Raw genomic sequence first — 115343 nt, 5'->3', positions numbered from 1 at the left:
ATAATCTTTCTTGTCCGCAATCAGCACCAGGTTATTCACTTTGATGTTCTTAGCATGGCGCACATACAAACCCCATGCAGGCAGCTCTCCGAACATGGAGAATTCCGGATAGCCCGTAATTTTCTCCGGCACTTTATTCAGCTCATCCAATCCAACTTTTGCAAACAACGGATTGCCGCCACCCGGATATTTAATGGTGATATTGCTGAGTGTGATATTGCTGATCATGGCATCGGGTAATCCCACAATGCCCGCCGGTGAAATATTCCGCGGCATATCCTCATAAGGTCCCTCATACTCGTAACCCGCATCTGGCTTGGTTTGTGGCACTTCGCAATACAGATTGCTGATGGTAATGTTTTCCATCCTCCCTTTTCTGTTGTTGATCCGCTCTCCGATGCGCAGGAATATTGCATTGCCTGTTGTGGTGGCATATAAACTATCCACAACGACATGCTCTACATACCCACCATCCACCGACGCCAGTGTTATTGCAGAACGATAAGTGTCGAACACCCGGTTATTGATGATGCGGATATTGCTGAATCCTCCCTGCGTTGCCGTTCCGAACTTGATGCCATTGGCCGATGAACGGATGGTATTGTTCCTGATCTCGATATCCCTGTTTGCTTTGCCGGGTGTATGCGATTTGATGCATATGCCGTCGTCGTCGGAATCTACATAACAGTTGGTGATGCGCACTTTTTCGCAATCCACTATATCGATGCCGTCGTTGTTCCAATAGGCTTTACTGTCTACATGAATGCTGTCGAGTGTGAGGTTGCTGCATTGCTCATACACCTGCACCCAGCTGGCCGAATTGCGGAGGGTTACGCGGCGCATCGTTACATTTTCGCAGTTGCTGAAGTTGAGTATCACGGCTCTTGCATCCGCTTCGGGTCTGTCGTACCGGAAAGGATCTTTCAACAATCCTTTTTGTATGATGTCAACAACATTGAAGGCGAGTTGGCGGCCTTGTCCATCTATCACGCCCAAACCTGTGATGCCGATATTTTGTACATCACGCGCAAAGATGAGGGCCGTCCAGCCATTCTTATCATAATCGAATGGGTTGAGAGAACCAACAAGTGTGGCGCCTTCGTTGAGATGAATAGTTACATCCGATCGCATATGAATGGAGCCGGTAAGATAACGGCCCACATAGAATACAAGCCGCCCTCCGCCTTGCTTGCTGATATAATCGATGGCATACTGAATGCTCCGTGTATTCAGCGTTACGCCGTCTGAGCGAATGCCGAAGAGCGAAGCAGGGTAGTCTTTCGCTGTTGCCGTGAACATCGTCACCAGCAGTATCAGCAGTACCGGAATGCGTTGTATGTTCATATGCAGCAAGGTTGAATGTTATTGGATGATGGTTTACGATCCATAACAGGTAACCGGACCAATCAGTCCCATCGATTGTATCGGCTGATTCTTCTTCGGCGAATTGGTCCAGTACTGCGCAACAGGGTTATCGGTGAGTGTTTTCATGTAATTGCCCATGGTAGTTACTACGGCTACTTCAATGGTGTTGCTGCCTTGCACAAGGTATGCACTGAGATCGTAGATCCTTCTTCCATACCATTTTGTTCCGGCATCTTTTCCGTTTACGGTAACTGTTGAGACGCCCTGCACTTTGCCGAGATTGAGCCACTGCGCTTTCGATTTGTCCGTTACATCAATGGTTGTTCTGTACGTTACCGTTCCTGAAAAATTCACCCAGTCTGCAAGCTCTTTGAGGTCTTTCAATTGAGGCAGTGTTACCGTTTTTTCTGTTCCGTCGATATGTTTGAAGGTGGCCTGCCATGCAGCAGGGATATCGGTGGCAGCAGTTCCGCTGAGCACCGGCGCTTTGTATGGCTTACCTTTTTTCTCCTTGTCGAATACCAGCAGTCTTGCTTCAGCCGGACCCAAATTCAGATCGAACTGACCGCTGATCTCCATCCTGTATCGTGCGCCGGTATCTGCATCCCATACCCATGCCTGCTTTTTATGAAGCAGCTCCGGTGTTATAGTTACGGGCATGGCAAAGCTCTCGTTCATGTTGGAGTTGATGAAAAGCAGCATCTCTTTGTCGCCACCCTGATAACGCACCTGCGTTACATACTGTGTGGGTTGATCCACTTTCACATAAGGCGTGATATTGTATTGCTGCTGTATTTGCTTGTACCAGGCTGTGAAATCTTTTTCCGGTTTTCTGATGAATACAAACCGATCGGGGTAATTCTTCAACTGAGCAATATGCGACTGCACTTCGCGTTCGCGCGCTTCCCAGTTGTTCAAGCCAAGTGATTTGTACGGAATGGTTTCAATGCAGAAGATCTTTCCGCCTGCCTGTACAAATTGCAGCAGCTTTGCAGTGGTCTCCGGGTCTATTCTTTCTACCTGAATCAATACGAGTGTATGCCAGGAGCGTGGCCCATACACCAGTTGGCCGTTTTTGATCTGCGCATCGCGGATCACTTTATCGCTCACATAATCGCAGCCATTGCCGCAGCGATGCATCGCTTCCCATACATTCACCAGATAATCCGGATGTGTGATGGTAGGGAATGGTTCGTTCTGTGCTGAATAGATATTCCACATATCGTTCACAGGAGGAAGCACTGCGATGTCTGCAAACATATCTGCATGCTGAAACAATGCAGAGAACCTTGCCTTGTAATCGGTGAATTTTCTGAAATGCGGCCACCAGGTGTTGTGCTCGCTGAAGTATGCGCCATATCTGATCCATCCGGGAAATGGTGCATCGGGCGGAGAATAATTGAATCCGTGAAAGACAGCGTGCGTAACACCTGAGATGGTGCTCTGATCTCCGGCAACTTTCTGTATCTCCAGTGTGTCGTTGAACACCATATCGGTATTGGTGAGCTCTTCGCAACTGATCAGTCGTTTGCCTTTGAGGTGTGCTGCAGACGACACCCATTTGTTGATCATGGTATTTGCACGGCCGATCCGGTAATTGGTTTCGTGCACCGGTCCGCCGATGCCATTCTTGATCCATGTTTCGCATTCCGGTATGTCTATGTCGAAGCTTCCTTCGAGCAGAAAGTAGCCACGGCCGTATGCCTGCGCGCGCGAGCGTACTTTATTCTCACGGCACCATTCAACAAATGTTTTTATGAATCGTTCTTCGAGCAATTCAGATTTGGTGAGATCGAAATCGTAACGAACGCGTTGTAAAACATCAATAAAGTCAGGCGTAAATGATGAAGCGTAATCGTAGTCTACAGCATTACCCATGCTCCCTATTTTGAACATCATAAAAGGGAAGTAGGGCATGAGATCGTAGCCGCGTCGTTTCTGAAATTCTGCCGCCATATCGGCCGTCCAGTTGGCGCCTTCCTGCTCCATGCTGTCGGCAAAGAAGGAGCGGATGTAAGGCGATAATGGACCCATTCTGTTCTGAATGGAATCCGTCATATGATTGAGGTACTTCTTCACTGCTTTTTCATCGTAGTGATTCAACACCGGACCTTCAGCGCCGGGCGCGCCATTGATCACTTCCATAAAACCAGTGATCTTCACCTGCGCATAAAGCACCCATTTGCCTTTGGGAATATCGATCTTGTAAGTGCGTTTTCCGATAAGATGAGACAGGTCGCGCACTTCGGTTAGACTGCTCATTTTTGCGGGAGCCAGTTTGAGGCTCACCATATCGAGCGTTCTTCCGCCGAAGGGGGATTGCAGGGTAGGGTCTGCTTCTTTCAACATTTCGAATTCCGACACTTCATATTCGAGCGGGCCTTCCAGTTTTTTTGCACCAATTACCATCAATTGACAACGTTCTTCTCCTTCGAGGTATTCAGCTCCGAATGGCCATCCGGAGCCAACGATGAGGTCGCTGGTGAGGCCTATCTGCTTCGCTTCTTTCAGGGTGGCTTCGAGGGCATCTGTCCATTCAGGACTCAGCCAGCGAAGTGTAGGTTTGCCCAGATCGTTTGCGAGGGCAGGGAATTTGATGGGATTGATTTCTATACCGCCGATGCCCGCTTCTTTCATCACATGCAGTTCGCGGATCAGTTCTGCTTTTTCCACTTTATCGCCATTCCACCACCAGCGCACGAACGGGCGATAGATGGCGGGAGGATTTCTGAATAATTCATAGAGCTCATCCTTCCCGGCTTTGCCGGCTGGTAATAAAGTGGATGCCCACGATGGGGAAGCGCTGAGCAGTGCATATCCCGTAGAAAGAAGTCCGCCTTGCAATAAAAATGTTCTGCGTTTCATCTGTCTGATTGGGGGTTTATGGGCTGGCTTTTCCAAATATAACAACCATGTTCTTATCAAGGTCATTATTTTCAAAATAGAGGATCAATAATCATTTTGTGTCCAGGTAGGGTTCTGCTGCATCTCACGGGCTGGAATGGGATAAATGTATTTCTTTTCCGTTACGTTGTAAGCATCAGCAGAAAGATAGCCGTAGAGCGATTTCATTTCGAGACCATGCGCCGTCATCACCTGTGCGGCTTTACCGGTTCTCACCAGATCGGGCCAGCGATAGTTCTCGAATGCGAGTTCGAGACGCTGCTCTTTGGCTATGATGTCACGCAGCTGCGCCTGATCGGTATTGGAGATGGGCGTAAGTAATCCGGCACGTTGCCTCACCCGGTTCAGCGGCGCGAGCGCTTCGCTGCTCTGGTTGTTTTCGTTCAAAGCTTCTGCCAGCAACAGCAACACGCCGCCGAGACGGAATACCGGCCAGTTCTGATCTGTATTGTACGCTGGTATCTTGTAGGGGTAGAAATAGTACTTCTTGATAAACACCCTCGATGTTTTTCCCGGAGGTGTTACGTAGGTTCTGGCATCTTCCGTTACCAGTTTCTCTACTTTGAATACGCCGTTGCTGCCCACATATCCTTCGAAGAATCCGATGCTGGCATTCATGCGTTTGTCGTCGGCTTCGTACTGTCTCATCAGGTCGGCGGTAGGGGTGTTCCATCCTCCGTTCTGATTGTTGAACTCTATATCCAGCATGGCTTTGCTGCTATCCGTTACAGGCATAAAACGATAAGGATAGATGCTCTGTTGTCCGTCGGTGCCCGATTTATACTGCACTTCGAAGATGGCTTCTTTATTGGTGCCTTTCTTTGCAGGATCGAAGTTGTCGCGATAGTTCGGCAACAGATCGTATTTCATGCCGGTTACACTTTGCAACAGCGGCACTGCTTTATCCCATTGCTTACGCGTGATGTACACCAGGCCGAGTTCGCATGCTACCACGGCTTTGTTCATTCTGCCTGAAGACGGAACTTCAGGTGCTTCGAGCAAGCTCAGTGCATCTGTGAAATCTGCAACAATCTGATTGTACACGGAGTCTACACTGGTACGTGGCAGAAACACCTGTTTGGGATCGGTCGAAAGCAGTTCGTGCAACGGCAGCGGCACTTTTCCGAAATGACGAACCAGATCGAAATAGTAATGTGCGCGCAATGCTTTTGCTTCGCCAGTGATTTGCTTTTTATCTTTTTCGTCCATGGAAAATTTGATCTTTTCCAGTCTGTCGAGAATGGTGTTGCAGCGATGTATGCCACTATACGCATGGTTGTACCGGGCGCCCGTAACGCCGTTTTGTGCATTGTCTGTAAAATCGCCCAATTGTTCAAAGCCAGCGCCACCGCGGTCTTTGGCGTTGAATTCGTAATGCGTGTTGTCTGCGCGCATTTCGTCCATGTAGTAGGCCTGATCTGCAATGTTACGGAGTGGCACATAAGCGCCCACTACAGCCATTTGGAAATCGCCGGTGTTGCGGAAGAAATTGCCTGATGCGATATTGCCTTCAGGATACAGATCCAGCAGTCCTTTTTTGCATCCTGTTCCGAGTGATACGCCTGCAATCAGAATGGCGATATATTGTAGTTTCATTCGAATAGTGATTTGTTGTGGCAGAATAAGTTTAGAATTGCACGTTTACACCAATGAGGAATGTTCTGGGTATTGGATAGCTTCCGTTGTCTGTTCCAATCTGGGTGGAGCTTTCACGGTAATCGTTCACTTCCGGGTTTTGCCCTTTGTAACCAGTGAATACGAATGCCTGATTAACGGCTCCATACAATCTTGCAGATTTGAAATAACGGAAATGCGTATTGGTGAATGTATAACCGAGCGTGATATTTCTGATAGTGAGATAATCTCCTCTGGACACCCAGGTGGAATTGGCTACGCGGAAAAGCTCGGTGGAGTTCGACTTCGATGTGCGGGGCACATCGCCACTGCCGGGATGCTCCGGTGAGCGCCAGAAATTGGCCAGTCTCTTTTCTACATTGAACACACCATCGATATTTTGCGTGTTCTGCTTATTGTTATTCATGATGGAATTGCCTGCCTGACCGGATGCTACGATCGTAAGATCCCAGTTCCTGTAACGGAAATCGTTGGTAAGGCCGAAGATCACTCTGGCATTGGGGTTGCCAAGGAAGGTGCGGTCGTTTCCATCGATGAAACCACTGCCATCCACATCCTTCATCTTAGCAGTTCCTACAGCTGATTCGTTTTTTACTTTGGCTACTTTGGGGTTATTGATCTCTTCCTGCGTGTACACTCCTTCAAACACATATCCGTACAATTCACCGATGCGTCTGCCGACTTCTGTTCTGTTGTAATCGCCATGACGATTGGTACCTCCGAGTGGAACTTTATTATAAAGATCGAGTACCTTATTGTCTACGAGCGTGAGGTTGAAACCGGTGTTCCAGCTGAGTGGTCCGGTTAGGTTGCGGCTGGTGAGACCGAACTCATGTCCCCAGATCTTGAACTTGCCTACATTGATGGTTACGCTTGTGTATCCTGTATAGAAGGGCAATGCAATATTGTAGAGCATGCCATCCGTGAATTTGAGGAAGTAGTCGTATGAGAAAGTGAGTCGATTGTTGAGGAGGTTTGCATCTACACCGATATCGAGCTGTCTGGTTCCTTCCCAGCTGAGATCCTGATTGCCGAGCTGCGTGAGCGCCACGCCGTATGAAACTTTGTTGCCGTCGAATGTGTAAGGCACAACGGAGGCAGTGGAAAGATAAGGATAGTCGTTGCTGGTGCCGTTAGCACCCTGTTCGCCATAACTCGCGCGGAGTTTGAGAAAATTCACTGCCTTGTTCTTCGGGAAGAAGTTTTCGTCGCTGATCACCCAACCTGCCGACAAAGAAGGGAAGAGTCCCCATCTTTTTTCCTTCGAGAGGCGCGATGACCCGTCTCTGCGGATATTGAATCCCACAAAATATTTTCCGTCGAACTCATAATTTACTCTTCCGAGCCAGGAAATGAGCGCCCACTCCGTTCTGTTATCACCTCCGGAAATGATGGAGCCCGGTACATTGGCGAGTTTGATGAGATCGGTAGGCAGACTGGACGCACTAAGGCTTCTGTAAGATTTTTTGTAGTACTGATAAGAATATCCACCCATCACATCGAACGAATGTTTCCTCAGTTTGAAGTTGTAAGAGAGCTGCTGCTCGCTTAGCCACGAAATATAGTTCTGCGAAAAGTTGGCGTAGCTGATATTGTTGTTGGGCGGCGTCGATCCAAAAGCAGCCCAGGTAGAAGGCCTGAAAACAGTGGTCTCCTGATTGCCTATATCTGCACTGAGAGTGGTTCTTGCACGAAGGCCGTCGATCACTTCGAGATCTGCATATGCATTGCCGAGCGTGCGGAATGTACGCTGATTGATATCCATCTCCATCAGTTGCTGCACGGGGTTGGGCATGGCCAGCATGCCACCTGTACTGGCTTTGACATTGTAGTTGCCATTAACATCACGTACAGGCACAAGCGGAGATGCCATGGAAGCCAAACTGATTATCTGCCTGTTGCCATCCGTAGTGCCATCGGTTATGTTGTGGTTGCGTTGATAGGTTGGTGCAATATTCAATCCGAACTTCAACCGGTCTAATGGACGGAACTCCGTATTGGCGCGGAAGGAGAAGCGCTCCATGCCGGTGTTCAGCATAACGCCATCCTGTTTGAAATAAGTGGCGGTGATATTGGCCGAAGATTTTTCTGCGCCTGAGCTTACGTTGAGCGAAAGGTTTTGCATGGGAGCGGTGCGCAGTACCTCATCATACCAGTCGGTACCTTTTCCGTATTCTTCGGGGTTGATGTATTCGGGGAATACACTGGGTGGTTTTTTGGTGAGATCGTAATCTTTGTATTTCAGTTTGTCTTCGATCATAGCCTTCATGAAAGTGGCGAACTCGCGGGCATTCATCATGTCGGGTCTGCCGCGTTGCGGCACTTTCTGCCATCCCTGGTAAGCAGAGAAACCAACAGTAGTTCTTCCTGCATTGGCAGTTTTGGTAGTAACAATAATTACACCGTTGGATGCTCTCGATCCGTAGAGTGCTGTGGCCGCGGCATCTTTCAGTACGGTGAAACTTTCGATCTCATCAGGATTGATGAGATTGATATCTCCAACCGGCTGACCATCCACCACAAAGAGGGGAGCGTTGGATCCTGAAAGAGAAGCGGCGCCGCGGAGGCGAAAAGTGATGCCCTGTCCCGGACGACCGGACACCTGATTGAGTTGCAGGCCGGTTGCTTTTCCGTAGAGTTTCTGTCCGATTTCAGCAGCGGGGATATCCTGCAATTCAGCAGCATTCACTTTGGAGATAGCCCCTGTAATGCTTCGCTGTCGTTGCTTGCCATAGCCAACTACCACAACCTGTTCAAGACTGTTATCCGATGGTTCGAGTGTAACATTCACCACCTTTTGTTTATACAGTTTTACTTCGAGGCTTTTGTAACCAACATGGCTGAAAACAAGAATGGCATTGGGAGAAACAGCCATTCTAAAAGATCCTGCACTGTCTGTAATTACGAAGGTATTGGCGCCTTTCATTTGCACAGAGGTACCGCTCAGGTTGGTAATGCCTGTGCCTAGTGAAACTTTTCCGGAAATAATTGAATTGGGTTCCTGCGCGTTCAGTTGCAATTTCATTAAGAGCAATGAGCAGAATAAGATCAGTATTCTGCCGGTCCATCGGCAGTGATGCCCGGCGGATGTTAATTTCATACAAACAGCATTTCGATTTTTAGAAAAATAAGGTTCTGATGGCGGGGAAGAAAACAGTTGTTTCATTTGGTATAACTATTCTGTACTATGCTGTGGATGCAGCTTTCAGCTGATTCACATGGTATGCGCAAAGGCATGGAAATGCATGCCTCGCAGTGCAATCATTATTGTAAATGAGTTTCAAAAAATTGGCTGATCAGTGATGCAGGTGCCGTGGTTGGTAACGATTTGGCCGAATTATGTTTTCGGGTATTGGGTGGCTGTTCCGGCATTGATGAATGGCAGGAGCTAGTCCAATGGCTGTTGTCAGCAGCATCGGTGCTGCATAGGTGCTGTGCTCTGGAAATTGTATCGACAGTAAGTACATAAAAAAATCGTCGTGGCTGAAACCTTCTTCGAATTGAAGGGCTGTTGGTAACAGCCATCGGATACGCAATGTAATATCTTTTCTAAATCGATCTTCAATTCTTACACGAATTTTCTGGAGATGATATTGCGGTGCTGCCTGCATTTCCTGTGATGGTAACTGTTATACAGGATAACTTCAGTGTGGGTAAGGAATACCCATTTTTGATCATGAAAAGATTACAGCGTCCATGTGCTGCTGCGAAATATGTTGTAGCCTCTTATAGTCAAAAAATAGATGGGGGAATATTGATGGTGCAGATGACCGTAAACTCTTGTTAGCCGGGCGTTTTAACAATTTGTAATCGTTTTGGCAGAATGGTTTTCGGTAAATTATGTTTACAATCATTAACACATAAACCTATATCACATGATACTCGCAGGTAAGATAAAATTCACCGGCAGGTTTGGCGATCTGATCAGCTACAAACGCAACGGAAAATATTGTCTGCGCAGCGTACCGGAGCACGTAACACAAACGGATGCTACCCGCAAAGCAGCGAAGCGTTTCGGAGAAGCCAGCCATACAGGTAAATTGATCAGGCATGCTCTTGCGCCATACCTGTATGGAAAGAAAGATCAGCAGCACGTTAACCGTCTCAATAAAAGATTAATTGAATCAGGAGTGGAAGGGCTCAGAGGTTATCGCTTCAATCAGAAAAGGAATGTGTCGGAGTTCTTATATTTCCCAACCTTCGGGGACGATAATATACTTCGAATCCTAAACATCATAGAGCCACGGCATATGCGGGTGACTCATATGGAATACAAACTCATTGCCATGAGACTGGATACCGTAACGGGAGAAGTGCTTCAGTTACTTGAACGATCTTACACCCACAAGTTTGTTAGTTGGGCTGAAAACTTTAAACCTGTTGAACTGGATGCCAACCTTCCGGGCAAGGGTACACTGATTGTAGTGCTGCAGGCAAATCCATACCAGGGAAAATATCCGTTGTACGATAAACGATTTCATGCTACAGAGATCATCAAAGTAGAAGTGCCGGCAACAAAAACTATTTCCGGAAAGCAACGGAGAAAGCAACAGAAAAAATTACAGACAAAACAACAACTGGCACAGCATTGGCAGCATTTTACAGATGAGGGTCTGCAGCAGGTGGCATCTGAAATTATAGCAGGAACAGGCAACTCCGAAAACTGCAATAATCGTTTGAAAGAACAACGGGAATAGCATAGAATCTTTACGAAGCTGGCCTGAAAAATATCAGTACAGATTTTATTGACCAACCGATTCGATTTCTCTCTCCGAAGCAAGCCTTCGCGGATGCTTATTTTCCTGATCCTCGTTTTTCATCCTTTTCCATTCCAATTTACTTCTTCATGTATTCTCAATTATTATCAAACTCAGTCAAACAGCTGCTGTATGCTTCCGGCAGCAGCAAATTCACGTTTTCGAACAGTAAATTTCACTTCGGCAGATCAGGAGCAGATCGCTTCCAGATCAAGTCCACGTTAACTGCACTATAATCTGCTATTTACTTTGAGTGTACCCTCTGTTTACCTGCTGTGTGCTTCATCTTCTGTACGTATTGTATCCGTGGTTTACTTATGGTTTGTCCGTGTCCTGACCGTGGTAAAGGTATATCAGCCTCGTGGTGAGAAGCTGGCAGGCACAAAAATAAGCCACCCGGCAATGCGGGCGGCTCCCTGTTTTTTTTAGTAGCAGCTCCCCGAAGCTGCTATGTGGTCCTTTCCTTGAATTGCAAATATGAGGGTCGATGGTGTAGGGGCGAACATCGGGTTATTCAGTGGCGGCTTTGAGTTATTAAACGGTAAAACCTCTCCCGGATACAATACTCAAAGGTTCGGTTATTGTACTCTCGACTCATATTTGAATGTGTAGGTAAACCTGTCGTTGGTGTTTGGGCGTAATTCAGCTTTTTCAAGAAGGCCGGATCTGTTATACGTGCTTACAAAGTTGTTGGCTTGCCCGTTGATATAAATACTGTTTATTTCCATCGTGCTCCCATAATAGAGCTCCAGCAGGTTTTCCTGCACCGGAAGAAAATGCCCCAGCTGTAAAGGGAAATCACTGAATATCCCTTTACCTGTTCCGTATCCTACCTTGAAAACATTGGTGATGCCGGTACCGGTTCTGTCGATAATATTGCCCTGCTCCGAAAAGTTGAAACTAACTTTGGCGCCCGTACCCGTCACTACCTGTGTACAGGATTTACCCGACGGATCCCATATGATCTGTACTTCAGTAATGCTGCCTGATGAATAAAGTGAGTATGAACCAAGCCGCTGGTTCTTGTAATTGAAGTCGTATTCATACCGGCGGGTTGAAATGTCTGATGATACGATGGCTTTGCTGACAGTTCCCTCCTGCGAATATTCGTAGGAGATTGTTGTGATGCTGTTATTCTTTTGCATGCTGATCTCCGAAAGTTGGTTCCGATTATTGTAGCGGTAGGAGATTTTTGCATAAACATCATTCGCTGAACCCTCGGTAAGAATGGCGAATACAGGAACATAGGTTTTCGCCGAATTATCGGAATTGCTTTTGCTACAGGAAAGGAATGCAGCAATAAATAACAGGAGGAACAGGTAAGTTGTTTTTATGGCTTTCATCGCTGATTGTTTTCAATCTCAAATTTCCTTTGCTTCCTGCCCGGAAAAAGCATCATTTATTGGTTGATGCCTGCCGGTTATTGAACGGGGAATCCTGTTGATTATGTGGAGAGATCTAAGTTTAGAAAAAGCCGGCCCGAAAAGTTATTTTGAGCCGGCTTCTGACTTTTCAATACTTGTTCTTCGATATATTCAGCGGCCCTGTTTACTTCACTAAAACATTCGTAGTTACTTTCTGTCCGTTACTCAGCACAAGCGTAATGATGTATATTCCGCCTGCCGCAGGCGCCTGCAACTTCGTTACCGGGGTCACTGTTGTGAAATGCAATCGGTTTGGGATTTACTTTACATATTGCCGTGGTAAAATATTTCGCTGCTGCACCGGTACTGGTGAGTTCGATATTGTACGAATAAGTGTCTGCTGCTGTGCCTGCTTTCAACCTGTAATAAATGGGAGTGCTGGAGAGATTGCCAGGCGCTCCCACCATAAGCTGGCTGCTGAAATTGCTATTGTCGTAACTCAGCTCAAATGCAGGAGGGGCCTTGATCTCAACAGGTGCAGCAAGATTGGTTGCTGATAATGAAAGTGAAGCAGAAGCCGAAGCAGCCGGATAGGTAGTGTTCAATACATTGGGCAATCCGGATACCATAATAAGCGGACTTCTACTGACAGTGAATGTATTGGTACAATACTCCATCGATAAAAACATCCACCTAGTAACTTGTTCAGCAGTTCCGCTGAGCATCGGAAGACCTGTTGTTTCAATAGAGCCATTGGTGAAATCATGAAAAACTGTTTAATTCAACAATACATTGGTTGATCATTGTGAACATTTGCCAATTCTATCATGATACAAGGGTGGGTGGTAAATGCAATAGAAACTCGAACAACGTCAGGGTAGTGGATAAGCAAATATTACGATGTGGCACAAGTCACGCAAGTGCATCCATGGAATCTATGTTCTTTCCTCCGGTGGAAACAGTGCATTGAAATGGCCGACAGTTTTTAGAAAGTAAGCTATTTATGCATAAAACTGTCCAATTTGCTATATTCTATGTTAAAATAGCTTAATTTATGATGCGTTTAAGTTCATAGATTCGCCCCGCTATAGATAACCAGAAACTAATATTTCAATGAACAAAAACGCATCTTACCCGATTCTCTTTTTCCTGCTTTTTATCGGATCATTTCAAACGATTCTTGCTCAAACAACTTATTATGTATCTCCATCCGGAAATGATAAGAACACAGGAACTTTCAATTCACCGTTTCAATCATTGCAGCACGCGGCAGATAAAGCCGCAGCCGCCAAAGGATCAACAACAATCCTGCTGAGAGGCGGAACTTACTACCTCGATAAAACTATTGTGATCGATGCTGCCGGTTTTCTTCCTTCGTCCCTTACCATTGCTGCTTACGAAAAAGAAACTGTGAATGTAAGTGCAGGTAAAAAATTAACGCTTAACTGGAAGCCTTATGAGAAAGGCATCTACCAGGCAACCATTCCTGCCGGAATGAGTTTTGAAAGATTGTATGTAAACAATCAATTGCAGCACATGGCACGCTATCCCAACTATGATTCTGCTGCCAGATTCTTTCACGGTACAGCTGCCGATGCTGTTGCTCCCAATAAAGTATCGCAATGGAAACAGCCAACAGGTGGATATGTGCACGCACTGCATGGGTATGAGTGGGGCGGTTTTCATTATCGCATTACCGGTGTTAATGCCGATCGTAGTCTGAAACTCGAAGGTGGATGGCAGAACAACCGCCCAATGGCCATGCATCAGGAACATCGTTTTGTGGAGAATATCTTTGAAGAACTGGATGCTCCGGGTGAGTGGTTCCTCGATCGTTCAAAGAACATCCTGTACTGCTATCCTCCACAGGGTGTTGATCTCAATGCAGCCCGGATCGAAGTGTCCAACCTGCTCAACAGCATCGAACTGATCGGCAACGCTTCCAAACCTCTGAAGAATATTCAGATTTCAGCACTTAACTTCCAGCACAACGAACGCAGTTTCATGCACACCAGAGAACCGCTGGTACGCAGCGACTGGACCATCTACCGCGGCGGCGCCATCCTCATGAATGGCACAGAAAATTGCGTAGTGAAGAACTGCAGTTTTATCGGCATCGGCGGCAATGCCATCATGCTGAGCAACTACAATAAAAAGGATACTGTGATGGGCTGCCATATCGCCCATATCGGAGCGAATGCAGTAGCGCTTATCGGTGATCCAAAAGCATTGAGATCTCCATCATTCCGTTACGAAGATTTTATTCCGTACAACAAACTCGATAAAACTCCCGGACCACTCACCAACAACTATCCGCAGGAATGTGTTGTTACCGACAATCTCCTCCACGATCTCGGTCAACTGGAGAAACAGGCAACCGGCGTTCAGATCGAAATGGCGGAGTCGATTACCGTAAGTCATAACAGCATTTACAATACGCCACGTGCCGGACTGAATATCGGAGACGGCGCATTCGGAGGACATATTCTCGAATACAACGATGTTTTCAATACCGTACTCGAAACCGGCGATCACGGCGCTTTCAACTCATGGGGCCGCGACAGATTCTGGGCTCCCGACAGAGAGTATATGGATAGTCTGGTAGCAGCACATCCCGAACTGATCCTGCTCGATGCGCGTAAGCAAACCATCATCCGCAACAACCGCTTCCGTTGCGATCACGGATGGGATATCGATCTCGACGACGGATCATCCAACTACCATATCTACAACAATGTTTGTCTGAACGGCGGGCTTAAATTGAGGGAAGGATTTCATCGCACAGTAGAAAACAATATCATCATCAATAACACATTCCATCCGCATGTCTGGTTCCAGAACAGTGGCGATGTGTTCAGGCATAATATTGTGATGAAACCTTACGCACCCATTCGCGTCGATTACTGGGGTAAAGAAGTTGATTCTAATCTGCTGCCCGATAGCGCAGGAATCATAATGGCACAATCTGTGGGCACGGATAAAAACAGCGTTGTAGGACAGCCAATGTTCGTGGACGCAGAACATGGAAATTATACAGTGAAGCCTAATTCTCCTGCATTAAAAATCGGGTTTGCAAATTTTCCAATGGAGTTTGGTGTGAAGAGTCCTGCATTGCGAAAGCTTTCGCAACAGCCGGTAATCCCGGCACTGGATGGAATTACACCCATTTCAAAATCAACGGTGTTCTCCTTCCTTGGAGGAGAAATAAAATCCGTTGATGGATTAGGTGACAGGTCAGCATATGGGTTGCCAGATGAAGACGGTGTGATTGTAATTTCAGCAAAGCCTAATGGCCTGCTCTATGAATCTGGTTTCCGGGAAAAAGATGTGATCCGGAGTGCTGATGGTGTGCCCGTTAAACATGCAAAGATGTTTCAGGAAATCGTAAAGGATAGAGACTGGAAAGGTCTTTTCCCTGTGGTTATTATACGCAATCAGCAACAAATGTTGATTATTCTGAAGGCCAGATAAAACCTGGCTGTTTCTTCAAAATATAACAGAAAATGCTGGCGTCTCCTTTGGAGGTGCCGGCATTTTTCTTTAATCTGCGTTTTAATTATTTTCATGTATTCTTTTGTAACCTAAACCATCAAACATGAAACTCCGGTATTTCATTTTCCTGCTTCTTGTTATTTCTTCTGTCTCTGCATCTGCCCAGACATGGGGCGACAGCGCATTGAAAGAGGAGGCTGTGTTTACTTCCGCAGAAATTGCTCCCAAATTCAAGGGTGGGATGAAAGGGTTTTATCAATTCATTGCTGAGAATTTACAGCAGCCTGCTGAAAAGTTTTCAATCTTTTCAAACAGAACAGTCACTGTAAAAACCATTATCGATAAAGAAGGCAAGATTGCATTTGCAGAAATTGAAAAAGGTGTTAATGCTGCATATGATGAGGCAGCCATTGATTTGGTGAAGAAGATGCCTGTGTGGTCTCCGGCAAAGCAGAACGGAAGAGCGGTGTATTATTATCAGATGATTCCGGTGGTGTTTGTAGAGGGGTATTGATTTAGTTTCTGAATATTCCCGGAGGCGATTTATGCCGGATGGGTTTTTCGCATAAAGAGAATTTGTCAGAGCTTTTTAGAAAAGAAAAACAAAATGAGATACGAGAATTTATTACAGACAGTAGATAATTTTAATCGCTATATACTTTACATAAATTATAAATCGGGAGATGGTTTAGAACACAAGACCTTCGATAAGGTAAATCTGATTCATCCATATTGGATGTTTGGTGACAGTTCGGCAATAATCAAATAATGGTTAAGATAAAACACAATTCCTGATGTCAGTTTCAGATGAATTAAATGATAGAATGATCCTCTTTTTTGAGCAGGTCCCACATAAAAAATGGGCCTACTTCCATAAGAAACCGGAATTACTACACCGTTCTTACAATTATTATTGTCGTGAATATGATTTATTGGGGGAGGATAATTTATAAAGCAAGAATGCAAAAATTATACGGATTTGCATATTAAGTATATGCGGTGAGTTCAAATCTCAGGTTAGTTTTACATTATTATTGCCTTTCTGAGTTAATATTAATCAATCACCTAAGCATTCATGCCATGAATTATAAATTGGATTTTTATACTCAATACCATCAGTTTTATTTAAGGGACAAGGAAGGGGGTTTTAATACTGGTGACGTTGACTTTTGGACAGAAGAGGCTTTTCAATCTCGTTTAGCAATTGGAAATGGGGTGTTGGGGATAGGAATAGAATGCTACGGCCCTTTCGTTGGTGAGCTTTCAATATTGAAGGAAAAGTCGGCAGAGCTGGATTTAAGTCTTTATGATCATGTAGTTGAAGGCGGAATACAAATAAGGTCAGGTATTATTCAGGTAGTAGATTGTCCTAACTCTAATATTGAATTAGAAGTAAAAATTAATCCGGGATTCTATAGAGTGAGAGTATATTCAATGAATCTTGCCAGTGTTGAAGGTGATTCGGGGAATGATTCTTACAAAATAGAAATCTGGCCTGAAACGAATATGGAGTGCGTAGTGATCAAAAACTACGAAAGGCCTTGAAGGTGGTAGCTAAAAACTCAATTACAAACGATAGAATAACATAGATCATCAAGTAATGGCACTTAAGAAAATAAATGGAGTTTTTTATTTTATAGTATTTGTTTGCTTATGCTTGAATTTTATTGATGATGTATTTCATACTAGCCAATTTAAGTTCATTAGTACGACAGGATGCTGGAACTTTGCAAATTGGCTGTTTTTGATTTTTTTTGTTTTTTCTTGTATATCGTTATTTAGGCGAGAAATAATTTTTAAGTGTGTACCGTATGTTTTTTGCATACTATATATCCTAATGGGCATAACATCGTTTATTGTAAATTCCAAAGAAGACTGATAAAGGTTGCCTAAAGGCGTGGTGGGAAGAAGTACGATAAATCCTAAATCATGACGAATTTATTTAAGGCAGGCACTCTTCTGTTTCTTATTAATTCCAATTTGACAGGGGAATTCAACAGACATAAACAAATCTGTTCCGGGCTTTTCGCTGTGGATAGGACATGGCAACTTAGTATAAAATCTAACAACACATTTGCCTACAATATAACCACCATAAACACAAAATCTTCAAAAAGGGAGACCAGAGAAATTTTTGAGGGTAACTGGGAACTAAGAAATGATACACTTACATTAATGGAGAGTAAAAAGAAAATTTCATTTAGCTTTCTGATCGATAAGAATAAGATTATTCCAGTAAATCAAAAACCAGATACATTGGGTAGTTTCGTTATGAGTCTTGATTATCTGGAAAAAAGCGAATTGGCAAAATGAATTAAGTTTTACTTAAACTAAAATAAAATAAAGAACCGTAGCTAATACTACGGCTCTTTATTTCTAAGTTGTTTACAGATTATCAGTTTACAAATTCAATTCCACTCTCGCAAACACAAACCTGCCATTATAGCCAAATTGCGTTACTCTTCTGCTATACAAGAACTGCCCGTTCGTTGTATTCGCAATATTCGCCACTTTATCAGGATATACATCCAGCAGATTATTCGAACCAATACTCAACTTAATCGCTTTGTTGATTTTATATCCCAACGTCAGATCCGTTACAATCTTTCCCTCATACTCCTGCATGAATGCCTGATTATTCGTTGCCTCATCCACCGCTCCGAAATACACATTACGTAGGAACGCATTGAACTTGCCAATGCTGTAATTCAACGATAAATTCAGCTTCACGCGAGGCACTGTTTTCTCCAGATAAATTCTGCTGGTCTGACTAAAATAAATATTCTCTTTTCCTTTTAAACGCTCAGAAGATTTAATAGGACCAACCTGCTGCGTTTTTGTAAACGTCGATGCCAGATCTACTCTGAAATTACCTGCACCAACTTTGGTTCCGTATGTGAGTACTACATCCAGTCCTTTCGTTTCGGTATTGATGGCATTGGCGAAGAATGCCGCTGCACTGGCGTTTGCATTGCGCAACAAATCGTAGAGTATGCGATCATTCTCCGGAGCATCCGGGCGATTGCTTCCCTGAAACTGATCCGTATAAACAATCCGGTCGTTGATGCGTGTGAAATATCCATCTACAGTTGCAGTGAACTTGCCGAATGTGCCCGTGAATCCTGCACTTGCGGCCACTGATTTTTCCGGCTTCAGCTTAGGTATGCCCAGCAGTTGAGCTGGACGGCTATCATTCGTAAATGTTCCTACTTCATATGGTACTCCATCCACAAATAATGTACTGGTGTTGGAATAGAAACGCTGATGCAGCGACGGCGCCCTGAAACCTGTGCTCACAGATCCACGAAGGGAAGTGTTCTTGCTTAATTTGTATCTGGCAGTTAACTTTCCGTTTACTGTACTTCCGAAATCATTGTAGTTCTCGAATCGTCCTGCGATACCCATCAGAAACGCATCAGTAAAGTTCGCTTCGATATCTACATATCCTGCAATGGCGCTGCGAGTTGCATTCACGGCATTCTCCGGACGGAAGCCCGGAAACACCTGTGCACCGCCGGCTCTGGCCGTTCCATCAGGACCAAACCTTGTATTGATATTTCCCTGCGGATCGGGAACGAGAATGTCTTTGCCATCCTGCCCAACACCGATCTTGCGTGCACGGCCGTAATCTGTGTACGAGTTCACATCACCCGGAGTAAGCTGGTAGCGTTCAAAACGATGCTCTGCACCGAAACCAATATCAAGCCCTTCGAGTACATCGAATCTGCGGCTGAAATCCAGATTGGTAGTGTTTTGTGTGAAAGTGGGTCCACCGGCGTTGAAGCGGGTGGGAGAGGCTTTCTCCAGAGAAGCGTTGAGTGAATTCACCACACGGAAAATGAACTGGTTTTGTCCGTATGTGTTGCTGAGATCTGCTTTCCATTTGCCGAGATTGCCGCGGATGCCAAAGGCCAGCGACTTATCATAAATATCGGAATGGATCTCAGGAAGAAAACCAAGCGGATATATGTCGAGCACATTCCTCGAATCACCTGGCAGGCGATACACACCGGCTGCCTGTCCATTGCGGTACCCCAATCCACCGAAGAAATAAAACTCAGCTCCGTTGTCGAACGGAATAGATGAATTGAGGAAAAGTTGACCGCTGCGCAGGCGGCTCTGTCCTGCGCGCATATGAATATCGTCGCGGGTGATGTTATTCGCATTCAGGAAAGAATCGGTTTTGTCTGAACCATTCGGCGCTTTGTAAACCGTACCCACCCATGGTCCTGAACGATTGGTGTAATTCCGGTAGTCGTAGGATCCGCCGATATTGATGTAACCTCCACGCTCTCCTAACGGGATACCATAGTTGATGCCTGTCTGCACTGTTTGTCCATCGAGATTATCTTCGGCTTTGGAGCTTACATTTCCTCCGGCAGTAACGTTTACATTCAGTCTGTTTACGGAAGATTTCAGGATGATGTTGATCACGCCTGCAATGGCATCTGATCCATATTGGGCGGCGGCCCCATCGCGCAGAATTTCTATCCGGTCGATGCTCGATGTAGGGATGGAGTTCATGTCGGTTCCTACGGATCCTCTTCCGAATGTACCGTTCACATTCACGATGGCAGTGTTATGTCTGCGTTTGCCATTGATGAGCACCAGCACCTGATCCGGACCAAGTCCGCGCAGTGATGCGGGATCGATATGGTCTGTTCCGTCTGCTACGGTTTGAGTGCCCGAAGCAAAAGAAGGCGCGATGTAATTCAGCAATTGATTCACCGATACCTGTGGTGCATCGCCAATGATACGCTTGATATCGATCACATCCACCGGCACAGGCGTAGCGGTCTGTGAGCGAGGCAGGTTTCTGGAACCCAGTACCACTAAGGTGTTGAGCGTGGTGCCTGCTTCGAGTACAAAGTCGAGATTGGTAGTTTGTCCGGCTGTGATGGTCACCGGTTTTGTCTGAAGGGTGAAGCCTACAAAACTCGCGGCAACATCATACGTGCCGGGAGCGAGGCTGGTGTTGTAACGCCCGTCAGCATTGGTGTATCCGCCGCGGTTTATTTTCGCGATCTGAACAGTAGCTCCTGCAAGCGGAGATTTTCCATCTGTTACGGACACCTGTAAAGTTCCATTCTGAGCACGGACTGCAGCAACAAGAGAAAGCAGTAACAAAAAGCAGACTATGCGTCTGTAAGCGGGTAAAAAGCTTTGCATACGTTTAGTTTTAAGTCAATAAAAAATGCCAACCGTCAGGGAACGGATTGAGAGATGGTGCGTGAAATTGCACAACTGCGTGAAAGCAATAGTTGAAACGGGTACGCAGATGGCAGAAACAATCAGTCAGTGATGAGAGGGTGCAGGGGAAGAACTAATTTAAGCAATCAATAGTGAAATGTCAAGAAAACAAATGCAAAGTTGTGAAGATGAATCGCGTAATAATGGGTAAACAAAAGAAGAAGGCCACCTCACAATGAGATGGCCTTCAGATTCAACTTTCAACCGATACCATACATATTTACTTGTATCCACCACCTAAGCTTCTGTAGAGTTCTACTACAGTGCCGAGCTGGCTGCGCTGAATAGTGGCTACATTCAATTCTGCCTGGAGCGCAGTGGTCTGCGCCGTGATCACTTCAAGATAGTTTGCCATATCGCTCTTGAAAAGCAACTGAGCGTTCTGGATAGCTGTGCGAAGTGTGTCGCGTTGTGCAGCTGCTATCTCATGCTGTTCTTTCAGTTTTGTTGTACGAACCAGTGCATTCGCTACCTCTGTGCTTGCCTGCAATACCGATTTGCGGAAGTTCACTACAGCTTCTTCGCGTTGCAATTTGGCTGTTTCGAACTGCGTTTTCAGGTTGCGGCGTTGCAGCAGTGGCTGCACGATGGTTCCACCGGCGAGTCCGAAGAGTGAACCGGGGATATTCCACCAGTTACTTGCTTTGAAACTTTCGAGACCACCCGATGCCGTGATGTTCAGCATGGGATACATATTCGCCTGTGCCACACCTACGCGGGCATTGGCGGCCGTGAGTGCGAGTTCGTTTGCACGCACATCAGGTCTGCGGCTCACCATCGCTACCGGAAGGCCGGTAGGAAGCTGATCGCGCAGCTGCTGATCTTCGAGTTTGGTTCTGCTGGTGATCTTGCCGGGTTGTTGTCCGGTAAGCAGCTGCAGTGCATTTTCCTGCAATGCAATGCTCTCTTCGAGTTGCGGTATCAGCAGGGCAGTGGTCTGCTTCTGCGCTTCCGCCTGCTGTACTGCCAGCGTGGTAACCACACCACCATCGCGCAATGCACGGGTGGCGAGGAGAAAGCTGTCGTTCAGCAGCAGGTTGTTCTTTGTTACTTCCAGTTGTTTGTCGAGCATCAGCAGGTTGTAATATCCCTGCGCAATGTCGGCAATCAGCTGCGTCTGTACAGCCTTCACCGTTTCCTGCTGTTGCAGAAAAGTGGCGAGTGTGGCTTCTTTCTGACGTGCCAGGCGGCCCCAGATATCAGCTTCCCAGCTGAAGTTCAGGGCTGTCTGATAATTCTCTACGTAAGCCTTTTGAGCGAACAGTTTTACGCTCTGGCCATTCAAACTGTTGTCAGACGGACGGTTGATATTGGCTCCGATACTCAGGTTCACTTCAGGCAACTGAATCAGTTTGGCCTGTTTCACCTGCTGAGCAGCCACCTCCATACGTTTGATGGCTGCCTGCAGGTCGAAATTGTAACTGATACCCTTTGTAATCAGACCTTGCAACGCGGGGTCTGTAAAAAATTGCTTCCATTCAATATCCGCAATGCTGCTGGTATCTGCGTAGCTCACAGCAGAGTCGAATTGCTGCTGCATCCCCAGTTCCGGGCGTTCGTAGTTCTTGCCAACCCTGCAGGCCGAGAAGAGGCCCACAAGACTCGCTGCTACTGCAATGCGTTTATATGTGTTGGTGATCATGATTGTAATTGTTCAGTGATTAATTATTCAGCAACAAACACTTCTTTCTCCTCTTTCTTTCTGGATACTTTCTCCTGGAGGTACTGGAATATGATGTACAGCACCGGTACGATAAACACACCCAGTATCACACCCGTTAACATACCGCCCGCAGCACCGAAGCTGATAGATCGGTTACCCTGTGCGGATGATCCTGTGGCGCGCATCAGCGGAGTGATACCCACGATGAACGCAAAGGACGTCATGAGAATCGGACGGAGACGAAGCTTCGCGGCTTCGAGCGCTGCATCCAGCCTGCTCATGCCTGAGCGTCGGCGTTGTACCGCGTACTCCACAATAAGGATCGCGTTCTTCGCCAACAGACCAATCAGCATGATCAATCCTACCTGCACATAAATGTTGTTGTCGATACCCACCAGACTGATGAAGAGGAACACCCCGAAGATTCCGAATGGAATGCTCAGGATCACCGCAAACGGAAGCAGGTAGCTTTCGTACTGCGCTGCCAGCAGGAAGTATACGAAGATCACGCAAAGCAGGAAGATGATGCCAGACTGGCCACCTGCTGCAATCTCTTCTTTACTCATACCGCTCCACTCGTGTTTGAATCCGCGTGGCAGGTATTTCGCTGCTGCTGCATCCACCGCCTTGATGGCATCACCCGTACTGTATCCGGGTTTCGGAACACCGTTGATGGTTACGGCATTGAAGAGGTTGTTACGTGTTACTGTTTCAGGACCGTAAGTTTTCTTCAGCGTTACCAGTGTATTCAGCGGAACCATCTCGCCATAACTGTTCTTGATGAACATATTGGAGAGCGACTCCGGATTGGTTCTGTACTCCACATCGGCCTGTACTACCACACGATAGAATTTACCGAAACGGTTGAAGTCGGAGGCAAACGTACTTCCGTACATCACCTGCATGGTGTTGAGGATATCGCTCACGGATACGCCCAGTTGTTTCGCTTTCGCTTCGTTTACATCCACCATGTATTGCGGGTTGCCCGCGTTAAATGTGGTGAACGCAAATGCAATCTCAGGAGTTCCCATCAGCGCTCCGGCAAACTTGTTGGCCTCTTCGCCGAGTTTGGCAACAGGACCGTTGGTTCTGTCCTGCAGAATGAACTCGAAACCTTCCACGTTACCGAAACCTTGTACGGTAGGGAATGCGAAGGTGAAGATGTTCGCTTCTTTGATCGAAGCAAGCGCTCCCTGCAATGCACCCATGTTATCGCCAATCGATTTCACGGCGCCACGTTTATCGAATTTCTTCAGACGAACAAACCCGATGGCGTAGTTGGAACTTGCAGAGTTGCTGAGCAGGTTGAAACCTGTAACACTGAAATATGCTTCAACAGATTCCATCTTGCTTACGATGGATTCTGCTTTTTTGATCACTTCTTTGGTTCTGTCGAGTGAGCTACCTGCAGGCAGTGTAACGTTGTACAGAATAAAGCCCTGGTCTTCTGAAGGGATAAATCCTGTAGGCGTTTTCTTGGCCATATACCAGGTGCCTGCAATTACGAGCAGCAGCGCAGAAATGGCTACCAGCTTGTATTTGGCGAGGAATTTCACGCTGCGTCCGTAGCGGTCGGTCATGGCATTGAAGCCACGGTTGAAACCTGCGAAGAAACGTTGGGAGAAATTCTTTTTCACCGGTTGTCCATGCTCGTCGTGCGCATGCGGGTTCTTCAAAAAGAGTGCAGACAGTGCGGGGCTCAGCGTTAACGCGTTCACCGCAGAGATGAGGATCGCAATGGCGAGTGTGAAGGCGAACTGCCTGTAGAACACACCAGCCGGACCCTGCATGAAACCTACGGGAATGAACACCGCCGCCATTACGAGGGTAATGGAGATGATGGCTCCGGAGATCTCCTGCATCGATTTGATGGTTGCTTCGCGCGCAGGCATCTTCGTTTGTTCCATCTTGGTATGCACCGCTTCGACCACCACAATGGCATCATCCACCACAATACCGATGGCCAGTACCAGGGCGAAGAGCGTCAGCAGGTTGATGCTGAATCCGAAGAGCTGCATGAAGAAGAACGTACCGATGATGGCCACCGGCACAGCAATGGCAGGAATGAGGGTCGACCTGAAATCCTGCAGGAAGATGAACACCACAATGAACACCAGAATGAAAGCCTCGATCAGCGTGTGTTTCACCTGATCTATCGATTCATCCAGATACTCTTTTGTAGAGTACATATTCATATACTTAATGCCCTTGGGGAAGTTCTCTGCATTCTTGCGGAGCACTTCGTTGATGGCGATCTGTATTTCGTTGGCATTGGAACCGGCCGTCTGGAAGATGGCGATACCAATGGCAGGGTGGCCTCCCCATTTGTTGTCTACAGTATAGTTGAAAGATCCGAATTCAACGCGTGCCACGTCTTTCAGTCTGAGTATGCTACCGTCTGCATTTGCTTTCAGTACCATGTTCTCATAGTCTGCACTGATGAATCCTTTTCCTTTATACTTGATTACATACTCGAAGCTCTCGTTGCTGCTCTGACCAAAACGGCCGGGAGCGGCTTCGAGGTTCTGATCCTGAATGGCGCGAACCACATCCTGTGGCGACAGATTGTTTGACGCAAGTCTGTCGGGTTTCAGCCATACACGCATCGAGTAGTCCTTCGATCCGAAACTCATGGCCTGGCCTACGCCCGGTACACGCTGAATTTCGGGGATGAGGTTGATGCGCGCATAGTTCTGCAGAAAGGTTTCGTCGAAGAGGCTGTCTGTGCTGTACAGCGCAGGCACCATGATCATACTGTTCTGCTGTTTCTGTGTGCTGATACCGGCGTTCACCACTTCGGCAGGCAGCAGGCTCAAAGCCTTTGCCACACGGTTCTGCACGTTCACCGCAGCAAGATCCGGATTGGTACCGAGCTTGAAGAAAACGTTGAGGCTCATGGAACCGTCGTTGCTGGAGTTGGAGGTCATGTAAGTCATGTTCTCCACACCATTCACAGCTTCTTCGATTGGAGTGGCCACTGCACGTGCAACCACCTCGGCGTTGGCACCAGGGTAGGTGGCCGTAACGCTTACGGAGGGCGGCGCAATGTCCGGGAACTGCGTAACCGGCAGTGTGGTGAGTGAGATGATCCCCAACAGCACCAGTATGATTGATACAACCGTAGATAGTACCGGTCGTTCTATAAACTTTTTAAACATGGGAATATGATTTTGGTCTGCTGATAAATGAATATCAGCTGATAAGTGTGTTCAGATGGTATCTGTTGAATAAAAACGGCTGCAGCAGCGGCTTACAGCGGTTTTACCTTCAGCAGGCTGTCGGCAGAAATAGCCTGCGGAACAATGGCCATGCCATCGCGCAGATTGCCGATTCCTGAGAACACGATCTTTTCACCGGCATTAACACCGGATGACACGAAATAATAATTGGCTGTTTTGCCGGTGATAGCGAGTGGTTTGCTCACCACTTTGTTGCTGTCGCCCAGCGCAAATACAAACACTTTATCCTGGATCTCGAATGTAGCTTCCTGCGGAACAAGTATAGCGTTGTTCATCAGCTGCGGAATGCGCACTCTACCGGTATTGCCCGTACGAAGTGTGCCTCCGGCATTGGGGAAACTGGCGCGGAAGCTGATAGCTCCGGTGGTTTTGTTGAACTGTCCGTCAACAGTGCTCAGTCTTCCTTTCTGCGTATACACGCTGCCGTCGGCCAGCAGCAGTTCAACTGCAGGAACTTTTCTTACTTTCTCTTCGATAGTGTTTCCCGCAAACTGATTTTTGAATGCGATGAAATCTGGTTCGCTGAGAGAGAAGTAAGCATACATTTCGCTCACGTCGGATAAAACGGTCAGCGGTTGAGCTTCGCCTTTACCTACCAGTGCGCCGGTTTTGAAAGGGATACGTCCGATGTAGCCACTCACAGGAGCTTTGATAAGCGTGTAGCCGATATTGATCTGGCTGCTGCCTACCGTTGCTTTGGCCTGTTCTGCTGCTGCTACTGCTGCTTCATAATTGGCCTGTGCTGTTTTGAGCTGCACTTCGGAAATCACCTTTGCATTCACGAGCGGCTGAAGGCGGTCTACCTCCACTTTGGCGCGTTGTACATTGGCCTGAGCGGCTGCAAGCGCACTCTTTGCATTGTTGTTCACTTCATCATAAACACGTGCATTGATCTTGAAGAGAGGCTGGCCTGCTCTTACATAGGCGCCTTCGTCTACAAAGATCTTCTCGAGAAATCCTTCTACCTGCGGGCGGATCTCAACATTCACTTTACCTTCCAGCGCTGCCTGGTAATCGCGGTAAGTGGTTGCAGGAGCTGTAGGCACTGCTACTACCGGTAACTCCGGTGGAGGTGGTGCTCCAAAGCCTCCTCCTGCACCTGGGTTGCTGGAAGATCCGCATGCGGATAATATAATAGAGGTGAGAATTACGCCGGATAGGATGGCGTAGGATGGGACGTGTAGAAACGGTTTCAAGCCTCGTCCATTGGTCTTCAGTAATGGTTGCATAACATGGTTGTTTGGGGGAAACGATCTCCCCGTTGTTAATTACAATTTTTACGGATCGGTTGTGTCTGTCTGTTCTATAAATCGTTTGATGTTACCAGAGCGGAACTCTGGCTGGGCAGGCATATCGCGCCACTCAATGTTGTTACACTATTATTTTTTCTAACAGTGTTAGGGGAGTGGACAAAAAAATTTAGGGAGCCAGGTTTTTGATGAAGCCATCGATGGCATCATCCAGAACCATTTTATTCAGTTGTTCACAGATATCTGAAGTGCGCATCATTTTTATTGCGATGAGACCGTGGAGGATACTCCAGAATGTATGCCCTTTAAGGCAGGCAGCATTCTCAGTAGCATTATTTCCAAGGAGCGCAATGATGGGTTGCATCATCAGTTCTCTGAATCCGCCTTTTTCGGGGAGGCATTTTTCCTGTTCGATGCAGGGGATACCCAGATCGAACATCACCTGATAATATTCTTTGTTGCGAAATGCAAAGTTCCAGTAGGCATCGGCCATTGCCTTGATCTGGTCGGCCGGCAATGTGTGCTTGTTGCGGGCCTGTTCCATTTTCTTTGTCAGCAATCTGAACCCATCCCGTGCAAACTCTAACAGAATGTCTTCTTTGCTGGCAAAGTGATCGTAGATAACCGGCACGCTGTATTCGATGGCATCGGCGATCTTACGGATGGACAGGCTCTGCCATCCTTCTTCCGTAACAATCCGCCACGCGGTAGCCAGGATGCTCGATCGCACCTCATCCCGTTGCCGCAACCTTCTTTCCGTTATGCCCATATCATTGTTTTACCTAACAGTGTTAGCAAAAGTAATGATGTTTAGGAAACTGCAAAAACTTTTTACAGATAAAAAAACCGGAATGGGCAGGATGGCGTACCAGACCGGATTTCGGGCCGATGAAACTTTTCCTTCAGCATAGGCACTCAACAATTGGCCATTTGTCCTGTTACTCCCTTGAATAACAATTATCTTTGCATAACTCTATGACTACGCTCGCCCCAGGATTAAGAAGAGAAGCAGGCTTAACGCTGAAACTGGCTGTTCCCATTATCATTGGCGAACTGGCACAGATGAGCCTGCACATTATCGACTCGGCGATGGTGGGCGCCATCGATTACCATCAGCTGGCAGCAGTTGCCCTGGTGATCAACACCATCAATATACCTTTTGTACTCGGCATCGGCATGACGGTAGCTGTATCTCAGATGGTGAGCCTCGCCAATGGCCGCTACGATGGCAAACTCGTATCACATTATCTTTTCAATGGATTTATCCTTTGCTCGGCACTGAGCATCGTGATATCACTTGCACTTTGTTTCGGAACAGATATTCTGCATCATCTTGGGCAGGACCCCGAAGTGGTTGTACATGCTATTCCGTTTATGAAACTCATGAGCCTCTCCCTGATACCCGGTCTGATGTTCATGACGCTGAAGCAATTCACAGACGGACTTGAGTTCACCAAAACAGCCATGATACTGTCGCTGGCTGCGCTGCCATTCAATACATTCATCAACTGGCTGCTGATCTACGGCAACTGGGGGTTCCCAAGGCTCGAACTCGTGGGAGCAGGATGGGGAACACTCATTACACGTACCGTAGAATTTATTGTGCTTGCACTCGTTATCTTCCGACATAAACTCTTCCGCAGATATATTGCTGTGGCAAATTCTCAGTGGATCATACGCCGCAAAACCATGGGCGAATTGCTGCATATCGGCACAGCCAGCAGTTTGCAGATGGGAATGGAAGCAGGTGCATTCGCCGTATCGGGCATCATCATCGGTACGCTCGGAGCAGTGCCGCAGGCCGCGCATCAGATTGCGTTGAGCCTCGCAGCATTCACGTTTATGGTATCGATGGGACTGGCACAGGCAGGCTCCATCCGCGTGAGCAATTCCTACGGAAGAGGGCAGTGGAAATTGATCGATGTAATCGGACGAAGCACCATATATACTGCACTGATCTATGGCGTGCTCTGCGCCATCATCTTCACAACATTCAGGCATTTGCTGCCTCAGCTCTTCAATCATAATACAGAAGTAGTGGCGCTCGCGGCTGTACTGTTGTTGTTTGCAGCCATCTTCCAGATCAGCGATGCCACACAGGCCATCACTGCCGGACTGCTGCGTGGTATCAAAGACGTGAAAGTGCCTACAGTGCTGATCACCATTGCGTATTGGGGAATCGGTATTCCGGTAGGATACTTGCTGGCATTCAAGCTGGAGCTTGGCGCAAAAGGCATCTGGCTCGGATTGATCACCGGCCTGACTTTCGCAGCGATCTTTCTCGCAACGAGATTTCTGAAGAGCGTGAAAAAAGAGTTGGGAGAAGAGAAATAATGATCAGTATTTCCAGCTAAATGCATGCCAGCGATCATGGATCATTTCCAGTTTATTCCCTGAGTAATTCCACAAATCATAAGTGAAAAAATCTCCGAGAAATCCTGAGAATCGCTTAGCGCCTTTCTGATTCAGGTGATTGATGTCGAAGTATTCATCATCCGGTAAATCGAGATCGATAAAATCGAAAAAAGGGATGTCCGCAAACTTTGATTTCAAAATCTGCTGAAACACAATTTCATTGGTACGATCACCTGACTTCGGATGCATGGGCGTGCGAAAGAACCATACTTTTATTGAATGCTCTCTGCAAAGCTGAACCAGTTTTTGGAGATAAAGAATATTGGTGAGAGAAAGTTGGTTATCGAGTGTGTCGGGGTCGTATCCGAGTGCTCTGATCCGCTTCAGATCATCCGGCAATTTGTTTCCTGCTAGCGATCTATATCCTCCCCATTCCATACGACGCATTACATCGTCGCCATTGCGCGATAAAGCAACAAAATTTTGTCGGGGAAAATCAGTCATGCCACTGATTGTTCCGGATTTGTTCTTGCTGAACAGCAGCGAGAATTCTTCGGCATTCATCACAGACAGAAATCTGGGTATGCGCGGTTTGAGAAATTGATCCTGCCAGATGCAGCTATCCATGTAAACATTGAACTGTTTATTGGAAACCTCGATGAATGCATTTTTGATGGAGGGGTTATTCTGAAATATTTTCCTTGCCTTGATCAGCGTGAACACATAAGCTTCGCCTTTCATACCGAGGTTTCGCGATGAGGGAAGTATCGAATCTGCGATAGAGAACTGCACATGCGAGTATCCCAGAAAAACATTGCTGGCAGCAGGTTTCAGCAGAAAGTACCGATCCTTGTTCAGCTGCGTTACAGAATAGGTGAGTATTGCTGCAGTGGCCACCATCAGCAGCAAAGAATACAGGATGATATGTTTCAGGAATTTCTTCATGCTCAGAATCTGAAATAAATAAATGGCTGATCTTTTCCCGACATGATAATAATGAGGATGGTGATGCCAAGATACATGCTCCATCTGACAGGTCTTGGCAGGTTCAGTCCGGTTTTGGCTATGGCATAAGGTTGCTCTCTTCCCATCCATTCAACTATCAGAAACACCAGTACTATTGCAACAATCAGTGTGGGAAAAACTTCCGGCATGCTGAAGAATGATGCAGAGCACATTTCTCCGATGAATGTTATGGCAGCACTCAGGTTGGGCGACCTGAAAAATATCCATGCGAAACAAACCAGCAAAAAGGTGACTGAGATGCTGAGGAATTCTTTTGGAGAAGGGAGCCATCGGCCTGCTGCAACTGTCTCGAGATGCTGTCTGTTTCTGTTCAGTAAAAGTAATGGAAGGAAGTAAGTGGCATGCAGCAGTCCCCATACGATGAAGGTCCAGTTAGCGCCATGCCAGAATCCACTCACGAGAAAAACAATGTAGGTGTTGCGGATCTTCATCCATGTGCTGCCTCTGCTTCCTCCTAATGGAATGTAGAGATAATCTTTGAACCAGCTGGTGAGGGAGATATGCCATCGTCTCCAGAACTCAGCAATGTCGCGTGAGAAATAAGGGAATGCGAAATTGCGCAGCAGTTCGATGCCGAATAATCTGGCAGTGCCGGTAGCGATATCGGTATATCCTGAGAAGTCGGCATAGATCTGAATAGCGAAGAATACAACGCCTAATGCAAGCGTGCTGCCATGGTATTGCGCATGTTTGGCGAAGATCATATCCGCGTACATAGCCAGATTATCTGCGATCAGGAGTTTTTTCACCAGTCCCCATAGTATCTGCCGCATGCCATCTGCCAGTTGCGTATAGTTGAAAGTTCTGTTGCGTTTTATCTGTGGAAGCAGGTGAGTGGCACGCTCAATAGGACCAGCCACCAGCAAAGGAAAGAACGAAACGAATACAGAGTAGTCGACGATATTTCGCTCTGCTTTGATTCTGTTGTTGTAGATATCCAGTATATAGGAAAGGCCATGGAATGTATAGAACGAAATGCCTACAGGCAATAACACATTGATAGTGGCTGCATGCATTTTGATTCCCAGCGTGGCTGCTGCCGACACGAAATTCTCCGCAAAGAAATTGAAATACTTGAACAGCATCAGTACACCCAGATTGATGGAGATGCTGATCCAGAGCCAGGTTTTCTTGGTGCTGCGGCTGGAAGCGCCATCGATACGCAGTCCCGAATAATAATCGAGCGCAGTGGAGAACATGAGCAGAAACAGAAAACGAACGTCCCAGCATGCGTAGAAAAAATAACTGCTTACCAGTAACAGCCAATTCTGCTTTACGCGATCGTGTTTGCACACGAACCAGTACAGGAAGAAAACGATCGGAAGAAATAGTGCAAAACTCAGGGAGTTGAACAGCATATAGTCAGTTGGCTATCAGATTTTTTGGATGGATCGGTGATCGGGTAAATATACAGGAATATGTGCATGCTGGCGATTCAGCCTAATAATTTCAATGATCACACCAACAATCAAAAGTGCAACAAATTATTTTAAAGATTTTTTTGAGATAATTAAGTGTAAGTGTATTCTGTTGATTATAAGTGTATTACAGTGAGTATTTTCTCTCAAAACCTATCGAAGAACATAAATATAATGTTGCAACAATGTGAACCGTTTTAGATTTACGGTGTTAATCGATTCCTTGCCGGCTCATCCACCAATAAACACAGTGGGCCGGCTCAACATTAACATACAAACAAAAGAAAAAGCAAACATGAAAAAACTCCTCTTTGTGCTTTTAGGCGGAACCATTTTTATGACCAGCTGCGTAGACAATCCGGAAGGGAAAAAAGCTGAAACCAAAGACAGCGTTGAAGCTACTACTCCTACAGGCGGCGCCACTCTCAATGTAGACACTGCAGCCAGCAGTGTAGCATGGCTCGGAAACAAGATCACCGGCAAGCACAATGGAACCATCCGCATTTCTTCCGGCGCATTGCAGCTGGCAGAAGGCAAACTCACCGGCGGTAAGTTCACCATCGATATGAACACTATCAGCAATAGCGATATTACTGATACTGCTTACAAAGCAAAACTCGAAGGCCACCTCAAAGCGGCTGATTTCTTCGACGTAGCTAAATATCCTACTGCCAACTTCGAGATCACTTCAGTGAAAGACTCTGCCAGCAAAATAACTATTGCCGGTAACCTTACACTTCGTGGAGTAACCAAGAACATCACTTTCGATGCGAATGTTCTGGAAAGCTCTGCTACTGCATTTAAAGCAAAAGCTGATTTCAATATCAACCGCAGCGACTGGGGTGTAAACTATCCTGGTAAAAAAGACGATGCTATCAGTCAGGAGATCAACCTGAAAGTTGACCTTCAGGCTAAACCTTAATTTACAGGGGTTACAATCTGTACATACGCCGGCCGGGAATTCCTGGCCGGCTTTTTTTTGTGCGGACGCCTGGGCTATTGATGGAGATGCTTGTCCCATTCGTCGGTTTTCCGCAAAAAAAATTTGGCCCCTTCATAATTCTTCTTAATTTAGTATGTACGTACATATTCACAAACGGTATGGATAAACTTGAAATTGATCATCAGAGCGCACTGCCATTACATGCACAGGTAGAAGATCTGCTTCGCAAGCTGATCGCCAAACCTGAATATCAGAATGGCAAGCTGCTGCCCAATGAGATCAATATGGCCAATCAGCTCGGCGTAAGCCGGAGCACCATCCGTCAGGCTACCAACAAGCTGGTGTACGAACGGCTGCTGATACGCAAGAAAGGAGTGGGCACCACTGTTGCCCGCAACAATATCTCTACCAAATTAGACAAGTGGGCCAGCTTCACCCATGAGATGGATGAGAAGGGAATGACCTTCCGCAACTACAGCATCAGGGTATCGAATGTAGTGCCCGACAAAGAGATTCAGCAACTCTTCAAACTCAGTGCAGGAGCCACTGTGCTGAAAATGGAACGTGTAAAAGGGCTCGATGGTGAACCGATCGTACATTTCGTTTCTTACTTCCACCCAAGAACCGGACTCACCACCGACGACGATTTCAATAAACCTCTCTATGAAATGCTGGAAGCCGATCATCATATCGTAGCCTCCGTATCAAAAGAAGGAATCAGCGCCATACTTGCAGACAAGAAACTGAGTAAACTGCTGGCAGTAGAAGTTGGCCAACCGATCCTCTTCCGTAAACGCGTGGTTTGTGATGCAGGAGACCGTCCTATCGAGTACAACCTCGGCTATTACAGAGCCGACAGATTCACCTATACAATCGACATAGAAAGACATTAATCATGCCTTCAACAATTTGCCTATAGGATAAAACTGTGCTTTTATATGTACGAACATTCGGACATTTGATCCCCAACTCTTCAATGCTTAATTAATGAGAAAGTATTTATCTAACGAAACGCTTGCCGCCCTGTTCACAGGATTTCTCTTCCTGTGTTTCATACCCCAGGGCATTGCCCAGGAAACTGCTTCGAGGAAAATCACCGGTAAGATAACCGGCGCATCCGGCTCTCCGGTCGAAGGCGCCACCATCTCCGTAAAAGGCCGTTCAGAAAGTACGGCTTCCAGCAGATCCGGGCAGTTTTCCATCACTGTTCCCGCGGGAACGGATTCCATCATTGTATCGCATGTATCCTACGTTACACAATATGTAGCCCTGGGTAACAACACCAATCTCAACATCACACTGGTAGACCTCAATGCTGAGCTCTCGCAGGTGGTAGTGATCGCTTACGGCACTACCAGAAAAAGCGATCTCACCGGTTCGGTTGTTTCTGTGAAAGCTGATGAACTGAAAGCCATCCCGGCTACTTCTTTCGATCAGGCACTGCAGGGCCGTGCCGCCGGTGTGCAGGTAACCCAGACATCGGGCAAACCCGGTGCAGAAGCAAGTATCCGTATCCGTGGTACCAGCTCCATCAATGCCATGAACGAACCCCTCTATGTTATCGACGGAATGCTCATGAGCAGCGACGGCGGCGATATGGAAGGCGGTGTTACCAGAGGCCCCAGACTGGGACCACTCAGCAGCATCAATCCGGGAGACATCGAGTCGATCGAAGTGCTCAAAGATGCCTCCGCCACTGCCATGTACGGCTCGCGCGGTACCAACGGCGTAGTGCTCATCACTACCAAAAGAGGCCGCAACGGCAAAACTCAGGTGAACCTCGAAATGTATCAGGGGTATCAGAAAGTAGCCAACAAACTCGATCTCCTCAATGCAGCTGAGTTCGCCGACTTTGTGAACGATGGCAAACTCAATGCAGGCCTCACTCCTGTATACGTAAACCCTAAGAATCTCGGCAAGGGCACCGACTGGCAGGATGAACTCTATCGCACAGCTCCCATGAGCAGCGTGCAGGCATCCGTAAATGGCGGTGACGAAAAAACGAAGTTCGCGCTGAGTGGATCTCTCTTCAATCAGCAGGGCATCATTGTTGGTTCCGATTTCAAACGTTATTCTTTCCGTGCCAATATCGATCATAACGTCAGCAAGAAATTTGGAGTGGGCGCTAATGTGGCTTACAGCCGCATCAACAGCCAGGGTGTACTCACCAACGGCGAAACCATCGTGCCCGGTGTTGTAACAGGCGCCATTCTTTTCAATCCGATCCAGAAAGTATACGATGCTTCCGGGCCCGGCGGTTACACGTTTGAAAACAACCGCGGCAAAGTGCTGGGCAATCCAATTGCCGAAGCCAGAGAATATTTATCCAACACGGTGGTAGGTCGTGTTATCGGAAACGCATATGCGAAATACTCCATCACCGACCATATCGAATTCAAAACAAGTTTTGGTATCGATGCCTTCAACAACGATGAAAGCAGTTTCGGTCCTAACTTCCTCAAAAGAACACAGGCCAGCAAAGGTGAAGCTGCACTGGCTAAATCGAATGGCACCACCTGGCTCAACGAAAACACCATCACCTACAATCAAACATTCGGTAAGCACCGTTTCAATGCTGTGGCAGGTTTCACTGTGCAGCAGTTCGCTAACGAGAAGTTGAGTGTGGTTGCATTCGACTTTCCTGACAATCGCACCGGATATCACAATATCTCCACAGCGCTGAAACCACAGAAGCCCGCGAACTTCGAATCAAGCTGGAGCATGGTTTCATGGCTTGGTCGTGCAAACTATACGCTCAGCAACAAATACCTGTTCACGCTTACCGGTCGTGTAGACGGAAGCTCCAAATTCGGCGCCAACAACAAATATGCTTTCTTCCCATCTGGCGCATTCGCATGGAGAGTGTCGCAGGAAGATTTCATGAAAGGAATGGAAACTACCATCTCCGATCTGAAGCTCCGCACCAGCTATGGTACCATCGGAAATCAGGCGATCAGGCCTTATCAGAGTCTGCCGTTGATTGGTCCATTTGGCGAGGGTGTTTTCAATAGTCCACTTGGTTCCGAAGTGTATACCGGTATGGAGCCTATCAGCTACAACAATCCCGATCTGAAATGGGAAACTACCCGTCAGTTCGACATTGGCTTCGATCTGGGTCTCTGGAATGATCGCGTAACGGTTACTGCAGATTATTACCACAAGAAAACAAATGATCTGTTGCTCGAAACGCCCATCCCCGCCACCAGCGGATTTGGTGTAACCATGATGAACGTGGGAAATATCGAAAACCATGGTTTCGATCTCGATCTCCGCACCATAAATGTGAAAGGTGATTTCAACTGGAACAGCGCGCTCAATTTCTCACTCAACAGAAACAAGATCACCAATCTCAATACCGATAAGGATGTGCCGCTGCTGAATGGCATCATGCTCAGAAAAGGCGAACCCGTTGGCGCATTCTACGGATATATTTTCGATGGCATCTTCCAGTCTGATGAAGAGGCCGCCAGCAGTCCGGTTTTGATAGGGCAGGAGCCAGGCTCTCCCAATGCCGCATCACGCGCCAAAGCCGGCGACCGCAAATACCGCGATCTCAACGACGATAAGAAGATCGATGGAAAAGATCGCACCATCATCGGAAATGCACAACCGAAATTCACCTGGGGATTCACCAATAATTTCAACTACCGTAACTGGACGCTGAATGTATTCATCCAGGGATCGCAGGGCAACAAGCTGGCCAATCTGAACAACTTCGATCTGCTCAACTTCAACGGACAGAACAATGTGCTCGGAGAAGCCGGACGTGATCGCTGGACGCCCACCAATCATTCCAATAAATATCCGCGTGCACTGGCAGCGGGGAGCCTCGATCAGGGCATTTTCTCTACCGATCTGCTCGAAGACGCTTCTTACCTGCGACTGAAGAACGTGCTGCTCAGCTACGATTTCAGCAACAGGCTGCTGAAGAAGATCAATATGCGCAAACTTCGTGTGTACGCCAGCGTAACCAATCTGCTCACCATCACAGGATACTCAGGTTACGACCCTGAAGCCAATAACAGCGGTCAGTCTACCGCTATCATCGGCATCGACAGAGGAGGATATCCTCAGTCGAGAACCTTCCTGTTCGGCATTAACCTTGGGCTCTAACATTGTAAACTGCTGTAAAAATGAAAACAAGAAAATATTCCTTACTGGCACTTATCGGCATCGCGATGCTGAGCCTCGGATCCTGCTCCAAATTTCTGGAAGAGAATCCGAAGGACAGAGTGAACGTAAACAACTTCTATAAAACCGAGCAGGATGCCATCTCTGCCGTGAATTCCATCTACGCCTACCTGAACTCCTACAACGCAGGATCCACGGCTGGCGTATATCACAGCTCTTTCTGGGTTGCAGCCGGACTCGCATCCGATGAGATGGTCAACAACCAGCTCGGCACGCCGCAGTTCGATCAGCTCGGCACTTTCACCTACGGACCACAGAATTCGGCACTTACCGAAATCTGGATCATGCATTACAAAACCATCACACTTGCCAATATCGCCATCGAGCGCATCCCGCTGATAGATATGAATGTGACGCTGCGCAACAGACTCGTCGGCGAAGCGAAATTCCTTCGCGGTCTGATGTACTTCAACATGGTTCGCATGTTCGGAAAAATTCCCTTGGTGCTGAAAGAAAAAGAGCCGCTCTATCCAACCGTTGCCGATCCCAATGCGATCTACGATCAGGTGCACCGCGATCTGCAGGATGCACAGGGCGCCTTGCCCGATAGTTACGATCCCAAAAATGGTCGTGGCCGCGCCACCAAAGGAGCCGCGCTTGCCATCGAAGCAAAAGTGTATCTCACGCAGAAAGATTTTGCCAAAGCTGCTGAGAAAGCCAAATTGGTGATCGACTCTAAAAAATATGATCTCTGGGAAGATTTTGCCGATGCCTTCAAACTCGCCAACCGCGGCGGAAAAGAAGCGATCTTCTCTGTAGGTTTTGGAGATGCAGGCGGTGCCATCATCTTCTGGGAAGTAGGACAGTTCCTGGTTCGCCTCCTCCCGGCTGCACTCAGCGAAGAAGGTGTGGTGAATGCTCAGGGCTGGCAGATACCTACTCAACAACTTTACGACAGCTACGATTTTCAGGATCGCAGAAGAGCCGTAACATTCATCACAAGCATTCACAAAAAAGACGGATCGATCGAAACCATCCGTCCATATATTCAGAAATACTGGGACAGAGTGGCTGAGCCAAAGGGCAACGAATCTTCTCAGGATTTTCCGGTGATCCGTTACTCCGATGTATTGCTGATGTATGCAGAAGCCATGAATGAAAACGATCAGCCACTGGTTGCACACGAATACATCAACAAAGTGCGCAAACGTGCGCGTTTCGATGGAACCACTTACCAGAATACAGTTCCCGATTATGTTAATCTCGGTAAAGATGCTTTTCGTGCAGCAGTACTGAAAGAACGCAGACTCGAATTCGTAGCAGAAGGTCAGCGCTGGTTCGATCTCGCACGCACGAACACCCTGTCGACCTTGGTGCCGCAGGCAAAGCCAGGTGTAACGCCGGCTGCAAGGAATCTGCTCTTCCCGGTTCCGCAGTCCGAAAGAGATCTCAATCCTAACCTTACCCAAAACGATTATTGATTTTCTAACGAACCAAGATATTGTTTCACCAAAAAGACCGAGCATTGGAAATTTCAAATTTTGACAAGTACCCCGCCATCAGTATCGATGGATATGAAGGATGGAATGGCTGGGCTGCCGTAGCCTCAGCCCTGAAGCAGCAACTCGATGCTGCCGGAAGAAAAAGAAATGTGATGGCCGTTGAGTGCTATCACGGTGTGCAGATGACAGAAGTACTGGCACAGTTTAATCAGGCATTCCCAACTGCCCGCGTCTTTGAGACTTCATCCGCTCTGTTGCCGGAGCAGGCCATCGATGAGATGGTGTACCCTTATGTAACTGATGATCCTGTTTTCGGATATATCTCTCCGTTAACATTGAATCAATTCTTCGATGCAGGAAAGATCGGAGCGATGCAGCAGGATATCACCGCTGCAACCGAAGAACTGATAATCGTGATCGGTGCGGGAGCATCACTGGCAGTGCCACAACCAGACATGCTGGTGTATGCCGATATGCCGCGATGGGAGATCCAGCTTCGTTTCCGCAGAAACGAAATCAGCAATCTCGGAGCCAGCAATCTCACCGATTCTTTTGCGTACAAATACAAGCGTGCCTTCTTTGTGGACTGGCGTGTATGCGACCGGCACAAAACTACTTTGATGCATCGCTGGGATTTCGTACTCGATACCACCAAGGCCGGTGATCCTAAACTGGTGCGCGGAGCCGCGCTGCTGGCTGCTTTGAAAGAAGCTACCAAACGGCCTTTCAGAGTGGTGCCGTTCTTCGACCCCGGTCCATGGGGTGGACAGTGGCTCAAAGAAGTGGCCGATCTCGATCGCAACGAAAAGAACTTTGCCTGGGGCTTCGATTGTGTTCCGGAAGAGAACAGTCTGCTGATCCAGTTCGGCAATACGCTCTTTGAAACGCCGAGCATCAATCTGGTATTCAATCAGCCTGAGCAGCTGCTCGGTAAAAAAGTATACGAAGCATTCGGCGCCGAGTTCCCCATCCGTTTCGATTTTCTCGATACCATGGAAGGTGGAAACCTCAGTCTGCAGGTGCATCCGCTGAAAGAATACATCCGTGAGAAATTCGGCATGGCCTATACGCAGGATGAAAGCTATTACTTCCTCGAAGCCAAAGACGATGCGTTTGTTTATCTCGGACTGAAAGAAAACATTCAGCCCGAAAAAATGATCGGCGCGCTCGAAGCGGCACAGGAAGAAGGCGGCTTCTTCGACGCGGAGAGTTTCGTAGAAAAATGGCCCATCAAAAAACACGATCATGCTCTCATCCCATCAGGCACGGTGCATTGCTCCGGCGCCAACAGCGTAGTACTTGAAATAAGCGCTACACCGTACATCTTCACTTTCAAACTCTGGGATTGGGGACGCATGGGTCTCGACGGAAAACCACGCCCCATCTCACTTGCACACGGTGAGAAAGTGATCCAGTGGGATCGTACCACCGAGTGGACCAGCAAACACCTGCTCAACAGAGTAGAGCCGATTGCCGAAGGCCCGGGATGGAAAGAAGAGCGTACCGGACTGGATGAATTCTCGTTCATCGAAACAAGAAGACACTGGTTCACCCAAAAAGTAACTCACCGCACGGAAGGACGATTCAATGTACTCAACCTCATCGAAGGAAGAGAGGCTATTGTTGAAAGTCCCACCGATGCGTTCAAACCATTTATTGTTCACTATGCTGAAACCTTCATTGTACCTGCCGATGCAGAGGAATATACCATTCGTCCGCACGGAGTAAGTGAAGGCCGGCAGTGCGCCACTATCAAAGCATATGTGCGCACTGAGCATCTAACCAACTACAGGATAAACTAACTGTTATGCACAAACAAGGATTACAATACGTTTACAAATGTACCTATGTGGCGGCCGTAGGTGGACTGCTGTTCGGATACGACACGGCAGTAGTAGCTGGCGCCATCGGGTTCATTGAACAGAAATACGGGTTGTCGCCCGCCATGGTAGGATGGGTGGCTTCCTGTGCGCTGGTAGGCTGTGTGATCGGAGCTATGTTTGCCGGAAGCCTCAGCGATAAGATCGGCAGAAAGAAAGTGCTGATGATCTCTGCATTTGCTTTCGCCATTTCTTCACTCGGCATCATGCTCCCGTTTGGATTGAATGCGTTCATTGCTTTCAGACTCATAGGAGGCATCGGTATCGGCATTGCATCGATGTTATCGCCCCTGTACATTTCTGAGATCGCCCCGGCTAATATCCGCGGGCGACTCATTTCCATTTACCAGATGGGCATTGTACTTGGCATCCTCCTCATTTATTTCGTCAATGCCTGGATTGCAGGCCTGCACAACGATGCATGGAATATCGAAAGCGGCTGGCGCTGGATGTTTGGCAGCGGTCTGCTTCCTTCCATACTCTTCATCGTATTGCTGCTGAATGTTCCCGAAAGCCCACGCTGGCTGGCTCAGCAGAACCGTCTCGGAGAAGCGGAAGCCATTCTCGCCAAAGTGAACGGAACGGAAAAAGCGAAAGAAGAACTCGCATCCATCAAAGCTGCTATGAAAGAAGATACTGCCACTTCTTTCGGAGCATTGCTGAAACCCGGTCTCCGGTATGTATTGATGATCGGAATCTTCTTAGCCATTCTCTCACAGGTAACCGGCATCAACGCCATCATGTACTATGCGCCGGAGATCTTCAAAAGCAGTGGCGATGGGTCTTCCAGCGCCCTGATGCAAACTGTTTTGGTAGGAGTGATCAATACACTTTTCACCATCGTAGCCATCCGGTACGTAGACAAATGGGGAAGAAAAACTTTACTGCTTATTGGAGCTGCCGGCATGACCATTTGTCTCGGTCTTGTAGGTGCAGCCTTCCATTTCGGGATCACGCAGGGTTCGATGGTACTCGTGTCTATCCTTGCGTACATCGCATTCTTCGCTATCTCTCTTGGTCCACTTACGTTTGTAGTGGTGGCAGAGATCTTCCCAACGCATGTGCGCGGAAGAGCCATGAGCGTTGCGATCTTCTTTCTCTGGGCTGCCGTGTTTGTGGTATCGCAAACATTCCCGATGCTGAAATCAGCTTTCGGTCCGGCTCCCACTTTCTGGATCTACATGGTGATGAGCATCATTGCCTTCTTCTTCGTTTGGAGAATGGTGCCCGAAACCAAAGAAAAATCACTCGAAGAGATCGAGCAGTTCTGGAAGAATAAACAATAACCTGCTTTCTGTTTATACATAATTAAATCTAACGATCATGCGCCCATATTCCCTCACCATCCTGCTGGCAACCTGCCTGTTCACATTCGCAGGATGTAAAAAAGATGCAGACCCAAACATTCCGGTGATCACACTGAGTACAGAAGAGATCAGCGGAAAATCTGATAACGTTATCGAAGTAACGGTCGATATGACCATTCCCGACGGATGGAAATCCCTCGAAATCAGCAAAGGCGTGAACCTGAAGCCAGATGCGAATTTTAAGCCCGTATTGCCTTCTATCGCAGACCTTGGCGAAAATAAATACCGGTACATTTTCTACTACACCCTTCAGCAAAATGAGATAGACAAACTGGTTGGTTTCAATTTCAAACTCACCGACAAAAAAGAAAGGGTAGTGGAGAAAGATCTTACCGTTAACACCGTAGCCAATCCGGCAGAGATCATTTACAAAAGGAAATGGTTGCTGAAATCTATTCTCAGAGAAACTGCTTCACCCGCAGAAGAAACCATTAAACCTTGTGAAAAAGACAATGTGTTCACCTGGAAAAAAGACAGCACCATCAATCTTTACTACGGCACATCTGCCTGTGATTTCGATGGACTGAACGTTTATGATAAATGGAGACTGGAAGATAATGACAAAACCTTTGTGCAGGAGTACTATGCACTGTTCAATCCCAGCAGCAGAACGGTAGAGAAATACAATGTACGCAGCATCACCAACGATAAACTGGTGATGGACATTGTACTCGATCTCTCCTGGCTCGGCCCGCCATACACGGATAAGGAGAAGTTCGTTTACACATTTGAATCCACTCTCTAAATCCTATTGTTATGCCGCAATCAATTGCCAGACATACAGTACGTGCTGTTTCCTTTGCCTTCGCTTCGTTGCTGATGGCTGCCTGCAGCAACAGTGCACAGCAACCACCTGAAGAAAAGAAAAAGCCCAGCCTCGACTCGCTCAACTTCACTGCAACCGAAGCGCCTGAATGGAGCAATCTCTTCAAACGTACATCCGGATGGTTCGGCGGTGATGGCATATTTGCTGTAACCCGCAATGGGCGCGAAAATCCCGGTTCCAGTGCTGGTAGTGAAACAGTGATCTGGTTCAGCGATACCATGCTTGGTGAGATCGAAAAAGATTCACTGAAGCCGGGATATGAAATGATCCATAACTCTGTTGCTGTACTCAAAGGCTCAGAACCCAAAGACGATCGAATTAATTTTCAGTGGAAGAAAGAAGACGGAAAAAATCTGTCACTTTTCAAACCCACCACACCTGCAACCGCAGCTGGTGACTACTATTGGCTGGGCGATGGATTTGTGAATCAGTCGAAGAACAACGATCTCTATATTTTCGGATACCGCATCAAAGATATTGCCGGAGGCGGCGCTTTCGGATTCAAGGAAGTAGGCAACACGCTGGTGGTAATTCCTGCTGCCAGTAAAGCTCCCTTCGCCGATCAGCGTCAGCTGGATATTCCTTTCTTCCTTGGTAAAGATGTAGACAGCGCCGGCTCATTCGGAGCAGGCATTTACGTGAACACCAAAGAAGCCGGAGCCACTGATCCGGATGGCTTCGTTTACATTTACGGCGTCCGCGGAAAAACAAAAGCGCTGATGATTGCGCGCGTGCAACCCGCTTCCATAGAGGATTTCAGCCAATGGAATTTCTGGGATGGCAAAGACTGGACCAGTGATGTATCGCGCATTGCAACCGTAACAGACAAACTCTCCAACGAACTCGGCATGATGCGCCTGCGCGATGGCCGCTATGCACTCGTGTTTCAGGAAGAAGGTCTAGGAAAGTATGTTGCATTGCGATTGGCAGATTCGCCTGTTGGTCCATTCGGAAAAGTAATCCGCCTGTTCGACTGCAGCGCATCTGTAGCGGAGGATAAAGATTTCTTCCCGTACAATGCCAAAGTGCATCCTGTACTTTCAACGCCCGATGAACTGCTGATCAGCTACAACGTAAACTCTTTCGATTTCTTTACTGATGTGAAGAAATACCCTCAACTGTATCGTCCAAGATTCGTTCGTGTAAAAATCAATGAATAACATGCGCGCTATTATTTTCAATATAGCACTCTCCGGTTGGGCTGTCATCGGCAGCCTGACCTCTTTTGCTAACCCTCCTGCCTTTACATTGGCCAATACCATTCAAAGCAATATGGTGGTGCAGCAGGACAAACCATTTAGGGTTTGGGGATTCGCTGCAACCGGCTCTGGCATTACTGTACAGGCCGATTGGATGCCGAAGCCGCAGCAAACGAAATCTGTTGCAAACGGACAATGGTTAACAGAAATTCCTGTGCCGAAAGCGAAAGCGGGCGACTTTACTGCCCATAATATTCGCATCTGGTCTGGCAAAGACACCGTTTTGCTGACCAATGTTATGATCGGAGAAGTATGGCTTTGCGGAGGGCAAAGCAATATGGACATGGAACTGAAACCATTCTATCCATGGCTTCGTGGTGTATTGAACTTCGAGCAGGAGATCAATAACGCCAATTATCCAGCCATTCGGTTGTACAATGTGCGCACAGATTTCAAAGCAGAGCCACAGGCCGATTGCATCAATGGTGCATGGAAGATCTGCACACCGGATGCCGCCAAAGATTTCAGTGGCGTTGCCTATTTCTTCGCAAGAGAATTGTATCAGAAACTGCAGGTGCCTGTTGGCATGGTAGTGAGCAGTGTCGGCGCTTCGAGTTGTCAGGCATGGACCAGCCGTGCTACACTGGAAAGCGACAATGTGCTGAATCAGAAATATCTCTATCCTTACGATACAAGTGCTGTGTCGAAACAAGTTCCGGACTCTGTGGTCACTTTCGAGAAGGTTTTGTATCCGACATTATTTTACAATGCGATGATTCATCCGCTGCGCAATCTTAGTCTGAGCGGATTTCTCTGGTATCAGGGAGAGTCGAACAGAATGGAACGCAGCAGCTACACCCAACTCACAGCAGCGATGGTGAAGAACTGGCGTACATTATTCGCTCAGGGAGATCTTCCTTTTTACTATGTGCAGGTAGCGCCATTCAAATGGGAAGGCGATACCACCAGCACTACTTACTATGCGCATTTCCGCGAAGCACAGGATAGCATCCGGTTTGCATCTCCGAACACCGGAATGGTGGTTACCATGGATATCGGCGAAGCCGATGATCTGCATCCGCGCAACAAACAACAGGTGGGCATCAGACTCGCAAAACATGCACTGGCAAAGAATTACGGAAAACTGGCTGCATGGCGCGGTCCTGAATACAAAAACATACGCATCGAAGGCAATACAATCAAAGTGATATTTCAGCCGGGCTCTACTGCAGCCGGATTGAAAACGAACGATGAACAACCCGTCCTGCATTTTTATGTGGCAGGCGCCGATAAGAAATTCTATCCGGCAAAGGCTGTGATACATGGGCATGAGGTATGGGTGCAATCCGCTGCTGTAGCCAGCCCTGTGGCAGTGAGGTATGCCTTCAATAATTATCCTGTTACCAATCTCTGCAACAGTGATGGAACTCCTGCTGCGCCATTCCGCAGCGACAAATGGCCCGAACATCCTTAATCATTATGCATTAGTATCATGAAAAAATATCTGCTTGGCATATTATCGATTTTATTGGTTGAGGTTCTGATAGCCGGTCCGGGCAATATTGCCCCACAAGCCACTGTTACGGTCTCTACTTCACTCAAAGGTTTTGAAGGGAATGCCGTAACAGATGGCTGGATCGGTATCCATGGAAAAGGAGAGTGGGCATGTGAAGGCGTTACTACAGACTGGGGTTATATCCGTTTCCCGTGGATTCAGCTGGAGTGGAAACAACCGCAGACCATCAATCGCATCGTGCTCTATGATCGCCCTGGTATGGAGGATAATATTGCAGGCGGTCGGCTCGAATTCAGCGACGGCAGCCGCATCTGGGTGAATCAGCTTCCTGCGGATGGCAGTGGAAAATCATTTTCATTTCCCGATAAAACCATCACCTGGGTAAAGTTTGTTGTAACGGACGGAACCGGAAGTGATCTCGGATTATCCGAGTTCGAAGTTTTTGAATCACCTGTACAGAGCAAAGATTATGTGAGCTGGGTGGATCCTTACATCGAAACCAATCGTGGTCGTTACTTCTTTTTTATTACGGGCAATCGTCCATTCGGAATGGTAGGGGCCGCTCCGCATACACGCAACAAAAATCAGAATGGAGGAGGATACAATTACAACGAGAAAGAAATACTCGGCTTCGGACAGATCCATTGCTGGATGCTTTCCGGCATCGAAATAATGCCTGCCGCACCTTCCGTTGATCCAACACTCGGCGAAGCAGGATGGAAATCCACTTTCAGTCATGACGACGAAATTGTGCAACCCGGCTACCAGCGCGTGTTTCTGCAAAATCCTAAAACATGGGTGGAGCTTACTTCTACCGATCGTGTGAGCTTCTACAGATTCACTTTCACCAAAGACATGGAAACGCGCATCCTCACCAATCTCGGTGGATACATGGGTAACAGCACCATGGCCAACACGGCATTGCGCAAAGTAAATGATCACGAACTCGAAGGTTCCTTCAGTTCCATCAAAAGATATTGGGGTGGACCAAAAGACGTGAAGGTTTACTTCGTAATACAATTCGATAAACCTTTCGATGCATTGAACGGATGGAAAGGAAAAGAACAACTCAAAAATGTTCAGTCGTTGCAAGGCGATGGTGTTGGACTTTCTCCTACCTACAATGCCAAAGCAGGTGATCAGGTGAAGATGAAGATTGCGATCTCCTACACCAGCATCGACAACGCACGCAAAAATCTTAATGCTGAATGCACCACCTGGAATTTCGATGAAGTGAAACAAACCTCTCAATCCATCTGGAATCAATGGCTGGGAAAGATCGACGTGAAAGGTGGTACCACCGCTCAGAAAGTAAAATTCTATACCGATCTATGGCATGGCCTGCTCGGTCGGCATAAGATAAATGATGTATCCGGCGATTATCCCGATCGTACAACAGGCAAGCGCGACGGCACTTTCACCGATGCCGTCTTCAAAATAAAAGCAGTTCCTAAAAACGCTGATGGCACGTTAAAGTTCAATATGTACAACTCAGATGCATGGTGGCTTACACAATGGAACCTGAATGTATTGTGGGGACTTGCCTGGCCCGAAGTGCAGGATGAAATGAGTGCGAGCATGCTCGAATATGCCAACAACGGAGGACTGCTTCCGCGTGGTCCATCCGGCGGCGGATATTCTTACATCATGACCAGCAATCCCGCTGCGAATCTTGTAGTAAGCACCTACATGAAAGGATTGCTCACCAAGTCCGATCCGCTTCGTGCATACGAGATCGTTAAACGCAATCAAATGCCCGGAGGCATGCTGGGCGGTGGACCGGAAGGCAAACCCGAAGACGTAACCTTCTACATCAAAAATGGCTGGTGGCCCGGCAATGCAGGCATCACCATCGAAGCAGCTTTTCAGGATTGGGGCGTAGCACAGATGGCAAAGAAACTGGGAAAGAAAAAAGATGAACAGGAATTCATGCGCAGATCGCGCAGCTGGATCAACTGCTTCGATACCACACAGAAATTATTATTCCCCATAGGACGTGACGGCAAATTTCTGCACAGCAATCCGCTCAGCGGCGAAGGATGGGTAGAGGCCAATGCATGGCAGGCTACCTTTGGTGTATCCCATGATATACCAACACTTGCAAAGATGATGGGGGGAGAAGACGTGCTCTGCGAAAAACTCAATTACGCATTCGAGCGCGCATCAGCCAGCGATTTTGTATTTGCTTACAATGATGGTTACATCAGTTATGCCAATCAACCCGGTTGCTCAAATGCCCATGTATTCAACTATGCGGGCAAACCGTGGCTGAGTCAGTATTGGGTACGAAGAGTGAAAGAGCAGGCATATGGAGGCATCACACCCGATCTCGGTTATGGAGGTCATGATGAAGATCAGGGACAGATGGGCGGCGTGAGCGCATTGATGGCAATGGGACTGTTCAGTCTCACCGGCAATCAGTCTGCAACGCCAGTGTATGATATCACTTCACCGATCTTCGATACCATCACTATTCAGCTGGATAACCGCTACTACAAAGGAAAGCAGTTCGTGATCAGAACGCATAATAACAGCGCAGAGAATATGTACATTCAGCGTGCTACGTTGAATGGAAAAGATCAGCAAAAGGCGTGGTTCAGTCACGATCTTTTTGCAAATGGTGGTGAGCTGGAACTCTGGCTCGGCAATCAACCGAACAAAAACTGGGGAAAATAAGAAGACAGATCATTTATGAAAGTACTGGGAATAGATATTGGCGGATCGCATATCAGCACCTGCATGGTGGAGTTGCCTGGCGCAACATTCATTCGTGAAAGCAGTGTGCATGCGAAAGTAGATCCAACAGGAACAAGTGAGCAGCTCATCGGATCATGGGCAGCTGTCATACGGGAGAGCTTTGCGAAAGCAGACGCAGAGCCAGGATTGATCGGCATTGCCATGCCTGGTCCATTTGAATATGAGCTGGGGATCAGTCTCATAAAAGGACTGCATAAATTTGAATCGCTGTACGGATTGAATGTAAAAGAGCTGCTGGCAGCAGCATTGGATATCCCATCAGAAAATATCCGTTTCATCAACGATGCATCGGCATTTCTGTTGGGAGAAGTGATGGGAGGAGCAGGCAAAGGATTTGCCAATGCCGCAGGAGTTACGCTGGGTACGGGTTTGGGCTCGGCCGGTTATTTCAATCATACCATTTATGATGGTGATCTCTGGTGTACGCCATTCAAAGCGTCACGTGCAGAGGATTATCTCAGCAGCCGTTGGGTGGTGAATGAATATGCCCGATTGACGGGAAAAACTATTCATGGTGTAAAAGATCTGATGAGTGGTTTTGATTCCGATGAAATGGCGCAGCAATTGTTTGCTGTATTTGGGGAGCATCTGGCAGAAGTATTGCTGATGAAGTTTCCTCCGGAATTGCAGGATATAGTGGTTGTTGGTGGCAATATTGCCAAAGCATGGGATTGTTTCATTCCATCTGCTGATGCATATTTTGCATCGCACAAAGTGCGCATGAATCTTCAGCCGGCAATGCTGGGCGAAGATGCCGCTATCATGGGCGCAGCCTGCCTTTGGAAGTAAAGGTTATTTGAAATTGTATTCGTACACATATCCCTGAGTGGTGAAGCCATACACTTTATCGCCTGAGCGATGCACATAAGTGATCGGTCCATGATCAGGGTTGGTCTCCACTGTTTTTTTCTGTATCCATTTATTGGCTGCAGGGTTGAAAGCGTACAACTGACGATCCTGCGCCAGCACAAATATCTTTCCGTTTGCACTGAAGCTACGTGCGTTTTCAGCTACAGTAAGCTTTGCAGGAAATGCAGGCAGCTCGCTGGTTTGCTTGTTCCTGATATTGAAAGCGGCGCATTGTTGTGTAAACAAATTTCCCGGAACTGAGTTGTTGTATCCTGCACCAAAATAAAGTGAATCGTTGCTGACAAGGGCAAATCCGCTGCTCCCTGCGTTGATGGTAATGGTGGAAAAACTATTGTTCCATTGCTCGGTGCTGAGCGGCATGGAGTATACACGGTTTTGAATGGAGTGAACGATGTTGCCGATATTCAAAGTAGTGTAGAGAACATTGTCGTAGACGAAAGCAGTGCCATCGGTTCCACCCATCGGACAGTCGGGTAGCCGTCTCCATGGATTCGCTGCCTCCGGCGTAAACTCCCACCAGTCGTGACGGAATCCTCCAATCGCTTCATTGGTTCTTCCTCCTCCGATATATGCTTTGTTGCCATTAACTGCAACGTTACATAACCAGCGAAGGGCAAAGTCTTTTGGATAATTGAAACTGCCCTGCCATTTTTTTGTGCTGAGATCATAGATCAGCAGATCATGCGTGTAGCTTCCGAAATAAACCTTGTTGGCGATGGTGAAACTCCAGTTGGCTTCGCCGAGTGGTCGTGGCTGGTTGTTGCTGATAGTCCAGTTATCCACTTCCGGTGGTGTATCTTGTTTTACATCTTTTTTATTGCAGGCAGTGAAGGTTATGGTCAACAGGCAGATAACGTGCAGTATCGGTTTCATAAACACTGTTTTAAGATGGCAGATCTTAATCACCTTACAATGCTACAATGTTCCCTTGCAATGTATTGTTAAATGAAGATGAATTCTACGAAAGGCTTGCTGAACCGTCGATTGCGGATTTTGAAATTTTTGGATATGAAGAAATATCAGGCAGATGTTTCGTGTGCTGTGCGTTCGCTTGCAACGGTGCGCAGTTTCTGGAGTATTTTCACCTGTTCGGCCGTGATGGTGCCGATCAGCTGAAACTGATCTGTAATGGCTTTGAGATCGGAGAGGGTTTTGCGAACAGACATTTCATTTTCTTCTTTTCCTGCAGACATTTCTTCTCTTCTCATTTCGAGCAGCTGCAATACTTTTTGTCTGATGGGATCTTCGATCAGTTTTTGCTCAGCAGGTGTGTTGTTCCGGTCCTGTAAAATAGCTTCTGCCAGATCGAATTGTGCTTCTACCTGTTTCACTAGCGGTTGAAAATCCATGGAGCCGTATTGTTGTCCGGATCTTTCGCCGTAGTAGGAGAGCGAGGCGATATGTGAAGTGAGCAAATGTGAGGTGGCAACAAACTGGTGATAGTTTTCCAGGTTATCCTGCTTGCTTTTGGGTTCGCTCATCATGCGCTGAAAGTGATCGCTCATGTTGGCAAGCGATACGAAAGCGCCTTTGCGGGCTACTTTGAAATTCGTCATGTCGAAACCGATGCCGATAAAGGAAGTGGCCACTGTGCTGAAGTATGCACGGTTGGCGGCGATCGATTTTTCCACATAAGAAGCAATCTGCTCCTTCTCCCAACTGGGAAGTACAAACGAAGAGAAGATGAAGGAGATGGCGCAGCCGATGGCGGTATCGATCACGCGATCGTGCAGCACCACACCTAATCCGGATGGATTGAGGAAGTGGAAGCTGAGGATCACGTACACGGTGATGCCTGCGGAGCTGACGAAGTAATCCAGTTTCAGCATGCTGTAGCTGATGATCATTGCTAGCAGCATGATGATGAACAATATGGTAGTGTCTTCAGTGATGTAGATGGTGGCGAAGCCGAGGAAAGCGCCGGTAAGCGTGCCGAGAATACGTTGCACGTTCCGTTTTTTGGTAATGCTGTAAGCGGGTTTTACGATGGTGGTGATGGTGAGCAGTATCCAGTATCCGTGGCCGAGCGGAAAGAGCAGTGAGACTATATATCCGATCACCAATGCCAATGTAAGTCTTACTGCGTGGCGGAAGGTGGACGACTGCAGCGACAAGTTGTCGAAAAGCAGGTTGGGGTCTAATTCCTGACGGGTAATGAATCTGTCGAGATCGCGCCTTGGCTGATTTTTCAGCGCCTTGCTGATGGTTCTGTCGTAAGTGGTGTATTGCGCGATCACTTTGATGCGTTCGGCGAGATCCTGCAGACTGAAGAGGATATGTCTTAATTTGATGAACCCTTCGATATTCTCTGCATTCAGTTTTTTGTTGCGCATGGAGAAGAAAGCTTCCTTAGCGGCTTCCAGCGGTTCGTCGATCTTTTGTTCTATCCGGTAGGGAACGCCATCCTGAATGGCCAGTCCGATCCCATTCAAAGTATCAGCCATTTCGAGAATGGTGCGATGATAGACTTCGAGAATTTCTTCGTGATCGAATTCTTTGTGCAGCGCTTCATAATCCTGCTGTGTGGTCATGATGCGCTCGAAGAGGTCGATGCTGTCGAGGAACATCTGCATCAGTACACGTCCTTTCCGGGTAGATTCACGAACGATGCTGCGCGCTTTGAAGAGCATCTCGCGGAGTTCATCCTGATGGTGCTGAATGGCCACGGTGTGGCGCATGAGCGACCGGTATAGTTCTTTGTAATCGGGATCTTTTTTGTAGAAGGCGGCTTTTACATCGAGGTATCGAGCGGTTTCCATGAGGCATTCGCCGAGCAGCTGCTGTATAAGTTTGTACGGTCGAAGTGTATGCAACACCAGACTGAGTACGGCGTACCACAATCCGCCAACGGTAAACCATCCTGCATTGATGAGAATGCCTTTGAAGTCGCTGCCGGTGGGAGAGAGATGCGCATCGATATTGAATATGAATACAAGTAAAGCGATAGATCCGATGGAGTTGGCGCGATTGCCATAAACGCCCAGCAGAGAAAAGAACATGCTGAGTACAACCAGCTCGATACCGATGATCGCTGAATGGCCACGGCTGAGACCGGCAAGCACTGCTACCAGAAAATTGAAGAAAATGCTGATGAAGATGGCATTTCGCCTGTGTTGAATGGGACCAGGATTATCGGTGAAGCCAACGCAGAGGGCGCCGAGCGGTACTGCCATCATCGATCCCAGCAATCCGTTCTGGTAAAGAATGATGGCGGGGATTACAGCTCCCGCGGTAATGCGTACGCCTGTGTAGAGGTACTGACTACTGATGAATTTTCTAAACTCCTGTGCATAATCCATGTATATCCCGAATTCAATGCAAACATAAGTTTAAAAGGATTTTAAACGGTGATGTATTGAGAATGAACCCGCCAGCTGAAAAAAAACTGGAAATATTTTAGAGAAAAATTTGGTGTGAAATGAAATTCCCTTACTTTTGCACTCCCAACAACGACAACGCGAAACATTCAGAGGTTCTTAAAGATCAAAGAGTTGGAGCGGTTGTTGAAAGTGGAAGATTCCGTAGCTCAGTTGGTAGAGCAATACACTTTTAATGTATGGGTCCTGGGTTCGAGTCCCAGCGGGATCACCTGATGGGACAAGTCTAAAACTGATAGGCTTGTCCCATTTTCTTTAAGCCTTCCCCAGACCGCGTAATAAGCAATGGTGAAAGTAAACCCCGAAGAAAAAGCCAAAAACAAGGAGCGGAATTAGATAGTCCATTAACCGGATCAATGTTGAGAAGCGTAATCATTAGCGATTGCCGAATAAAGCTTTTTTGAGTGCCAATGCACCTTGCTCTGAGGAAAATTTGACCGCTTTAATATGGTCAAGTGGATTTAATAGTCCGTAATCATGGATAAATCCATTATATGTTTCTATTGTTGTTGGTACGCCCGCGTCATCTAACTTTCTTGCATAGCCCAGACCTTCATCAAAGAGAATATCATTTTCGGCCACCTGAACTAAAGCAGGCGGAAGTCCTTTAAGTTTTTCTAATGGTGCATTGAAAGGGGTTGCATAGTATTCTTTGCGTTTTTCAGTGTCGGGAAGATAATTATCCCACATCCATTTCATTAAGGGTGCTGTAAGGAACCGTTCTGATGCATATTTTTGCCAGGATTCACGAGAGAAGTCTGCGTCGGTTACCGGCCACAACAGCAATTGGAATTTTATTTTCGGGCCTCCTTTATCCTTCGCCATCAAACAAAGAACTGCGGTCATATTGCCGCCGACACTGTTTCCTGCGGCAGCCATATTTTTACCGTCTACACCAATTTCGGTTCCATTTTCTGATACCCATTTAGTAGCTGCATAAATTTGATTGATCGCTACAGGATACTGCGCTTCCGGCGAGGGTGTGTAATCGGTAAAAACAGCTGCCGCTCCACTATGGACAACTAAATCCCGCACCAATCTTCTATGGGTGGGATAATCACCCAATACCCATCCACCACCATGTGTAAACATAAATACTGGAAGGTTTTCAGCAGGGGCATTAGCAGGTTTTACGATATGAATATTGACCGTGATTCCATCCTGGGTAATCTCTCTTTCGTCTTCAATAATTCCAGAATAATCTACTTCAACAGAATTTTGAGCATCAACCAAAACCTGTCTGGCTTCCTGTGGAGTTAGTGTTTCCAATGGTTTGCCACCACTATTATTCAAACCCTTCAAAAATTCTCTAATCCCTGAAAGTATTTGTGGATCGTTTTCAGCTTTAATGTTGTTTGCCATAATTGAAATTTTAATGATTAATGTATGAGAAATAACCTTATTTAGGTAATCAAAGTTTATATTTTTCCCAGTTGCTCAACAACCACTTTTGCCATTTCCTTTGAGCTGAACGGATTCTGGCCCGTTAACAAATTACCATCAATAACTACATTAGAGGTCATAGGGATAAAAGCTTTTTTTAAATTGGCTCCCCGTTCTTTAATTGCAGCTTCAAGATTAAAGGGAACCTCATGTTTGCGTCTGGCTATAGTCTCCTCAAACCAGTCAAATCCGGTCATTGATTTACCTTTGATCATAAACTCACCATTGCTAAGCTTTACATTTAACAATCCACCAACTCCATGACAGATTGCGGCGACCATTTTCCCGTTTTCGTATTGTTGACCAATGATTTTTTTAATATTTTCATCCTCTGGAAAATCGTACATGGTAGCATGCCCTCCGGCAAGATATACACAGTCAAAAGATTCATGAATTACTTCATACAGATTTTTTGAGTGGTTCAGCTCATCCATAAAAATTGGATCTTTATAATAATCTTTTGATATTTTATCAAGAACTAGAGGTTTCAGGCTTTCAGGGTCAATAGGTACATAACCGCCCTTCGGACTTGCTATTGTTATATCCCATTTTTTCTCTTTGGCCTTATGATAAATATGGGTCAGTTCACTGAGCCACAGGCCTGTTGGCAGACCACTTGTATACTTATCAACATTGGTGACTATTAATAAAAGCTTTTTCATAGATCACTTATTTAACTATCGTCAAATTCGCACTATTGGATGATTTGGCAGTAGCTTAATTACGGGAATTAGTAACCGAATCTCAGTATTTCAACTTCCTATTTAAACCGACCTTGTTAATTTAATGATGATCTGAATTTAAGTGGAGAAATTGATGTTCGGCTTTTAAAAAGACGATGAAATGATTGCGGGTGTTCAAATCCAAGATGAAAGGCAATTTCAGAGACCGACATTTTGGTAGTAGAGAGTAATTCTTTTGCTTTTTCGATAAGTCGGTTTTGGATATGCTGCTGCGTGGTTTGTCCTGTTTGCACTCTTAACATATCACTTAGATAATTCGCGCTCAGGTGCAGTTGAGCAGCTATGGAGTGGACTGAGGGTATACCGTTAACGGTTAAATTGTCATTTTTGAAATAATCATCCAATAATTGCTCCAACTTGGAAAGAAGGTCACTATTCACTTTCTTTCTGGTCAAAAACTGGCGGTTATAATAACGGTCACAATATTTTAACAGAAGATCAAGGTTAGAGACAAGTAGATCTTGTGTAAAGGAATCCATGTTGATGTCAATTTCCTGTTCAACATTCGCTATGATATCAAACACGGTTTTCTCTTCCTTTTCAGAAAGATGCAAAGCTTCATTGGCTGAATAGGAAAAATAACCGTATTCTTTAATGTCGGATGCTAGTCGATAGCCATGTAGGAAATCCGTATGTACTACCAGGACAAAACCTCTTACTTTATTAAGCAGTATATCATCAAACTGAAGCACTTGATGGGGGGCAATAAAATACATAATACCTTCATCAAAATCATAATACTGTTGGCCATATCTGCATTTTCCACCGGCACAGTCTTTTTTTAAGGCAATAACATAAAAATCTGTAGTTATTGCGCTAAGTATGGTTTCCGGTTCCAGTTTAACATCATCAAAATTAAATACACTTATCAGCGGATTAGCTGGTTTCTTTAACCCCAAGAATTGATGAAGTGTACTTATTGATGATACTTTTTCCGGAGTTTTCATATGCTGGTTTTCAGATTTATACATGACTAATTTATCAAATTATTTTGTTTCCTGAAACTGTTCATCTTTAATGATATTGATTCCCTGCTTATATGACGTGACCTGAAAATCCGGAAATTTCTTCCTGAATTTTGAATCGTCAAATATATTATCATGTTCATACCTGGGAAGAAGCTCCAGTAATTCCTTTACACTGTTGTTGAAAAATGACCCTATTTTGAACATCAATTTGGGAACAACAGAATATTTCAGGTCTCTGCTGTAAATTCCTGATGCCATTCGGATAAACTCTTTATAGGTAGGATGGCTCTTATCTACCGGCAGATGCCATGTCTGACCAAATGCGTCAGGGGTATTCCCAATCAAAGCAGTAGCTCGGCTCGCATCGGGAGTCCAGATCAGGCTTCTTTTTTTATTTGCGCTCAATGGAACCTTCAGCTTTTTACCTTCTTTGATATTGCTAAAAATTAAGGTATTAGTAATACTCTGCGTTTTACCGGGACCGTAAAATTCTGGAGCACGACAGATAACAGCTTCAAGTTCACCGGATTCAATTTCCCTCAACACCATTTCAGCCATTTTTGTTCTGACTCTTCCTTTTCTTCCCTCAGGTGAAAAAGCAGTTTCTTCTGTCAATATACGATCATCCTGGGGATACATATAAGTGTTGTCAAAAAATACGAGCCTTGTATGATTGATCTTACAGGCTTCTATTACGTTACGAATGATCAGCGGAAACTGTTTCTCCCAGAGACCGGAACTGATCGGAAGACCTAATGTGAAATAGGCAATTTCACTACCTTTTACTGCTTCAATTGCTTTTTCACGAATGGATAGATCCGCAGAAAAAACCTCGTCCGTGTCATTTACTTTTTTCGCATCCCTGCTGACAATTCGTATAGATGAAGTAAAATTTCTTTTAAGTTCTCTCGCTAGCTCTTCGCCAATCTGACCATTAGCTCCTAATATCGTTTGCATATCTTTTGCTGTTTTAAATTATTATACAAAGTTCAGCAATCATCCTAAAAGCAGAGTATCTGAATTAACGAAAGTTGTAACATCATCTCTGTTACATTACCCTTTTCAGCCAACGCATTTTTTTATCCGTATATGGAGGATATTTCCAGTCCGGTTCACCCCAGGTTGTTTTTTCGATGACTGATTTCTGGTGGGAGAATGTAAGAAAGCCGAACTCACCGTGGTAGTTTCCAATCCCGGAATTCCCTATACCTCCAAAAGGGAGATAGTCACTGGTAATTTGCATCAGTGTGTCATTGATGCATCCACCACCAAAAGAAACCAGTTTTAAAAGCATATCTTTTTCTTCTTCATTATTACTAAATAAATATGCAGCCAATGGTTTTTCACCTTCTATAATTTTATGAAGAACATTATCATAATGACTGTAGGATATGACAGGTAAAACAGGACCAAATATTTCTTCCTGCATTACCGGATCTTCCCAGGTTACATTATCGATGATGGTAGGCTCAATGTAAAGCGAATCAGCATTAAATTTCCCTCCATAAATCACTTTTGAATTATCAACTAGGCCAAGGATACGATCAAAATTCCGTTTATTGATTATACTGGTATAATGCTCTGCACCATCAGAATAATTGATTTCCTGGAGTTTTTCTTTGATCAAACTAAGAAGTTTGGGTTTCACTGATTCTTCTACCAACAAATAATCAGGCGCAATACAGGTTTGTCCTCCATTTAGGAATTTTCCCCAGACCAGCCTTTTGGCAGCGACTTCAAGATCTGCACTTTTAGTTACTATGGCGGGTGATTTCCCACCAAGCTCTAACGTAACAGGAACCAGATTTTTGGCTGCGGCCTCGTAGACAATCTGTCCCACTTTTGGACTTCCTGTAAAAAATATTTTATCAAACCGAAGCTTCAAAAGTTCTGTTGTTTCTGGAATGCCTCCTTTCACGACATATAGGTAGTTTGGAGGGAAATTCTCATTGATAACATCCGCTAACACATGCATTGTATTTTCCGGAAGTTCGCTGGGTTTTATGATGCAGGTGTTTCCAGCTGCAATGGCACTCACCATAGGGCTTAATGTCAGCTGATAAGGATAATTCCATGCCCCAATGACTAGTGTAACCCCTAAGGAGTCATAATGGATATAACTCTTTCCGGGCTGTAAACTGAGTGCTGTTTTGACTTTTTTAGGCTTGCTCAGCTTATCTAAGTTTTTCAGGAAAAAATCTATTTCATTATACACCAGGTTAAGTTCTGTAAGAAAGGCATCAAATTTTCCCTTACGAAAATCTTTATAGATCGCTTCATAAAGCTCATCTTCATTTGCTTTCAAAAGATTCTTTAGCTTTAAGAGGTTTTCCTTACGAAATGCGATGTTTTTTGTTTGGTGTGAATTAAAAAACTCTTTTTGTGATTGAAATATTCTTGCAAAATCCATTGTAATTGCCTTTTAATTTTAAACCTATTTCTTTGTGTTACCAGTTGGTTCAGGAGTGTATAATGCGGCCTGAAATTCAGGTTGATAATCATAGCGCATTAATTTCCCTAATTCCAATAATTTAATGAATGCAGATAATGGACCATCGGTAAGCTTAAGTTCAATGTCTTCTTTATTTTTACTGCTGGCTTTTTTCAGCGCTCGCACATCAGTATAGCCATGGGTAAGTTTTCCGTTTTTATCCAGATTGATGAAATTGGAACGAACAATTTCAGGTTCTGTACTCTCTATAACCAATTTCTTTCCCTCCATCGAAAAATCCGGTTTACCCGATCCATCATAAAAAGTAAAGGTCATGGAATCTCCTTTGTTAGTATACTCAATTGGGATCAACCATTTCGGTAAGTTGTAGCCAACTACTCCTCGGACCCTAGCCAGCTCTGTATTTACTGGAAGTTTTAAAACATATCCCCAAAGGCTTTTGTTTTTTACTTCCCGGAGTAAAGAAAAGACTCCCCAGTTCCCTGCATTAGGTTTAGTTGTAACAATAGAAATCGATAACTCATTATATGAATCATTATCACAATAATGATAGGCATAAGCTGTTATGGCAATCAGCCCTCGTCCTGGGGTAATCGAGATCGGTTTTACAATGTCACGAGCTTCTTCTGGAATCAACTTTTTCAATGTTTTCAAATCAGCAGTATAGATTGCTGTGATACTACTGTTGCTGTAATAGAAATTCGGAGAATAAGTTGTAAATCCAACGTCCTTTTTTTCTTTCTGGATAGTTTTAAACCAGCTGAGATCAATACCCGGTTTTTCTTTTTCAATGACAGATAATGGTGGGTTTGAACGGAATCGATCATAAAGTCCATCCTTTAGCACAGGAACCTGATGACCTGCAAGCTCAATTATTGTCTGATTTTTGTTGATAGTGTCCATAGGGATTTGATTTTTGTGGGAGGAATTTAGATCGTGACATGGATTAACAGAAGCCGAAAATCCAAAGGAAGATATTCCTATACTGACAACTGTTGTGATTATTTTAAATGTGTTCATATTATGTTGTTTTAGTATCACAAAGTTCCGAAGAACAGAAAAGATAGATGTAGCTCAATTAAGGGAAGATGTAACAGAATCTCTGTTTTTATAAGGCCGTAAGGAGTAATGTAAAGGAGCAATGGCGTGCATGCTCGTTCTTGCATTCGAACCACAAATAATTATATTGAAGCTATAGGTCGGAAGAACGGTGAAGGATGTTATTTTGACATTATTTTGACGTTTTTTTAGTTTATTAGGCGATTTCTGCCAATTTTCGTAATTCAAATACAAATAGGTTCGAGTTTTGTACCATAGGGTTCACAGAAAAATTCAAAAACCTGCGCACTGCGCGGGTTTTTTGTTTTAGTCGAGTTTTTAGTCGAGTTCCTCGTAGGCTCCCCCGATTTCTTTCCTTACTTTATGCTGGTTAATTTGCTTTAGTAAATTCTTCGACTAAATCATCAATCATATGCTCGAAATAAGACCCGGCTGTGAGAATTGCGGCAAGCCTTTAGCTTACAATGCAGACGATGCAATGGTATGTACATTTGAATGCACTTTTTGCAAGGATTGTGTTGATAATATCTTGCACAACGTTTGCCCCAATTGTGGTGGCGGTTTTGAAAAACGACCCATCAGACCCAAAAGGCTTTTGGAAAAATATCCGGTCAGTACAAAAGTTGTATTCAAGCCTATTAACGAAGCTGAGTTTAAAATAAAGCTGGAACAGTTGAAAGATGTTCCCCCGGAAGAGCGATAGGCGCAATAGCCGTTCCCGCTTTTACTCACTCTTCAAAGCCCTTATGGGATTGCTTTTTGCTGCCTTCAATGTCTGCGCTCCGATCATTAACAATGCTATGAGCAATACTGCCAGCAAGCCGACAAACAATTCTGTTACCTGTACAGGAGTATGATAAGGAAAGTTTGGAAGTACCATGATTTGGAAGAACAGGTAAGTTACCGGTAGTGCAATAAGTGCCGAAACCGAAAGCAAAACCAGAAAACCACGGCTCAGCAGGAAGATCAGATTGCCGATGCCTGCGCCCATCACTTTTCGTATACTTATTTCCTTTAGTCTTGTCTCTGTGCTGTACACCACCATTCCGAATAATCCCATCGATGCAATGGAGATTGCTAAAAACGAAAGGAACCCAATGATTTTGATCATGGCAGAAAACTCGCTGTATGCATTTTCTATTTCCTGATCATAGAATGATGCTACGAAGGAGTGAGCAGGATCGATCTTTTTCCAAATGGATTCAATGCTGGCGAGGGTAGCGTGCATATCACTGCTCTGTATTTTGACACTGATAATCGCCCTGTCCTCCGGTGTCCAGTAAGTGTATGCAACCGGACCGATAAGATTCTCCACTTTGCCGTAGTGAAAGTCTCTCATTACACCAATTATAGTCAGTTTGCGTCCATTCAATACAATCTGTTCTCCGATTGCGTTACGTGGGTTATTGCCAGCTATATTGAATCTTTTTAGGACCTCCTCATTAACGATCACTTCACTCGTTGATTCTGCATTGATTGGTCGCGCAACAAAATTTCCTCCGGCAATGAGTTTGTAGTTGTGAAGTGGCAGATAGTTTTCATCGATATGATTGGTCATCACGAGAACAGAATCGTGCGAGTCTTTGTATTTCATGTTGCCACCCCAGGCGTTCCCGACGCCGGTTGTGATCAGCGATCGGGAGGTAGCAACTACCTCCGGCATCTCACTGAGCTCTTTGAGCATGGCATCTGGTTTATTGTTCAGCATATTGATGTTCAGAATATTTGTTGTGCTGAACCCCAGATCGAATGCCAGTATGTTTTTGTACTGCACATAGCCGATGGCAGTTGTTGTAATAAAAATCAGTGTGACTGTATATTGAATCACCACCATCGCGCGTCTGAGTGTAAGGTGTCTGAACATCTTCACCGGAGAGGCGTTTCCGAATGCACTGGCAGGATTTATTTTTGAAAAGAATACTGCAGGAAGGAAACCTGCAAGAACGCCTACAATCACTGCAAAGAGGATGAAGGCTGCGATCATCACTGGTGTAAGATCGAGTTTTACCATTCGCTGAAGATCCGGTGCCAGATTTATCAGCATTGGCCGCAATACAAAAAACAACAGGAGCGAAAGCAGAAGAGCTATCAGTGAAATCATTACCGATTCTGCCAGAAACTGAAGCCTCACCTGGCCTTTACCTGCACCGATGGCTTTGCGAAGACCTATTTCCTTCATGCGGCGCATCGCCCGCGCTATCGAAAGATTGGTGTAATTGAAACAGGCGGACAGTATCACCACAAATGCCAGTCCGCCGAGTATCCACAATACAACAGGGGAGATATGTGGACCCGAAAAACCAGGCCCTCCCTCGGATTGGCGCAGATTTTCGCCTACCACAATGTCGTATAACGGAAGCATCTCGAGTTCGATCTTTGTGTTTTCATCTGCGAGATTCTCTGCGGCTGCGATATTGCTGAGCTGCGACCTGATGGCATCAATATCTGCTTTTTCAGAAGGCATCAGATACACCGAGTTCGACCACATATTTGTCCATGCAGCAAAGTTCTGGTCGTTTTTATTCATTTGTTCCACTGTAGACAGTGATACCAATGCTTCGAAATTGATATGGGAAAAGAAAGGGACATCCTTCATGATGCCAGTCACCTGATAGGCAAGTGAATCCAGCTGTATTGTTTTTCCGATGGCTGGTTGCGAACCGAACAGTTTTTTCGCAGCAGTCTCTGTAAGTACTATTGAATACGGGTCTTTCAATGCAGTTTCGGAATTGCCGGATACCATCGGGAACGTAAAAATCCTGAACAGCGATGGTTCTGCCCAATAGCCTTTGATGGGTAGAATATTGTCTCCAACTCTGCCATCTCCGGAGAAGTTATTTCGCATGATGGCCACTTCCTCGATGCCGCTCACTTTTTCGCGAATGAGCTTTCCTGCTTTTAGGGAAGTGGTTGCAAACTTTCCGCTTTGTTCTTTATTTGAAGTGATGATATTGGTGATGCGATAGATCCGTTCTCCGTTTTTGTTGAACCTGTCGTAAGAACGAAGATCCAGCAGAAATGCGATCAGCAGCAGACCGACCGTCATGCATATGGCAAGTCCAAATATGTTGATGGATGAGAAAAGCTTATGGCGCATGGTGTTGCGTCCGGATGTTTTTACATAGCTTCCTATCATATTGTTGTTCGTGAAGAGGTTGGTAAATATTGATTTTCGTACCGTGTAGCTTCTGAAGAACTTGAATGCATCGATGATGTAAATCAGTTTAGCACGGAGTGCTCCAATTGTGTGCAGATTCCGTTCAAAACATTCGTGGAGGTCGCCTGTAAGATCTTCTGCCAGCTCAGGTTTGCAATACCATTCGATAAATCGCTGCGCCCAGGAGGGTGGGTGGTGCCGGCGTTTTTCTTTCATGTTACATTTTTTTCCAGGCGGGTGATGGAATCCTTGCCCAGAGCTGATCGCGCAGCGACTTTGCATTGAGCAATGCAGTCTTTCCAAGCATTGTAACTTCGTAGAATCTTTTCCGCTTGCCACCACGGGCTTTGGTTGCTTCTCCGAGTTCACTTTTCACAAGGCCCTTTTCTTCCAGACGGTTAAGTACAGCGTGCACTACACCGAGTTTTACTGAGCGGCCGGTATGGTTCGATAGCTCGTCGCAAATGGCCACACTGTATGCCTCGTTCAGTAATGCCGCGATGGTGAGCAGCACCAGTTCTTCAAATTCTCCAAGGTTTGTGCCTTTCATCTTTGTTATTAATTACGTAAATGTATGTATAATGATTTGATTAAACATACAAAAGAAGAGTATTGATCTTTCACAAGAAAAGATGATCGTAGTTTTTTGTTTGTTGGATTACCGCCCGAACATTGCAACTCTCTTACCTGCTTGTTGAACAGTGCTCCAATCTTGAATACGATCTTCGGAATTACACTATAATGGAATGCTGTGCTATACACTTCAGAAGCCAGTGTTATGAATTGTTTGTAGGTTAATCTGTTGTAGGTTTTTATAATACGGCACAAAAAAAGCTATCGTATGATAGCCTTGTATTTCTGATGTGATTGTTCAATAATCTTACTGCCTGAATAGATTTGAAATGATTTCATTCTTCAGATCGGATAATCGTTCCTGACCACTGCTGTCGTTCACCAATAGGATAATGGCCGACTCATTATCCGGATAGAGATAGCATAGTGCAGTGAAGCCACATCCGTCCCTGCCTGTATGCATGATATATGGCATCCCGTTGTTTTCCTTACCCAGCATCCATCCCAGCCCCATACTCATTCCTGCTGGTTTTGTAAAAGTGATGGCATGGCTCAGATTAATGGCCTCATTTTTCCTGCTTAGGTTGGCTGCTGCATATTTGAGCATATCAGTCAGGGTCGAAAACATGGAAGGCGCTGCCCTGAAGCCATTGTCAGGAATAAATGGCAATTCTTTGCCGTGCTGATCATGGCCGGGAAGAAGTTGTTTTTCTTCTGCAGCACTCAATGCAGGTTTGGTGTTTTCCATTCCGAGTTGTTTTTTCAGAAAAGAAGTAACCAGCTGATCGTAGGGCTTATGATACACGCGCTGCAGAATAGCAATAAGCACCATCATTGCATTTCCGTTATATCGGTATGCAGTTCCGGGAACTGTATCGAGTGTAAACCTGTGCATATCCCGAAACAGACTATCAACGGTATAAACGCTGTAAAACTCTCTGAATGCTTTGGGGCTTAGTTTGGTAATGCTGTCCAGGTATTTATCGTCATAATCCCTCGACATGGCAGGCATGGCCGAAGTATGATTTGCCAGATCCATTATTCTAACAGGATGTTCCTGATATTGTAAATTAGGATAACTGCCTGGTAAGTATTTTCTGATATCATCGGTGAGATGCACTTTCTTGTCAAGAATAGCCTGCGCAAGCATTATGCCTGCAAAGGTTTTGGCAATGGACCCCAGACCCCAAAAATTTGTACTGTTGCTTAAATTACCCAAACCTCGATGGAAAATGTACTGATGCTGTACTCCCTTATCAATTACCCCAATCGATAGGTCGAATGTTGCCGGCGATTGCATGTAATGTTCTGCAGCCCGCTGAATTATGCTGTCGATGGGTGTTTTCAAAGGATTGCTACTCTTTATTGCCGGTTGAACACCAGCCTCCTGGGCATAGCTGTAAGACCATAAGAACAGCACTGCTATGAATAATCTTCGATATGTTGTACTCATATATGCATGCCAATGTAAAAATTAAATTGATGCTGCATATAGTTTACAGGGCATTTTCGACGTAATGAAAACATTGTTGCCATTCGGTGTTCAGGATCTGCTTAAATGCAGCTGAACAATGTTTTCACCAATGGATTGCTGCGATATCAATTTGAATTGCATAGACAGGTCATGATCTGTTCCCCAGATACCGCCATCGCCAATTATTACAGGATGGATGTTTACGCAAACATCTGTTATCCGGTCTTTGCTCAGAAAGGCATTGTAGGTAATGGTTCCACCGCCAACTGCAATTTCAGTATATCCTTTTTCTGTAAGATAACTGATAGCTTCTTCAGCGCTTCCCACAACTTTGAATTCATTTGATATGCCGGAAGAAGAGATCAGCACAAGTTCAACTCCCGGAAAAAATCCCTTCACATCGGGAAGTACCCGCTGCAGCATTTCGAAGGTTTTCTTTCCGATTACCAGATTACCTGCTCTGGTGGCTGTTTCCATGAATAAACCCATGGCAATGTCAGGGGCCTGATACCTGGTGTTTTCAGACAATAATATCTTTCCGTTTGCGGAAATATTTGCGATTAATGTTACTTTCATTGTAGCGGTTTTGTATTTGGTTGCAAAGCTATTTTGCTCTTGCCATTCCTACACTATCCGTTACCTTCAGGTAAGTAACTAATTCGTTTTACAATGCCGTTGATTACACGCTGCGAAAAGAATGAAAAAAGAGAAAGATCCCTTGCATTAAGAGATGCCATCGAATTATTGGGAGGCAAATGGAAAATATGCATTCTCCAGAATCTTTCCCTTTACGGAACCATGCGCTTCAAAGATTTACAGGAAGAGGTTGCTGGCATATCTTCAAAAGTCTTAACCAAAGAATTGCAGCAGTTAGAACAAAACTTTTTGGTTGTAAGAACCATCAACAATACAAAGCCGGTTACTGTTTCCTATTCACTCACCGAACATGCTTATGAAACCCGGAATGTATTCAATGCCCTGCTGGAGTTTGGAGCCAAACACAGAGCGGTAGTGAAATCAGGCGGGGGCTAACACAGTTCTACCGAATTCCCTTTTTCTATTCTGATAAATGCAAGGCCTCTGATGTAGTCGCTATGCTCCTCCAGGGTTTCAATGGAATCTTCACCTTCCTGTTTGAGAAATTTCACATACACATCGAACATCGTTTGCTGTAGTGTAGATAGCCGGTCTGCGATGTTGGCAATGAAGTTTGTATATGTTTCGTTGTCTGAAATAAATTGAAAAAATCTCTTCTCTTGACCTAGGTCAAGTTGCAGGTTTTTCTCTGCTTTTACTTTTGCTGGCAATGAAGGCCTTCAGTTTTTATACATCTTAAATACTATTCGAAATGAAAATAACCGGATTATCGATTGCAGGTATTGCAATCGCCATGGGATCATTTGCTCAACCTGCGGCAAAACAAACAGCACCAGTTAAAGAAGCATTGCTCATTGTTGATATTCAGAACGATTATTTCCCCGGTGGAAGACATACACTGGTTGGTGCAGAAGATGCGGCACAAAATGCCAAAACGGTACTGGCTCATTTTCGTAAGAAGGGACTGCCGGTGATCCATATACAGGGACTTGCAACCGATAAAGAAGCTACTTTTTTTCTGCCCAATACAGACGGTGTAAAAATTAATCAGGCGGTATTGCCCGCAAAGGGGGAAAAGCTGATAACCAAACATTATCCCAATGCTTTCAGAGAAACCGGTCTGCTGGCCTATCTGAAAGAAAATCATATTCAGAAACTAACCATCATGGGTATGATGACGCACGTGTGCATCGATGCTACAGTGAAAGCCGCCAAAGATTACGGCTTTGATTGCACCGTTGTTTCCGATGCCTGTGCTACGCTGGATGTTGAGATTCAGGGAAAGAAAGTAGCTGCCGAAGCCGTGCAGCAATCATTGCTGGGAGCGATGGAGTTCTATTACGCCACTATCAAAACCACTTCAGAAGTGGTTTCTGAATAAATGAACAATAAATCGGGGTGTAATGCCCCGATTTTGTTTTACTTTAGTTTTCTCTTCCATTTGCTTACGGAATCTGATCGCTACCGCTGACTCCCGATCTGCAAATTTCAATTGCCTGCAGCCTTCGCCATCAAATTCCGGGAAAACTAAAAAGTAATACAATGAACTCTCAGGACAAAATTCTGCAATGCTATAACACGGTAGCCGAAGATTATGCGATCGAGCGCTGGGACGAGCTTTCCCGAAAACATATCGATAGATTATTGTTGACTGAATTTGCATCCTCCAATAAAGACAAGGGACTCTGTGCCGACTTTGGCTGTGGCCCCGGACAAACAACCAGATTTCTATATGATAACGGCCTGAAAAATATCGTCGGTGTCGATCTCTCTCCGGCAATGGTACAAGTTGCTCAAAAGCTATCCCCTCAGATAAAATTTGAAACAGGGAACCTGCTGGATATCGGGTATCCTTCAGATTATCTTGGCAGTGCGCTTGCCTTTTATGCAATTGTGCATTTTACATTGGAAGATGTAAAAAAATGTTTCGCAGAGATAAACAGAGTACTGAAAGCGGGGGGAGATTTTTTGTTTTCGTTTCACGTAGGTGATGAGATCGTTCACTTCGATAAAGCACGCGACAAAGAAATTGATATCGATCTGTTCTTTTTCAGGTCTGATGATATTGTTGAACTGCTAAATCAAACCGGCTTTACTGTAATCGATGCTATCGAGAGACGCCCGAATGAAAGCATGGAGTATAAAACCAGAAGAGCTTATATATGGGCTGAGAAATCTTCAGGCAGTTAATACACTTCAATTATTTTTTCTTTTCCTTTAAATTCAATTTCATCTCCCGGTTTCTTCTTCATTAACTGCATGGCCAATGGGGATGCAGGCGAGAGAAAAATAACTGTTTCTCCATCGATCACCTGTCTGCCCAGGCCGGCTCCAATAAAAAACCGGTTATTTGATGTTCGAACAAATGCGCCTGCAGCAGGAGCAATGCATACAACCTGCACGTTGATGGCGCGAAGCGCATTGAGATCCTGCTGATGAGCCAGCAGTTGCCTTGCCTGCATGTCTTTCTCCAGATGGCTCATTGCCCTTGCCGTTTCGTATTTGTCGCCGGCAGAACTTTTGCCCTCCTGATTGGCGGCAGCCTGCGCATCGTCCATAGCCTGTTGAGCCGTTGCGATACGCTGCAGGATGATCTGCTCGCAGTACTGTTTGAGTAATAACTTGTGGGCGAGTTGTTCTTTCATATTGCTGATCCACCTTCATTATCTAAAAAAGCCTCAGGCCTTCATCTTCACCATCAGATGTTCATCGTGCAGGATACCATTTTTAATGATCGCGTTTCTTTTGATGGCCTCCTGATGGAATCCGCTCTTCAGTAAAACTTTTTTGGAAGCTTCATTGTACGCAAAAACACCTGCATAAACACGGAGAAAACCCAATGCTTCAAATGCGTAATTTGTTACCAATGATACTGCTTCAGTCATGATACCTTTACCAAAGTAGGGTGCTCCCAGCCAGTAGCCGATCTCTGCAGAGTGGCGGTAAATATCCTGTTGCGGTGTAAGTGTTATCACACCGGCAATCCTTTCATAAAGGTAGATGCCCCAGACATGCTGGTTCAGTTTGTCTTGCCGGATGAGTTCAAAGAATACCTCTGCATCCTGCAATGAATAGGGAGAAGGGAAGCTGTCGCGGAGATTCCCTGCAATGGCCGGGTCGTTGGCGAGTGCTGCCATTTCTTTCAGATCCTGTTGCCCGATTGCTTTCAGGCTGATATCGTTCTTCCCTTTTAGTGTTGCGATGGATTGCATGCGGCAAAAGTACTTCATCACCCGAAAAATTACAATTACTACTGCCGGTTCCCAAAAACAACCACTGGTAGCGCGATTCCAACCAGGAGTGGCGGCTGTTTTGCTGCAAATGGTGGATTACACCGGTATCTTTGAACTGTTGAAATCAAATCAAAAACAGCATCTATGGATCCAAAGTTGATAGGCAGCAAAATTGCCAAAGCACGCAAAGAAACCAATATGTCGCAGGCGCAACTGGCTCAACAGCTTTTCATAAGTCCGCAGGCTGTGGGCAAATGGGAGCGGGGGGAGTCTATTCCCGATATCATTACTTTTAACAGGCTGGCTGAAATACTGGGCGTTGATCTCAACTATTTTTCAGTCAATTTTCCGTCGGCAGTAACCGGAGAGCCGTCTGTTCCTCAAATGGCTGACATCCCATCTGCGAATCCGGAGTCAAAGCTTAACTGGAATATGTCCAATGGAAACTGGGTGGACGCAGACTTTTCCGGATTGAAAGGGCTGCACGAAAAATTCAGTTCTTCCAATATGCAGCGATGCAAATTCATCGGGTCCGATTTATCCGGATTGCTGCTGAAAAGCAATATGATCGTCAGCTGCGATTTTACCGGATCCGTTATCAGCAATAGCCAGATTCAGCGCTCTCATTTCTCCAACAATGTGTTTAAAGATTGCATCCTCAGGGAGACCAGCTTTTCCGGAAGCTACATTGCAGGCTGTGACTTTTCCGGAGCAGATCTAACCGGCGCCAATTTCAAATCGAGCGGACTGCAGAAAGGCATATTCGTAAATGCGTTATTGAAAAGTACGGTGTTCAATAGCACCAATTTAGATGAGATCGTTTTCGATGGCACTATCCAGGATTGTTCCTTCGATAATTGCAGTTTTTCCAAAGTGACCTTTCAGAACTCGATGCTCATCAATACATTCTTCAAATGCAGAACACTCAAGCATCTCAGGTTTGCCGACTGCCACGCAGACAGAATAACCTATGAGTTTCTGAAAAGCGGCAAAGCAGATCTGAGTGGAATTACATTGCTCAACTCTTAACGATGAATTTATGTTGCAAAATGAAATTGCTATTTCAGTAGAAGGACTGAAGAAGTCGTACAAACGTGTATCCGTATTGAATGGGGTTGACTTCCACGTAAAGAAAGGCAGTGTTTTTGCGCTGCTCGGTTCGAACGGGGCGGGCAAAACCACTATCATCAGAATCCTTTCCACATTGCTGAAACAGGATAGCGGAAATGTAATGGTGAACGGATTCGATGTAGTGGCAGAGCCGGTAAAAGTGCGCCGATCGATCAGTTTAACCGGACAATTTGCTGCAATCGACGAAGTGCTGACTGGTCGTGAAAATCTGGTAATGATCGCCAGACTCCGCCATCTCAGCAATCCACAACAGATTGCAGCAGATCTGCTCGATCGGTTTGGATTAACAGGTGGCGCCGATCGGAAAACAGCTACCTATTCCGGAGGAATGCGACGCAGGCTCGATATTGCCATGAGCCTGGTAGGGAATGCAGAACTTGTTTTTCTCGACGAACCAACTACCGGCCTCGATCCGGAAGCACGCATCGAGGTCTGGAAAATCATCAAAGAATTAGCTGCAGCCGGCACCACTGTTTTCTTAACAACACAGTATCTGGATGAAGCCGAACAGCTTGCCGACAATATTGCTATCCTGCATCAGGGTAAGATTATTGTAAACGGCACATTGGCGGATCTCAAAAAGAAATATCCGCCTGCAAAAATTGAATACATTGAAAAACAACCGACGCTGGAAGATATCTTTCTCGCCATCGTTGGTAAAAAGGAGGTTGTATAATGGAAGCGGTAAAAAACTATTATTTCGCAGACATGCGGGTGATGCTTGGCCGATCTATGCGTCATGTTTTGCGCAGCATGGATACTATTATCACTGTAACCATCATGCCCGTTGCAATGATGCTGTTATTTGTGTATGTACTTGGAGGCGCCATTCAATCAGGCTCTGACAACTACGTAAATTATCTGTTGCCTGGCATACTGCTGATTGCCATTGCCAACAGCATCGGTTACACTTCGTACCGGTTGTTCAATGATGTGCAGCGTGGAATATTCGAACGATTCAATTCGATGCCTGTTTCGCGTTCCGCGGCGCTTTGGGGGCATGTGCTCACATCGCTGGTATCCAATGCCATCTCGCTTACGGTGATTGTTCTCGTTGCACTCATCATGGGTTTTCGATCACATGCCGGTATTTTGCAGTGGTTGGCCGTTGCAGGATTGCTTGCGCTGGTTACCCTTACACTCACCTGGATTGCAGCAATAGCAGGCCTCTCCGCAAAATCTGTAGATGGTGCAACTGCCATCGCTTATCCGATCCACCTGCTACCGTTGATCAGCTCCGCATTTGTTCCTACCAGTTCCATGCCGAAGGGTGTTCGTGCATTTGCAGAAAATCAACCAATGACTTCCATCGTGGAAACCATTCGGGCATTGCTGTTCAATCAGCCTGTTGGTAATGCCATCTGGATTGCCATTGCCTGGTGTGCCGGATTGATGATCGTAGCTTATCTGTTTGCCATGAGAGCATACAGAAAACACGTGTAACGTTGTGTTGGAGAAATTGTCCGCTTGTTTGTTTTTCTTATTGATGCAGCATGAAATTATGCAGGTTGCGGCTATCATTAAAACAGCAGAAATTATACATTTGTATCAATAAAATGATATGTAGATATGGTGAATCTGGAATGGTATCGCACTTTCAAAGCGATTTATAAAACCGGAACGCTGACAGGAGCCGCGGAAGATCTTTTTATTTCACAGCCGGGCGTGAGCCTGCATCTCAACTCACTGGAAGCCTATGTTGGCTATAAACTGTTCGACAGAACAGCCCGCAAAATGATACCTACCGAACGCGGGAAAGTATTGTTCAACGCTGTTGCCGATTCGTTATCGAAACTCGAGGAAGTAGAGACGAATTTTCAGAAGTCGATCGAAAACCATACACCCACCATCGGTGTGGGCATGTGTTTCGAAACTTTCCAGATGACGCTGGAGCAGTATGTGGCTTCACTTCCTTTCAATCTCATTCTTTCAGTTGGAGATTATCCCGAAATGCTCGATCAGCTCGATAAAGGAATTTTGGATATCATCATAACAGCCAAAAAAGGAACCTCTTCCAATATCGACTATGAAGAATTTGCATCAGAGAATATTGTACTCGTAGGAGGTAGGGAAGTAGATATATCTGCGTTCAAACAAGTGCGGAAAACGAAAGATAAGAACAAGCTGGAGCAATGGCTCAAGCAGCAAAAATGGTACGGCACTACCGGCGACATGGAACACCTTCTGCGTTTCTGGAGCATGAACTTCGACAAGAAGCCAGATTTCAGACCGAACTATATTGTGCCTAATGTGAGTTCCATAGTGCGTTGTCTTAGTGGTGGGAAAGGGGTTGCTGTGCTTCCTGATTTCCTTTGTGCCAATGAAATCAAAAGCGGAGAAGTGCAACTGATCTGGGAGGGAGACAAGAAACTGAAGAATATTCTTTACTTCGGAACCCGAAAGAATGGCATGCATCAGAAAGAGATCGAACATATCAAACGATTATTCAGAAAGGTGATGGGGAAGAAGTAATGCAGAACACATCACCCTATTTGATTGTATATTGCGGCCTCAAGCGTTTTCATGTACACAAGAGAAGAGATCTCCAAAATAAAACAGGCCTTCTGGACGGCCTTTGGCAGATATATGCAGCCTGTGATGTCTGCTGAAGGATTGCCTGTAAACTGGATCAACTACAGAACCGGTGTGAATGGTATCCATTTCAAAATGGATGCAGAACGTGAATATGCGGAGATCATGATCTCCCTCTCCAATAAACGTGAACTGCTTCTATCTCACTACGATCAGCTGCTTCAGCTGAAAGCTATACTGGAAGAGACTTTGGGCGAAGATGACTGGATCTGGCAACGGCCGGATGCCGATGAGCATGGCAAACAAACCATTACCATCAGTAAAGGAATCGCAGATGTGAACGTGCTGAGAGAATCCGACTGGCCCGCGATCATATCTTTTCTGAAGCCCCGTCTGATTGCGCTGGATGAATTCTGGAGTATGGTGAAACCTTCGTTCGAAGTGCTCTGAGTATTTATTTCTCCCAGTAATTTGCTTCAATATTTTTCATGATCCCTGTATATGATTTCAGGAATGCCGGTTGTGTATAGGGCAGGAACTGATCGTGCGTTGTGTGGAAACCCATGTAGAAAAGCCAGAAGCCCGGTGCGAGATAGGGTACGGCAGCCAGTTCGGCCTCACTGATGGTGTGTTGTTCGCGATAGCCTTCGAGGAAAGTTGCGTAGGATTGCATGGCAGCCTCTTTACTCATTCTGCCTGTGTATGCATCCAATACCAGATGCTGCCAGAAGCTCATGATGTCGTTCACCAGCCAGCCAAAACCCATAAAATCGAAATCAAAAAAAGTAACGGCATTGCCATCGAAGTGAAAATTCTTCGGCAGGAAATCGAAATGGCAATAACCCTGGGTGAATGAAGCAGCGTTTAAATCCTGCAGTTTTTGTGCTGCCTTAGACGTTGCTTCCTGCAGCCATGCATAACCTTCAGGATCTTCTGCGAAACCGGGTTTCAGCTGTTCAAGCGGTTTGAAGAACATCGTATCCAGATCGAAATTCCATCTCGCTCCGCCAGGCTTCATTGATGCAGATACTTTGTGAAAGCGTGCCATTTCAATACCGAGATTGCGAAGCTGCTGCTGGCTTAGCATCCTTTCTGAACGTCCGGGTGCATAGCTGAAAAGCACGGCATGTCTTTCGCCTTCGATGGCATCGAGCGACTGAATGTATTGTGCAGATTGGTTGGCTATGGGATAAGAAACCGATACGTCTGCTTCCTTCAATTTCAGCAATAACTCCACTTCTTCTTTTATCTGTGCAAGGCTTCTGTGAGATGACCTGTAAATGCGCAGAATGAATTGCCCGGACGCCGATTCGATGAGATAAGTGTCTCCCACGCCACGTACCAGTAGTTTGCACCGAACTGGTCCGGTTGCGTATTTGGATGAAATCCAGCCGGAGAGGGCTTCTGCGGAAAGGGTGGAATAAGTGGCGGGGAAGCACGGTTTCATGCGATGAAGATACAAAAATGAAAAACAGATAAAAATATTTGCGTAGTTAAATGGCTACGCTTATATTTGTAGTCAAATAGCTACGCAATGAAAATCAGAAGAGACGTTTTCCAGGCCATCGCAGATCCCACAAGGAGGGCAATACTGGTATTGGTTGCCACGCAATCGATGACAGCCGGCGCCATCGCATCGAATTTCGATACGGCACGGCCAACTGTTTCAAAGCATCTTCAGATATTGACCGAATGCGAACTGCTGGAGCAGGAGCAGAATGGAAGGGAGATCTATTATCACCTCAATCCGCAGAAGATAAAGGAGATCTCGGATTTTATCGAGCCATTTCGCAAACTGTGGGACGAGCGTTTCAATAAGCTCGAAGCCATCATGAAAAACTATAAACCCAAAAAATAATCCAATATGGAACTTAAAACAAAGATCCACGCTGAAGAAGGCACACAGGATCTCACCATTACCAGAGAATTTGAATTGCCGGTTGAGCTGCTGTTCAAAGCGCATACCGAACCAGAAATTGTTGAGCAATGGATGGGAACCAAAGTAATGAAACTGGAAGCGCAGAAACACGGCGGCTGGCATTTTGTTACCTCCGACAATAAGGGTAACCCTGTGTTTCAGGCCAATGGTGTGTTTCATGAGTTCATAACCAACGAAAAGATCGTCCGCACGTTCGAAATGGAAAATGCTCCCATGGGTGTGCAGCTGGAGTTCTTCGAATTCAAGCCGCTTACAGAAGATACCAGCAAACTGATCATGCACATCGTATATCAGTCTGCCGAAGCAAGAAACATGCAGTTGAAAATGCCATTTGCAAAAGGACTGAACATGGCACACGATCGTCTGCAGGATGTTGTAACCAAACTAAAACAAGCATAACATGAGCAAAAGAAACAAGATCATTTATTGGGTAGCTACCGGATGGCTGGCCCTGGGCATGACGGCAACCGGCATTGTACAACTGTTGCAGGTGAAAGAAGAAGTAGCAAACATGGCCACCATCGGTTATCCGGCCTATTTGTTATGCATCATCGGCGCCTGGAAAATTCTCGGTGTAATTGCCGTGCTCGTTCCTAAATTTCCATTGCTGAAAGAATGGGCTTATGCCGGTTTCTTCTTTGCCATGTCGGGCGCTGTTGCATCGCATATTGCAGTAGGCAATCCGATTGGAAAAATATGGCCTCCGTTGCTGTTGCTGGTGCTGACATTGATCAGCTGGTATTTCAGACCGGCCAGCCGTAAACTTGTTGCTTCAACCAATAAATAAGAATCTATGAATCCGAAAGTTGACGACTATATCGACAAATCAGAGAAATGGCAATCCGCATTTGAAAAGTTAAGAGCCATTCTGCTCGATTGCAATTTGAATGAAACGCTCAAATGGGGTACTCCCTGTTATGAGTATCGCGATACCAATCTGGCGCTCATTCACGGATTCAAAGATTACTGTGCACTGTTATTTTTCAAAGGCGCTTTGCTGAGCGATCCTGAGAGTGTTCTGATTCAGCAATCGAAGAATGTGCAGGCGCAGCGCCAGATCAGGTTCACCAGTGCTAAGCAGGTTGCTCAGATGGAAGCTGTGATCAAGTCTTATATCTACGAAGCCATCGAAGTAGAGAAAGCCGGCTTGCAGGTGACTTTCAAGAAAACCGGGGAATTTGAAATGGCCGAAGAATTCGCAGCCAGACTGAAAAAGAACAAGGCACTCAAAACTGCTTTTGAAGCGCTCACTCCCGGCAGACAAAGGGGATATCTGCTTCATTTTTCCTCAGCCAAACAAAGCAAAACGCGGGAATCGAGAATAGAGAAATCTATCCCGCAGATACTTAAAGGAAAGGGATTGGACGATTGAGCTCATGTATGGGTGAATAATACTTGTTCACATATAGTTTTGAAACAATAAACCCCCAACACTAAGTCGGGGGTCTGTTTCACCATTCACTGTTTAGACGCCTATGTAACTAGAACTTATCGAACCAAAGTTTAACATCAACACGGTCTCCGCCGATTGCGGCAGAAGCTGCGTTATAGCTTTTTCTGTTGAGGTTTTGCTCGCTCACCGGATAGGTGTAGCGGGTAGGGAATGGAGTTAATGCAGTAGGCGGCGCTACGAGAGCCGGATAATCGAGCCTTCTGAATTCAGTCCATGCATCGAAACCTCTTTCAAATAATGCGATCCATTTTTGTGTACCGATCTTCTGTTTGTAAGTGCCGGTTGCTGATGAATATTTCACGGCAGCATTGGCCAGGTAAGTGTTTGCATCGGCCTGTGATCCACCCCAGAAAAGGATAGAAGCTGTAATGGCTTTGTCGTAATGTTCAGCGGCAGTGCCGGAAACATTGAAACCTCTTTCAACCGCTTCTGCCAGTAAGAATTCCACTTCTGCATAATCCATGAACCATGTTGGATAATCCGGCACCGTGATGGCTGGTGCAAAATGCGAGTAGTTTGCATAAGTGTTGTTTTCTCCAATTACGCCACCACTGTAATTGTTGCTTGCATCCTTTGTGAAATACAAAGGAAGCCTTGGATCAGACAGTGAGTTCATCTTGTTTACGAGTGTGCTCGCGGGAACGAAGTCGTTTCTTCCGCTTTGCACCAGGTTTACCCATACGGGGTTTGTGTTGGGCGTAGTAGAAAGAAATTTGAACATGGCGTTATCGCTGTTCGAAGTGAACGCGCCTGCTGCACCCTGCTCTACAGCTGCTTTTGCGGCGTTGGCATCATAATCGGCCATCATCATGCCCATCTTTATTTTGAATGAGTTGGCAAACTTTTTCCATTTGGCAACATCACCTTTGTACAGCAGATCTGCACTGCCGAAGCTGGCAGCTGAAGTATTCAGGTTGTTAATAGCGGTGTTCAGTCTTGCAAGCAGGTTGGCGTATACACCAGCTGCGTCGTCGTAAGCTGGCTGCACATTATCGAGCTTCAATGCATCGGTATAGGGGATATTTCCGAACGCACTCACTATGTAATGGTAAGTGAGCACCTGCATGATCTCAACAATAGCTATTTGATTCTTTCTCACTTCCGCATCAGACACATCGTTCGGTATGAGTTTCCTGGATTCTTCCAGATTCTTCAATACATCCCGATACATATTGTGCCACCAGGCCTGTGGAAGATTGTTGGTGCCGAGATCGTAATTGGATTCTGTATTATAAGTGGTCTGTGCCCATTGTTGTGCTATTAGTCGCCATAAATTGGTGAACACACTGGGAGATGCGTGGTTGTTGGCGAAGTTTAACTGTGCATTGGAGAACAGTGTATAGGAGGGTACTTCCTCTGCGGCTTTGGGGTTCCTGTTGAGACTGGTAAGGTCTTTAGTACAGGAAGAAACTGCCAGCGCAGACCCTATGAAAAATATGCCTATTTTTTTCATAAAGAATTTTTAGTGTTGATTAGAACTTCATTTTTACATTGAAGGTGATGGTTCTTTGAGCCGGATAACCATTACCCTGATATCCCTGGATGTTTCCTGCTCCGTAGTTCTCTTCAGGGTCGGAGTATGGCAGGTTCTTGTGCATGATCCAGAGATTCCTTCCTACCAGTGCAAAGTCAAGTGCTTTGAAAGGTTTGAGTTTGGCTACGATGCTTTTAGGCATGCTGTAAGAGAAAGATACTTCTCTCAGTTTTACGTAGCTGGCATCGTATACGAATGCGGCTGTAGGAGCTGCATTGTATCCGAATGCGTTTGAGTTCAGTGCACTTACACGTTTAGTGTTAGGCTTTCCGTCTGCTGTTACACCGGGTCTGATGAAGCCACCGCCCTCTGCAAGAGTGTTGCGAACAGGTTTGCCCTGATCGTTGAGGCCTGCAGTTTCAGGATACAATCCTGATGACATTCCGTATGCCTGATCGAGAGAATACACATCGCCACCCTGTCTGATATCGATGAGGAAGCTGAATGAGAAATTCTGGTAACGGAATGAGTTGGAGATACCGCCGATCCAGTTTGGATTGGCATTTCCGATGATATGATTGCTGCTTTCAGTTTGCAGATAACGTCCGCTTGCATCTACCATGCGCATAGCAGGGTCTCTTTTCAATCCTTCAGGATCGCCATAGTACACATAATCTTTTCCTTTGATCACGCCATAAGGCTGACCCAGTGCAACGTTGATAGTTGCCTGCTGCATGTTTCCGAGCGTATGGTTTTCGATTTCGTTGCCCGATGGATCTCTGTAAAGCGTTACCACTTTATTCCGGTTCTGGCTCCAGTTGAGCGCAATGTTCCAGGAGAAATTGCTGGTCTTAACCGGTGTGCCGAACATAGACAATTCGATACCCTTGTTGTCTACGATACCTGAGTTAAGGAATACAGCGTCGTATCCGGTAGCTCTTGAAATGGTTACAGGAATCACCTGATCGAATGAACGGGCATTATAGTAGGTGACATCGAAGCCCACTCTGCTTTTCAGGAAACTCATTTCCAGACCTGCTTCGTACGATTTGTTTCTTTCCAGTCGGAGGTTAAGGTTGTTGCTGGTACCTGATACACTGAACAATGTTTGTCCCCCGAACGATGCCACGCTTGTGTAAGTGTTGTTCACACTGTATACCGGCGCATCATTACCTACTTCTGCATAACCTGCTCTCAGTTTACCGTAAGAAAGCCAGTTGACCGATTTCATCAGATTGGAGAAAATGAAGCCTGTTGAAACGGAAGGATAGTAGTATACGTTGTGTCCCGGAGGAAGCGTAGAAGAAGCATCTCTTCTGATTGTCGCATCCAATGTGAGGAAATCCTGATAACCTACAGTAGCGGAAGCAAAGTAACCGTCTGTTTCTCTTTCCCAATAAGTTTCTGTAGGAGGCACCGGGTTATTCTTGGAATTGTTCAGGGTGTATAAGCGGGGAACCACCAGCCCTCCGTTGGTTTGGGCGAAGATGGATGAGAATTTCTCTGTTCGGATATTGGTCCCTGCCAGTGCTTTGATGTTGATATCGTTGGTGATGTTCTTGTCGAAAGAGAGCATCAGATCGTAGTTCATTTCTCTTCTGAAACGGTTGTTGCGGCGATAGTTGGCAACACCGCTGCTTCCGATGGCTCTTCTTTCTTCCTGAATTTCATCGTAGGTGTCGGTAGAAATGCGGCCCATTACATTCAGCCAGTCGGTGATCTTGTAATTGAGTGATGCATTGCCGAAGTACCTGTTTCTCGAATCCACCTCATAGTTCTCGTATACAGCGAAGTATGGGTTGTTCACGTAGATGGCTCTCAGATCGTTGGGATCAGCCCAGTTCCAGGTGATGTTCTTTCTGTTTCTGAAGTAAGCATCTTTCAGTTCGAGCAGGTCTACGTTTGTTTGCCAGTATGTGCGGAAGTTGGTTACCTGGTTGTCGGCCTGTGAGTAACCGGTTCCATATCTGCCTCTGCCGTTAACCTTGTTATAGTTCAGGTTGAACGATGCAGTGAGTTTATCAGTAACGTTGTAAGTAGCGCCGAAGTTAACGAGGTCTTTGGTGATCTTGCTGTTTGGCAGAATACCTTTATCGTCGTTACGGGTATAGCCCATTTTGAATGTGCCTTTGTCGCTGCCTCCTTCGAGGAAAACGCTGTTGTTGAAGTTAACAGGGCTTTCGAAGAATGCGATGGGGCCGTTCTTGGCAGCGAGCCAGGGTTTTGCTTTTTTGTAGTTGGGAGAAGCAGGGTCGAATGCATCCCACTGATACACCATCAGGTCTTTGTTGAAAGCTGCTCCGAATGAAGCGTCTTCACTGGTGGGTGTAACCAGATCTTTAATGCCGTCACCGTTTACATCTCTGTAGAAGAAGTATCCGCTGGGGTCTTCATAGTAGCCTGCGCCATAACCAGCTCCATATTCGTTCTGGTATTTGGGGAAAGTGCTTTTGTCGATAGAGACGCCGGTGATGCTGCTGTTTACTGTGATACCGAGGCCTCTTGTTGGTTTTTTGGTAGTGATCATCACCACTCCATTGAAACCTCTCGATCCGTAAAGGGCAGAAGCTGCAGGTCCTTTCAGGATGGTAACAGACTCGATGTCGTCGGGGTTGATATCTGCGGCTGCATTACCATAATCGTATCCACCGGTACCGTTACGCTGACCACCGGATGCCAATGAAGTGTTGTCGTAAGGAACTCCATCCACCACAAACAGCGCCTGGTTGTTGCCGGTAACAGTTTTGTTGCCACGAAGTACCACGTTGGTAGATCCGCCGAGTGTATTGCTCTGTCTGATTTCCAGACCAGCTGCACGGCCGGAGAGGTTGCTCAGGAAGTTGGATGATCTCGATCTGGAGAGATCTTCACCTGCTACAACCTGTGCCGCATATGGCAGTTTGTTTTTGCTTCTTTTTATACCCAGTGCGGAGTTTACAACAACTTCCTGCAATTCATTTGGGTTTCTGGTTAATGCCAGTTCAAGAAATTTGGTACCGCTTACAGGATACTCTTTGGCAGTGAAACCCTGAGAAGATACCAGCAGTGTGGCTTCTGCTTCACCGATCTCGATGGTGAAATAGCCGGTGGCATCCGCGGAGACGCCCGTTGGTTTGCCTTTTACCTTTACAGATGCGAAAGGAACAGGATCTCCCTTCTCATCTTTTACCTGGCCTGATACTTTTTTTGCCTGGCCAAAGGCTACCGTGACGGATAGCAAGAATACCGTCATAAGAGAAGCAATCGTTCTCATACAGTGTTTGGTTTTTAGTTTTTAAGTTAATCCGTGTTTGTTGCCGTTTACAAGGCAGCAGAGGCCTCGTACCAGTTTAATGTTGAACGGTAATTTTTGTGAGGGCTCATATGACTATAGCAATAAATTGCCTGGACGCTGTTTTGCACATGCATCCTGTTGCTGAACTTTACTGTTAGCACAAGTCAATCCCTGCCTGCATGCAACGTATGCTTCAGGTTTGCGCCGATGTTATTTAAATTATATGTTGATGATTGGCTGCTGCAATTGAAAAACGAACAAACGGTGTTGGGTACACGCTTTTCGTTGATGTGTATTCAGTCAGTTTTGTTTCAACAAATCTAGGTTCAGAAGAAAAAAATCATAGCACGGTTTTTAACCTAATCTGATACGATTCTAATGAATTTTAACTTTTCTGTTGAACGATGAATTGTTACTGTTAATATTTGCATATCCCTGATGCAGTCTGTACATATAACCGTGTATCGCATACAGTCTGAACCTGGTATGCATTAGTTTGCATATTGATGAAATGCAGATGGAGTGCGCGTAACAGCCGTTCATTACCGTCTTCTGCAAATATGCAGTTACCGAAGGTTAATATATGGTTAGTTGATATTGCTGCAATAAAAAGGCGGCCACCCGGACCGCCTGAATAATTTGCTGAAGTATGTATCGGTTTATTACAACGAAATCTCTTCTCCCAGTGCAGGAAGTACAAACGGAATATTTCTCGCTGCAAATTGCTGCTTCGCTTCTTCGTGGTCTACTTTAATAGGAGGGAAGGTATCGAAATGGCAGGCGATCACTTTTTTTGTTTTCAGCATTTTGGCTGCGGCGTATGCTGCCTTTGCTGCGCACATGGTGTAATGACCGCCAACGGGAAGAATGGATACTGCGAGTGGTCCGTAGTATTCGCTGAACCAGTTCATGTCGGCCATAATGCCTGTGTCTCCTGCGAAATAGATATTCTGGTTATTCAGTTGAAAGATATATCCCGCTGCTACACCACCGTAACTTCCATCGGGGAAAGAACTGGTGTGCATCGCCGGCACCATGGATATTTTCAGGTCATCGATTTGAAGCGTTCCGCTAAAGTTAAGATCTACGTAGTTTTTGTGATTGAAGTGATCGCAGATCTCCGGCACACCAATGATGGTGGCCCCGGGATGATGTTCCAGCACTTCTTTCACATCTGCGATATGGTCTCCGTGCGCATGCGTGATAAGCACATAATCGATTCGTTGTGCCGCAATATCGAAGCCGGATGCCGCGCGCTGAATATTATAGAAAGGATCTGTAAGTATGTTCTTGCCATTATAGCTGAAGAGAAAACAGTTCTGTCCCAGGAATTTCGCTTTCATAGTCTTTGTGCTGTTGAATGAAAAATACAGTCGTTAGAAAGCGCAAATGTAACTACCAACGGCACTTTACGGAAAATTATGGGGATTAAGTTTTAAACATCAACCTCCGATTCCACCTGCCTTTTGATTTTCACAAGGGCAGTTCTCCAATAAAACCGAAGGTGTTTGAATATGATGTCGTTCTGGAAATTCCCGATGTGGAGACTGAGCAAAGTTTTACCATCCTGTTGGTGGAGGGTAAAATGCAGAATGCAAAAATTCTCCGGCAGGTGCGGAAGCCGGGATGATGAACTGAGGTGACTGTAACTGAGCTGTTTATCCGGCTCGAAAGCCAGTATGGTTCCGTAATTGACGAACTTACCATGATGGTGGCCGCTGATCTCGATGGGAGTGTTCAGTTCCCAGCTGGTCTGTATGCTGATAGCCATTTCGGGGTCGCCCATCCACCGGATCATCGATTCCGGTACAGTTAATGTGCGCCATACTTTTGCCGGCATTGCATCGATGATTACCTGTTCCGAAATGCTTAGGTTGCTGCTCATCCATGTATTTTTTGAATGCCTGTAAAAATAAAAATCCTAATTTGTCGAAAATTGACCCTGCTACCAAACGGTCTCAATCACCGTAAGCTGCTTCATTTACCCTATACGTTTTGGCCAATTACCAGACATATTCCGATGCCCAGCTGCTTGAATGCCTCCAACACGATGAAGAAAAGGCGTTCACCGAAATTTACAACCGCTACTGGGAGCAGCTGTATCGTTCGGCCTACAGAAAGCTGAATGATAACGGTCCGGCCAAGGAAATAGTTCAGGATGTACTGATGGACATATGGAAACGCCGCTCCGCACTTTCCATCGATCATCTTCCTGCCTACCTCGAAAAAGCCATCCGCTTCAAAACAATCAACTACATCAATCGCAACAAAAGCACCAGTCTGCTCGACGAATTCCAGACCGCTCTCTATTCTCCCTTCGAGGCAGACAATCAGGTGAACATGCGCGATTATCTCAAACTGCTCGATGCCTGGATTGCGGCCCTGCCCGAAAAGCGTCGTCAGATCTTCGTTAAATATTATTTTGAACAGCTCTCTGCCAGAGAGATCGCCATCGAAATGAACCTTAGCCTCAAAACAGTTCAGAACAATATCAGTCTCACCAGTCAACACCTGCGCACCTGGCTCAGCCATCTGATGATGGTAATGATTATGGTGAGCAGTACCACTCATTTAAAATCCTAAAAAAATATTGTCGCTTTTTTCGGGAAACCGCAAAAGTTTATGTGACATCATACTAAACAGCGCTGTGTATGCATGAGAATGATGGAAAATATTTCCAGGAATTGCTGAAAAGATACGAAAGAGGCCAGGCCACCGAAGCGGAGATCCGCTTTGTGGAAGCTTATTTCGATTATCTGGATAAAACGAAGCACAGCGATCCTTTTGCATCGATGAAAGCAGGGGAGAAGGACAATCTGAAAGATGAAATGTATGCAGAACTGCTGCAACAACTCCGGTCTGCAAATGTTGTTGAAATGCTGCCACGCCGCAGGTTTGGCTGGAAATGGCAAGTGGCGGCAGCAGTGCTCCTCATCGCCTGTTCTGTAGTGGGATACCGGTACTTCTTCAAAGCAGATCAGAAAGTGGATGTAACAACAGTGGCATTTTCTGATGATCCCGTTCCACAGCATACAGACCGCGCAATCCTGAAAATGGCAGATGGCAAAGAGATCATGCTCGACAGTGCCCATGGAAAGATAGTTCAGCAAAACGGCCTCAGCATCGATAATGAGAATGGTAAACTGAATTACGATGTAAGCACAAAAGCCCCTGAGCTGCACACGCTCTACACGCCCCGGGGAACGCAGTATGAATTGCAGCTTCCAGACGGAACCCATGTATGGCTCAACACGGCATCGAGCATTACCTATCCTACGGTATTCACCGATGGCAAACGCGAAGTGACCATTACCGGCGAAGCATATTTTGAAGTGGCTAAGAATAAAGAACTGCCGTTCATTGTGAAAGCCAATGATCAGCAGATAGAAGTAACAGGAACACATTTCAATATCAACGCATATTCCGACGAACCGTACCCCGTTACCACATTATTGGAAGGTGGCGTAAAGGTCAGCAGCAACAACAGCATGGTGAAACTGGTACCCGGCGAGCAATCATCAACCGGCAGCAACGGAGAACTGACAGTAAAGAAAGGAATCAATACAGAAGAAGTGATGGCCTGGAAGAACGGATTCTTCCATTTTGAAAGCGCCGATCTTCCCACCATCTTACGCCAGCTTTCCAGGTGGTACGATCTGACTGTTACATATGAAGGACCAGCCCCGAAAGATAAATTCTTTGTGATCATAAAACGCAACAGCACCTTGTCCGCTGTTATCAAAGCCTTGCAGGCCAATGGCAACGTACAGCTTGCAATAGAAGGCAGAAATTTAAAGGTTAAGGCGATAGATTAATCATCCATCCCAACAGCACTCAATCATTAAACCTATCCGGTAAGTCAACAACCGGGCGTAGCACTATGCCCCATTCTGAACCAAACAGATGCTACCAAAATGAGACAGCTAACGCGATTGATTGCATTACTGCTGCTATTGGGACCACTAAGGCTCTCCGCGCAGACCAACAAGCTGGTGACTTTATCGATGAAGGACCAGCCGCTGAAAGAAGTGATCCGCTCCATTTCTCAGCAAACCGGATTCAACGTTGTTGTATCCGAAAAGATATTATCCGAAGCCAGAAAAATTACCATCGAGGTAAAGGATGTTCCGCTGGAAAAAGCGCTGGAACAATGTTTCAAAAAAACAGATCTCAACTGCAGTGTGGTTGAAGGCACTATCATCATCACCAAAAAATCTGAAGCCATCAATACTTCGGAGAAAGCTCCTGAATCGATCATCGTTTCAGGGAAAATTACAGACAAATATGGCAGCAGTCTCGGAGGCGCCACCATTCTGATAAAACCGAAGAAAGGCAATGCCACTACTGTTCAGGCCGATGGTGAGGGTTTGTACAACTTTGTTATCGATCCCAATGCCCAGCTTACTTTCTCTTTTGTGAACTACACTTCCCAGACTTTCAGGGTAAAGGAAACCACTACTTTGAATGTGGCGCTCGAGTTCAACGACAAACCCCTGGAAACTGTCACCATCTCTACAGGCTATCAACGAATCGAGCGGAAATATAACACCGGCTCTGTTACTACTCTAAAAATGGATTCTGTGATTTTGCCCGGAGTATCTACAGTTGATAAGATGCTTGAAGGGCGCGTGCCCGGTATGACTTACATGCTGAACTCCGGACAGGCAGGGGCTGTACCCAGGCTGCGCGTGCGCGGCACTTCTACCTACCTCGGTTCACAGGAACCACTCTGGGTAGTGGATGGCATTGTTAGAGTAGATCCGGTAAATATTCCGGCCAATAAGATCAACGACCTCGATTTCGTAAACCTCATAGGCAATGCTATCTCCGGTATAAATCCTAACGACATTGAACAGATAGATGTATTGAAGGATGCAGCAGCCACCGCTCTCTATGGTGTAAGAGCTGCCAACGGCGTAATTGTGATCACTACGAAAAGAGGAAAGCCCGGCCCACCTACAGTTAGGTACGATGGCAATGTGAGCCTGCAGAGAAGGCCCCGATATACAGACAGAAATGTATACATGATGAACTCCATTGAAAGGGTAGCTGCTTCCCGTGAGCTCATCGAAAAGCAAATGGCCTTCAATGGTGTGCCTGTTGGATATGAAAAAGCCATCCTCGATTATTACAACGGTGATATCGATTATGAAACCTACATGAATGCAGTGAACAAGGCCGAGACCGTAAATACTGACTGGTTGGGCATCATAACGCAGGATGTTGTGAAAACCTCACACAATATCTCCGTGTCAGGAGGAAATCAGGTGAGCCGCTATATTGCCAGCATTGGTTTTACCAATGACCCCGGCGTAACAAAAAGAGAATTTTTCAAACGATATAATGCAAGTATTGGGTTTGATGTAGACTATAAAAAATTCAAAGGAAGGATCGATCTCGTCACCAACAAAACCGATAGAAGATATACTCCTGCTTCTGTTGGCATACTCGACTATGCATATGGTACCAGCCGCGCCATTCCGTTGTACAATGATGACGGCAGTCTGTATTTCTATCCTACGAGAGACAGCAGAGACAACAGGATATATCTGCGCCCATCCATGAACGTAGTAAATGAAATGAACCGGTCGGGCAATACGCAGGATGGGGCTGAAACAATGCTGAGTGCATCTGCCGAATACGAGTTCCTGCCCGACCTTGTATTCAGAGGTTCGGGCTCTTACACATTCAACAATACTGAACAGGAAACATGGTTTGAAGAAAAGACCAATTATATGGATCTTCAGCGAGGCATGGATTATGGAGATCCGCGCTTAGACCCGGCTCCCTTCGGTGGTCAATTGCAGCAGGCCACTACCCGCATGAGAACTTATTTGCTGAGAGGAGAACTTCAGTACAAACGATATCTCGATAAACAAGGCCTGCATCTGCTGAACCTGCAGGGCGGGGCAGAACTGAGTTCTTCCAAACACAATTCTATTGAACAGACAAGGCGAGGTTATTATCCTGAAAGAGGGTACACTTTTGCAGCCTACAATCCTGCTGATTTTCCCGGCTATACATCCTGGGTGGCCGCAAACCGGGCCACAATCTCCGAAAGGCTGAGCAATCTGGTTTCCATGATGGGTTCTGCCATGTATATCTATAATGACCGCTACGTGATCACACTCCAGGGAAGATCGGATTACTCCAACTCTTTTGGCAACAGGAGCAATGAAAAATTCCTGCCAAACTGGACCATCTCCGGCAGATGGAATATGCAGAATGATCTGTTCAGGAACAGCAAGTCAATTGATCTGATGGCCCTTACGCTGAGTTACGGAACAAGTGGAAATATCCCGGCCAATCAAACGCCTTATACGATCATCAAGAAAGATATTTACAACAGCGCATTTCAGAGCTTCATGTCTTCCATTCAGGCCTATCCTAATCCCAACCTCAACTGGGAGAAAACATCGGATTACGGCGTTGGGCTTGCATTTTCTCTCTTCAAAAACAAGTTGTCGGGAAGTGTTAACTATTTCTACAAGAGAACAACCAACACATTTGTGACCAAAAAAGTGTCGCAGATGAATGGCATTACAGAGTATACGGTCAATGGCGGCATTTTAGAGAACAAGGGTGTGGAAGTGTCACTAAACTACACTCCTGTAACGGGGTCAGTAGGTAAGGATGGCAAGAGAGGATTCACCTGGCGGATAGATCCGCAGCTGGGACAGGTTTTCAACAGGCTGCTCTCTGCCGCCGTCAACAATCGTGCATCTGCACTGGTTGATCCAAGGAGCATCACTTATCAGCAGTATCTCGGTGGCTCGATAGTGATCGATGGAAAAGCTATCAACACTTTTTATTCCTACAGATTTAAGGGTCTGGATAATACGGGCATGCCGGTATTCTACGGGGCTGAACTGGAGAATGCAGCTGAGCTGAAAGAGAAATATTCAAAAATGAACAGAGAAGAAGTGATGAATGCTGTGATGGTGGAGTCTGGCAGGCGCGTACCTGTTCTTCAGGGAAGCGTTTCCAATTATTTCTCCTACAGAAACTGGGGACTCAACATGAATATTACTTACAGCGTGGGCAACAAGATCAGATTGCTCCAGCTCGCGTCTGGCAGGTACAGCAATTTCAGACCAAGCTCGCAGCAGAACCTGCGTAAAGAATTCCTGAACCGCTGGCGTTATCCTGGTGATGAACAGTTTACCAATATTCCCGGTCTGAACGGATCTGCAGGTAATCCTCTGATCTCTGATGGTTCCGGATCATCATATGACGGTCCTGTTTTTGCCCAGAACTATTATCAGATGTATGATTTCTCCGATCTGCGGGTAGTAAGCGGAGATTATGTGAAGCTGGCATCTGTTACACTCAAGTATTTATTCTCCCGGGAATTCTGTTCGAGGATCAAAGCAAAATCTGGCAGTATCGGATTTACAGGAACCAACCTGTTTACGCTTGCCAGCAAAGCGTTGAAAGGGCAGGACCCTTCACAGTCTGGTTTTGCGCCATCCATCAACATGAGCATAAGACCTGAATACACACTGAATGTTTCGTTTGTATTCTAAAGTTCACTCATCCAAAATATTTTTATGCGCACGTCATATTCAAACAACAGCATCACAAAAGCTTCAGGAACTATACTGTCAGCATGTTTACTGTTGCTGATAATAGCAGGAGGAGCTTCCTGCAAGAAATTCCTGAGCACCTATTCTCAAAACGAAACATTCCTCAAAACCACAGAAGATCTGCAGGAAGTACTGGTGGGAGAAGGATATTACGGCAGTGCGGGATTTGCTGTTGCACCCGTATTTATGGATATAATAGATGATGATGCTGAAGACAACAAGGAGGCCAGACCATCTTTAGAACGGGTGTATCTATATCAGAATCTGTACCAATGGCAGGCACTCCCATTCACCAACAGTGTGGGAGAACCAATCACTGAAACCTATTATCTGAGCCAGTACAGAAGAATGATGGCCCTGAATACCATTCTCGAAAATATTCCTGCTGTGCAGCAGAACGGAGGATCTGCTGAAGAATTGAAACGCATTTCCGGCGAAGCACATTTTCTCAGGGGATTGATCAATTTCAATCTGGCTAACGTGTATGGCTTGCCTTACAAAACCTCCACTGCCGGCAGTGACTGGAGCATTCCGCTGAAAATAAGTGCTGCTGTGGAAGACAAGCAGTTTACGCGAAACACTGTTCAGCAGGTGTATGATCAGATACTGAAAGATCTGCTGGAAAGTGAAAAAGAACTGGCAGGAAAAAAGCAATTGACAGTTAAAGCGTCACAAGCGGCAGCACAGGCATTGCTCAGCCGGGTTTGCCTTTTTATGGAAAAGTATGATGAAGCCATCAGCTGGGCAGATAAAGCGATGGCTCAGAAAGATTATGCAATGACGGATCTGAATACGCTTCCGAATACGGCTTCGGTGAATTCCCGTACATCAACCGAAACGTTTTTCTGTTTTCCCAACATTGGCTTTCAAACAGCTATCACTGAAACATTCGCACCCAGCAATTTTGTACATCAGTCGGATAACTTCAGAGCTTCCGGGGATTTGATGAGCCTGTATTCGTCGACTGACCTTAGAAAATCGAGGTATTTTACACTTGCCCTCAGCAGCGAGTGGATCCCTTCAAAAATGCAACCCGAGGTTTCTGTGCTAGATAAATCAGTTATCCGGTATTCAGAATTGTTATTGAACAAAGCAGAAGCGCAGGCCATATTGGGCCGCAATAATGAAGCTGCTGAAACCATTCAGGAACTGAGAAAGCACAGGTTCAAACCCGCAGACCTCACTGTTGTTACTGCAACCGGTGCCGCGCTGGTGAACTTCATCCGGGACGAAAGAAGAAGAGAGCTGAGTTTTGAAATGCACCGCTGGTTTGATCTCCGGAGATATGCTGTAAATAATGCCTATCCTTTCAGCAAAACCATCCGGCATATCGCATACTCATACAGCGGAGGCGTACGATATATCCAGGGATATTTTGAATTGAATCCATATGAGCAGGATAAGGCTGCTTATGTTATACCCATACCCTTGCAGGAGGTGGAATTCAGCCAGGGCGGCCTGGTGAATCCAACGCGCCCGGTAAGACCAATGAAAAATTAACCTTAAACATTACTGCCATGTTCAGATACAGTTTTTGTTTTCTCTGCTCCTGGTTATTGCTTGCTGCCTGCAAAAAAGAGTCGGCACTGCAGCCAAGCGGCATCGAGGAAACAATCCTTACAGTAAAAGATAATCCCAATGATCCGGTAGATCATGCCATCTATCAGTTCTTTCAGCGTACAGGAATTCCCTGCTACTACAATGATACTCTTGCAAAAAAGGAAATAGGCGTATTCAACGGAGTGCCCAGGTATTACTATACAAGACTCACACTGGCCTATTCAGGAGCTGCTGGCAGGGATACCGCTTATAAATACAACATAACATCAGACAAGAGCAAAGTACTTCCGATGTTGCAATTGCTCGAGCATGATCTGATGCCCCGGATCCCATCGTCCGTAAAGCTGTTCAGTGTTTTATTTGTGGAAGATCTCGCTGTAAGAAAGAACTATATCCCTACATACCCTGAGCTTACAGCGCTGAATTCCTATGGCGGCTTCAATACAATGGCAATGCGCATCGTTAACCCTGATACTTTTTCAGTGGAATCGAAAAAGAAATATCTCGCAGAAGCACTGGGGACCGCCTGTTATAAAAGGCTGACCACCCTGACTGATATTGACCTGAATGATTTCTACAGCATATCCAGAAAAGCATTTGGTGATGAGATATACAATACCGAATTCACTTCATGGTTTCCTGATCAGAACAGGAAGCCCGAGGAGTTCGGACTTATTTTATATTACCCGGTTTTTGAGATCTTTATTCTCACGCCAATGCCGGAGGATGATCTGCGCAGTTTCCTGGATGCAGTGTTCCTCTATTCTACGGCTGAGTTCAATGCATTGTACCAGCAGTATCCGCTGGTGATAAAAAAGTTCAAACTGCTGAAAGATTTTGCAAAGCAGATCGGATTTCAATTCCCGGATTAAATTCAGCATCAGTACCATGATTACCACAAATCATATCCTCCCTGCATCATTGTCTGGTAACAGGTTTCCAGACAATGATGCTTCCGGTTCAGCCGGCGATCAGGAATATCTTGTTATGCTCCATCATCATCAGGATGCCCTGATGACGGCCGTTTCACGCCTTACACGCAACAGGCAGACCGCCGAAGATATTGTACAGGATACCTTTCTGAAATTCTGGGAAAAGAGAACCGCTATCAGCAATGATAATATCGGTGGATGGCTATATCGTGTGGCCAGCAATCTTGCTTATAAAAATGCAAAGAGGGAATCAGTCAGGTTGCGGGTACATTCTTTGTTTCAGTCTTTTTATGCAACGGTATCCAACGACGTGGAAGAAACACTGCTCCGGAAAGAGAACAAAGGAGCCATCACGGAAACATATAAGCGCTTGCCTGAAAAGCAACTGGAAGTATTCCGGCTGAGCAATGTAGCCGGACTCTCCAGAAATGAAATAGCGCATTACCTGAATATCTCTCCCAATACAGTAAGGAACCATCTTGCACGTGCTACCAGATTCATCAAAGAAAATATACAGTGCGCCTGCCTGTTGCTTTTCTTTTCTGCAATCAGCTATATTTTTTTCAATTCAGGTGGTACAAAAGTTCATCTCAGGGATTTTATTGAAGTACAGGGTAGAACAAAAAAGAATGTACTAACTGAGATAAGCATTCGAAAAGAATACGGAGGCACAGTAATCGACTATCCAGTGCAGGATCTGGCGCTTCGGAAGATCGGATAAAAACTCATTTAAAAATGATGGTGATTGATTTGGTCAGGGTACTTCGGTACGCTGACATGGGAAACAATTGCCTGTACATCAGTTATACATTCACTCTTAAAAGTTAAACAATGAAAGTAAAAGTGTTTCTATTCATCGCTTTGATACTGGGTGGCTCCATCAATCCAATTCACATTCACTATTCAATCTAAAAACGAAACATATGAAAGCGAAACTCGTATTTATGACTGCCCTGATGGCATTTGGTATGATCACTGCAAACGCACAGCAGGTGGATGCTGCCAAGAAGCAGAAGATCGAAGAATTGTTCACTGTAATCGAAATGGAAAAGAATGTTGAAGCAAGTGTGCTGCTGTCGGCTGACAATACCATTGCCAGTGCTCCGGCACTCTCCTCCAAAAGAGAAGAAGTAAGAGCATTCTTCAGAAAGTACATGGGTTATTCTGCAGTGAAGGAAGAGATGATCAAAACCTATGCAAAGTACTACAGTACAGAGGAACTTGCAGAACTCGTAAGGTTTCATAAAACACCAGCCGGCAAAAAGTTTACTGCAACATCAGGTTCTATTGCGCAGGATCTGACTACCATCAATTCCATGCAGCTCAATCAGCATGGCGAGGAACTGAAAAAAATATTTGACTCTGCCACTGCATCCAAGTAATACCGCTAAATCACAGACCAGTTATGACTCCTATTTTAAAGATTGAAAATCTTTCTCACCGGTACAGCAGCTCATGGGCTATCCGGGAAATAAATATGGAGCTCGAGCAATCCGGCATTGTCGGGTTGCTCGGCTCAAACGGTGCGGGTAAATCCACTACCATGAACATCGTTTGTGGTGCGCTCAATCAAACCGAAGGGAAAGTATACATCAACGGTTTCGATACGCAAACACAGGCTGAAGAAGCGAAGAAACAATTAGGTTTTCTTCCGCAGACGCCACCGCTGTACACTGATCTTACCATCGATGAATACCTTACCTACAGTGCAGAGCTCAGGCTGCTGGATAAAGTAGCCGTGAAGCGCGCCGTGGAAGAAGTGAAAGAACGCTGTTCAATTGCACATTTCAGCAGCAGGCTCATCAGAAATCTCTCCGGCGGTTACCGCCAGCGCGTAGGCATTGCACAATCCATTATCCACAAACCCAAACTGGTGGTGATGGACGAACCTACTACCGGTCTCGATCCCAATCAGCTCATCGAGATCAGAAAACTGATCAAGGAAATTGCGCAGGATTGTACAGTGCTGCTCAGTTCGCATATTCTTCAGGAGATCCAATTGCTCTGTCGTGATGTGATCATGATCGAATCAGGCAGGATCGTATTCTCCGACACCATGGATGCCTTCGATAATTACGTACAGCCCAACAGTCTTTTCATGCGTATGGAGAATCCTCCAACGAGCGAAGAGCTGGCAGCAATACCGGGCATCTCCCGGGTGGAGTTTCTTACCGAAAAACAAGTGCGCGCCTGGTTCAGCGGCGATCAGTCGATCACGGAGAAGATCATTGCCGAAAGCATGAAGCAGGGTTGGCAGCTTCGCGAGATCAGTGTAGACAAGAGTCAGCTCGACGATACTTTCAAACAATTATCCCAGCAATCCCACTCATAACCCTTTGCCATGAAGCTATTATTTAAAATTGCCAGGAACGAGCTTCGGAACCTCTTTTACTCTCCGGTAGCGTGGCTGCTCAGCATAACCTTCTTTGTATTCTGTGCAGTTTCGTATACCGATGTGTTCTATCCTTTCGCGATGCAGACTGCACTGGTGCGGGAAAATGATCCTGACTTTGTGAAGAAGATTGTGGAGTCCATGACATACGGCATCTTCAATGATCCCGTCAATGGGTATTTTGTGATGATCCTGCAATGGCTCTACATGTTTGTCCCACTGCTCACCATGAGCATTATCAGCAGGGAAAACAATAATGGTACCATCAGGCTTTTATATTCATCTCCCATTACTGTGAGGCAGATTGTGCTGGGCAAGTATCTGGCAATGCTGTTCTACAATCTCATCTTCATACTGATACTCGGTTTTTTTATCGGCTCTGCTTTCTTCGACCTCAATAAGGTGGATGCTGGTCCGATGTTCTCTACATTGCTAGGTTTCTATCTTCTGCTGAATGCGTTGTCTGCAATAGGGTTCTTTATGTCGTCCCTTACTACTTATCCCATTGTTGCAGCCATTGCAAGCTTCTCCTTTCTGCTGGTGCTGAATTATATCGGCATGTTATGGCAGCAGTATGATTTTGTCAGAGACCTTACGTATTTCCTGTCTATCAATCGCCGCACAGAGAAAATGATTGCAGGGCTGATCTCCTCAAAGGATGTTGTCTATTACCTGGTGATCGTTTTCATGTTCCTTGGCTTTACAATATTGAAACTCAAAGCCGGTCGTGAAAGCAAGCCCTGGCCTGTCAGAGCTTCCCGTTATGTTCTGATTGTGGTTGTTGGCTTGCTGATCGGTTATTTCACTTCACGCCCGGGCAGCATTGGCTACTGGGATGTGAGTGCACGAAAAACTAACACGCTGCATCCGGTTACACAGAAGATGATGAGGGAGATGAAAGACAGTACGCTTGATGTGACACTGTTTGTGAATATCCTGGGTCAGGATGCGCAGGCCGGGCTGCCTCAGTACCGGAATTATTATCTCGATGGGATGTGGGAGAAATACCTGCGATTCAATAGCAATATCCAATTCAGATATGTGTACTACTATGAAGTTCCTTCCGGCGATTCTTCGTTGTACAGAAGATTCCCTGGCAAGTCAATGAAAGAGATCGCAGGCATTATGTCTGAAACGATGCATTTTGATGCAGCAAAATTGATCAGTGCTGAACAGCTGCCGCAGGCCATCAACCTGAAGGATGAAAAATACAAAATGGTGATGCAGCTCAGGTATAAAGGAAGAACCACGCTGCTCCGCACCAATCTGATAGGGGAGTCTGGCGGTACCTGGCCTGATGAACAGGTAGTGAATGCTTCGTTGAAAAGAGTAACCGGAGCAAAAATGCCAGAGGTATACTTTGTAAGCGGAGAACTGGAACGCAATATTTACAAAAGCGGGGAACGTGAATACAGTGACCATGCCATCGATAAAGGCAATGCGCGCTCACTGCTCAATCTCGGCTTCGATTGTGACACACTGAATCTGCAGACGCATGATATTCCCGCATCTGCCAGCATAGTTGTACTCGCAGACCCGAAAGTTGAACTGAGCGCCACCGTACAGCAAAAACTGAAAACTTATCTCGCCGAAGGACGTAACATGCTGGTGTTTGCAGAACCAGGTAAGCAACAATTGATCAACCCGGTACTGAAGCCGCTTGGGATTCAACTGATGGGTGGACAGCTGGTGCAGGACCACGACAATGGAGAAACTGCAGATAAGGTCAACTTCAATGTAACTCCCGCCAGTTATGATATGGCTGATGAATGGTGGTTATTGTACAACCGTTATCTCCACTCATTGAAACTAAAAGGATTTATGGGCAATCCTGCCCTCCGCAGTATTGTGGGTGTTGCCAGTACTAAAGACAGCGGCTTTACAGCCCTGCCTCTGCTGAAAACAACTTTCCCCAATACATGGCTTGAAACATCGAAGCTGAAAGTTGATAGCATTGCTCCGGTATTCAACGAAGCTGAAGGCGATATTAAGAAAGATTCCTTCGATGTAGGTGTGCTCTTTACCCGCCCGGGTAAAGTGCGTGAACAACGGATAATGGTTTTTGGCGATGCTGACATTGCCAGCAATAAGAACCTTATCAGCGAAAACGTACGATCCTACTACAGCTATCTCGATTACAACGAGTATCCCATTTATATCAACCCGCCTTTTGCAAAGGATACCTATGTGACTTTGTCGCCCGGCTGGGCCTACGGACAAAAAGTAGTGTACGTATGGGGAATACCGGGATTGCTGCTGCTGGCAGGAACCATTCTGCTCATCAGGAGAAAAAGAAAATAACAGTAGCTGCATGCATTGCATCAGCCAACAACAAAATATGTCAAATGAAGATCGTATTCAAAATAGCAAGGAATGAACTGCGCTATCTCTTCTATTCACCTATCGCCTGGTTTGTACTGATTGTTTTTCTGGTGCATTGCGGGGCTATCTATTCCGGCGCTATTGCCAACTTTGCCGATTATCAGGAGTTGATGCGGAAGAACAGTCCGGGTTTCAAAGATACGCTGCCACTGACCGGGCAGGTGTTCGTACCGCTGTTCAATCACGTAATGCGCAATCTGTATATTTTTATCCCGCTGCTTACCATGGGATTGATGGGGCGTGAATTTGACAGCGGATCTGCCAAACTGCTTTTTACTTCTCCCATCAAAACCAGACAGATCATATTGGGCAAATATATTGGAGTAGCTACCTATTTGCTGATGCTGGTAGTGATTGTGGCCATCTTCATATTCACTGCATTGTACAATATCAAAAATGCAGATTACGGCATGTTGTTTTCCGCGCTGTTGGGCTTCTATCTATTGGTATGCTCCTATGCAGCCATCGGTTTATTCATGAGCTCACTCAGCAACAATCAGATCATTGCGGCCTTCAGCACTTTTGTGGTGATCTTCATCCTTACCCGCATCGGAGGCCTGTGGCAGCAGTATGATCTTGTGAGAGATCTTACTTATTTTCTTTCGCTGCAAAACCGTACCTGGAAAATGCTGGGCGGATTGATCGTCTCAAGAGATCTGATCTACTTTGTAGTGGTAACATTTATGTTCCTTGCATTTACACTGATTAAGGTGCGGGCAGAAAGAGAAGCCAGATCCTGGTTTGTGAAATTGGGAAGATATGCCGCAACACTGGCCATTACACTTACCATTGGATACATCAGTTCAAGGCCTTTACTCACCGGTTACTGGGATACTACCGCTACGCAGAAGAATACACTTCCTGCCAAAATGCAGAAGTTACTGAGATCATTTAAAGACAGTACCATAGAAGTAACGCTCTATACCAATCTGCTGGGCGAGGGATTGAATCATGGTATGCCCATTTCGCGCAACACAGATTATATGGACAACTTCTGGGAACCTTATCTGAGGTTCAAGCCTGATATAAAATTCAAATACGAGTTCTATTACAATGCCATCTATTCAAAACAGGATAGTCAATTCCTGCAGGGCAAAAGCATGCAGAAGATCGCTGAGGAAACTGCGGTGGCCTACGATCTGGATATTCGGAAATTCAAATCTCCCGATCAGCTGAATGCCGGCATCGATCTCAGAGGTGAGAACTACAGAACCTGCATGAAGATCACCTGCAATGGACGTCCACTCTTGCTGCGAACCTACCGCGACGAATTCTTCTGGCCCGACGTTCCCAACATGACGGCTACGCTGCTGGAATTGCAGGGTAAGAAAATGCCGAAAGTGGTTTTCATTTCCGGCGATCTCGAGCGGCAGGCATTTGCAAAAGAAGGGGAGCGCAGTTATTCCGGCTATACCACCACGCGTGTAAACCGTGGAGCTATGTTGAATATTGGTTTTGTGATCGATACAGTGAATCTCCGGACACATGATATTCCCTCAGATGCAGATATGCTGGTACTCGCTGATCCTAAAATGGATTTGAGCGAAACTGTGCAGGGGAAGATCAGGCAGTTTGTGAACAGCGGAGGCAATATGCTTATCACAGGAGAGCCCGGCAAACAATATGTACTCAACCCCGTACTCAAACAACTGGGCGTGCAGATGATGAACGGTCAACTGGTGCAACCCACCTGGGATGAAACGCCCGATAAGATAAGTCCTAAACTCACTGAAGATGGATGCAGCCTGCACCAATCATTGGGGTCATATCTGCAACAGATGAAAAATTATCCCTCAATAGAATTTCATCGGTTCTTGTGGGAGGGTACAACAGCGCTGAATTGTACGAGCGACAGCGGATTCAATATCAGACCTATGCTGCTCACCAAAGACAATAAAACATGGCTGAAACAAGGCGAGCTGGTGATCGATTCCACATTGCCGGCCATGAATTCCGCAGCCGGCGATCTCAAGAATACAAACTTTTTGCTGGCAGCCATGCTCAGCAGAAAGATCAACAATAAAGAACAACGCATCATTGTTGGCGCCGATGCTGATTTTGCCAGCAACCGTCGTTTTTCTAATAACGCCGCATATATAATACCGATGTACAGCTGGCTTACCGGCAACTTCACTCCGGTATTTTTTCCAAAGATTGAACCCCGGGATACAGCGATGCGCATCGGTTCCAAAGCCGCAGCCTTCCAGAAAACATTCTTTGTTTACCTGTTGCCCGGCGCACTGCTCGTCTTTGGAACCATTTTGCTGATCAGAAGAAAACGCAAATAACCTGAATACAAGACATCATAAATACAAGCCATGTTAAGAACGGATGAACAAACCATCAAAGATCTGGGGATATTCGGAAAGCGCGATGGCAGCGGCATTTTCGACATCTACAACCAATCGCATACCCGCGGAGGAGAAGCCCTGCTCGAAAAGATCTTTCTCCATCCGCTGAGTGAGAGAGAAGCTATCAATACGCGCAGCAGCATCATTGAACAGTTTGCAAAATCAGCACTGAAATTTCCATACGATTCAGCCTCCTTCGATATGGCTGAAAAATATCTCGGTAACAGCAAAGATGCACTCCAGCAGAAAACAACGCAGGGCGCATTGGGTGAAAAGGAAATCCAGAATGGTGTATCAGCAGTGCTGGATCTGATCAGGATCACCAAATCGTTCATCGAGAATGCAGCAGTAAAAAATATCAGCGCTTATTCGGCTGAAAGGGAAAGTATAGCCAGATTGCTTGACCATGCTGCATTTGGGCCGGCTCTGAAATCTAACCCGAAAGAAAAACTATCCTATTCGGCTGTTACTGCTTTCGATGCGTTATTCAGAAATACGGAGAGTGATAAGATCGAAAAGATGCTGAATCATATCTACCATATCGATGTGTATATTTCTGTGGGACAAACTGCCGTAGAAAGGAAATTCGTATTTCCGCAGGCATTGGAGAAAGGATCGTGTGTGCTGGATATTGAAGGCGTTTTCCATCCTTCACTGAAAGAGCCCATCGGGAATGATGCAGTAATGAATGCTGATCAGAACATCATTTTTCTCACCGGCGCAAACATGGCAGGTAAGAGTACTTTCCTGCGTTCATTAAGCACTGCCCTTTACATTGCTCACACCGGCTTTCCGGTAGCAGCAAAGTCCATGCGTTTCTCTGTACTCGATGGCATTTACACCACCATCAACCTGCCGGATAACCTCGGAATCGGCGCCAGCCATTTCTATGCAGAAGTGCAGCGGGTAAAGAAGATGGCAACGGAACTGAGCACCGGCAAATCTTTCTTCATTCTCTTCGATGAATTGTTCAGGGGCACCAACGTGAAAGATGCCCACGAAGCCACAGTGAGTGTGATCAATGGATTTGCGAAGAACAGGAAAAGCCTTTTCATCATTTCATCTCACATTGTAGAGGCTGGCGACGATCTGAAACCACAGAACAATATCCGTTTCTTCTTTTTGCCAACACGTATGAACGGACATATACCTGAGTACACTTACAAACTGGAAGCCGGCATCACCAACGACAGGCACGGTATGATCATCATCCGCAACGAAAACATTCTCGAAATACTGAAGAACGGGAAGAAAATACTTTCGTAAAACAAAGCAACTACAACCATGAATTTTGGCATCGATAAACAAACACTGGAAGAGCTGAACCTGCTTGGAAAGTTCAAGCAGGGATCTGTATACCATCTGTTCAATCACGTGAAAACGAGGGGAGGAGAGAAGTTGCTGGATGATATGTTCCGCAGTCCGCTTACCCATGAGAACGCCATCAATAACCGGAGCGAGATCTTCCGTTTCTTTCAGCGGGCTGAACTAACCTTCCCGTTCGAAGTGCAGCAGGTGAACCGGATGCGTGAGTATCTGGATACTTCCGTTAGCAGCAAAGCCGGGCTGGTACTGGTTAATATCTACATGAAAAAATTACTCTCCGGTCTCACACGCGATGAACGATACAAGAAAAGCATACAGGGATTGCAGGCCATCATTGTTACGCTCAATAAATGTTTCAGCTTTGCCGAATCTGTTCCGATGGCCGGAAATCCTTATGCCGCACGCGTGCAGGAAGTAAAAGAAATTCTGCAACTGAAATCGCTGGACAGGCTCCGCAATATGGACATCTACCAGGCCATCCCTGTAAAAACGATTGCCTATTACGAGCATCTGCTAAAAGGAAAATACCAGCAGAAAATGGAACAGCTGCTGCAATTCATTTACGAAGTGGATGTTTTCATCTCTGTGAGCAATGTTGCACGTGAAAAGAATTTCGGTTATGCCAAAGCGCTTCCTGCAAAAGAAAATACTGTTTCGGCAACGGCATTGGCGCATCCCTGCATCAGCAACCCTGTGAGCAATAATATTTCCATGTTCACCAAACAGAATGTGCTGTTCCTTACCGGCGCCAACATGGCCGGCAAGTCTACCATGATGAAGGCAATTGGTATCGGCATGTATCTCGCGCATATGGGATTTCCGGTAGCGGCAACGAAGCTGGAGTTCTCGGTGCGCGAAGGCATGTATTCCAGCATCAATGTGGCGGATAATATCGGTTTGGGCTACAGTCACTTCTATGCAGAGGTAGTTCGTGTGAAACGCGCTGCTGAAGCGGCTGCCAGCGGACAGCGGTTGCTGCTGATGTTCGATGAACTGTTCAAAGGCACCAATGTTAAAGATGCATACGATGGAACACTCGCAGTTACAGAAGGTTTTTCGGAATACAGAGAATGTTTATTCATCGTTTCCACGCATATCACGGAAGTGGGAGAGGCGTTGAAGAAATATCCGAATATTCAGTTCCTCTTTATGCCTACGGTTATGGAAGGATCGAAACCACGCTACACTTATAAGTTACAGTCCGGTATTACCGAAGATCGTCAGGGTATGATGATCATCAGAAATGAAGGCATTCTCGAACTGCTCGATAAAGGTGCCGGTATTACTGCATAAACAATTTGTGGTTTGTTTGAAAATCGCCCTCAAGCTGTTAATGAGGGATTGTCTCAGTTAAGTTTGAATATTCCGTGCACTGTCGCGGATCGGATGGGTGTCTCTTCGGAGATGCCCATTTTTATTTTTTCATCGGGAATTAATCGCAATAGTTGCGTATTTTACAACGGAGCTTCTAAATTGTCCGGATGAACGAATATTGTTATACAGGTCTGATCGGCAACATCCCTTTTCTGTTTGTGCCAGATAGCATCATGTTTGCATCTCCCGTGCTCGCTGATCTTGGGATGAAAGCCTATGAAGGAGAAATATTCTTCTACATCTCTGCCACTGATCTGTGGGGCCGCATACGCGAGACAGAAAATGGTAAATTGCTGGAATTGCTGGAGGAGGATGAACCTGTGCTGGAATGCCCGGTAGATAGCCGCACAGCTGCTGTGCTGCAACCGGAAAGCGCTTTTCTGCTGATTGGTGCACCCTTTCAGATTTCTGAGGCACAGATTTTGAAGGAGGTTGAACCTCCGGCAGAACTCGAACAGATTGAAGCCTGGATGCGCAGTAAAGAAGAAACACATCAACTCGAAACCGGAGATTTTGACGCACTGATTTTGGGTGTGTACGAAACAAAACCTTTTGAATAGATCCGATATGCTGTCAGCAAAGATCATTGCCCATTGCAAGAAAAAAGGATGGTGGTTTGAAGAAGTTACAAAACCTTATCTCGATGTACTGAAAGAACTCGGAATAGCCACCGATTCACCGCTTGCAGAATTCTATCTTCATGCAGAAGATGGCCCTGCATTTTACAGCCGCAAAAGAGAATTGTATCATATCTGCTGGCATAGCATCAACTCACAATACAAACTCGATCTCAAAAGAACACACGAACTGTTGCATATTTCCGGCGATTACCTGCCGCTCGACAGCTTCGAAGGTTCAGGAGGCATCTTCTACAACCGCATTACAGGCGAAGTGGCAGAAGTTACACTGGGCAAGGAGTTGCGCAGTTTTCTGCTGGGCGAATTCACGCCCCAGTGGAAAAACTTCAATGAGTTTCTGGAATGGTATTTTGAGTTGAACTGAAAAGTTCTCCCTACATGGAGAAAGGTCTTCCTTCTTTGATCAGTTCCCTTCTGATGCCGTTGATCACATCTTCGAGATAGACCGTTAGCCCTGGTGGTTCAGGACAGTATGCATTGGCAGCCAAACTGCTTTTCCTTTCCAGCGCTTTCAGACATGCGTAGTGCACAATATTGTTGATATTGCCACCACTCAGTTCAGTGCCTTTTACTTTTTCAGGAATATCCACCGGTTCCGGTTTGTCCGTATCCGCACTAACGACAAAACGTACATTGGGCGGAAAGAGTTTAGTCCAGATAAGCTTGCGTTCATCGATATCCGGCAACGGAAATTTGAGGATGGAATTGAAACGACGGATAAATGCATCATCGATATTGTTCTTCATATTGGTGGCCAGAATAATGAGGCCATTGTAATCTTCGATGCGTTGCAGCAGATAAGAGGTTTCCTGATTGGCATATTTATCGTGTGCATCCCGAACATTGGTTCTTTTGCCGAAGAGTGCATCGGCCTCGTCGAAGAATAAGATCCAGCCTTTGTCTTCCGCACGCGCAAAGAGCATTTCGAGGTTCTTCTCCGTTTCGCCGATATATTTCGATACAACCAGCGACAGATCTATCTTGTAGACGTCCCGAGCCAGCTCATCACCGAGCAGTTTGGCCGTAAAAGTTTTGCCGGTACCCGGAGGACCGTAGAAGAGCGTGCGGAAACCCTTTCTGAAATTATGATGGCTGTCGTATGTTTCGAGCAGTTCTTCGTTGTATCGGAGCCACGTGCGTATTTCGTCGATCTGTGATTTTAGGTCTTCGCTGATCACGAGTTGCTCCCAGGGCGAAGGCGGAGCCTGCGCTCCCTGAGCTGCCTGCATAGTTACAACAGGCGCGGGTTTGGGCTGACTTCCCGATGCAATCTTTTTGGCCGGGAAACTGATGCTGAATTGCGGCGACTTGTGAATGCCGCTGGTAAGAAAATCAACATAGTCCTGCGACATAATGATTCTGCCATGCATCGGTGGTTCGAAATGCTGCATATCTTCCAGCCAGAGAATTTTCTTCTCCCAAAAAAGATATTCTGCGCCGAACAGGTCTTCTACTTCAGATCTTTTTTCATAATTATCAGCAGCGATCAAAAAGATGGCCGTTTCTCCTGTTGGTAAAAAGAAGCGGCAGTTCTTGCCTCTGGCGCCACCGATCTTGGGGAAGTCGTCGATATTGGAGGGCAGTTCGCTTTTGATGGCTTCATCGAAGAGATCAGGATAGAGATATGGGGTAAGACCGATGAGCAGCAGCAATGCAGACTCCTTACTCAGCTGTTGCCTGATGATGAAATTGCCCAGATCCCGCTGCCAATGCTGGAATTCCGGCATATCGGGTTCTGCGGATATTGAAAGATCCGACTCGCTGAAGTAATTTTTTATCCGGTATCTGATCAGTTGATCGAGGTAGATGAATTCCACCGGCGATCTGCTGTTATCGGTTTGTTGATTGCTGTCTGTGTTGGCTGCATTCATGGAATGGCATATTATGGTTGGTGGCTATTTTGATTTGTTCTCTTCTTTTTTGGGTTCGTCTTTTTTCTGTACCGGTTTCTCTTTCTCCGCACCTTCCTCTTTTTTCTGCACTTTCTTTTCCTCTTTACCTTCTTCTTTTTTCTGCACTGGTTTATCTGCGGTCTCGTCTTTCTTTGCTCCGCTGTCGCACATGGTCTGGATGGTTTTCTCCTGTATGTCCTTATCGCGCTTCATCCGTTCATCGTTGGTTCCGGTTTTTTCATCTTCCTTCGGGGTGGCCAGTTTCTGTATGTTGCTGATCTTTTTGCGTTGTACGGAAGAGCTTTGAGCAGCAGCCGAAGCGCGTTGCTGAAAGAAGGCGTTTTTCTGGTTTGCTTTCTTCTCGTGTTGTTTTGAGAAGAAGCCCTCTTCTTTTGAATCTTCCTTTGGTTTGGGATTTCTTTGCCGGTATACCCTCGATGAGTAAGACATAACAACAGATTTATCAGTTTAATAATTTTTCGTACTGGTCGTTGGTTTCAACAGGTGGAGCTTGGGACGGTGTTAATCTTGTGAGGAACTCTTCTGCGAGTAACTGGTAATCCTGTGCGCCATGTGAATGTTTGTCGAACTGGAAGATGTCTGTGCCCGCCTCCTGTGCCTTGGCCAGTTGTATGTTCGACCGGATACTTGTATTGAACACTTTGTTCTCGTGCAGTTCGGACAAGGCTTCGCGCACGCGGAGGTTCATCAGTTTTCTTTCATCGAAACGGGTGAGTACAAAACCCAGCAGATTGATGCGGTTGTTCAGTTTCTTCTTCACCATTTCAAAATGACGCATGAAACTGTGAACGCCTTTCAGTGGAAGGAATTCTCCCGGAAGCGGCATCAGTACATGATCGCTGGCCACAAGTGCATTCACGGTCAGCAATCCGATAGCATGCGGGCAATCGATAAAAATGAAATCGTATTTTGAAACGAGTGGCTCAATCAGAATCCGGAGAATATGTTCGCGCGAATAAACGCCTACCAGTTCCATTTCTGCTCCCGCCAGTTCTATGCTCGATGGTACAACCGATAAACCCGGACGAATCTCTACAATTGCATTGCGCAGTTCGCCGTCCTCTCCGCTCATTTCTTTTTTCAGTTCCGTGTAGAGGTTATTCACTGGTTCTTCCTCAATGCCGAAACTCTGCGAAAGGTTAGCCTGCGGATCTGCATCGATGAGCAGAATATTCTTTCCCATTCTCTGCAGTGCTGCTGCGAGATTCACCGTGGTGGTGGTTTTGCCTGAACCTCCTTTCTGTATGGCGATGGATATGGTGCACATAACAATCGGTTATTTATGCATGAGTGATTATTGTTTGCTTTTCTCATAGAGTTTGCTGAATGCCTCATAATGTTTTTTATGATGGCTGAAATCGAGGAAGGGAAAGGATTTTGGAAGAAGTTGTACACAACGATGCAAATACTCATCGATCAGATCCAGCCTGTCTGATTGAATGTTCTTGTTAACGGTAAGATCCCTGATGCCTTCTTCCAAATGTGAAGTCACGTGCAACGACCAGCCGATATAACTAAGCCCCTTATTTTTTTGAACAATCAACGCCGGATCAACATAAAAATATTGCCAGCATCTTACTGCTGCTGAATCGGTAAGCGCATCGATGTATTCTTCATAAGATTGAAAGGGGAGAGGGTATACCAGCCCACTGTCATAGAAGTAGAACTGGTTGGGGAATTTTTCTTTTTCCAGTATCACGCATCCGAATTGTGGTGTATAGATCCCACTGTTCTTTGGGGTAGGGCTTTCTATCCAGCGGAGTTGCTGTAACAGCGCTTCATCCGGCAGTTTCCCTTTTGCAGTTTCTTTAAATTTGTCAGCACTTTCCTGCCAGAAAGGATTGTTGAATTTGAACAGATTGGAAATGCCGTTGAAGGCAAATCCCCCTGATAATAATCCTTCCTTTGGTTCCTGCTCACTGCGGTTCCATCGCAGTATGCAGGAGGTAAGATGAAAATAATCTATCTGTTCTTTGCTGAGGGCTATCCCATAGGTAGTTTTAAATTTCTCTTTCCTTTGCTCATCCAGCTCTTTCGTTTCATCTGCTCCTCCGGAGAACAGCGGGTCGAGCGATTCGGTGTCCAGTACTTCCACATCGATGTTCACCGATTTTTTGCGGATATTCTGCAGGAATGTATACAGGTTTTTAATTGCAGGCATATTGATTATTTTTTCATAATGATATTCAGGTCTTCATCTAACAATGATTCTAATATGGCAAGCTCCGCTGGTATGCTTGATTTGTCGAAATCAACCAGTTTGGAGTGACTCATCTTTTCTTCGATATCATCAAAGTCTTTGTAGTCTCCCTTCTTATTTCTGATACGCATCAGGTTCATTAAGAATCTAATTTGATTCTGTTTGCCGGACATCTGATAGAAAGTTTCCCAACCGGTGCTGTTGACATTGTATTGTACTGTGTCTGACTGTTCCGGTGGTTTCTGGCTATTGGTGGATACCTGGCCGCCATTCAGTTTGTCGCTGGCATTATCAGGGTTTACATATCCCCATTCAACACTGATGGAATTACCGAAATTCTTGATATTGGTAGTTTCCGGATGCATCGAATATTTCACATTGTAGTAAAGCACTTTGTTATATCTCTTGTCTTTGGAGTCTGCTTCTTTCATTTTGATCAGTTCGGTCAATGCTTCATCAGCCTTTTCCTCAATTCCCGCCATCGCATCATTTGCTTTACGATCAATGATAAAGAGATTCGATCTGTCGCTTCCCAAACCTCCAAAACGGTAACTCACCTTGTGCCCTCTCACCCAATCTCCTGCATTTTTGTCGGGCTTGCCCTTTGCTACTGATTTAGCTTTATTGAGGTTGGCTGCATGGTCCCAACCATCGATCCACACAGTGTCTTTAGTGCCTTTTCTTCCTCTGCTGGTTAATGGATTGGAAGAAGCGAAATCGCTCTGAGATGTGTCAACTACCGTGTTTCTGGAGAGTACCGGTCTCGGTTTCTTAGGCTTCTTAATCGGATTGTCTTTTGCTTTTTGTATATAACTGAAGTCCCAGGTTTCACCACCGTCTATGACCGAAATATTGTCAACAACATCAGGGAAATCTTTCTTTACATCGGCTGCAATCTGATCGGCATCGCTACGCGTTAATTCACCATCTTTTCCTTTTTCATCTCCTTCATCATCTATTTCTTCAATAGCTGCATCGATCGTGTTCTTGTCGTCGTCTGAACCAAAGAATCCTTTGATGGTATCCAGCAAAGCTTTTGCCTGCTTCGCCAGCCAATCGAGTCCTTCATCCACTTTGGCACGGATGCCTTCTACTACTTCTTTCACCTGGTCGCCTATGCCATCGAGACCGAGAACATATGATAGTAAGGTGATAGCCACGGGCACTGCGCCACCCAGCACTTTCTCCATACTTTTCGACGATTCTATGATATCACCTTTAATGATATTACCAATGTCGTTGATGAATCCATCGATGATTTCCAGTATCTGTCGCAGCTGATTGGCCAGTCCCTGAATAACATTGAACACATCTATAATGGTAGTGATCACTGCCATGATGCCCGTAGGATCGAGCTTTTCCGCTACCCACTTGATGGCTTTGCCGATGATGGTGGTTTCAATCCAACCGGCAACACCATTGAGCACAAGATCCCAGAGGTTGGAGAGTTTCTCTTCGAGTTTGTCTGCAACACCAGCAGGACCATTTTCGAAAAGATCAGCGAGCCAGTCGAGTGCTTGTACACCTTTGTCTATCCATCGTTTCAGTTTTGCTTTTAGTCCTTTCTTGCCGGTAACTTCTTCAACCTTTTCGAGAATCTTGTCGAGTGTGATGCCGAGCAGGCTGCATATGAAAATGAATACTTCTTTGAATGTAAATTTCTCGGGAATCTTGATGCCCGTTCCCTGAAGCTGGCCAGTGATCCATTTGCCTACTCCATTCATGAGGTGCGTCCAGATATTGTCGAAGAAGAGGCCGAATCCGCCTTTCAGCGCTGCGAGGAAATTTTGCAGGAATTTGAATGGTGCGTTGATGATATCCTTTATCATCTTGGCTCCCTTCTTGATGATACCTGTTACCAGTTTCGGAGGAACCTTCAGTATTTCGAGAACGGTGCGATAGAATGTCCAGATAGCGCCGATAAGATTTCCATCCACAAATACCTGCTTCAGTCCGAACATAGCGGCGCTCTTCAGCTTTTCCCAGATATCACCAGCGGCCATGAGTTGCTGGAAGAGCTTGATGCGGCAGAGGATCTGCTCGATCAGGAAATTCTTGATCGGTTCTTTGATGCAATCAGGCAGCATCCACCAGACAGGGCCCATCAGCAGATCAGGCAGTTTGCCGAGCAGGTTGCCCAGCACATCGATGATCTTCACCAGCAGATCGAGAATTGGTCTTGCAAATTGAGAGAGATAAACCAATCCGTCTCCGATAGCTGCAAAGATGCCCTGCACTGTATCCTGCGCCCAGCTTACTATTGAGTCAACTCCTTTCTGCAGCCAGTCGATAACGCCGGCGACAGGGGAGAGTATGGAGTTGGCACGAAGCGAATCGAAGAAACTGTTTACGCTCGATCCGATATTGCCGATCTTGTCTGCAACCCATGTACCTGCTTCGATGATGCGGCTGCGCATTCTTTCTATCAGCTGCAATACTGCAGGAAGTATCTGATCGCGAAGACTTACCTGTGTGTTCTGTTGAGCGATGCCATCTTCTTCCATCGCAGTTCCCATGGCAATGGCTTTATCGAGCCATTCGTTGATGGTTTCCCTGAGGTTGAGAATGGCTTCGAGCGGAATCATTTCCCTCACCTTGTTGATGAGTGTACGGATAGGACCGAACACAGGCTCCATTTCTGTTTTGAGTGCATCCCAGGCCTCGCTGGCTTTTCGCTGCACCCATTGAATGAGACCTTCTTCGCCGGTTTCGTCGTAATTGAGTCCCAGCTTGCCTTTGAGCCAGTCCCATGCTTTGGCCAGTGTTTCGCGGAGTGGAGCGAACCAATCCCAAATTCGTTGGCCCATGTCTTTGATGCCATCCCATACATCGCCTGCGAGTGCTTTCACCGATTCTATGAAAGGCGCTCCGTAGGATGTCCAGAGACCTTCGAGGAACTCAACAGCCGGTGCAAAGAATTCTGTGATCTTGCTCCATGCTTCGCCGGCCAGTGCAGTGAGGATTTCCTTCATCTGGTCCATGGCCTCGAAGAGCGGTTTGCAATCTCCTTTGGATAACGCCATGATGATGGTGCGTGCTTTCAACAGCAGTTGCTGGAAGGTAGGACCGAACGAACCGAGCATGCCTGCATTGTTCATCAGGCCGTCGAAAATGCGGCTGAGTGCAGATTTGAGCAGGTCTTTCAAAAATTCGAGTATGCCTACCTGCGATATTTTTCTCACCAGCGCTGCGCCTTCCGGAGAAATTTCTTCGAGTACATCCCAGAAGAAATCTGCACCCATTTCAATTACATTGCCCGCTGCGTCTACGAGTTGCCCACCGGTGGCATCCCATACTGCTCCCATGCCACTGGCAACACTGTCGAGGAAGCTGCGCTGGATATGATTGGCTCCTGTGAGTGGTGCTCTTTGTACGGGACCCTCCTCATTCTTCTGACTGCTGGCTCCCTGTTGAATGGTGTGAGTGAGTTCGTGCGCCAACAGGCTGTTGCCCGATTTGGAACTGGTATCGTATTGACCTTTGTTGAAATAAATATCATTGCCATGAGTGAAGGCTTTCGCTCCCAAATCCTGATTCATTTGGTTGGCGCTGCTTCCCGTATGCACGCGAACGCCGCTGAAATCCGCTCCGAAGCTGCTTTCCATGGAGGAACGTGTCGATTCGGGAAGCGGACTGCCTTTGCCTTTTTCAGCACCTAGTCTGCTTTCGAGATCCGAGTCCGATGAAGTAGGTGACTGTTTTCCATCCTCACTTTTCTGCACTTTTTGTTCCTGCTCACAGGATGCACATTTCATCTGCACGCCATTGCCTTCGTCGGATGGTTCTGCATTGCTTTCAAATATGGGCTTGCGTTGCAACTCGCCCTGCATGCCATCTTTCTGTTCCTTTTCTTTTTCTTCTTTTTCGCATTCAGCACATTTGGTTTGAACAAATGGCGTGATATTGAAACCGGCATTGTTGGGTTTTCTCTGAACTGTTTCTTCTGTGCTCATTCGCTGCACTACGCGATCGGCTACCGAGTCTGCTTCTTTTTCGTATTGATCATCGGCCTTACCGACGGTAAGTTTTGCCTGAACGCTGCTGCCGTTTTTCGATTGAGGGAAGAAACCACCTTGTTTTGCGGATGAGCCAAAGAATCCCTGCTCACTGTCTTTTGAGAAGAAGGGAGTTTCTTTTTTGGCTGGTGTGGCCGCTGCCTTGGTTTCAGCGCCTTTCATGCATGTTGGTTTCTGTGTATGGTTGGCAGGTTCATCTCCATTCTACCTGCAGGTATTCTTTCATCCATGGTAATTTGATGATCGAGATGTTCCAGGGCAGATAGTCGAGCAACATATCGATCGGACCTGCCTCCACCTGAAGGTGTGGCCTGTCGTTTCTGGTGAATAATTTTCCGGGTCTTTGCAGGAATGTTTCACGCAAACCTGCGTTGGAAGTTTTCTTCAGTATCTCCCATTGTGCAATGGCTTCGGTGAGCAGTTCTTCTGCCTCACTGGTTTCCTGATCGTTTAGTTCTATATGATTGTCGATGCAGGCTGACAAAGGAATACCACAAAGCAGCTTGGGTATCACCAGTTCATATTCTTCGGAACTGCTTCGGCCTGTTGCGAGATAATGCAGCAGGGATATGGCTTTCAGCGTGCTGTTCTCGTCTGTGAATTTCCCGTTATTCAAAAGCCCTATATTATTGAAGAAGGGTTTGATGAATGGTGCGAGCAATACAATGCCTGCATGCTGCACAAAAATTCCTTCCTCGGTGATCTGCTCCGCAAGCGCTGGTGTATCGGTATTGCTGATGGTTTTGTTTGCTGCTGCGGGTTGATCGTTGTGCGTGATATTGATTTGTATTCCGGTCTGCAGCGGATCCGATGGAGGATTGCTTGTTGCCTTTTGCTGTGGAACCGATGCCGCCGGTGGTTCCTGTTTCGGAGCAGGAGATGGCGTTTGCTTGCCCGCTTCTTTTTTTGCTTCGGGCAGTTTTGCCAGTTGGCTAACCAATGGCAATGACAGCGGCAGTTTTGCTGTTACAGTTTTTGATTGTAACAGTTGTGCTGCTTCCTTTGGTGTGAAGATGCTTTCGATGATATGTGTTGCAATCGCCTCCGTAGAAACTACCGCCGCTGCTTGTGTGGAGATAGTGCTCAGCACTGTTTTCCAGATCCTTCGTCTTAGTTGTATTTCAGTTATCCCGGCGAACGACTGAGTAGACGGAATGGCTGCAACCTTGATGATTGCTGCTATTTCGTTTACGTAGGCTATCAGCTGCTGTTGCTTCTTTGCTGTAAGAACTTCGGTTAGATGGAGCAGGAAAATCTCATCATGCTGCAATGCAATCCGTTCTGCAATCACTGCATTGTGGCGGATCTGCTGCCGAAGTTCCTCTGAAATATTATAATCGGTGGCTACCGTTTCGAGTATCTGCTCAAGCCATTTTTTATCAGGAGGCGTAGCATTCCATGGAAGATATCCATGCTGCATGTAATAGATCCATTGCCTGAAAATGCTGATGGGACGTGCTCTTCGGATTACATGAGCGGAACTTTGCTGAGCTGTTTTGCTGCTGGCAGCCGATTGCAGTTGTTCTTCGATACTGCTGATCAGTTGCCGGATGCTGTCGCGGTCGGTGAATGATTTTTCAGCGAGTACGCCAAGATCCAGTTCGAGTTTGTCGATAATGATATCGTTGTCGCCATCCGATATCGCATTGAATATTTTTTCGAGTGCAGGAAGCAGTTCATTGTAATACAGCATACTCATCCGGTGCTGGATGTCGAAGGCATCCAGTTGTTGATCGATGGTGAGTTCCAGCACCTGTGTTTTGATGATATGCTTCATGTTACTTTTTTATGCCGGTGAGCAATTGCCTTACCTTGTCGAAAGCCATATCCGGACTATATTTCCTGATCTCTCCATGATCCCAGAATTTGAAGAGCTCAGCCATGTTGATACCTGATTTCCTAAGTTGTTTGAACTCCTTGTTCAATACTGCGATCTGTTCGTAGTCTCCATTGATGAAGCAAACAGTATCCATGAAATAACTGATGCCTGCCTGTATCAGCGCTTCCACCTGCGCGAGATTTGTTTTTGCAGGAGTGATGGTCTTCAGGATCCTATCGATCAGTTTCTCCGTTGTTTCAAGGTCCGGAGACTGCTGTTGCAGGAAGCTATTGGTTGCCAGCGCGGCTTTCCCGGTAAGAGCATCTGATTGCTGTTCTTTAACCAGATTCACATATTTTGTTCGCCTGCGATTGAACACCTGCTCTTTGGTATCGCGTTGAGCGGGTTTCCGGATCGGTGGCTCTTCAACAGGAGTAACCTTTTTGATGTCGGGAACTTCTGTTGGTGTGGGAATCACCGTTGCAATTTTCGTCCAGCAGAAAAGCTCTCTGATCTTGGTTTGTACAGTTACACCTGCACATGCAGCATCTTCTTTAGGTGCGCAGGGATCTTCCTGACTTTCATTTTGAATTGGTGCAGGAAGGCAGGCTGTACAAGGATCCATCGGATCAAACGCTGAATGGAACAGCAGCTTGCGCATGTCGCAGGTGCTTACGGTATTGCATCCCGGCGCTTTTCTGATACCCCATCGGCTCCAGTTTTTGTACTTCGATTCGAAGTCGCAGAAATCGGAAGGCTTCAGCCAGAGTATCCTTAGCAGCACATGCGCCGGTACTTCGCGATAGAGCAGGTTTTCGATCAGCAAACGATTGGCAGGTTTGCTGAACCGTTGCGGCCATGCAGGCAATACCGCTGTTACAATGAATGAATATGGATCACGGCCGGGAATGAATTCGATCTCAGCATTCTGATCGGGACGCATATCCCGTTGATTCGATTTGCGCCAGGTGAGATCGTGACAGTCGGGAAGTGGCTGGCAGCGCTGCTCTTCACAATGGCAATCTTCTTCGCATCTCGGACGAAGCAGGATATTCTCTATTACATGCAATCCTTCATTATTGATCAGTTTCTTTGCGCGGGCAATGGCATCACAATCCATTTTGGGAGATGTGTACCACTGCGGATTGTATGCAATCACTGAATGCTCATCTTCCTCTGTGCAACTGCAATTCAGTTTAATCCCAAATGGACCGCAATCACAATCAAATACCGGTAGATAGTTTGCAGCGTTGGCAAGGCATTTACTGATATTGCCTTTCTTTTCCCATGCTTTCTGGCATGAATGGAAGGACTCACCGGATTTCCAGGCAACGGTGCAATTGTCGAAACAGATCTCCCACACGTATGTATTCTCCTTTGTTTTTACAACAGGATAGGAGCAGTTAGTCTGGCATATCAAGGGCTTCCATTCTCCAAGATCCATCGACAGATCCATTGGCTGAATGGTTCTTAACAGCCGCTGCTGATTGTTGGTTACTTCATAAATGGGAATGCCTCTTCCATATTCGAACGCAGAGAAATTGTTCAGTACTTCGAAGAAGAAGTCTGCTTCGCATTGATATGGGTTTTCCTTTACATCCTTTTCGGTAATGATCTTTGCAATGCCTTTTCCGGATGCATTCCTGAGTTCCCAATTGGTTTTCCCGTCCGGAACCAGTTCCGGGAATTTCATGGAATCAAATGCAGCGCCGTATTTGATCAGCCTGCTTCTGGCCTGCTCGCGTTTTGCTTCTGAATCATACTTCACCGGATGAATGAGGCAGGTGTTGCAGGAAACCTGAAATGTGTACACGCAGTGTGTGGGATCGATATATGGCTGAAATGCGTTTTCAGTCTGGGTTGTACAAATGAAGGTTTCAACTTCCCGCCACGCCTGATCTTTCGAGGCAAACCTTTCTTTGCTTTCTGTGAGCACTTCGCGCAGCACGATCTGGTAATGACAACGGTATTCGACTTTTGTACAGAGATCCTGACAAACGAAGAAATTGCCGGGGTAACGAAGCAGCAGTCTGAAGAACTGGAAACGCTGCATGGCCTGGTCATGTGTACCAAAGTATTGAAGGCTCTGCCAGATCTCATTGCCGTCTTTGTCGTGTAATACAAAATAATAGACAGGGTCGCCTTCAGTCTTTTTAGCGCAGGTTGTTGACGTGTTTTTATCCCGCTCATCTTTTTCGCATGGGAAGAGTTGATAGAATTCGTCCTGGTCGCGGGTTGTGTACCTTACCGGATATCTTATTGCCATGGCAATGATGTCGTCTGCAATGAGTTCCGGATACCAGTTGTTTCTTTCTGCTGTTTGTGCCGGCACAAACATCACGGACCTGGATTGAGAGCAGACATCGTTTCCATGTTGTACAGTTTCTTCGGGACTGATGAAACGGTCTTTGCCGTAGCTGGCCTTGTCTCTTGCCATGTGCAGAATAAGATGGATGTTGGCGCTGAATGCATCGAGGGCTTCTTCTTTGCTGGCGTATCCTTTTACACTTTCAAGAAACAGTAAGTCGGTTGTGTCTTTTCCAATGATTTTTGCTCTTAACTGATAATGATACCAGATGGTACTGGAACCTTCATCTTTTCTTTCGCGGAGGATGTTATCTCCGGCGGGAACAATCTCCGTGTATTGGTAGGAGAGTGGTTTTTGATAAAGCAAACGCTTCTGTCTTACTACATCATCAAACTCAGTATCGTTTTGTGTTGGCTTGTAGACTGCATGATAATTGTCTTTGTCTACCAGCCGGTATACATATTTCAGATCGTTATTGGAAACATCGTTTGTAACAAAACGATCGAGTGCTTTCGGGGAATCCGATTTGAGTACGGCCGCGACTTCTTTCTTCAGTTGAAGCTGCTTTTCTATTCCGGATGCCGGCTCTTTTTCTGCTATCGATCCGCGAGGGTCATAAACACAGACTGTTGATTTCGCATCCTTTCCTGTGGTCAGCGACAGCTGTTTGTTATGTGTGCTGATCTCCAGTTTGCTGATGGCAGCGTAAAATGCAGTGGCAGATTCATTGGCTTTATCCGCACTGTCGAATTCGGTGGAACACTGAAACCGGTACTGCTCCTGTGGCTCGTAGCCGAGGTTGTAACTGAACGTCCAACGATAATCCTTTTCGTATATGGAGATGAAATACTGGTACTGCTGAACAATACTGCAGATATTTTGTGCAGCGAGCATCGCTTCTTCGGGACTATTGAAACTGGCTTCTGTTTTTGCAATGGGTTTGTCGTTTTGCAGCACCTGCAATTCATAAAGCCCGGTTTTCTTATTGGGTTCCGGTTTGAACTGACTGATGTCTGAAAGCTGTACCAGCAGTGCTTTGCTGGCATTGGCAGCTTCATCGTGGCTGCTGTATTCCGGAACCGATCTTACACTGAAATTGTTTTCGGTGTCGAGCAGTTCGAATCTGAATTTCCCTTTTTTGCCAACGATGTTGTCGTCGATATCTATCTTGAATGCATCGAGATTGGTGAAGCTCAGTTTGTCTTCGCCGTTGTAATGGAAATGAATGTTTTTGAATGCAGGATTGCCTTTTTCCTGCTCCCATTGAGACGATTGAATGATGGTTGCAGCCATCTTGCTTTCAATGAAAGCCTGGGCTTTTGTCAGATCCGGAAAGTGTTTTTTGAGAACAGCCAAAGTATTGCCTGCATGATCTTTGATCAGGAGCTGGCGAATGGTTCTGCAAACGAAAACATCTTTTGGTTCCGGAGCGAAAGTGAATAGATCTGCTAATCCTTTTCGTACAGCAATAGCATGATCCCTGTTGTGCAGCTGTTTGTTGTAGATCAAAGGGAATGATGAATCCCGGTGAATTCTGAGCGGAGCGATCACTGCCTGCTTTTCATCGGGCATGCTGATGTTTTGCTCATTCGTAAGCGCTTTGAGAAAAGCGGCGGCTGTTTCAGCAGCTGTCTCGCGCGAATAGAATTTTTCAGGTGAACTGAATTGAATCAATCCATGTGCCAGTCGTATGTCGATGAGATAGTATTCTTCAAATTCATCCACTGTAAAATGACAGAGGTGATGCCGCCTGCCTTCAGACATGCCCGCCAGCGCAATGGCTCTTTGCTCGAAGCCGGATAGATTATGATTATTCCATCCATCCTGCCAGTAGTTGTAGCCCTTGCCACGGTTGCTGCTGAGTGCAGGATACTGTGCGAGGAACGCTTCTTTATGTATGATATCTTTTTGGGTAAGTTGCTGCTCTCCAAGAAACCCGAAGGAGAGGAGTGAGAAATCTGTAAACTTCTCCGCAAATCTGGAAAGCAGGTGATCGAGAAAATCCTGACGGCGGCGCTGGTACAGGTTTTCGTCTTCGATAATCCTCTGCAGATACTGGCTGTAGCCAAACATTTTATGTTCCAGCTGAAAGCCATAACGGTCGTTGGGTGTTTTGAAGCTGCGATAGTTTTCAGAGAATCCTGCTGCGTATTTGATGGACCCTGCGGCTTGCTTTGCCTGTTTCTCGCTGTCGTAGAATTTATAGCTCACCAGTGCGAGGTCGGCAATGGATGAGAAGAAACAGAAGAGCCAGCATTTTTCGGAGATGGAAATCAGCAATGGCGAAAATCCATCATAGAGCATATCCTGTTGCAATACGCCGGTCAGCGCTTCACATTGCCATTTGTCTGAAACCTCGTATGGGATAAGGTAGTTGCTGCTTTTGTTGTTTTGAATATTGCCGGATCGTATGGCGTTTTCCAGTTGTTTTCTTTTTACCGGAATGGCCAGCACACTGCCTTCTGTGCCCAGATCGTTGTTGCCTTCTGCTCCTGTATTGAAGCGGATCAGTTTTTCAATATCGGGTACGTCGTTGAGCTGATTCAAAAAATAGGTATGTCTTCCGGAGGCCGATGCTGGCGAAGAAAATGCAAACAGCGATCGGATATTCTGTAATTGCGAAAGGTAATTGGCGAGCAACTGATCGAAGAACAACAGGTATCCTTTCAGTTGATATGCCTGTGCTTTTCTTTTGTCGGGCGCATCAGCAGGTAGTCCGCCTTCACTGATGCCATATACTCTTGGAAACTCGTTCTGAATGGAAGGGAAATCGCTCAGCTCTGCACGATACGCGCCTTGCGGAATGGCTGCATCGAGATAAGGCGAAGGCATTTTGTACAACACTTTGCCATTATGTGTAAAATCGATTCGGAACAGTTCATTGAATTTTTCCGTATCTATTTCCACCGGCATTCCCTGCGTTTTGAATTTGAATGCAGAGCAGGCGGGAGAAAAATC

Annotated in this window: 84 protein-coding genes and 1 tRNA gene (2 of these 85 cut by a window edge); 45 read left to right on the top strand and 40 right to left on the bottom strand. The window is 46.0% G+C overall.

The window, feature by feature from the left end; translation table 11 throughout:
• The 4 genes from HHL16_RS12715 to HHL16_RS12700 all read right to left on the bottom strand — a co-directional run.
• Positions 1 to 1344: the 5' portion of a glycosyl hydrolase family 28 protein gene (locus tag HHL16_RS12715; RefSeq protein WP_169425572.1), read on the bottom strand. It extends 126 nt beyond the left edge of the window; the window shows 1344 of its 1470 coding nt (coding positions 1–1344); the start codon lies at positions 1342 to 1344; its stop codon lies beyond the left edge, outside the window.
• 33 nt (positions 1345 to 1377) lie between these two features.
• Positions 1378 to 4230, bottom strand: coding sequence for a glycosyl hydrolase (locus tag HHL16_RS12710; RefSeq protein WP_169425571.1), 2853 nt, complete (start codon positions 4228 to 4230; stop codon positions 1378 to 1380).
• 84 nt (positions 4231 to 4314) lie between these two features.
• A complete protein-coding gene (locus tag HHL16_RS12705; protein WP_169425570.1) occupies positions 4315 to 5865 on the bottom strand; it encodes a RagB/SusD family nutrient uptake outer membrane protein in 1551 nt (516 codons plus the stop codon).
• A gap of 31 nt (positions 5866 to 5896) precedes the next feature.
• Entirely contained in the window at positions 5897 to 9004 is a 3108-nt protein-coding gene (locus HHL16_RS12700) for a TonB-dependent receptor (RefSeq protein WP_169425569.1), read from the bottom strand.
• Positions 9005 to 9779: 775 nt separating this feature from the next.
• On the opposite strand from HHL16_RS12700, the gene HHL16_RS12695 reads away from it, so the two are divergent.
• A complete protein-coding gene (locus HHL16_RS12695) occupies positions 9780 to 10601 on the top strand; it encodes a hypothetical protein (protein WP_169425568.1) in 822 nt (273 codons plus the stop codon).
• Between the two features lie 638 nt (positions 10602 to 11239).
• On the opposite strand, the gene HHL16_RS12690 is transcribed toward HHL16_RS12695, so the two are convergent.
• Positions 11240 to 12004, bottom strand: a complete 765-nt coding sequence (locus tag HHL16_RS12690; protein ID WP_169425567.1) for a hypothetical protein — start codon at positions 12002 to 12004, stop codon at positions 11240 to 11242.
• 242 nt (positions 12005 to 12246) lie between these two features.
• Positions 12247 to 12654, bottom strand: a complete 408-nt coding sequence (locus HHL16_RS12685) for a hypothetical protein (RefSeq protein ID WP_169425566.1) — start codon at positions 12652 to 12654, stop codon at positions 12247 to 12249.
• Positions 12655 to 13138: 484 nt separating this feature from the next.
• On the opposite strand from HHL16_RS12685, the gene HHL16_RS12680 reads away from it, so the two are divergent.
• The 4 genes from HHL16_RS12680 (at position 13139) to HHL16_RS12665 (ending at position 17830) form a co-directional block, all read left to right on the top strand.
• Positions 13139 to 15496 (top strand): PDZ domain-containing protein, encoded by a 2358-nt coding sequence (locus tag HHL16_RS12680; RefSeq protein WP_169425565.1) that lies wholly within the window; start codon positions 13139 to 13141, stop codon positions 15494 to 15496.
• Positions 15497 to 15620: 124 nt separating this feature from the next.
• The gene (locus HHL16_RS12675; RefSeq protein ID WP_169425564.1) at positions 15621 to 16031 is read left to right on the top strand and encodes an energy transducer TonB; all 411 of its coding nucleotides are present in this window, start codon (positions 15621 to 15623) and stop codon (positions 16029 to 16031) included.
• A gap of 566 nt (positions 16032 to 16597) precedes the next feature.
• Positions 16598 to 17062, top strand: a complete 465-nt coding sequence (locus HHL16_RS12670; RefSeq protein ID WP_169425563.1) for a hypothetical protein — start codon at positions 16598 to 16600, stop codon at positions 17060 to 17062.
• 384 nt (positions 17063 to 17446) lie between these two features.
• The gene (locus tag HHL16_RS12665) at positions 17447 to 17830 is read left to right on the top strand and encodes a hypothetical protein (RefSeq protein ID WP_169425562.1); all 384 of its coding nucleotides are present in this window, start codon (positions 17447 to 17449) and stop codon (positions 17828 to 17830) included.
• Positions 17831 to 17917: 87 nt separating this feature from the next.
• Here HHL16_RS12665 and HHL16_RS12660 read toward each other — a convergent pair whose 3' ends face one another.
• The 5 genes from HHL16_RS12660 to HHL16_RS12640 form a co-directional block, all read right to left on the bottom strand.
• Entirely contained in the window at positions 17918 to 20686 is a 2769-nt protein-coding gene (locus HHL16_RS12660; protein WP_169425561.1) for a TonB-dependent receptor, read from the bottom strand.
• A 301-nt stretch (positions 20687 to 20987) separates the two neighbouring features.
• Positions 20988 to 22409 carry an efflux transporter outer membrane subunit gene (locus HHL16_RS12655; RefSeq protein WP_169425560.1) on the bottom strand — a complete coding sequence of 474 codons (1422 nt, stop codon included), beginning with the start codon at positions 22407 to 22409 and terminating at the stop codon, positions 20988 to 20990.
• A gap of 23 nt (positions 22410 to 22432) precedes the next feature.
• Positions 22433 to 25588: an efflux RND transporter permease subunit gene (locus HHL16_RS12650; RefSeq protein ID WP_169425559.1), complete on the bottom strand. Its 3156-nt coding sequence runs from the start codon at positions 25586 to 25588 to the stop codon at positions 22433 to 22435.
• A 92-nt stretch (positions 25589 to 25680) separates the two neighbouring features.
• On the bottom strand, positions 25681 to 26898 hold the full coding sequence (locus HHL16_RS12645; RefSeq protein ID WP_169425558.1) for an efflux RND transporter periplasmic adaptor subunit: 1218 nt from the start codon (positions 26896 to 26898) through the stop codon (positions 25681 to 25683).
• A 190-nt stretch (positions 26899 to 27088) separates the two neighbouring features.
• A complete protein-coding gene (locus HHL16_RS12640; protein WP_169425557.1) occupies positions 27089 to 27688 on the bottom strand; it encodes a TetR/AcrR family transcriptional regulator in 600 nt (199 codons plus the stop codon).
• Between the two features lie 206 nt (positions 27689 to 27894).
• Here HHL16_RS12640 and HHL16_RS12635 point away from each other — a divergent pair, with 206 nt between their 5' ends.
• A complete protein-coding gene (locus tag HHL16_RS12635; protein ID WP_169425556.1) occupies positions 27895 to 29253 on the top strand; it encodes an MATE family efflux transporter in 1359 nt (452 codons plus the stop codon).
• A 3-nt stretch (positions 29254 to 29256) separates the two neighbouring features.
• Here the strand turns inward: HHL16_RS12635 and HHL16_RS12630 are convergent, their stop codons facing one another.
• On the bottom strand, positions 29257 to 30219 hold the full coding sequence (locus tag HHL16_RS12630; protein ID WP_169425555.1) for an SGNH/GDSL hydrolase family protein: 963 nt from the start codon (positions 30217 to 30219) through the stop codon (positions 29257 to 29259).
• 2 nt (positions 30220 to 30221) lie between these two features.
• The gene (locus tag HHL16_RS12625) at positions 30222 to 31658 is read right to left on the bottom strand and encodes an MBOAT family protein (RefSeq protein WP_169425554.1); all 1437 of its coding nucleotides are present in this window, start codon (positions 31656 to 31658) and stop codon (positions 30222 to 30224) included.
• Between the two features lie 355 nt (positions 31659 to 32013).
• On the opposite strand from HHL16_RS12625, the gene HHL16_RS12620 reads away from it, so the two are divergent.
• From HHL16_RS12620 to HHL16_RS12570, 11 genes are all read left to right on the top strand, one after another.
• Positions 32014 to 32640 (top strand): YceI family protein, encoded by a 627-nt coding sequence (locus HHL16_RS12620; RefSeq protein WP_169425553.1) that lies wholly within the window; start codon positions 32014 to 32016, stop codon positions 32638 to 32640.
• Between the two features lie 179 nt (positions 32641 to 32819).
• The gene (locus HHL16_RS12615) at positions 32820 to 33554 is read left to right on the top strand and encodes a GntR family transcriptional regulator (protein ID WP_169425552.1); all 735 of its coding nucleotides are present in this window, start codon (positions 32820 to 32822) and stop codon (positions 33552 to 33554) included.
• Positions 33555 to 33648: 94 nt separating this feature from the next.
• Positions 33649 to 36774 (top strand): TonB-dependent receptor, encoded by a 3126-nt coding sequence (locus HHL16_RS12610; protein WP_169425551.1) that lies wholly within the window; start codon positions 33649 to 33651, stop codon positions 36772 to 36774.
• A gap of 20 nt (positions 36775 to 36794) precedes the next feature.
• A complete protein-coding gene (locus HHL16_RS12605) occupies positions 36795 to 38273 on the top strand; it encodes a RagB/SusD family nutrient uptake outer membrane protein (RefSeq protein ID WP_169425550.1) in 1479 nt (492 codons plus the stop codon).
• A 44-nt stretch (positions 38274 to 38317) separates the two neighbouring features.
• Positions 38318 to 40096: a class I mannose-6-phosphate isomerase gene (locus tag HHL16_RS12600; RefSeq protein ID WP_169425549.1), complete on the top strand. Its 1779-nt coding sequence runs from the start codon at positions 38318 to 38320 to the stop codon at positions 40094 to 40096.
• A 5-nt stretch (positions 40097 to 40101) separates the two neighbouring features.
• Positions 40102 to 41460, top strand: coding sequence for a sugar porter family MFS transporter (locus tag HHL16_RS12595; protein ID WP_169425548.1), 1359 nt, complete (start codon positions 40102 to 40104; stop codon positions 41458 to 41460).
• A 37-nt stretch (positions 41461 to 41497) separates the two neighbouring features.
• The gene (locus HHL16_RS12590; protein ID WP_169425547.1) at positions 41498 to 42286 is read left to right on the top strand and encodes a hypothetical protein; all 789 of its coding nucleotides are present in this window, start codon (positions 41498 to 41500) and stop codon (positions 42284 to 42286) included.
• Between the two features lie 11 nt (positions 42287 to 42297).
• Complete coding sequence (locus HHL16_RS12585) at positions 42298 to 43527, top strand: DUF4185 domain-containing protein (protein WP_169425546.1); 1230 nt, start codon at positions 42298 to 42300, stop codon at positions 43525 to 43527.
• Between the two features lies 1 nt (position 43528).
• Entirely contained in the window at positions 43529 to 45040 is a 1512-nt protein-coding gene (locus HHL16_RS12580) for a sialate O-acetylesterase (RefSeq protein WP_169425545.1), read from the top strand.
• Between the two features lie 18 nt (positions 45041 to 45058).
• The gene (locus tag HHL16_RS12575) at positions 45059 to 47758 is read left to right on the top strand and encodes a GH92 family glycosyl hydrolase (RefSeq protein ID WP_169425544.1); all 2700 of its coding nucleotides are present in this window, start codon (positions 45059 to 45061) and stop codon (positions 47756 to 47758) included.
• Between the two features lie 15 nt (positions 47759 to 47773).
• Positions 47774 to 48628, top strand: a complete 855-nt coding sequence (locus tag HHL16_RS12570; protein ID WP_169425543.1) for an ROK family protein — start codon at positions 47774 to 47776, stop codon at positions 48626 to 48628.
• A 3-nt stretch (positions 48629 to 48631) separates the two neighbouring features.
• On the opposite strand, the gene HHL16_RS12565 is transcribed toward HHL16_RS12570, so the two are convergent.
• Together HHL16_RS12565 and HHL16_RS12560 are read right to left on the bottom strand one after the other, a co-directional pair.
• Positions 48632 to 49582, bottom strand: coding sequence for a hypothetical protein (locus tag HHL16_RS12565; protein ID WP_169425542.1), 951 nt, complete (start codon positions 49580 to 49582; stop codon positions 48632 to 48634).
• 146 nt (positions 49583 to 49728) lie between these two features.
• Positions 49729 to 52008, bottom strand: a complete 2280-nt coding sequence (locus HHL16_RS12560; RefSeq protein WP_169425541.1) for an FUSC family membrane protein — start codon at positions 52006 to 52008, stop codon at positions 49729 to 49731.
• Between the two features lie 216 nt (positions 52009 to 52224).
• On the opposite strand from HHL16_RS12560, the gene HHL16_RS12555 reads away from it, so the two are divergent.
• A tRNA-Lys gene (locus HHL16_RS12555) sits at positions 52225 to 52297 on the top strand.
• 164 nt (positions 52298 to 52461) lie between these two features.
• Here the strand turns inward: HHL16_RS12555 and HHL16_RS12550 are convergent.
• The 6 genes from HHL16_RS12550 to HHL16_RS12525 form a co-directional block, all read right to left on the bottom strand.
• Complete coding sequence (locus HHL16_RS12550) at positions 52462 to 53448, bottom strand: alpha/beta hydrolase (protein WP_169425540.1); 987 nt, start codon at positions 53446 to 53448, stop codon at positions 52462 to 52464.
• A 56-nt stretch (positions 53449 to 53504) separates the two neighbouring features.
• Complete coding sequence (locus HHL16_RS12545; protein WP_169425539.1) at positions 53505 to 54191, bottom strand: type 1 glutamine amidotransferase domain-containing protein; 687 nt, start codon at positions 54189 to 54191, stop codon at positions 53505 to 53507.
• 116 nt (positions 54192 to 54307) lie between these two features.
• Positions 54308 to 55219, bottom strand: a complete 912-nt coding sequence (locus tag HHL16_RS12540) for a helix-turn-helix transcriptional regulator (protein ID WP_240966113.1) — start codon at positions 55217 to 55219, stop codon at positions 54308 to 54310.
• Positions 55220 to 55258: 39 nt separating this feature from the next.
• Entirely contained in the window at positions 55259 to 56197 is a 939-nt protein-coding gene (locus tag HHL16_RS12535) for an NAD-dependent epimerase/dehydratase family protein (RefSeq protein WP_169425537.1), read from the bottom strand.
• Positions 56198 to 56288: 91 nt separating this feature from the next.
• Positions 56289 to 57650 (bottom strand): aldehyde dehydrogenase family protein, encoded by a 1362-nt coding sequence (locus tag HHL16_RS12530; protein ID WP_169425536.1) that lies wholly within the window; start codon positions 57648 to 57650, stop codon positions 56289 to 56291.
• Between the two features lie 24 nt (positions 57651 to 57674).
• The gene (locus HHL16_RS12525; RefSeq protein WP_169425535.1) at positions 57675 to 58712 is read right to left on the bottom strand and encodes an acetoacetate decarboxylase (ADC); all 1038 of its coding nucleotides are present in this window, start codon (positions 58710 to 58712) and stop codon (positions 57675 to 57677) included.
• 451 nt (positions 58713 to 59163) lie between these two features.
• On the opposite strand from HHL16_RS12525, the gene HHL16_RS12520 reads away from it, so the two are divergent.
• Positions 59164 to 59454 carry a DUF1272 domain-containing protein gene (locus HHL16_RS12520; RefSeq protein ID WP_169425534.1) on the top strand — a complete coding sequence of 97 codons (291 nt, stop codon included), beginning with the start codon at positions 59164 to 59166 and terminating at the stop codon, positions 59452 to 59454.
• 21 nt (positions 59455 to 59475) lie between these two features.
• Here HHL16_RS12520 and HHL16_RS12515 read toward each other — a convergent pair whose 3' ends face one another.
• The 4 genes from HHL16_RS12515 to HHL16_RS12500 form a co-directional block, all read right to left on the bottom strand.
• Positions 59476 to 62124 (bottom strand): ABC transporter permease, encoded by a 2649-nt coding sequence (locus HHL16_RS12515; RefSeq protein WP_240966111.1) that lies wholly within the window; start codon positions 62122 to 62124, stop codon positions 59476 to 59478.
• Position 62125: 1 nt separating this feature from the next.
• On the bottom strand, positions 62126 to 62458 hold the full coding sequence (locus HHL16_RS12510) for a helix-turn-helix transcriptional regulator (protein ID WP_169425533.1): 333 nt from the start codon (positions 62456 to 62458) through the stop codon (positions 62126 to 62128).
• A 330-nt stretch (positions 62459 to 62788) separates the two neighbouring features.
• Entirely contained in the window at positions 62789 to 63934 is a 1146-nt protein-coding gene (locus HHL16_RS12505; RefSeq protein ID WP_169425532.1) for a serine hydrolase domain-containing protein, read from the bottom strand.
• 90 nt (positions 63935 to 64024) lie between these two features.
• Positions 64025 to 64531 (bottom strand): dihydrofolate reductase, encoded by a 507-nt coding sequence (locus tag HHL16_RS12500; protein WP_169425531.1) that lies wholly within the window; start codon positions 64529 to 64531, stop codon positions 64025 to 64027.
• Positions 64532 to 64624: 93 nt separating this feature from the next.
• Between HHL16_RS12500 and HHL16_RS12495 the strand changes: the two genes are divergently transcribed.
• Positions 64625 to 64987: a helix-turn-helix domain-containing protein gene (locus HHL16_RS12495; RefSeq protein WP_169425530.1), complete on the top strand. Its 363-nt coding sequence runs from the start codon at positions 64625 to 64627 to the stop codon at positions 64985 to 64987.
• Here the strand turns inward: HHL16_RS12495 and HHL16_RS12490 are convergent.
• Positions 64984 to 65262, bottom strand: coding sequence for a hypothetical protein (locus tag HHL16_RS12490; RefSeq protein WP_169425529.1), 279 nt, complete (start codon positions 65260 to 65262; stop codon positions 64984 to 64986). The genes HHL16_RS12495 and HHL16_RS12490 overlap by 4 nt on opposite strands.
• A 41-nt stretch (positions 65263 to 65303) precedes the next feature.
• Between HHL16_RS12490 and HHL16_RS12485 the strand changes: the two genes are divergently transcribed.
• Together HHL16_RS12485 and HHL16_RS12480 are read left to right on the top strand one after the other, a co-directional pair.
• Positions 65304 to 65933, top strand: coding sequence for a cysteine hydrolase family protein (locus HHL16_RS12485; RefSeq protein ID WP_206022407.1), 630 nt, complete (start codon positions 65304 to 65306; stop codon positions 65931 to 65933).
• Positions 65934 to 66094: 161 nt separating this feature from the next.
• Positions 66095 to 66742, top strand: a complete 648-nt coding sequence (locus HHL16_RS12480) for a class I SAM-dependent methyltransferase (RefSeq protein WP_169425528.1) — start codon at positions 66095 to 66097, stop codon at positions 66740 to 66742.
• Here the strand turns inward: HHL16_RS12480 and HHL16_RS12475 are convergent.
• A complete protein-coding gene (locus HHL16_RS12475) occupies positions 66739 to 67197 on the bottom strand; it encodes a hypothetical protein (protein ID WP_169425527.1) in 459 nt (152 codons plus the stop codon). The genes HHL16_RS12480 and HHL16_RS12475 overlap by 4 nt on opposite strands.
• Positions 67198 to 67230: 33 nt before the next feature.
• Entirely contained in the window at positions 67231 to 67782 is a 552-nt protein-coding gene (locus HHL16_RS12470) for a GNAT family N-acetyltransferase (protein WP_169425526.1), read from the bottom strand.
• A gap of 147 nt (positions 67783 to 67929) precedes the next feature.
• Here HHL16_RS12470 and HHL16_RS12465 point away from each other — a divergent pair, with 147 nt between their 5' ends.
• From HHL16_RS12465 to HHL16_RS12445, 5 genes are all read left to right on the top strand, one after another.
• Positions 67930 to 68814, top strand: coding sequence for a pentapeptide repeat-containing protein (locus HHL16_RS12465; RefSeq protein ID WP_169425525.1), 885 nt, complete (start codon positions 67930 to 67932; stop codon positions 68812 to 68814).
• A 10-nt stretch (positions 68815 to 68824) separates the two neighbouring features.
• Positions 68825 to 69592: an ABC transporter ATP-binding protein gene (locus HHL16_RS12460; protein WP_169425524.1), complete on the top strand. Its 768-nt coding sequence runs from the start codon at positions 68825 to 68827 to the stop codon at positions 69590 to 69592.
• The gene (locus tag HHL16_RS12455) at positions 69592 to 70359 is read left to right on the top strand and encodes an ABC transporter permease (protein ID WP_169425523.1); all 768 of its coding nucleotides are present in this window, start codon (positions 69592 to 69594) and stop codon (positions 70357 to 70359) included. Before HHL16_RS12460 ends, HHL16_RS12455 begins: the two co-directional genes overlap by 1 nt.
• Positions 70360 to 70485: 126 nt before the next feature.
• Positions 70486 to 71388: a LysR family transcriptional regulator gene (locus tag HHL16_RS12450; RefSeq protein ID WP_169425522.1), complete on the top strand. Its 903-nt coding sequence runs from the start codon at positions 70486 to 70488 to the stop codon at positions 71386 to 71388.
• Positions 71389 to 71439: 51 nt separating this feature from the next.
• A complete protein-coding gene (locus tag HHL16_RS12445) occupies positions 71440 to 71898 on the top strand; it encodes a DUF4268 domain-containing protein (protein ID WP_169425521.1) in 459 nt (152 codons plus the stop codon).
• A 4-nt stretch (positions 71899 to 71902) separates the two neighbouring features.
• On the opposite strand, the gene HHL16_RS12440 is transcribed toward HHL16_RS12445, so the two are convergent.
• Complete coding sequence (locus tag HHL16_RS12440; protein ID WP_169425520.1) at positions 71903 to 72895, bottom strand: phosphotransferase; 993 nt, start codon at positions 72893 to 72895, stop codon at positions 71903 to 71905.
• A gap of 87 nt (positions 72896 to 72982) precedes the next feature.
• Here HHL16_RS12440 and HHL16_RS12435 point away from each other — a divergent pair, with 87 nt between their 5' ends.
• The 4 genes from HHL16_RS12435 to HHL16_RS12420 are packed head-to-tail and all read left to right on the top strand — an operon-like array spanning position 72983 to position 74759.
• On the top strand, positions 72983 to 73306 hold the full coding sequence (locus HHL16_RS12435) for a metalloregulator ArsR/SmtB family transcription factor (RefSeq protein ID WP_169425519.1): 324 nt from the start codon (positions 72983 to 72985) through the stop codon (positions 73304 to 73306).
• 6 nt (positions 73307 to 73312) lie between these two features.
• Positions 73313 to 73786, top strand: a complete 474-nt coding sequence (locus HHL16_RS12430; RefSeq protein WP_169425518.1) for an SRPBCC domain-containing protein — start codon at positions 73313 to 73315, stop codon at positions 73784 to 73786.
• A 1-nt stretch (position 73787) separates the two neighbouring features.
• A complete protein-coding gene (locus tag HHL16_RS12425; RefSeq protein WP_169425517.1) occupies positions 73788 to 74174 on the top strand; it encodes a DoxX family protein in 387 nt (128 codons plus the stop codon).
• A 6-nt stretch (positions 74175 to 74180) separates the two neighbouring features.
• Positions 74181 to 74759, top strand: coding sequence for a DUF1801 domain-containing protein (locus tag HHL16_RS12420; RefSeq protein ID WP_169425516.1), 579 nt, complete (start codon positions 74181 to 74183; stop codon positions 74757 to 74759).
• Between the two features lie 109 nt (positions 74760 to 74868).
• Here the strand turns inward: HHL16_RS12420 and HHL16_RS12415 are convergent, their stop codons facing one another.
• The 4 genes from HHL16_RS12415 to HHL16_RS12400 form a co-directional block, all read right to left on the bottom strand.
• Positions 74869 to 76293 carry a SusD/RagB family nutrient-binding outer membrane lipoprotein gene (locus HHL16_RS12415; RefSeq protein ID WP_169425515.1) on the bottom strand — a complete coding sequence of 475 codons (1425 nt, stop codon included), beginning with the start codon at positions 76291 to 76293 and terminating at the stop codon, positions 74869 to 74871.
• Between the two features lie 19 nt (positions 76294 to 76312).
• On the bottom strand, positions 76313 to 79567 hold the full coding sequence (locus tag HHL16_RS12410; RefSeq protein WP_169425514.1) for a SusC/RagA family TonB-linked outer membrane protein: 3255 nt from the start codon (positions 79565 to 79567) through the stop codon (positions 76313 to 76315).
• A gap of 683 nt (positions 79568 to 80250) precedes the next feature.
• Complete coding sequence (locus HHL16_RS12405; protein ID WP_169425513.1) at positions 80251 to 80931, bottom strand: metal-dependent hydrolase; 681 nt, start codon at positions 80929 to 80931, stop codon at positions 80251 to 80253.
• Between the two features lie 92 nt (positions 80932 to 81023).
• Positions 81024 to 81473, bottom strand: coding sequence for an SRPBCC domain-containing protein (locus HHL16_RS12400; RefSeq protein WP_169425512.1), 450 nt, complete (start codon positions 81471 to 81473; stop codon positions 81024 to 81026).
• Between the two features lie 110 nt (positions 81474 to 81583).
• Here HHL16_RS12400 and HHL16_RS12395 point away from each other — a divergent pair, with 110 nt between their 5' ends.
• From HHL16_RS12395 to HHL16_RS12330, 14 genes are all read left to right on the top strand, one after another.
• On the top strand, positions 81584 to 82171 hold the full coding sequence (locus HHL16_RS12395) for a sigma-70 family RNA polymerase sigma factor (protein WP_169425511.1): 588 nt from the start codon (positions 81584 to 81586) through the stop codon (positions 82169 to 82171).
• Between the two features lie 68 nt (positions 82172 to 82239).
• The gene (locus HHL16_RS12390) at positions 82240 to 83403 is read left to right on the top strand and encodes a FecR family protein (RefSeq protein WP_169425510.1); all 1164 of its coding nucleotides are present in this window, start codon (positions 82240 to 82242) and stop codon (positions 83401 to 83403) included.
• A 99-nt stretch (positions 83404 to 83502) separates the two neighbouring features.
• Positions 83503 to 87114 (top strand): SusC/RagA family TonB-linked outer membrane protein, encoded by a 3612-nt coding sequence (locus HHL16_RS12385; RefSeq protein ID WP_169425509.1) that lies wholly within the window; start codon positions 83503 to 83505, stop codon positions 87112 to 87114.
• 24 nt (positions 87115 to 87138) lie between these two features.
• Entirely contained in the window at positions 87139 to 88674 is a 1536-nt protein-coding gene (locus HHL16_RS12380; RefSeq protein ID WP_169425508.1) for a RagB/SusD family nutrient uptake outer membrane protein, read from the top strand.
• Between the two features lie 17 nt (positions 88675 to 88691).
• Entirely contained in the window at positions 88692 to 89606 is a 915-nt protein-coding gene (locus tag HHL16_RS12375) for a hypothetical protein (protein ID WP_169425507.1), read from the top strand.
• 16 nt (positions 89607 to 89622) lie between these two features.
• Complete coding sequence (locus HHL16_RS12370; RefSeq protein WP_169425506.1) at positions 89623 to 90387, top strand: sigma-70 family RNA polymerase sigma factor; 765 nt, start codon at positions 89623 to 89625, stop codon at positions 90385 to 90387.
• A 202-nt stretch (positions 90388 to 90589) separates the two neighbouring features.
• Positions 90590 to 91048 carry a DUF2059 domain-containing protein gene (locus tag HHL16_RS12365; RefSeq protein ID WP_169425505.1) on the top strand — a complete coding sequence of 153 codons (459 nt, stop codon included), beginning with the start codon at positions 90590 to 90592 and terminating at the stop codon, positions 91046 to 91048.
• Positions 91049 to 91071: 23 nt separating this feature from the next.
• Entirely contained in the window at positions 91072 to 91998 is a 927-nt protein-coding gene (locus HHL16_RS12360; RefSeq protein WP_169425504.1) for an ABC transporter ATP-binding protein, read from the top strand.
• A 9-nt stretch (positions 91999 to 92007) separates the two neighbouring features.
• Complete coding sequence (locus HHL16_RS12355; RefSeq protein ID WP_169425503.1) at positions 92008 to 94359, top strand: Gldg family protein; 2352 nt, start codon at positions 92008 to 92010, stop codon at positions 94357 to 94359.
• A gap of 44 nt (positions 94360 to 94403) precedes the next feature.
• Complete coding sequence (locus HHL16_RS12350; RefSeq protein WP_169425502.1) at positions 94404 to 96728, top strand: Gldg family protein; 2325 nt, start codon at positions 94404 to 94406, stop codon at positions 96726 to 96728.
• Positions 96729 to 96758: 30 nt separating this feature from the next.
• On the top strand, positions 96759 to 98057 hold the full coding sequence (locus tag HHL16_RS12345) for a DNA mismatch repair protein (RefSeq protein WP_169425501.1): 1299 nt from the start codon (positions 96759 to 96761) through the stop codon (positions 98055 to 98057).
• 18 nt (positions 98058 to 98075) lie between these two features.
• Positions 98076 to 99410, top strand: a complete 1335-nt coding sequence (locus tag HHL16_RS12340) for a DNA mismatch repair protein (RefSeq protein ID WP_169425500.1) — start codon at positions 98076 to 98078, stop codon at positions 99408 to 99410.
• Between the two features lie 188 nt (positions 99411 to 99598).
• Positions 99599 to 100051, top strand: coding sequence for a hypothetical protein (locus HHL16_RS12335; RefSeq protein WP_169425499.1), 453 nt, complete (start codon positions 99599 to 99601; stop codon positions 100049 to 100051).
• Complete coding sequence (locus HHL16_RS12330; RefSeq protein ID WP_206022405.1) at positions 100044 to 100493, top strand: hypothetical protein; 450 nt, start codon at positions 100044 to 100046, stop codon at positions 100491 to 100493. Before HHL16_RS12335 ends, HHL16_RS12330 begins: the two co-directional genes overlap by 8 nt.
• A 10-nt stretch (positions 100494 to 100503) precedes the next feature.
• Here the strand turns inward: HHL16_RS12330 and HHL16_RS12325 are convergent, their stop codons facing one another.
• The 7 genes in view from HHL16_RS12325 to HHL16_RS12295 are tightly spaced (at most 31 nt apart) and all read right to left on the bottom strand, a layout consistent with a single transcriptional unit that may run on beyond the window.
• On the bottom strand, positions 100504 to 102000 hold the full coding sequence (locus HHL16_RS12325) for an ATP-binding protein (RefSeq protein WP_169425498.1): 1497 nt from the start codon (positions 101998 to 102000) through the stop codon (positions 100504 to 100506).
• Between the two features lie 24 nt (positions 102001 to 102024).
• On the bottom strand, positions 102025 to 102471 hold the full coding sequence (locus HHL16_RS12320; RefSeq protein WP_169425497.1) for a hypothetical protein: 447 nt from the start codon (positions 102469 to 102471) through the stop codon (positions 102025 to 102027).
• Between the two features lie 13 nt (positions 102472 to 102484).
• Positions 102485 to 103309: a ParA family protein gene (locus HHL16_RS12315; RefSeq protein ID WP_169425496.1), complete on the bottom strand. Its 825-nt coding sequence runs from the start codon at positions 103307 to 103309 to the stop codon at positions 102485 to 102487.
• A 27-nt stretch (positions 103310 to 103336) separates the two neighbouring features.
• On the bottom strand, positions 103337 to 104203 hold the full coding sequence (locus tag HHL16_RS12310; RefSeq protein WP_169425495.1) for a hypothetical protein: 867 nt from the start codon (positions 104201 to 104203) through the stop codon (positions 103337 to 103339).
• 5 nt (positions 104204 to 104208) lie between these two features.
• Positions 104209 to 108420 carry a DUF4157 domain-containing protein gene (locus HHL16_RS12305; protein ID WP_206022403.1) on the bottom strand — a complete coding sequence of 1404 codons (4212 nt, stop codon included), beginning with the start codon at positions 108418 to 108420 and terminating at the stop codon, positions 104209 to 104211.
• Between the two features lie 31 nt (positions 108421 to 108451).
• Positions 108452 to 110035 carry a contractile injection system tape measure protein gene (locus HHL16_RS12300; protein ID WP_169425494.1) on the bottom strand — a complete coding sequence of 528 codons (1584 nt, stop codon included), beginning with the start codon at positions 110033 to 110035 and terminating at the stop codon, positions 108452 to 108454.
• Position 110036: 1 nt separating this feature from the next.
• On the bottom strand, positions 110037 to 115343 hold the 3' portion of the coding sequence (locus HHL16_RS12295) for a hypothetical protein (RefSeq protein WP_169425493.1). The gene runs 984 nt beyond the window's last position; only the last 5307 of its 6291 coding nucleotides appear in the window; its start codon lies off the right edge, out of view — the gene reads right to left on this strand; its stop codon occupies positions 110037 to 110039.

Source organism: Pseudoflavitalea sp. G-6-1-2, from assembly GCF_012927185.1.
Taxonomy (GTDB): Bacteria; Bacteroidota; Bacteroidia; order Chitinophagales; family Chitinophagaceae; genus Pseudobacter.
Note: the sequence above shows the minus strand (reverse complement) of the source record. Positions and strands in the feature narration are given on the sequence as shown.

What these genes read in the sequence shown, in the direction of transcription:
- HHL16_RS12710 (WP_169425571.1), bottom strand. Translation starts at nt 4,230, where the DNA reads ATGAAACGCAGAACATTTTTATTGCAAGGCGGACTTCTTTCTACGGGA.
- HHL16_RS12705 (WP_169425570.1), bottom strand. Translation starts at nt 5,865, where the DNA reads ATGAAACTACAATATATCGCCATTCTGATTGCAGGCGTATCACTCGGA.
- HHL16_RS12700 (WP_169425569.1), bottom strand. Translation starts at nt 9,004, where the DNA reads ATGAAATTAACATCCGCCGGGCATCACTGCCGATGGACCGGCAGAATA.
- HHL16_RS12695 (WP_169425568.1), top strand. Translation starts at nt 9,780, where the DNA reads ATGATACTCGCAGGTAAGATAAAATTCACCGGCAGGTTTGGCGATCTG.
- HHL16_RS12690 (WP_169425567.1), bottom strand. Translation starts at nt 12,004, where the DNA reads ATGAAAGCCATAAAAACAACTTACCTGTTCCTCCTGTTATTTATTGCT.
- HHL16_RS12685 (WP_169425566.1), bottom strand. Translation starts at nt 12,654, where the DNA reads ATGGTATCCGGATTGCCCAATGTATTGAACACTACCTATCCGGCTGCT.
- HHL16_RS12680 (WP_169425565.1), top strand. Translation starts at nt 13,139, where the DNA reads ATGAACAAAAACGCATCTTACCCGATTCTCTTTTTCCTGCTTTTTATC.
- HHL16_RS12675 (WP_169425564.1), top strand. Translation starts at nt 15,621, where the DNA reads ATGAAACTCCGGTATTTCATTTTCCTGCTTCTTGTTATTTCTTCTGTC.
- HHL16_RS12670 (WP_169425563.1), top strand. Translation starts at nt 16,598, where the DNA reads ATGAATTATAAATTGGATTTTTATACTCAATACCATCAGTTTTATTTA.
- HHL16_RS12665 (WP_169425562.1), top strand. Translation starts at nt 17,447, where the DNA reads ATGACGAATTTATTTAAGGCAGGCACTCTTCTGTTTCTTATTAATTCC.
- HHL16_RS12660 (WP_169425561.1), bottom strand. Translation starts at nt 20,686, where the DNA reads ATGCAAAGCTTTTTACCCGCTTACAGACGCATAGTCTGCTTTTTGTTA.
- HHL16_RS12655 (WP_169425560.1), bottom strand. Translation starts at nt 22,409, where the DNA reads ATGATCACCAACACATATAAACGCATTGCAGTAGCAGCGAGTCTTGTG.
- HHL16_RS12650 (WP_169425559.1), bottom strand. Translation starts at nt 25,588, where the DNA reads ATGTTTAAAAAGTTTATAGAACGACCGGTACTATCTACGGTTGTATCA.
- HHL16_RS12645 (WP_169425558.1), bottom strand. Translation starts at nt 26,898, where the DNA reads ATGCAACCATTACTGAAGACCAATGGACGAGGCTTGAAACCGTTTCTA.
- HHL16_RS12640 (WP_169425557.1), bottom strand. Translation starts at nt 27,688, where the DNA reads ATGGGCATAACGGAAAGAAGGTTGCGGCAACGGGATGAGGTGCGATCG.
- HHL16_RS12635 (WP_169425556.1), top strand. Translation starts at nt 27,895, where the DNA reads ATGACTACGCTCGCCCCAGGATTAAGAAGAGAAGCAGGCTTAACGCTG.
- HHL16_RS12630 (WP_169425555.1), bottom strand. Translation starts at nt 30,219, where the DNA reads ATGAAGAAATTCCTGAAACATATCATCCTGTATTCTTTGCTGCTGATG.
- HHL16_RS12625 (WP_169425554.1), bottom strand. Translation starts at nt 31,658, where the DNA reads ATGCTGTTCAACTCCCTGAGTTTTGCACTATTTCTTCCGATCGTTTTC.
- HHL16_RS12620 (WP_169425553.1), top strand. Translation starts at nt 32,014, where the DNA reads ATGAAAAAACTCCTCTTTGTGCTTTTAGGCGGAACCATTTTTATGACC.
- HHL16_RS12615 (WP_169425552.1), top strand. Translation starts at nt 32,820, where the DNA reads ATGGATAAACTTGAAATTGATCATCAGAGCGCACTGCCATTACATGCA.
- HHL16_RS12610 (WP_169425551.1), top strand. Translation starts at nt 33,649, where the DNA reads ATGAGAAAGTATTTATCTAACGAAACGCTTGCCGCCCTGTTCACAGGA.
- HHL16_RS12605 (WP_169425550.1), top strand. Translation starts at nt 36,795, where the DNA reads ATGAAAACAAGAAAATATTCCTTACTGGCACTTATCGGCATCGCGATG.
- HHL16_RS12595 (WP_169425548.1), top strand. Translation starts at nt 40,102, where the DNA reads ATGCACAAACAAGGATTACAATACGTTTACAAATGTACCTATGTGGCG.
- HHL16_RS12590 (WP_169425547.1), top strand. Translation starts at nt 41,498, where the DNA reads ATGCGCCCATATTCCCTCACCATCCTGCTGGCAACCTGCCTGTTCACA.
- HHL16_RS12585 (WP_169425546.1), top strand. Translation starts at nt 42,298, where the DNA reads ATGCCGCAATCAATTGCCAGACATACAGTACGTGCTGTTTCCTTTGCC.
- HHL16_RS12580 (WP_169425545.1), top strand. Translation starts at nt 43,529, where the DNA reads ATGCGCGCTATTATTTTCAATATAGCACTCTCCGGTTGGGCTGTCATC.
- HHL16_RS12575 (WP_169425544.1), top strand. Translation starts at nt 45,059, where the DNA reads ATGAAAAAATATCTGCTTGGCATATTATCGATTTTATTGGTTGAGGTT.
- HHL16_RS12570 (WP_169425543.1), top strand. Translation starts at nt 47,774, where the DNA reads ATGAAAGTACTGGGAATAGATATTGGCGGATCGCATATCAGCACCTGC.
- HHL16_RS12565 (WP_169425542.1), bottom strand. Translation starts at nt 49,582, where the DNA reads ATGAAACCGATACTGCACGTTATCTGCCTGTTGACCATAACCTTCACT.
- HHL16_RS12560 (WP_169425541.1), bottom strand. Translation starts at nt 52,008, where the DNA reads ATGGATTATGCACAGGAGTTTAGAAAATTCATCAGTAGTCAGTACCTC.
- HHL16_RS12550 (WP_169425540.1), bottom strand. Translation starts at nt 53,448, where the DNA reads ATGGCAAACAACATTAAAGCTGAAAACGATCCACAAATACTTTCAGGG.
- HHL16_RS12545 (WP_169425539.1), bottom strand. Translation starts at nt 54,191, where the DNA reads ATGAAAAAGCTTTTATTAATAGTCACCAATGTTGATAAGTATACAAGT.
- HHL16_RS12540 (WP_240966113.1), bottom strand. Translation starts at nt 55,219, where the DNA reads ATGAAAACTCCGGAAAAAGTATCATCAATAAGTACACTTCATCAATTC.
- HHL16_RS12535 (WP_169425537.1), bottom strand. Translation starts at nt 56,197, where the DNA reads ATGCAAACGATATTAGGAGCTAATGGTCAGATTGGCGAAGAGCTAGCG.
- HHL16_RS12530 (WP_169425536.1), bottom strand. Translation starts at nt 57,650, where the DNA reads ATGGATTTTGCAAGAATATTTCAATCACAAAAAGAGTTTTTTAATTCA.
- HHL16_RS12525 (WP_169425535.1), bottom strand. Translation starts at nt 58,712, where the DNA reads ATGAACACATTTAAAATAATCACAACAGTTGTCAGTATAGGAATATCT.
- HHL16_RS12520 (WP_169425534.1), top strand. Translation starts at nt 59,164, where the DNA reads ATGCTCGAAATAAGACCCGGCTGTGAGAATTGCGGCAAGCCTTTAGCT.
- HHL16_RS12515 (WP_240966111.1), bottom strand. Translation starts at nt 62,124, where the DNA reads ATGAAAGAAAAACGCCGGCACCACCCACCCTCCTGGGCGCAGCGATTT.
- HHL16_RS12510 (WP_169425533.1), bottom strand. Translation starts at nt 62,458, where the DNA reads ATGAAAGGCACAAACCTTGGAGAATTTGAAGAACTGGTGCTGCTCACC.
- HHL16_RS12505 (WP_169425532.1), bottom strand. Translation starts at nt 63,934, where the DNA reads ATGAGTACAACATATCGAAGATTATTCATAGCAGTGCTGTTCTTATGG.
- HHL16_RS12500 (WP_169425531.1), bottom strand. Translation starts at nt 64,531, where the DNA reads ATGAAAGTAACATTAATCGCAAATATTTCCGCAAACGGAAAGATATTA.
- HHL16_RS12495 (WP_169425530.1), top strand. Translation starts at nt 64,625, where the DNA reads ATGCCGTTGATTACACGCTGCGAAAAGAATGAAAAAAGAGAAAGATCC.
- HHL16_RS12485 (WP_206022407.1), top strand. Translation starts at nt 65,304, where the DNA reads ATGAAAATAACCGGATTATCGATTGCAGGTATTGCAATCGCCATGGGA.
- HHL16_RS12480 (WP_169425528.1), top strand. Translation starts at nt 66,095, where the DNA reads ATGAACTCTCAGGACAAAATTCTGCAATGCTATAACACGGTAGCCGAA.
- HHL16_RS12475 (WP_169425527.1), bottom strand. Translation starts at nt 67,197, where the DNA reads ATGAAAGAACAACTCGCCCACAAGTTATTACTCAAACAGTACTGCGAG.
- HHL16_RS12470 (WP_169425526.1), bottom strand. Translation starts at nt 67,782, where the DNA reads ATGAAGTACTTTTGCCGCATGCAATCCATCGCAACACTAAAAGGGAAG.
- HHL16_RS12465 (WP_169425525.1), top strand. Translation starts at nt 67,930, where the DNA reads ATGGATCCAAAGTTGATAGGCAGCAAAATTGCCAAAGCACGCAAAGAA.
- HHL16_RS12460 (WP_169425524.1), top strand. Translation starts at nt 68,825, where the DNA reads ATGTTGCAAAATGAAATTGCTATTTCAGTAGAAGGACTGAAGAAGTCG.
- HHL16_RS12455 (WP_169425523.1), top strand. Translation starts at nt 69,592, where the DNA reads ATGGAAGCGGTAAAAAACTATTATTTCGCAGACATGCGGGTGATGCTT.
- HHL16_RS12450 (WP_169425522.1), top strand. Translation starts at nt 70,486, where the DNA reads ATGGTGAATCTGGAATGGTATCGCACTTTCAAAGCGATTTATAAAACC.
- HHL16_RS12445 (WP_169425521.1), top strand. Translation starts at nt 71,440, where the DNA reads ATGTACACAAGAGAAGAGATCTCCAAAATAAAACAGGCCTTCTGGACG.
- HHL16_RS12440 (WP_169425520.1), bottom strand. Translation starts at nt 72,895, where the DNA reads ATGAAACCGTGCTTCCCCGCCACTTATTCCACCCTTTCCGCAGAAGCC.
- HHL16_RS12435 (WP_169425519.1), top strand. Translation starts at nt 72,983, where the DNA reads ATGAAAATCAGAAGAGACGTTTTCCAGGCCATCGCAGATCCCACAAGG.
- HHL16_RS12430 (WP_169425518.1), top strand. Translation starts at nt 73,313, where the DNA reads ATGGAACTTAAAACAAAGATCCACGCTGAAGAAGGCACACAGGATCTC.
- HHL16_RS12425 (WP_169425517.1), top strand. Translation starts at nt 73,788, where the DNA reads ATGAGCAAAAGAAACAAGATCATTTATTGGGTAGCTACCGGATGGCTG.
- HHL16_RS12420 (WP_169425516.1), top strand. Translation starts at nt 74,181, where the DNA reads ATGAATCCGAAAGTTGACGACTATATCGACAAATCAGAGAAATGGCAA.
- HHL16_RS12415 (WP_169425515.1), bottom strand. Translation starts at nt 76,293, where the DNA reads ATGAAAAAAATAGGCATATTTTTCATAGGGTCTGCGCTGGCAGTTTCT.
- HHL16_RS12410 (WP_169425514.1), bottom strand. Translation starts at nt 79,567, where the DNA reads ATGAGAACGATTGCTTCTCTTATGACGGTATTCTTGCTATCCGTCACG.
- HHL16_RS12405 (WP_169425513.1), bottom strand. Translation starts at nt 80,931, where the DNA reads ATGAAAGCGAAATTCCTGGGACAGAACTGTTTTCTCTTCAGCTATAAT.
- HHL16_RS12400 (WP_169425512.1), bottom strand. Translation starts at nt 81,473, where the DNA reads ATGAGCAGCAACCTAAGCATTTCGGAACAGGTAATCATCGATGCAATG.
- HHL16_RS12390 (WP_169425510.1), top strand. Translation starts at nt 82,240, where the DNA reads ATGCATGAGAATGATGGAAAATATTTCCAGGAATTGCTGAAAAGATAC.
- HHL16_RS12385 (WP_169425509.1), top strand. Translation starts at nt 83,503, where the DNA reads ATGAGACAGCTAACGCGATTGATTGCATTACTGCTGCTATTGGGACCA.
- HHL16_RS12380 (WP_169425508.1), top strand. Translation starts at nt 87,139, where the DNA reads ATGCGCACGTCATATTCAAACAACAGCATCACAAAAGCTTCAGGAACT.
- HHL16_RS12375 (WP_169425507.1), top strand. Translation starts at nt 88,692, where the DNA reads ATGTTCAGATACAGTTTTTGTTTTCTCTGCTCCTGGTTATTGCTTGCT.
- HHL16_RS12370 (WP_169425506.1), top strand. Translation starts at nt 89,623, where the DNA reads ATGATTACCACAAATCATATCCTCCCTGCATCATTGTCTGGTAACAGG.
- HHL16_RS12365 (WP_169425505.1), top strand. Translation starts at nt 90,590, where the DNA reads ATGAAAGCGAAACTCGTATTTATGACTGCCCTGATGGCATTTGGTATG.
- HHL16_RS12360 (WP_169425504.1), top strand. Translation starts at nt 91,072, where the DNA reads ATGACTCCTATTTTAAAGATTGAAAATCTTTCTCACCGGTACAGCAGC.
- HHL16_RS12355 (WP_169425503.1), top strand. Translation starts at nt 92,008, where the DNA reads ATGAAGCTATTATTTAAAATTGCCAGGAACGAGCTTCGGAACCTCTTT.
- HHL16_RS12350 (WP_169425502.1), top strand. Translation starts at nt 94,404, where the DNA reads ATGAAGATCGTATTCAAAATAGCAAGGAATGAACTGCGCTATCTCTTC.
- HHL16_RS12345 (WP_169425501.1), top strand. Translation starts at nt 96,759, where the DNA reads ATGTTAAGAACGGATGAACAAACCATCAAAGATCTGGGGATATTCGGA.
- HHL16_RS12340 (WP_169425500.1), top strand. Translation starts at nt 98,076, where the DNA reads ATGAATTTTGGCATCGATAAACAAACACTGGAAGAGCTGAACCTGCTT.
- HHL16_RS12335 (WP_169425499.1), top strand. Translation starts at nt 99,599, where the DNA reads ATGAACGAATATTGTTATACAGGTCTGATCGGCAACATCCCTTTTCTG.
- HHL16_RS12325 (WP_169425498.1), bottom strand. Translation starts at nt 102,000, where the DNA reads ATGAATGCAGCCAACACAGACAGCAATCAACAAACCGATAACAGCAGA.
- HHL16_RS12320 (WP_169425497.1), bottom strand. Translation starts at nt 102,471, where the DNA reads ATGTCTTACTCATCGAGGGTATACCGGCAAAGAAATCCCAAACCAAAG.
- HHL16_RS12315 (WP_169425496.1), bottom strand. Translation starts at nt 103,309, where the DNA reads ATGTGCACCATATCCATCGCCATACAGAAAGGAGGTTCAGGCAAAACC.
- HHL16_RS12310 (WP_169425495.1), bottom strand. Translation starts at nt 104,203, where the DNA reads ATGCCTGCAATTAAAAACCTGTATACATTCCTGCAGAATATCCGCAAA.
- HHL16_RS12305 (WP_206022403.1), bottom strand. Translation starts at nt 108,420, where the DNA reads ATGAAAGGCGCTGAAACCAAGGCAGCGGCCACACCAGCCAAAAAAGAA.
- HHL16_RS12300 (WP_169425494.1), bottom strand. Translation starts at nt 110,035, where the DNA reads ATGAAGCATATCATCAAAACACAGGTGCTGGAACTCACCATCGATCAA.